At 58.4% G+C, this 115,343-nt stretch carries 91 protein-coding genes, 3 tRNA genes, 3 rRNA genes and 1 pseudogene (2 of these 98 only partly in view); 54 read left to right on the top strand and 44 right to left on the bottom strand.

What is annotated here, in order from left to right; translation table 11 throughout:
- Together IEX36_RS16410 and IEX36_RS16405 are read left to right on the top strand one after the other, a co-directional pair.
- Positions 1-2,151, top strand: partial view of a TonB-dependent receptor gene (locus IEX36_RS16410; protein WP_188760647.1) — the 3' portion only. The gene continues 483 nt to the left of window position 1, outside the view; the window shows 2,151 of its 2,634 coding nt (coding positions 484-2,634); the start codon falls outside the window, past its left edge; the stop codon is at positions 2,149-2,151.
- Between the two features lie 34 nt (positions 2,152-2,185).
- On the top strand, positions 2,186-2,902 hold the full coding sequence (locus tag IEX36_RS16405; protein WP_188760646.1) for a lysophospholipid acyltransferase family protein: 717 nt from the start codon (positions 2,186-2,188) through the stop codon (positions 2,900-2,902).
- Between the two features lie 95 nt (positions 2,903-2,997).
- Here IEX36_RS16405 and IEX36_RS16400 read toward each other — a convergent pair whose 3' ends face one another.
- The 3 genes from IEX36_RS16400 to xrtA form a co-directional block, all read right to left on the bottom strand.
- Positions 2,998-5,172 carry a tetratricopeptide repeat protein gene (locus IEX36_RS16400; RefSeq protein WP_229669077.1) on the bottom strand — a complete coding sequence of 725 codons (2,175 nt, stop codon included), beginning with the start codon at positions 5,170-5,172 and terminating at the stop codon, positions 2,998-3,000.
- Positions 5,173-5,345: 173 nt separating this feature from the next.
- On the bottom strand, positions 5,346-6,032 hold the full coding sequence (locus tag IEX36_RS16395; protein ID WP_188760644.1) for an exosortase C-terminal domain/associated protein EpsI: 687 nt from the start codon (positions 6,030-6,032) through the stop codon (positions 5,346-5,348).
- The gene (xrtA, locus tag IEX36_RS16390) at positions 6,029-6,946 is read right to left on the bottom strand and encodes an exosortase A (protein ID WP_188760643.1); all 918 of its coding nucleotides are present in this window, start codon (positions 6,944-6,946) and stop codon (positions 6,029-6,031) included. Before xrtA ends, IEX36_RS16395 begins: the two co-directional genes overlap by 4 nt.
- A 506-nt stretch (positions 6,947-7,452) precedes the next feature.
- Here xrtA and IEX36_RS16385 point away from each other — a divergent pair.
- The 6 genes from IEX36_RS16385 to IEX36_RS16360 are packed head-to-tail and all read left to right on the top strand — an operon-like array spanning position 7,453 to position 14,273.
- The gene (locus IEX36_RS16385) at positions 7,453-8,073 is read left to right on the top strand and encodes a polysaccharide biosynthesis/export family protein (protein ID WP_188760642.1); all 621 of its coding nucleotides are present in this window, start codon (positions 7,453-7,455) and stop codon (positions 8,071-8,073) included.
- Positions 8,074-8,081: 8 nt separating this feature from the next.
- Complete coding sequence (locus IEX36_RS16380) at positions 8,082-9,425, top strand: hypothetical protein (protein WP_188760641.1); 1,344 nt, start codon at positions 8,082-8,084, stop codon at positions 9,423-9,425.
- A 9-nt stretch (positions 9,426-9,434) separates the two neighbouring features.
- Positions 9,435-10,976: a GumC family protein gene (locus IEX36_RS16375; protein ID WP_188760640.1), complete on the top strand. Its 1,542-nt coding sequence runs from the start codon at positions 9,435-9,437 to the stop codon at positions 10,974-10,976.
- Positions 10,977-10,978: 2 nt separating this feature from the next.
- On the top strand, positions 10,979-11,902 hold the full coding sequence (locus tag IEX36_RS16370) for an ExeA family protein (RefSeq protein ID WP_188760690.1): 924 nt from the start codon (positions 10,979-10,981) through the stop codon (positions 11,900-11,902).
- Positions 11,899-12,879 (top strand): CpsD/CapB family tyrosine-protein kinase, encoded by a 981-nt coding sequence (locus IEX36_RS16365; RefSeq protein ID WP_188760639.1) that lies wholly within the window; start codon positions 11,899-11,901, stop codon positions 12,877-12,879. Before IEX36_RS16370 ends, IEX36_RS16365 begins: the two co-directional genes overlap by 4 nt.
- 17 nt (positions 12,880-12,896) lie before the next feature.
- Entirely contained in the window at positions 12,897-14,273 is a 1,377-nt protein-coding gene (locus tag IEX36_RS16360) for a TIGR03013 family XrtA/PEP-CTERM system glycosyltransferase (RefSeq protein WP_188760638.1), read from the top strand.
- A gap of 86 nt (positions 14,274-14,359) precedes the next feature.
- Here IEX36_RS16360 and IEX36_RS16355 read toward each other — a convergent pair whose 3' ends face one another.
- Positions 14,360-15,457 carry a sigma-54 interaction domain-containing protein gene (locus IEX36_RS16355; protein ID WP_188760637.1) on the bottom strand — a complete coding sequence of 366 codons (1,098 nt, stop codon included), beginning with the start codon at positions 15,455-15,457 and terminating at the stop codon, positions 14,360-14,362.
- A 509-nt stretch (positions 15,458-15,966) separates the two neighbouring features.
- On the opposite strand from IEX36_RS16355, the gene IEX36_RS16350 reads away from it, so the two are divergent.
- The 3 genes from IEX36_RS16350 to IEX36_RS16340 all read left to right on the top strand — a co-directional run bounded on the left by IEX36_RS16350 (position 15,967) and on the right by IEX36_RS16340 (position 19,620).
- Positions 15,967-17,409: a sigma-54-dependent transcriptional regulator gene (locus IEX36_RS16350; RefSeq protein WP_188760636.1), complete on the top strand. Its 1,443-nt coding sequence runs from the start codon at positions 15,967-15,969 to the stop codon at positions 17,407-17,409.
- Positions 17,304-17,921 carry a DUF6982 domain-containing protein gene (locus tag IEX36_RS16345; protein WP_373283053.1) on the top strand — a complete coding sequence of 206 codons (618 nt, stop codon included), beginning with the start codon at positions 17,304-17,306 and terminating at the stop codon, positions 17,919-17,921. The genes IEX36_RS16350 and IEX36_RS16345 overlap by 106 nt, the downstream gene beginning before the upstream one ends.
- 88 nt (positions 17,922-18,009) lie before the next feature.
- Positions 18,010-19,620, top strand: coding sequence for a carboxylesterase/lipase family protein (locus IEX36_RS16340; RefSeq protein WP_188760634.1), 1,611 nt, complete (start codon positions 18,010-18,012; stop codon positions 19,618-19,620).
- A gap of 80 nt (positions 19,621-19,700) precedes the next feature.
- On the opposite strand, the gene IEX36_RS16335 is transcribed toward IEX36_RS16340, so the two are convergent.
- The 3 genes from IEX36_RS16335 to IEX36_RS16325 are packed head-to-tail and all read right to left on the bottom strand — an operon-like array spanning position 19,701 to position 21,618.
- A complete protein-coding gene (locus IEX36_RS16335; protein ID WP_229669076.1) occupies positions 19,701-20,462 on the bottom strand; it encodes a secretin GspD/PilQ domain-containing protein in 762 nt (253 codons plus the stop codon).
- Entirely contained in the window at positions 20,459-21,094 is a 636-nt protein-coding gene (locus IEX36_RS16330; protein ID WP_188760633.1) for a hypothetical protein, read from the bottom strand. Before IEX36_RS16330 ends, IEX36_RS16335 begins: the two co-directional genes overlap by 4 nt.
- Positions 21,091-21,618, bottom strand: coding sequence for an RNA polymerase sigma factor (locus tag IEX36_RS16325; RefSeq protein WP_229669075.1), 528 nt, complete (start codon positions 21,616-21,618; stop codon positions 21,091-21,093). Before IEX36_RS16325 ends, IEX36_RS16330 begins: the two co-directional genes overlap by 4 nt.
- 185 nt (positions 21,619-21,803) lie before the next feature.
- Between IEX36_RS16325 and IEX36_RS16320 the strand changes: the two genes are divergently transcribed.
- Positions 21,804-23,921, top strand: a complete 2,118-nt coding sequence (locus IEX36_RS16320) for a glycosyl hydrolase family 18 protein (RefSeq protein WP_188760631.1) — start codon at positions 21,804-21,806, stop codon at positions 23,919-23,921.
- A 71-nt stretch (positions 23,922-23,992) separates the two neighbouring features.
- Here the strand turns inward: IEX36_RS16320 and IEX36_RS16315 are convergent, their stop codons facing one another.
- Entirely contained in the window at positions 23,993-24,934 is a 942-nt protein-coding gene (locus IEX36_RS16315) for a branched-chain amino acid transaminase (RefSeq protein ID WP_188760630.1), read from the bottom strand.
- A gap of 72 nt (positions 24,935-25,006) precedes the next feature.
- Here IEX36_RS16315 and IEX36_RS16310 point away from each other — a divergent pair, with 72 nt between their 5' ends.
- The 5 genes from IEX36_RS16310 (at position 25,007) to IEX36_RS16290 (ending at position 29,095) form a co-directional block, all read left to right on the top strand.
- Positions 25,007-25,684 carry a MarC family protein gene (locus IEX36_RS16310; RefSeq protein ID WP_188760629.1) on the top strand — a complete coding sequence of 226 codons (678 nt, stop codon included), beginning with the start codon at positions 25,007-25,009 and terminating at the stop codon, positions 25,682-25,684.
- A 101-nt stretch (positions 25,685-25,785) separates the two neighbouring features.
- Positions 25,786-26,256, top strand: a complete 471-nt coding sequence (locus tag IEX36_RS16305) for a carboxymuconolactone decarboxylase family protein (RefSeq protein WP_188760628.1) — start codon at positions 25,786-25,788, stop codon at positions 26,254-26,256.
- 42 nt (positions 26,257-26,298) lie between these two features.
- Positions 26,299-26,745, top strand: a complete 447-nt coding sequence (locus tag IEX36_RS16300) for a hypothetical protein (protein WP_188760627.1) — start codon at positions 26,299-26,301, stop codon at positions 26,743-26,745.
- A 98-nt stretch (positions 26,746-26,843) separates the two neighbouring features.
- Positions 26,844-27,797, top strand: a complete 954-nt coding sequence (locus tag IEX36_RS16295) for a sugar phosphate isomerase/epimerase family protein (protein WP_188760626.1) — start codon at positions 26,844-26,846, stop codon at positions 27,795-27,797.
- Positions 27,798-27,826: 29 nt separating this feature from the next.
- On the top strand, positions 27,827-29,095 hold the full coding sequence (locus IEX36_RS16290) for a Gfo/Idh/MocA family protein (RefSeq protein WP_229669074.1): 1,269 nt from the start codon (positions 27,827-27,829) through the stop codon (positions 29,093-29,095).
- Positions 29,096-29,121: 26 nt separating this feature from the next.
- Here the strand turns inward: IEX36_RS16290 and IEX36_RS16285 are convergent, their stop codons facing one another.
- Complete coding sequence (locus tag IEX36_RS16285) at positions 29,122-29,664, bottom strand: DUF4337 domain-containing protein (protein ID WP_188760625.1); 543 nt, start codon at positions 29,662-29,664, stop codon at positions 29,122-29,124.
- A 959-nt stretch (positions 29,665-30,623) separates the two neighbouring features.
- On the opposite strand from IEX36_RS16285, the gene IEX36_RS16280 reads away from it, so the two are divergent.
- The 6 genes from IEX36_RS16280 to IEX36_RS16255 all read left to right on the top strand — a co-directional run bounded on the left by IEX36_RS16280 (position 30,624) and on the right by IEX36_RS16255 (position 38,314).
- Positions 30,624-32,123, top strand: a 16S ribosomal RNA gene (locus IEX36_RS16280).
- Positions 32,124-32,406: 283 nt separating this feature from the next.
- A tRNA-Ile gene (locus tag IEX36_RS16275) sits at positions 32,407-32,483 on the top strand.
- Between the two features lie 32 nt (positions 32,484-32,515).
- Positions 32,516-32,591 (top strand) — tRNA-Ala (locus IEX36_RS16270).
- 370 nt (positions 32,592-32,961) lie between these two features.
- Positions 32,962-35,909: ribosomal RNA gene (locus IEX36_RS16265) — 23S ribosomal RNA — on the top strand.
- 172 nt (positions 35,910-36,081) lie between these two features.
- A 5S ribosomal RNA gene (gene rrf / locus IEX36_RS16260) occupies positions 36,082-36,198 on the top strand.
- Together the 16S, 23S and 5S rRNA genes with 2 tRNA genes alongside form the textbook arrangement of a ribosomal RNA operon.
- 187 nt (positions 36,199-36,385) lie before the next feature.
- Positions 36,386-38,314 (top strand): ulvan lysase-like protein, encoded by a 1,929-nt coding sequence (locus IEX36_RS16255; RefSeq protein ID WP_188760624.1) that lies wholly within the window; start codon positions 36,386-36,388, stop codon positions 38,312-38,314.
- Positions 38,315-38,329: 15 nt separating this feature from the next.
- On the opposite strand, the gene IEX36_RS16250 is transcribed toward IEX36_RS16255, so the two are convergent.
- The 5 genes from IEX36_RS16250 to IEX36_RS16230 form a co-directional block, all read right to left on the bottom strand.
- The gene (locus tag IEX36_RS16250) at positions 38,330-40,243 is read right to left on the bottom strand and encodes a DUF4097 family beta strand repeat-containing protein (protein ID WP_188760623.1); all 1,914 of its coding nucleotides are present in this window, start codon (positions 40,241-40,243) and stop codon (positions 38,330-38,332) included.
- 3 nt (positions 40,244-40,246) lie between these two features.
- On the bottom strand, positions 40,247-41,512 hold the full coding sequence (locus tag IEX36_RS16245; RefSeq protein WP_188760622.1) for a B-box zinc finger protein: 1,266 nt from the start codon (positions 41,510-41,512) through the stop codon (positions 40,247-40,249).
- Positions 41,509-42,528, bottom strand: a complete 1,020-nt coding sequence (locus IEX36_RS16240) for an anti-sigma factor (RefSeq protein WP_188760621.1) — start codon at positions 42,526-42,528, stop codon at positions 41,509-41,511. Before IEX36_RS16240 ends, IEX36_RS16245 begins: the two co-directional genes overlap by 4 nt.
- Before the next feature lie 38 nt (positions 42,529-42,566).
- Positions 42,567-43,172: an RNA polymerase sigma factor gene (locus tag IEX36_RS16235; RefSeq protein WP_229669073.1), complete on the bottom strand. Its 606-nt coding sequence runs from the start codon at positions 43,170-43,172 to the stop codon at positions 42,567-42,569.
- A gap of 263 nt (positions 43,173-43,435) precedes the next feature.
- Positions 43,436-43,963: a superoxide dismutase family protein gene (locus tag IEX36_RS16230; RefSeq protein ID WP_188760619.1), complete on the bottom strand. Its 528-nt coding sequence runs from the start codon at positions 43,961-43,963 to the stop codon at positions 43,436-43,438.
- A gap of 124 nt (positions 43,964-44,087) precedes the next feature.
- Here IEX36_RS16230 and IEX36_RS16225 point away from each other — a divergent pair, with 124 nt between their 5' ends.
- Positions 44,088-45,632, top strand: a complete 1,545-nt coding sequence (locus tag IEX36_RS16225) for a S10 family peptidase (protein ID WP_188760618.1) — start codon at positions 44,088-44,090, stop codon at positions 45,630-45,632.
- 507 nt (positions 45,633-46,139) lie between these two features.
- Positions 46,140-46,787 carry a BON domain-containing protein gene (locus IEX36_RS16220; RefSeq protein ID WP_188760617.1) on the top strand — a complete coding sequence of 216 codons (648 nt, stop codon included), beginning with the start codon at positions 46,140-46,142 and terminating at the stop codon, positions 46,785-46,787.
- 790 nt (positions 46,788-47,577) lie between these two features.
- Here the strand turns inward: IEX36_RS16220 and IEX36_RS16215 are convergent.
- Together IEX36_RS16215 and rlmB are read right to left on the bottom strand one after the other, a co-directional pair.
- The gene (locus tag IEX36_RS16215) at positions 47,578-49,431 is read right to left on the bottom strand and encodes a M1 family aminopeptidase (RefSeq protein ID WP_188760616.1); all 1,854 of its coding nucleotides are present in this window, start codon (positions 49,429-49,431) and stop codon (positions 47,578-47,580) included.
- Positions 49,431-50,210: a 23S rRNA (guanosine(2251)-2'-O)-methyltransferase RlmB gene (rlmB, locus tag IEX36_RS16210; RefSeq protein WP_188760615.1), complete on the bottom strand. Its 780-nt coding sequence runs from the start codon at positions 50,208-50,210 to the stop codon at positions 49,431-49,433. The genes IEX36_RS16215 and rlmB overlap by 1 nt, the downstream gene beginning before the upstream one ends.
- A 130-nt stretch (positions 50,211-50,340) precedes the next feature.
- On the opposite strand from rlmB, the gene IEX36_RS16205 reads away from it, so the two are divergent.
- Genes IEX36_RS16205 through IEX36_RS16190 form a run of 4 tightly spaced genes read left to right on the top strand, consistent with a single transcriptional unit; the run spans position 50,341 to position 52,652 of the window.
- Positions 50,341-50,970 carry an RNA polymerase sigma factor gene (locus IEX36_RS16205; protein WP_188760614.1) on the top strand — a complete coding sequence of 210 codons (630 nt, stop codon included), beginning with the start codon at positions 50,341-50,343 and terminating at the stop codon, positions 50,968-50,970.
- Positions 50,967-51,305: a hypothetical protein gene (locus tag IEX36_RS16200; RefSeq protein WP_188760613.1), complete on the top strand. Its 339-nt coding sequence runs from the start codon at positions 50,967-50,969 to the stop codon at positions 51,303-51,305. Before IEX36_RS16205 ends, IEX36_RS16200 begins: the two co-directional genes overlap by 4 nt.
- Positions 51,302-51,841 carry a zinc ribbon domain-containing protein gene (locus IEX36_RS16195; protein ID WP_229669072.1) on the top strand — a complete coding sequence of 180 codons (540 nt, stop codon included), beginning with the start codon at positions 51,302-51,304 and terminating at the stop codon, positions 51,839-51,841. The genes IEX36_RS16200 and IEX36_RS16195 overlap by 4 nt, the downstream gene beginning before the upstream one ends.
- Positions 51,842-51,854: 13 nt before the next feature.
- Complete coding sequence (locus IEX36_RS16190) at positions 51,855-52,652, top strand: LytR/AlgR family response regulator transcription factor (RefSeq protein ID WP_188760612.1); 798 nt, start codon at positions 51,855-51,857, stop codon at positions 52,650-52,652.
- Between the two features lie 11 nt (positions 52,653-52,663).
- Here the strand turns inward: IEX36_RS16190 and IEX36_RS16185 are convergent, their stop codons facing one another.
- The 7 genes from IEX36_RS16185 to IEX36_RS16155 all read right to left on the bottom strand — a co-directional run bounded on the left by IEX36_RS16185 (position 52,664) and on the right by IEX36_RS16155 (position 60,283).
- The gene (locus IEX36_RS16185; RefSeq protein WP_188760611.1) at positions 52,664-54,379 is read right to left on the bottom strand and encodes a DUF748 domain-containing protein; all 1,716 of its coding nucleotides are present in this window, start codon (positions 54,377-54,379) and stop codon (positions 52,664-52,666) included.
- Between the two features lie 117 nt (positions 54,380-54,496).
- The gene (gene lepB, locus IEX36_RS16180; protein ID WP_188760610.1) at positions 54,497-55,297 is read right to left on the bottom strand and encodes a signal peptidase I; all 801 of its coding nucleotides are present in this window, start codon (positions 55,295-55,297) and stop codon (positions 54,497-54,499) included.
- A 68-nt stretch (positions 55,298-55,365) separates the two neighbouring features.
- Entirely contained in the window at positions 55,366-56,169 is an 804-nt protein-coding gene (gene lepB, locus IEX36_RS16175; RefSeq protein ID WP_188760609.1) for a signal peptidase I, read from the bottom strand.
- Complete coding sequence (gene rnc / locus IEX36_RS16170; RefSeq protein WP_188760608.1) at positions 56,166-56,978, bottom strand: ribonuclease III; 813 nt, start codon at positions 56,976-56,978, stop codon at positions 56,166-56,168. Before rnc ends, lepB (IEX36_RS16175) begins: the two co-directional genes overlap by 4 nt.
- A 51-nt stretch (positions 56,979-57,029) precedes the next feature.
- On the bottom strand, positions 57,030-58,757 hold the full coding sequence (locus tag IEX36_RS16165; protein ID WP_229669071.1) for a tetratricopeptide repeat protein: 1,728 nt from the start codon (positions 58,755-58,757) through the stop codon (positions 57,030-57,032).
- Positions 58,758-58,904: 147 nt separating this feature from the next.
- Entirely contained in the window at positions 58,905-59,591 is a 687-nt protein-coding gene (locus tag IEX36_RS16160; RefSeq protein ID WP_188760606.1) for an anti-sigma factor family protein, read from the bottom strand.
- Positions 59,588-60,283 carry an RNA polymerase sigma factor gene (locus IEX36_RS16155; protein ID WP_188760605.1) on the bottom strand — a complete coding sequence of 232 codons (696 nt, stop codon included), beginning with the start codon at positions 60,281-60,283 and terminating at the stop codon, positions 59,588-59,590. Before IEX36_RS16155 ends, IEX36_RS16160 begins: the two co-directional genes overlap by 4 nt.
- A 308-nt stretch (positions 60,284-60,591) precedes the next feature.
- Between IEX36_RS16155 and IEX36_RS16150 the strand changes: the two genes are divergently transcribed.
- Positions 60,592-60,667, top strand: a tRNA-Ala gene (locus IEX36_RS16150).
- Positions 60,668-60,810: 143 nt separating this feature from the next.
- On the opposite strand, the gene IEX36_RS16145 is transcribed toward IEX36_RS16150, so the two are convergent.
- The 3 genes and pseudogenes from IEX36_RS16145 to IEX36_RS17780 all read right to left on the bottom strand — a co-directional run bounded on the left by IEX36_RS16145 (position 60,811) and on the right by IEX36_RS17780 (position 67,775).
- Positions 60,811-62,172 carry a right-handed parallel beta-helix repeat-containing protein gene (locus IEX36_RS16145; RefSeq protein ID WP_188760604.1) on the bottom strand — a complete coding sequence of 454 codons (1,362 nt, stop codon included), beginning with the start codon at positions 62,170-62,172 and terminating at the stop codon, positions 60,811-60,813.
- 251 nt (positions 62,173-62,423) lie between these two features.
- Complete coding sequence (locus IEX36_RS16140) at positions 62,424-63,884, bottom strand: hypothetical protein (protein ID WP_188760603.1); 1,461 nt, start codon at positions 63,882-63,884, stop codon at positions 62,424-62,426.
- A 78-nt stretch (positions 63,885-63,962) separates the two neighbouring features.
- Positions 63,963-67,775: pseudogene (locus IEX36_RS17780) on the bottom strand (carboxypeptidase-like regulatory domain-containing protein).
- Between the two features lie 314 nt (positions 67,776-68,089).
- On the opposite strand from IEX36_RS17780, the gene IEX36_RS16125 reads away from it, so the two are divergent.
- The 3 genes from IEX36_RS16125 (at position 68,090) to IEX36_RS16115 (ending at position 70,649) form a co-directional block, all read left to right on the top strand.
- Positions 68,090-69,346 (top strand): hypothetical protein, encoded by a 1,257-nt coding sequence (locus tag IEX36_RS16125; RefSeq protein WP_188760600.1) that lies wholly within the window; start codon positions 68,090-68,092, stop codon positions 69,344-69,346.
- A 168-nt stretch (positions 69,347-69,514) separates the two neighbouring features.
- A complete protein-coding gene (locus IEX36_RS16120; RefSeq protein ID WP_188760599.1) occupies positions 69,515-69,706 on the top strand; it encodes a hypothetical protein in 192 nt (63 codons plus the stop codon).
- Positions 69,678-70,649 carry a family 16 glycosylhydrolase gene (locus IEX36_RS16115; RefSeq protein WP_188760598.1) on the top strand — a complete coding sequence of 324 codons (972 nt, stop codon included), beginning with the start codon at positions 69,678-69,680 and terminating at the stop codon, positions 70,647-70,649. The genes IEX36_RS16120 and IEX36_RS16115 overlap by 29 nt, the downstream gene beginning before the upstream one ends.
- A 63-nt stretch (positions 70,650-70,712) precedes the next feature.
- Here IEX36_RS16115 and glmS read toward each other — a convergent pair whose 3' ends face one another.
- Positions 70,713-72,581, bottom strand: a complete 1,869-nt coding sequence (gene glmS / locus IEX36_RS16110; RefSeq protein ID WP_188760597.1) for a glutamine--fructose-6-phosphate transaminase (isomerizing) — start codon at positions 72,579-72,581, stop codon at positions 70,713-70,715.
- Between the two features lie 88 nt (positions 72,582-72,669).
- Here glmS and IEX36_RS16105 point away from each other — a divergent pair, with 88 nt between their 5' ends.
- Positions 72,670-74,451 (top strand): mechanosensitive ion channel family protein, encoded by a 1,782-nt coding sequence (locus tag IEX36_RS16105; protein ID WP_188760596.1) that lies wholly within the window; start codon positions 72,670-72,672, stop codon positions 74,449-74,451.
- Positions 74,452-74,826: 375 nt separating this feature from the next.
- Here the strand turns inward: IEX36_RS16105 and IEX36_RS16100 are convergent, their stop codons facing one another.
- A complete protein-coding gene (locus tag IEX36_RS16100) occupies positions 74,827-75,498 on the bottom strand; it encodes a hypothetical protein (protein ID WP_188760595.1) in 672 nt (223 codons plus the stop codon).
- A 172-nt stretch (positions 75,499-75,670) separates the two neighbouring features.
- Here IEX36_RS16100 and IEX36_RS16095 point away from each other — a divergent pair, with 172 nt between their 5' ends.
- A complete protein-coding gene (locus IEX36_RS16095; protein ID WP_188760594.1) occupies positions 75,671-76,777 on the top strand; it encodes an alkaline phosphatase family protein in 1,107 nt (368 codons plus the stop codon).
- 311 nt (positions 76,778-77,088) lie between these two features.
- On the opposite strand, the gene IEX36_RS16090 is transcribed toward IEX36_RS16095, so the two are convergent.
- Positions 77,089-77,490 (bottom strand): DUF1801 domain-containing protein, encoded by a 402-nt coding sequence (locus IEX36_RS16090; RefSeq protein WP_188760593.1) that lies wholly within the window; start codon positions 77,488-77,490, stop codon positions 77,089-77,091.
- A 315-nt stretch (positions 77,491-77,805) separates the two neighbouring features.
- Positions 77,806-78,186 (bottom strand): DUF4870 domain-containing protein, encoded by a 381-nt coding sequence (locus IEX36_RS16085; RefSeq protein ID WP_188760592.1) that lies wholly within the window; start codon positions 78,184-78,186, stop codon positions 77,806-77,808.
- Positions 78,187-78,677: 491 nt separating this feature from the next.
- On the opposite strand from IEX36_RS16085, the gene rodA reads away from it, so the two are divergent.
- Positions 78,678-79,778, top strand: coding sequence for a rod shape-determining protein RodA (gene rodA / locus IEX36_RS16080; RefSeq protein WP_188760591.1), 1,101 nt, complete (start codon positions 78,678-78,680; stop codon positions 79,776-79,778).
- A gap of 70 nt (positions 79,779-79,848) precedes the next feature.
- Here rodA and IEX36_RS16075 read toward each other — a convergent pair whose 3' ends face one another.
- Positions 79,849-80,574, bottom strand: a complete 726-nt coding sequence (locus tag IEX36_RS16075; RefSeq protein ID WP_188760590.1) for an Npun_F0296 family exosortase-dependent surface protein — start codon at positions 80,572-80,574, stop codon at positions 79,849-79,851.
- A gap of 78 nt (positions 80,575-80,652) precedes the next feature.
- Between IEX36_RS16075 and IEX36_RS16070 the strand changes: the two genes are divergently transcribed.
- A complete protein-coding gene (locus IEX36_RS16070) occupies positions 80,653-80,793 on the top strand; it encodes a hypothetical protein (protein ID WP_188760589.1) in 141 nt (46 codons plus the stop codon).
- Positions 80,794-81,144: 351 nt separating this feature from the next.
- On the opposite strand, the gene IEX36_RS16065 is transcribed toward IEX36_RS16070, so the two are convergent.
- Entirely contained in the window at positions 81,145-81,522 is a 378-nt protein-coding gene (locus IEX36_RS16065; RefSeq protein WP_188760588.1) for a VOC family protein, read from the bottom strand.
- 809 nt (positions 81,523-82,331) lie between these two features.
- On the opposite strand from IEX36_RS16065, the gene IEX36_RS16060 reads away from it, so the two are divergent.
- Entirely contained in the window at positions 82,332-85,601 is a 3,270-nt protein-coding gene (locus IEX36_RS16060; protein WP_188760587.1) for an Rne/Rng family ribonuclease, read from the top strand.
- Between the two features lie 193 nt (positions 85,602-85,794).
- Positions 85,795-86,358 (top strand): magnetosome magnetite crystal formation protein family, encoded by a 564-nt coding sequence (locus tag IEX36_RS16055; RefSeq protein WP_188760586.1) that lies wholly within the window; start codon positions 85,795-85,797, stop codon positions 86,356-86,358.
- 82 nt (positions 86,359-86,440) lie between these two features.
- Here IEX36_RS16055 and IEX36_RS16050 read toward each other — a convergent pair whose 3' ends face one another.
- The 5 genes from IEX36_RS16050 to IEX36_RS16030 form a co-directional block, all read right to left on the bottom strand.
- Complete coding sequence (locus IEX36_RS16050) at positions 86,441-86,917, bottom strand: hypothetical protein (protein WP_188760585.1); 477 nt, start codon at positions 86,915-86,917, stop codon at positions 86,441-86,443.
- A gap of 63 nt (positions 86,918-86,980) precedes the next feature.
- Positions 86,981-87,622 carry a ferric reductase-like transmembrane domain-containing protein gene (locus tag IEX36_RS16045; RefSeq protein WP_229669070.1) on the bottom strand — a complete coding sequence of 214 codons (642 nt, stop codon included), beginning with the start codon at positions 87,620-87,622 and terminating at the stop codon, positions 86,981-86,983.
- 267 nt (positions 87,623-87,889) lie between these two features.
- Complete coding sequence (locus tag IEX36_RS16040; RefSeq protein WP_188760583.1) at positions 87,890-89,140, bottom strand: beta-ketoacyl-[acyl-carrier-protein] synthase family protein; 1,251 nt, start codon at positions 89,138-89,140, stop codon at positions 87,890-87,892.
- Between the two features lie 133 nt (positions 89,141-89,273).
- Entirely contained in the window at positions 89,274-89,552 is a 279-nt protein-coding gene (locus IEX36_RS16035; RefSeq protein WP_188760582.1) for an acyl carrier protein, read from the bottom strand.
- Positions 89,553-89,720: 168 nt separating this feature from the next.
- The gene (locus IEX36_RS16030; protein ID WP_188760581.1) at positions 89,721-90,794 is read right to left on the bottom strand and encodes a type III polyketide synthase; all 1,074 of its coding nucleotides are present in this window, start codon (positions 90,792-90,794) and stop codon (positions 89,721-89,723) included.
- A 264-nt stretch (positions 90,795-91,058) separates the two neighbouring features.
- Here IEX36_RS16030 and IEX36_RS16025 point away from each other — a divergent pair, with 264 nt between their 5' ends.
- On the top strand, positions 91,059-92,300 hold the full coding sequence (locus IEX36_RS16025) for an MFS transporter (RefSeq protein WP_188760580.1): 1,242 nt from the start codon (positions 91,059-91,061) through the stop codon (positions 92,298-92,300).
- A gap of 3 nt (positions 92,301-92,303) precedes the next feature.
- On the opposite strand, the gene IEX36_RS16020 is transcribed toward IEX36_RS16025, so the two are convergent.
- Positions 92,304-92,717 carry a VOC family protein gene (locus IEX36_RS16020; protein ID WP_188760579.1) on the bottom strand — a complete coding sequence of 138 codons (414 nt, stop codon included), beginning with the start codon at positions 92,715-92,717 and terminating at the stop codon, positions 92,304-92,306.
- Between the two features lie 147 nt (positions 92,718-92,864).
- On the opposite strand from IEX36_RS16020, the gene IEX36_RS16015 reads away from it, so the two are divergent.
- The 9 genes from IEX36_RS16015 (at position 92,865) to IEX36_RS15975 (ending at position 101,304) form a co-directional block, all read left to right on the top strand.
- Positions 92,865-93,341: a VOC family protein gene (locus IEX36_RS16015; RefSeq protein ID WP_188760578.1), complete on the top strand. Its 477-nt coding sequence runs from the start codon at positions 92,865-92,867 to the stop codon at positions 93,339-93,341.
- A 74-nt stretch (positions 93,342-93,415) separates the two neighbouring features.
- Positions 93,416-94,813 (top strand): MBL fold metallo-hydrolase, encoded by a 1,398-nt coding sequence (locus tag IEX36_RS16010; protein ID WP_188760577.1) that lies wholly within the window; start codon positions 93,416-93,418, stop codon positions 94,811-94,813.
- A gap of 46 nt (positions 94,814-94,859) precedes the next feature.
- Positions 94,860-95,303 carry a MarR family winged helix-turn-helix transcriptional regulator gene (locus tag IEX36_RS16005; protein WP_188760576.1) on the top strand — a complete coding sequence of 148 codons (444 nt, stop codon included), beginning with the start codon at positions 94,860-94,862 and terminating at the stop codon, positions 95,301-95,303.
- Positions 95,304-95,365: 62 nt separating this feature from the next.
- Positions 95,366-96,124 (top strand): DUF8737 domain-containing protein, encoded by a 759-nt coding sequence (locus IEX36_RS16000; RefSeq protein ID WP_188760575.1) that lies wholly within the window; start codon positions 95,366-95,368, stop codon positions 96,122-96,124.
- 285 nt (positions 96,125-96,409) lie between these two features.
- Entirely contained in the window at positions 96,410-97,765 is a 1,356-nt protein-coding gene (locus tag IEX36_RS15995; protein WP_229669069.1) for a serine hydrolase domain-containing protein, read from the top strand.
- A 190-nt stretch (positions 97,766-97,955) separates the two neighbouring features.
- The gene (locus tag IEX36_RS15990; RefSeq protein WP_188760573.1) at positions 97,956-99,368 is read left to right on the top strand and encodes an SPOR domain-containing protein; all 1,413 of its coding nucleotides are present in this window, start codon (positions 97,956-97,958) and stop codon (positions 99,366-99,368) included.
- Between the two features lie 128 nt (positions 99,369-99,496).
- Positions 99,497-99,859 (top strand): ArsR/SmtB family transcription factor, encoded by a 363-nt coding sequence (locus IEX36_RS15985; protein WP_188760572.1) that lies wholly within the window; start codon positions 99,497-99,499, stop codon positions 99,857-99,859.
- Positions 99,828-100,304: an SRPBCC family protein gene (locus IEX36_RS15980; protein WP_188760571.1), complete on the top strand. Its 477-nt coding sequence runs from the start codon at positions 99,828-99,830 to the stop codon at positions 100,302-100,304. Before IEX36_RS15985 ends, IEX36_RS15980 begins: the two co-directional genes overlap by 32 nt.
- A gap of 139 nt (positions 100,305-100,443) precedes the next feature.
- The gene (locus IEX36_RS15975; RefSeq protein WP_188760570.1) at positions 100,444-101,304 is read left to right on the top strand and encodes a transporter family protein; all 861 of its coding nucleotides are present in this window, start codon (positions 100,444-100,446) and stop codon (positions 101,302-101,304) included.
- Positions 101,305-101,467: 163 nt separating this feature from the next.
- On the opposite strand, the gene IEX36_RS15970 is transcribed toward IEX36_RS15975, so the two are convergent.
- Together IEX36_RS15970 and IEX36_RS15965 are read right to left on the bottom strand one after the other, a co-directional pair.
- On the bottom strand, positions 101,468-103,411 hold the full coding sequence (locus IEX36_RS15970) for a M61 family metallopeptidase (protein ID WP_188760569.1): 1,944 nt from the start codon (positions 103,409-103,411) through the stop codon (positions 101,468-101,470).
- Between the two features lie 140 nt (positions 103,412-103,551).
- Positions 103,552-104,118, bottom strand: a complete 567-nt coding sequence (locus tag IEX36_RS15965) for a glutathione peroxidase (protein WP_188760568.1) — start codon at positions 104,116-104,118, stop codon at positions 103,552-103,554.
- Between the two features lie 107 nt (positions 104,119-104,225).
- On the opposite strand from IEX36_RS15965, the gene IEX36_RS15960 reads away from it, so the two are divergent.
- Positions 104,226-106,100, top strand: a complete 1,875-nt coding sequence (locus IEX36_RS15960) for an APC family permease (RefSeq protein ID WP_188760567.1) — start codon at positions 104,226-104,228, stop codon at positions 106,098-106,100.
- 3 nt (positions 106,101-106,103) lie between these two features.
- Here the strand turns inward: IEX36_RS15960 and IEX36_RS15955 are convergent, their stop codons facing one another.
- The 4 genes from IEX36_RS15955 to IEX36_RS15940 all read right to left on the bottom strand — a co-directional run bounded on the left by IEX36_RS15955 (position 106,104) and on the right by IEX36_RS15940 (position 110,720).
- The gene (locus IEX36_RS15955) at positions 106,104-107,282 is read right to left on the bottom strand and encodes a cysteine desulfurase family protein (RefSeq protein ID WP_229669068.1); all 1,179 of its coding nucleotides are present in this window, start codon (positions 107,280-107,282) and stop codon (positions 106,104-106,106) included.
- Positions 107,283-107,341: 59 nt separating this feature from the next.
- A complete protein-coding gene (locus IEX36_RS15950) occupies positions 107,342-108,079 on the bottom strand; it encodes a class I SAM-dependent methyltransferase (RefSeq protein WP_188760565.1) in 738 nt (245 codons plus the stop codon).
- A gap of 333 nt (positions 108,080-108,412) precedes the next feature.
- Complete coding sequence (locus IEX36_RS15945) at positions 108,413-109,546, bottom strand: citrate synthase (RefSeq protein ID WP_188760564.1); 1,134 nt, start codon at positions 109,544-109,546, stop codon at positions 108,413-108,415.
- 133 nt (positions 109,547-109,679) lie between these two features.
- On the bottom strand, positions 109,680-110,720 hold the full coding sequence (locus IEX36_RS15940) for an NAD(P)/FAD-dependent oxidoreductase (RefSeq protein WP_188760563.1): 1,041 nt from the start codon (positions 110,718-110,720) through the stop codon (positions 109,680-109,682).
- A gap of 98 nt (positions 110,721-110,818) precedes the next feature.
- Between IEX36_RS15940 and IEX36_RS15935 the strand changes: the two genes are divergently transcribed.
- The 4 genes from IEX36_RS15935 to IEX36_RS15920 form a co-directional block, all read left to right on the top strand.
- Positions 110,819-111,637: a hypothetical protein gene (locus IEX36_RS15935; protein ID WP_188760562.1), complete on the top strand. Its 819-nt coding sequence runs from the start codon at positions 110,819-110,821 to the stop codon at positions 111,635-111,637.
- 388 nt (positions 111,638-112,025) lie between these two features.
- Positions 112,026-113,237, top strand: coding sequence for an acetyl-CoA C-acetyltransferase (locus IEX36_RS15930; RefSeq protein WP_188760561.1), 1,212 nt, complete (start codon positions 112,026-112,028; stop codon positions 113,235-113,237).
- Between the two features lie 44 nt (positions 113,238-113,281).
- Positions 113,282-114,052: a class I SAM-dependent methyltransferase gene (locus IEX36_RS15925; protein WP_188760560.1), complete on the top strand. Its 771-nt coding sequence runs from the start codon at positions 113,282-113,284 to the stop codon at positions 114,050-114,052.
- A 156-nt stretch (positions 114,053-114,208) separates the two neighbouring features.
- On the top strand, positions 114,209-115,343 hold the 5' portion of the coding sequence (locus tag IEX36_RS15920) for a PHP domain-containing protein (protein WP_188760559.1). Its footprint extends 32 nt past the window's final position; the window shows 1,135 of its 1,167 coding nt (coding positions 1-1,135); its start codon is at positions 114,209-114,211; its stop codon lies off the right edge, out of view.

The following is a 115,343-nucleotide window of genomic DNA, read 5'->3' as shown; positions in this document are numbered from 1 at the left end:
GCAAACACAACGATTGCAGTGGATGGTTTTCAGGACTCGAGTGCACTGCCGCCGAAGAGTTCGATCGCCTACATCCAGGTGAACCCCGACCAGTTCTCCGCGCAATATCGCGAGCCTCCGTTTGAGGGAGGACGTGTGGAGGTTTACACCAAGCCGGGACAAAAGGCTTATCACGGCGCGCTGTTCATGACGAATGGAAGTCCATGGGAGAATGCGCGCGATCCGTTTTCGGTGAGTAAAGCTCCGCTGGGCAAGCAGCGATACGGATTTGAACTGACAGGTCCGGTGCGCAAGACGGGAAGCGACTTCGCGTTGACACTGGAGCATCGCAGCATCGACAACTTTGCGGTAGTAAATGCAGTTACGGGGTTCGATGCTGAGGGAAATGCCGTGAGTACGATTGCGAATGTCGCAAGCCCACAGCGATTGTGGCTGGCGACAGCACGACTGGACTGGCAGCTCGGTGCGAAGAATACGTTCATTACGAGTTACAGCGCGAACGTGAATCACCTCGTCAACGTGGGCGTGGGCGGGCTTTCACTTGCAGAGAATGGCTACGACGCGCAGAAATATGAGCACATGTTTCGCGTGAGCGATGTGACGACGGCTTCGGCACACCTGATGCACGAGGCGCGCGTGAGTTTTCGCTGGGACGGCGAGACGGACACGCCGAACTCAACGGCAACTCAGGTGCAGGTTGCAGGAGCATTCACCGGAGGTGGAGCGACGATCGGCGCGCAGCGGCTGAGCGAGTTCCAGATTGAAGCAGACGATGATGCGATCCTGACGATGAAGAACCACACACTGAAGGCGGGCGTGCAGTTCTTTATGAATGACGAGCACCAGAAGCTGACTTCAAACTTCAATGGCACATATATCTTCGGATCGTTGCAGGACTATATCGCGGGGACGCCTACCGCGTTTACGAACGTGGCAGGAACGCCCGATGTGAGCTTCACCCTGGTACGCGATGCGCTGTTTGTGCAGGATGACTGGAAGTTGCAGCACGGAGTTCAAATCTCGGCGGGACTTCGGTATTACTTGCAGAACAATCCTGCATTGTATAACTCGATCACGCCGCGGCTGGGTATTTTGTGGTCTCCGACGAAGAAGGGCACGTGGACGCTGCATGCACATGCGGGCATGTTCGCGGGACAATATAGCCCTGGCACGTATGCAGAGATGTTGCGCGAGGACGGTATCCACCGCATCACCAGTACGGTGTACAACCCGGTGTATGGAGATCCGTTCCTGGGTGCAACTCCGATTCATAGCCTTCGCGTGTTTTCGCCGCATATCACGAACCTGACGTGGGCCGCAGAAAACATCGGAGGGACGCGTACGCTGCCGCATGGGTTCAATGTCTCTGCCGACTATTACATTGGGCGCATCTGGAACTACACCCGCTCGAACAATATCAATGCGCCTTTGAACGGTGATCCATTTGGCCCGCGGCCTGGCGTTGCGAACGTGAATATTCTTCAAATGCAGAACAGCGGCCAGGGGCGCGTGAATGCTGAGTTCTTCGGGATTGAGCAGCACACGCTGAAGCATGTGCAGTTCTTTATGGGCGCGGTGCGGGTGGACCTGATCGACGATACGGACGATAACGAGTTTTTCACGCCGCAGAATGCGTACTCGAATGCGGGGGAGTTGGCGCATCGTTCCGGGCAGAATGAGTGGAACTTTTTCGGCAATGCGACATTCAAGTTGCCGGAAAAAATAGAACTCAGCACAAATGTGAATGGCGGCGCCGAAGGGCGCTACAACATCACGACCGGCTTCGATAACAATGGCGATGGCAACTTCAACGATCGGCCGGAGTACGCTGCGCCAGGAACTCCAGGGGCGATTTCGACGCCGTATGGACTGCTGGTGGCCAGCGGCGGCATCGGTGTCTTCCCGCGCAATGAGGGTGTAATGCCGACCAGGGTTTACCTGGACATGAATGTGCAGCGTGCGTTCCCGCTGACTCGCAAACAGAAGGCGGAGCACAAGCAGACGCTCACAGCGAATGTTCGCTCGTCGAACGTACTGAACCACATGAATGTAACGGGTGTGGGCGGTGTGCTGGGTTCGCCGCTGTTCGGGCGGCCGTATGCTGCAGATAACGGCAGACGTGTTGAGGCGGGACTGCGCTATAGCTTCTGAGAGAGCGGCGCTGCGTGCTGTATTCTCAAAAGGTATGTTCGCGACGCTGAAGCTGTTGTTTGTGTACATCACCTTCGGGTCGATTGCCGGGATCGTGGGAATCCCGATCAGCTTTCTCATCCAGGACATCGGGCCGCTCTACTGGGTCGCGATGTGGATCGTCAAGACCGGAGTCAAAGCGGCTGGCATTCGCGTCGAGGTCGAGGGGCTCGAGCATATTCCCACGGACCAAAGCTGCATTCTGATGTGCAATCACGTCTCGAACCTGGACCCGACAGTCGTATTGCCGGCGATGCCAATGCGCTGCTCGGTGCTGCTGAAGAAAGAGCTGATGAGCATCCCGATTCTGGGTACTGCGATGCGAATGGGCAAGTTTGTCCCCGTGGAGCGTGGAGGCAAGCGCGATGCCGCGCAGGCTAGTGTGAAGGCAGCAGCCGAGGCGTTACAGTCCGGGTTAAGCATCGTCGTCTTCCCGGAGGGGACGAGGTCCAGAGATGGGCGGTTGGGCACATTCAAGAAGGGTCCGTTCTTCCTTGCACAGCAGACGCAGGCCCCGATCGTGCCGATTGTTCTTTCGGGAACGCAGACGATGATGAAGAAGGGAAGTGCTGCGATTCTGCCTGGAGTGGCAAAGCTTCGGCTGCTGCCTCCGATCGAGCCTTCAGCGTTCGCAAACCGCGAAGAGACTCTGCGTGCAGTCAGAGCAGCGATTGCCGAGGCGCTTCCGGAGGAGATGCGGCCCATTGAATAGCAAGGCGGCGAAGCTGAATCGGATGGCAATGCAAGAGCCCCATGCATGCGCGATCTGCTGCGTCATGCATGGGGCTCGATTGCGTTGTTGTTCAGTTAGCTGATGGAGCCGAGGGCCTTCTGTGCATCCTTGGCGGTCTGCGAGTTTTGTGGTGCAAGCGACTCCGCCTTTTTGAGCTCAGCCGTTGCATCGGAGCTGCGTGACAACTTGGCGTAGGTCATGCCCAGGTGATAGTGGATCGTAGCGTCGTTGGGCTCGTTTTTGGTTGCGTCTTCGAGCAGGTCGCGGGCCGACTCATAGTTGCCCTTTTGGTAGTAAACCCAGGCGAGCGTGTCGGCAGTGTTGGGCGAGGTAGGTAGAGCGCGACGCGCCGCCTGAGCGTAAGAGAGCGCAACGTCTAGGTTTTGACCGGTCTCGATCATCAGGTTGGCGAGATTGTTGTTGGCCATGGCCTGGTCGGGTTGGATGCCAATGGCCGACTTATACGAAGCGATTGCGCCATTGCGGTCTCCCTGTGCTTCCTGCAGCGAACCCAGAATGGTGAAGCCCCGTGCGTCACCCGGATGGCTCTGTGTCCACTGTTTCCACTTCTCGACAGCCTGTGCGGTATTGCCCTGAGCAATCTCGGCGCGGCTGTATGCCATGGTTGCGCCGGAGTCGTTAGGATTGAGTTGAAGGGCCTTCTGTGCGCTGGAGAGGCTTCCGGCTGCGTCGCCTGAGGCGAGTTGCAGATTAGCGAGCATGCTATACATCTCTGCGTTGTTCGGCGCTTTGGTGATCTGCTGCTGAACGCGAGCGATAATGTCCTTGATAGGCTGCTTCTGAGCGGACATGGCCGTGACAATCAGACCGAGTGCGCGTGCATTGTTTGGATTATCAGCGAGCGATTGTTCCAGCAGCTTCTGTGCTTCGGGAAGCTTATGCTGGATCAGGCGAAGTTGTCCGAGCTGGGCTGTAGCTTCCCAGTCCTTCGGGTTGAGTTTGAGCGCCTGGTTGAAGTCAGCCTCAGCGCGGTCATAGTACTTCTGGTTCGCCTCTGCGATGCCTTGCCAGACGTATGGTGTCGACGCGGTGGGATTTGCGGCCATGGCGCTCTTGGCCACATCCGCGAGTGTGGAGTAGTCGTGGTTCTGCATCGCGACGCTGGCCAGCGCTGCCTGCGCTTCCATATTCTTCGGGTTCATATGAACCGCGTCGGAGAAGCTCTGCTGCGCGGTGTTCATATCGCCTTTGGCCATGGCGGCACGGCCGAGCCAGAATTTGATGGCGAAGCTGTCGGGGTTGGCCTTAGCCGCTTTTTGCAACAGCGTGAAGGCATCGTTGGACTTCCCATCGTTCAGCAGCAGCATGCCGTTGAGTACAGCGACCTCAGGCAGCGAGCTGTCGGTCTTGGCAAGATCGTCGCCGACCTGCTTAGCCTTGGAGATGTCGTGGTTCAGAACAAGAATGCGCGCGTAGGCCAACTTCAGGGGCACACTCTTCGGGTGTTTCGAGACCATGTCGGCATAGTCAGACTCGGCGCGAGGTAGCTGATTGGTACGGATGTAATAGCTGGCGAGCAATCCGGCACCGGCATCGGTGTCATTGAGGTCTTCCGTGGCTTGTCGCAGTGTCTGCTCAGCCTGTGCGGTATTGTTCTGTCGGAGATAGACGTCGGCGAGCGCCGAGCGAACGACTACGTTCTTCGGTGTTGCTGCTTCGGCAGCCTGAAGCTGTTGTTGTGCTCCGGGAAGGTCTCCTTTGCGCTCGAGCATGGAAGCAAGCGCAAGCGCAGCGGTCGCGTCTTTGCTGTCGAGCGAGACGGCTTTCTTGAGCTGGTCTTCGCCAGCAGTGGCCGTGGACGGGTCTGATGCCTGAAGTAGGCCAAGCGTGGTGTGAAACTGCGCGTTGTCGGGTTTCAAAGAAATTGCATGTTGAATTTGTTGGATGGCTGTAGCGTGATCGCCCTTGTATGCAGAGACACCAGCTTGAAGCGAATAGGCAGATGCATTATTCGGATCGAGTTTCAAGACAGCGTCGGCTTGTTCGAGAGCCTTGTCAGCCTGGTGGCCGGCAAGCAGCAGATTGCCGAGGTCAATCCGAGCCTGGACGTTGTTGGGCTCCAGATCGACAGTGTGCAGCAACTCGGCATAAGCGGGGATGTAGCTGCCCTCTTTCAGGTAAACCTTGGCGAGCTGATAGTGAGCGTCGCCGAAGTTATGGTCGATCTTGAGGGCGTTAGCGAACTGAATGGAGGCTTCCTTTAGTTTGCCCTCGTTCGCGTAGCGCATACCGCTCTGCAGGTAACTCTGCTTGACCTTATTGGGGTCGCGATGGCAACCGAGAGTCGTGCCAAGGACAAGCGATAAAGACAAGGCAGTAAGAATGCGGAACGCTTTAGAGGCTGGTGAAGTTCTCATCTCAAATGTTCTCCGTTGATCTGTTTGAACGAAAAAATAGACGCTCAGTTGGGAATAAACCTGGGCAGAGAAGGAAGCATCATGCCGGTGAAACTCAGGGCTCGCGCCCGGGCTGATGCGAGAGTTTCGCCCGAAAGCACGGGCGTGATGACGCGGACGAGCGCACCGTCGGTACGGTTCATGCGGATAGCATCGGCCACCATGTAAGCTTTGGCCACGTATTCATTGGGAATGCTGCGCCCATGCGCCTGATACCAGTAGATGACGAACTGGCGTTGCTCGCCGTTGCTGATGACATATTCGCCGACGTCGTAATTCTTGCCGTTGACGTCCTGAATGGTGGTGTATTTGTGTGAATCGAAGACCCAGCCGGCGCCAGGCAGGCAGTGCTGCGGTGAGTGCATCGTCTGGCCGGTGCGCTGTGTGGCGAAGTATCCGATGAAGAGACTGACGGGCAGCGAGGTATCGTAATTCGCTGCGATCGGATCGCTGTTCTGATCGCCAGCCGGAAGCGGACGAGTATAGACACGGTTGAGGAAGTCGCCTTTGCCAAGCACAGCGAGCGTATCCGCATCGAGCGGAACATCCGTTGCCTGCCAGCTCCCGACGGTTGCTGGAAACCGGCTGAGCGGCTCGCTGTACGGGACGTTGTCAGCATCGCCGCGGTGGTTGAGCACGAAGATCGCGCCCACAAGAAGAACAAGGACGGTCCAGAACTTTGCTGATTTCATGCCGTCTGTCTCCTGCGCGGAATGAGCTCGATAAGGCGATGAACGAAATAGAGGAAGACCAGCGAGACGACGAAGATGACCCAGCCGGAAAATTCATGGAAGAAGCCGAGCGCCTTGTCCGGGTCCCAGTACTGAACGCAGAGGCCCGTGCCGACGATGCGGATTGCGTTGGCCGCAACCGCGATGGGGATGGCGGCGATGGCAAGAATGACGCGGCGGGTAGTGGACTTCTCAAGAAAGTAGCCATAGAAGATGGCCAGGGTGAAAAGGCTCATCAGTGAACGGATGCCGCTACAGGCTTCGGCGACTTCGAGTTTCATGATGGGCAACTGAATCACATTGCCTTCCTGCAGCGTGGGCACGCCGATCATTGGCAGAATGTCGCTGGCCAGTCGTGAGGCCAGAAGCTGCAACGGAAAGGTGATCTTGTTGAAGATGATCTCAGGGAACGGAATGGCCAGCAAAAGCACCAGCAGCGGAAAACGCAGCTCGCGCAGCATTCGGCTACCGAAGAAGGTCCAGATAAGGCCGCCCATCAGCAGCACAAACGAGATGCGCGAGGTGAACAGATCGACGCCATAGACGCCGAGAATCAGGACTGCGATCGCGAAGACAACAAGCGATATTCCCGCCCATGACTGACGGACAGGTATGGCGCGAAGAACCTTTCGGCGGTCCCAGACGAGGAACAATGAAAAAAGCGGGACGAGAAAGCCGTGTGAGTAATCCGGGATGGTGGCCCAGTCATGGACCAGCTTGAGTCCGATCCGGTAATAGACGACACAGAGCAGCAGCGCAATGATGCCGTAGGGCAACCAGGCACGGAAAGAACCGGCCTGAGCGTCACTTGGAGTCTCCTGCTGCGCAGTCTCTGGTGGAGGCGTAAGTTGTGCGGTTTCTGCGCTGTCACTCATCATTTTGTTTAGCCGTTATACTGCACGCACAAACTGTTAGCAATTACCCTTCCAGGGTGTGATGCGTCAAATTTCATGAAATTTCCGCGATAGGCGGCAACAGTCTACGAAAGTGGTAGGCAATGACCCCTCGAGGAGGAAAAGTTTTTCCCACCAATGCTGCTATTCTGCACCATAACAAGGTCTCGAGGGCAATCGAAAGCCCATAATCAAGTGTCGTGGAAAGGAATTTCAGCCGCTTGGACAATAGAAACGCCCGTAAGAGATGAATTTTGAGGTTCTTGGGCTAAAAATTATGGGTTGGTAACGTGTTTGGCAATCATACTGCATACAGTAGGGCTGGGTAGATAGACCGGCTTGAAAAGAAAAGGACACTGCCGAATTGGTGGTTATCTGTTCATGAGGTCATCCTCAATGTATTGATGGTGATACCGCTGGAGCGGGTCAGGATGCATCAGAGTAGATATAAACCAGATGTAATGTCCACCAGCAATGGGAGTTATCAAATGAAGTTGGCTTATGCAGTATTAGCTGTCATGGCGTCGTTGCCGTTTGTGGCGATGGCCCAGAAGCAGAATCAGGCGGCAACAGGCGCATCGGCCCCGTCCGCGGCTGCGGCCTCGGCAGCTTCGCCGACGGTGAATCCGGACACGTATGTAATCGGCGCAGACGACTCGCTGTCTGTGACCGTGTGGAAGGAGCCATCGTTCTCCGGCACGTTTCCAGTGCGCCCAGACGGCAAAATCTCGATGGTGATGCTGGGCGATATCCGCGCTGCCGGCAGAACCCCAACTCAGTTAAGCGGCGACATTACGGAGAGACTCAAAAAGTACATCCAGGATCCTGTAGTCTCCGTTGTCGTCATGTCAGTCAACAGCCAGAAGATCTTCCTGATTGGCGAAGTTAATCACACCGGCCCCACGATGCTGACTCCAGGCATGACGCCGCTCCAGGCAATTGCCGCGGCCGGCGGTTTGACGATGTTCGCCAACCAGAAGCACATCTATATCCTTCGCGGGGTTCAGGGTAAACAACAGAAAATCCCGTTCAATTACAAGAAAGCGCTCAAGGGCGATAACAGTCAGGACATCTCGCTCCAACCGGGCGACACGATTGTGGTTCCATGAGGCGCGATATGAGAACAGCGATATCAATATTGGCCCTGCTGGCAGTGCCTGGAATCGCCGCCTACGGTCAGGCAACACCCACGGCGACCAGTTCTGCCTCGTCCACGCCCGCTTCGATTGCGGGCACAAGTTCCGGCTTTCACCTTCCGTCCTCGGATGGCCTTTGGCACTATGCCATTGGGGCTTCGCAGATCGAACAGTACGGCTACTTCGGACCAAGCAATTGGACTGGTACTGGCTCGATCAACGGAGACCTAAGCTACGGGTCGGGGAGTGCGAGAGCTCCATTCAACATGGTCTATGGCGGCGGTGTCTTGTTTGCCGAGTCATCGAATGAGAACACTTCCACTTATCAAAACCTGGCGGTATCGCAAGGCTTGATGGCGGGCAAGTGGTCCTTTGGGTTGACGGATTCAGTGAGTTATCTGCCTCAGTCGCCGATTGCTGGATTCTCCGGCATTCCTGGCGTCGGCGATGTGGGTACGACTCCGGTTGGAAGCTCTCCACTGGGTCCTGCAGGCGGGTTGTTGACCTATTCGGGCAACCGCGTAGGCAACACTGTGTCTGGCAGCGCTGAGAGGTTGATTACGGGCAAGACATCGGTGAGCGCGATGGGTGACTGGAGCATCCTGCACTTTCTCGATGGCAACGCCGATGGATATGACACCTCCGATGCCTCGGGCGAAGCAGCCTTGAACCACAGGATCGATGCTCGTGACACGGTGGCGGTTAACGCTGTGTATTCGCTGTTTACCTTTGGCAAGGCTGAAGGCGGAATCAACTTCGTCACCCGCGGCGTCAACGGAGTTTATACACGGCTCCTGACCCACTCAATTGGGCTGGACATCTCGGCGGGTCCGCAGTGGTTGACGAGCTCCGACAAGACCCTCATTCCCAATAGCCTGAATGCGGCGGTCAGCGTCGGTCTTTCCTACGCTCGCGGCTTGTCGAACGCGCAGCTCGGTTACTCACGCGGCGTCAACAGCGGCTACGGCGTGCAATATGGCGGCCTCAGTGACACGGTCACGGCCGCGGTTGGACACGGGTTCGGGCGCCGGTGGCAGGCAGGTATCAATGCAGCCTACATGCATACCCAGTCAATTACCCAGAGCGGAGTGACTCCGCCGCCAGGACTGACGATCCCCTTGGGCGGATCATTCGACACGGTCTTCGGCGGGTTCCAGGTTACGCACCAGTTGAGCCGGAGCCTCTCTATCTACGGTAGCTATGCTGCGCAGCACCAGACCTACAGCGCCAACTACACCGGGACGAATGCATTCAATGGAACGTCCCAAACGCTTGCGATCGGGATTACGTATGCGCCGCGTGCGCTGCGTCTCGGTCAGTTTTAAGGAGTCATCATGCTTGGTCATCGTCCACTAACGCCGGAAGACTGGGGCACGATTTTAAAGAGACGATGGTGGGTCATTGCTATTCCCGCCGTATTGTTTCCAATCATCGCGTACGCTGTCAGCTACTTCGTCCCGCCCCAGTATCTTTCGCAGACGTTGGTCCTGGTCGAGCAGCAGAAGGTGCCGGAATCGTACGTGAAGCCCGTCGTGACTGAAGACCTCGATTCGCGGCTCGCGACGATGAAGGAACAGATTCTCAGCCGTTCGCGGCTGGCTCCGATCATCGAGCGTTTCAACCTGTATGCGAACAAGAATATGTCGATGGACGACCGCATCGATCTGGCGCGCAAGAACATCGGGATCAAGCCGATTCAGTCGGACCTGACCAGAGGGCTTCCAGGCTTCTTTATCACCTTCACGGCGAGCGACCCACGAACCGCGCAGCTTGTATGCGGCGAGATTACATCGCTGTTTGTCAGCGAGAATCTCCACGCGCGCGAGACCTCTGCCGAAGGCACAACGGCGTTTCTTAAAGGGCAGTTAGACGACGCCAAGGCCAAGCTGGACGAGCAGGCTGCAAAGCTGGCCCAGTTCCAGCAGCAGTATGCAGGCAGGTTGCCGGACGAGACCCAGACCAACCTGAGCATGATGGGCACGGTCAACACCCAGCTGGATGCTGCGACGCAGCAACTGTCCCGTATGGAGCAGGACCGGAGCTATGCCGAAACGCTTCTGTCGCAGCAGGTGGCGCAGCAGCAGGCCGCACAGTCCACCGGTGGCTCGGCGTCAGCTCCTGCCGCGCAAGAGGCACAGCTTGAAAAGCTGGAAGATACCCTGACGCAATTGCAGACGCGTTATACCGACGACTATCCAGATGTGATTGCGGCCAAGCGGAAGATTGCAGAGCTGCAGGCCCAGATGGCCAAGGCTCCTGCGGCGCCGGTGGTGAAGACGCCACCGAGTACGGCGCCCAGCCGCAACGACTCGCCGGCGATTCAGCAACTGCGTGCGCAGATCCATGCAATGGACATAGGCATCGCGCAGAAGAAGTCTGAGCAGGGCAGGCTGGAGGGGCAGGCGCGCGTATTTCAGGACCGCATCTCGTCCAGCCCGCAGGTGCAGGAAGAGTACAAGAACATCACGCGTGACACGCAGACGGCTCAGCAGTTCTATGACGACCTGCTCAACAAGATGAATCAGTCGGAGATGGCAACAGACCTCGAGCGCCGCCAGCAGGGCGAGCAGTTCACAGTCATGGATGAGCCGAACCTGCCTGAGTCGCCAGAGTTCCCAAAACGTGGCGTATTTTTTGCCGGCGGTCTTGCCGGAGGTATCGCGCTGGGACTGCTGTTGTCGGCACTGTTTGAGTACAAGGACACAGCTGTACGTTCGGAGCGCGACATCTGGGCTTTCACCAAGCTGCCAACCCTGGCCGTCATAGAATTCGACCAGGACCTGGGGCGGCCTCTGGCGAGCAATCGGGGATGGTTCAAACGCAAAAAACCTGACGTGACAGCGGGAGACAAAACGCTGATGAATGTGGGCGGGTGACGATGTATAACAGCTTCTTCAAACTGCAAGCCAGTCCGTTCGGGACAAGTCCCGACCCGAGGTTTCTGTACATGATGCCGCATACGCGCGAGGCGCTGGCGTGCCTCGAGTACGGCATCTCGGCGCGCAAAGGCTTTACAGTCCTCACGGGCGAAGTAGGTACGGGCAAGACGACTCTGCTGCGCCGTGCGCTCAGCTCGTTCAACGGGCGTCGCGTTTCGACGGCATTTGTCTTCAATCCGCGGCTGGACGCACTGGACTTTCTTGAGTTCGTGCTGACCGACTTCGGCATCGTCCCGCAGACCCGGACCAAGTCCGGAATGCTGCTGCAGCTCAACCGCTGGCTGATTGAACGCTTTCGCATGGAAGAGACCTGCGTAGTCGTCGTCGATGAAGCGCAGAATCTCTCGTGGGACCTCCTCGAAGAGATTCGCCTGCTGACCAATCTTGAAACCTCGTCGGAGAAGCTCTTGCAGATCGTCCTCTCCGGCCAGCCAGAGCTTGAAGAGAAGCTGCGCCATCCAAGTGTGCGTCAGCTGCGGCAAAGAGTTGCGCTCTGGTGTAGAACGCAATCGCTCAGCGAGAGTCAGACTCACGCCTATGTCGGCGAACGTCTGCGCATCGCCGGCGCGACGCGGCCACTGTTCTCGCTGGATGCGCTGGACCTGGTTCATCGCTACAGTCGCGGCATCCCCAGAATCATCAATCTGCTGTGCGAGCATGCGCTGATCGTGGCGTATGTCGAGCAAATCGAGCAGGTGTCAGCGGCAATGGTGGAGGGAGTAGCACAGGAGCTGGAGCTGGAGACGCAGCCATTTTTGATCTCGGCAGCCGCAATGGGCGGCTCGTCACGTGGAGTCATAGACGAACCCCACAACCTTAGAAATCCTTTTGATGCAGAAACGACTGGAAGGCGAGACCGATGAGCCGCATTTACGAAGCACTGCAAAAGGCTGAAGAAGAACGAAAGCTGGAGCGGGGCCAGGAGCAGAACCAGCTTCGCGAACAGGACTTGAACCACGAGCCGCGCGAGCGTGATCCATTCGTGCCTTCACCTTTCAACGGAGACCATCAAACCGCAGTTGCCGAGACGATGGATCGGGGACCGGTGGTGCTCCCCTTTCAGGAGACGTCCTCCGCGACGGCGGCCCCGATAACAATAGAGCCCCCGTCAGGCCTGGACGAGGTTGTGCGGCGGCGCTGGTCGCCTTCTCTGGTACAGTTGCCTGCGCTGCTGCAGCGTGGCCCAGCGGTCGAGCAGTTCCGCAGCCTGCGCTCGCGTATCTATGAACTGCGCGATATCAAGCCGCTCAAGTCGATTCTGATTACCAGCGGCCTCCCTCAGGAAGGCAAGAGCTTCATCTCGATCAACCTCGCCATGAGCCTGGCCCGGCACAAAAACTCCCGAGTGCTCCTCATCGACGGCGACATGCGCCGCTTCACGCTGCACCAGATTCTCGGTTGCGAGTCGCATCCCGGATTAGCCGAGTATCTTGGCGGCAAGGCCAGTTTGTTGGACGTGATGCAGCGCGCAGAGACTCCGCCCTCGGGCCATGTCACGCTGCCGAACTTGACGTTCATCGCCGGTGGCAACGGAGGGGATAAGGCTGCCGACCTCTCGGGCAGTGCGCGATTCGGCGAGCTTCTGCGCACGGTCGGGCCATACTTCGATTGGGTCATTATCGACTCATCGCCTGTGCTGCCCGTCTCCGACGCGGTGAACATGGCGCGGTCATGCGATGGCGTGCTGTTGGTTGCGCGCTCGGGAATCACGAAGTTCCCTGTAGCACAGCGAGCGCAGAGCGAGCTGAAGGCCTCGAACGTTCTGGGTTTTGTCCTCAATGCCGTTCAAGAGGCTCCCCAGGTTGGCGACTATTACGGCTACGACGCCAGCCAGGACTAGCGAGGGCGTTCAGAAAGATGATTCGCCTATTCAACGTGTACTACCCGACGCGCAGCATTGTTCTTCTGCTGTGCGAGGCGCTCATTGTCAGCGGTTCGTTTTTGCTGGCCACGCTCTTGATCGTCGGGCCAGACTCGTACCTGGTTCTGAATTATGAGTACGGCTGGATTAAGATCGCAGCCCTCACCGTTCTGACGCTGCTTTGCTCGTACTACTTCGATCTGTATGAGCCGCAGCGCATGTCGGCCAAGTGGGAGATCTACTTCCGTCTGCTGCTGGTGCTGGGCTTTCTGTCGTTCCTGCTCTCAGCCATCGTCTACCTCTATCCACAGGCAGACATCGCGCGCTACGTTCTATTGGTCGGGCTGATGTTCCTGACCGTAGCGCTCGTCCTCTGGCGCGGCGCGTACTCGTGGCTTTTGGGGAAGAAGATTTTTCGCGAGCGGGTGTATGTGCTTGGCGGAGGAGAGCGTGCCCAGATGGTGGCGCAGATTCTCCGCACGCGCAGGGACGCTGGAATGGAAGTCGTCGCCTGGGATGAAACGCCAGTTGCCGAGGCTGATCGTAAGGAGGTCTTCCGCGCCGCGCTTGAGCGGTTTCGCGGAGACACGCCTGGCGTCGACCGCGTGATTGTAGCGCTCGAAGACCGTCGTGGCGGCCTGCCCATGCGCGAGCTCTTGAATCTGCGTTTCGACGGCGTCGTGATTGAAGAAGCCGGTACGTTGCTGGAGCGGCTAACGGGCAAGCTCTACCTGGATGGCCTCAGGCCCAGTAGCTTCATCTACAGTGAAGGCTTCAAGGTGAAGCCCTCGCAGCAGATTATGCGCCGCGTCGTCTCCACGCTTGCAGCGGCGATCGGGCTGCTGATATTTCTGCCCTTCTTTCCATTCGTAGTGTTATTGGTCAAGCTGTCATCGCCGGGGCCTGTCTTCTTCCGCCAGACACGCGTAGGCATGGGTGGTCACAACTTCACCGTCTACAAGTTCCGCACCATGAGGACCGATGCCGAAGCAGGCGGCGCCAAGTGGGCAAGCAAAAACGATCCACGCGTCACACGGTTTGGCATGTTCATGCGCAAGACGCGCATCGACGAGGTGCCACAGCTCTGGAACGTACTCAAGGGCGACATGGGCTTTGTCGGCCCCAGGCCGGAGCGGCCGGAGTTCGTGCCCTGGCTCGCCGAACAGATTCCATACTTCGAGCTGCGCCACATGATCCGTCCCGGCCTGACTGGATGGGCGCAGGTACGCTACGGCTACGGCGCAACTCTGGCTGAAGCGCGCGAAAAGCTCGAGTTCGACCTCTACTACATCAAGCACATGTCGCTTGGGCTCGATCTGCTGATTATGTTCGAGACCATCAAGACAATCGTCCGCCGCCGGGGATCGCAGTAAAGGGCCAGGAGACGGAAAGAAAATCTCAGCACATGCGAAGGCCCTCCTTTTGTGGAGGGCCTTCGTATGTGCATGTCGGATGCAGTTTAGAAGATGCGGGTACGCGAAGAGAGCGCTGGCTTGAGCGTACGCTCGGAGCTCTTCTTGATCAGGTGGGGAATGCGCAGTGGACGCGGCGGAACTTCAGGCATCCCAGCCTCGCTGAGCTTATAGAGCAGCGAGCGATAGCTGATCTGGAGCCATTTTGCCGTCTTCTGCCGATTCCAGCTATTTTCCTGAAGCACCTTCAGAATGATCTGCCGCTCAAGATCCTGCGTCGCCTTCTTGGTAATGTTCTTCAGCGAAACCGGTGCGCTCAGGTCGATGTCCGTGACGATCCCGTTGCGCGGCTGCTCGGGCACCATCTCGGCCACCAGGGCCTCTTCGCTGCCGATCAGCACATAGCTGCGGATAAGGTTCTCAAGCTGGCGGATATTGCCCGGCCAGTGGTAATTCTGCATCAGCCGGACGGCGCTCTTCGAGAGCAGCTCAGGCGTGGTGTGGAAGACCTTGGCGTAGTGCTCGATGAAGTAGTCGATCAGGACCGGCAGGTCAGCAATGCGCTGGCGCAGCGGCGGCAGGTTGATCGTGACCGCGTTGATGCGGAAGAGGAAGTCCAGCCGGAAGGTGCCATCCTCGACCTGGTTGCGCAAGTCGGTATTTGAGGCCGAGACCAGCCGGGTAGCAATGCTGCGCGGCTCATGGCCGCCAACCCGCACGAAGGTACCGTCCTGCAGGACTTGCAGCAGCTTCGACTGGACACCCAGGTCCAGGCTGCCAACCTCGTCCAGGAAGAGGGTGCCATTGTGGGCCTGTTCGACGCGGCCCAGCTTGGTGGTCATGGCTCCGGTGAAGGCGCCCTTTTCATAGCCGAACAGCTCGGTTTCGAGCAGCGAGTTCGGGATGGCAGGACAGCTTACTTTGACCAGCGAACCGCGGTTGCGCAGGGAAAGCGCATGCAACAGACGGACGCAGATCTCTTTCCCGGTGCCACTATCGCCTTGGATAAGGACGGGGACATCGGTCTCTGCTACCCGCTCTAGTTTATTCCGAACCGCCTGCATGGCGGCCGTCTTCCCAAAGATGATATCGAGCGGGGGCAGATTCAGTGAGGCAGCGGATTCAGGGTTATAGACCAAGGTCATTTCTTCCTATCGGCAGTAGAGCACAAACTACAACTCTGCAATACTCTTCACATTGCACGTTGGCTGCCATTCTTTTATGTCGTCAATCGTTTTTTGGAGGAAATCAGAGGCGCGGCTTCCCCGGAGGTGACATACTGTAGTCCCGAGAGCCGCGATAAGAGCCTATTTATGAGAAATTTTCGGGTAATGGGCTTAGAATTGACCAAGGTAATGTGGTGAAAAAAAGCTGATTTTTTTTGGCCCTGACACCGATGTGGAATGTAAGCTTGCCCCACAAAGGGATGGAAGTGGAAAACCTTTATCTCTTTTGTCGGCAAAATTCTTAACATTTTTCTGTTATTGTCGTCATGGTCGTTCTAAAATCCGCAGAGTAAGGGCACGTGGAGCCTCCCCATCCACCGGGCCTGAAGAACGAGGGCAAATATTTTCAGACTCGAAGTTGCATTCGAGTTCACATTGATTTCGGCTTGAGCATAGGATTCACGCCGAATAATCTCTCAGGGGTTGATATGTCAGCATCTTTGTCGTATTCGGTCACTGCCTTCAAACCCAGTTCGAAGTTGCAACCGAGGATTCACATTCTTGAGCCGGATCTGGCGGTCCTCGATTACCTGCGCCTGACGCTGGGGGACAAGTACGTTCTGAGCCTCTTCTCCGAGGAACAGACGCTGATGGACCGTCTGGAGAACAAGGACGCTCCAGATCTGTTGCTGCTGGCTCTGCACTCCAACCGCGACTCGATGCCGCTGTTGACGCACATCCGCTGCACCAGGCCCAACCTTCCAGTCATTGTGTTGTCATGCTCTGCCGATCTGCGTGATCTCGAGATGGTTATCCGGCTCGGCGTGCGCGCAATCGTGATGAAGCCCTTTGTCGGCAGCGATGTCGAGCAGGCGATTGAAGAGCACCTCGCCGCTGTTGAAAAGCAGGTTCCCGCCGCAGATGCGCTGAAGGAAATTCCTCTGAACGAGTCCCACTCGTTTGTGCGATCCAGCAAGCGGATGCGCGAACTGGAGTCGCAGGCCTCGCTGGTAGCCCGCGCCGACATCCCTTTGCTGATTCTTGGCGAGAGCGGTACCGGCAAGGAGATCCTTGCTCTCTATACCCATAAGATGTCTGCACGCAGCCAGAACATCTTCTTAAAGGTGAACTGCGCTGCCGTGCCGGCTGACCTGCTCGAAAGTGAGCTGTTCGGCTACGAGCAGGGCGCATTTACCGGCGCGGTCAAGACAAAACCCGGTAAGTTCGAGGTCTGCTCCGGCGGAACGATCTTCCTGGACGAGATCGGCGAGATGCCCGCCATGCTTCAGGCGAAGCTGCTGCAAGTGTTGCAGGACGGAACATTCTCCCGCCTCGGCAGCCGCTCGCCGATGAAGGTGGACGTCCGCGTGATCGCCGCCACCAATATCAATATGAAGGAGGCCATGGCGAACAAGACCTTCAGGGAAGATCTTTACTACCGGTTGAACGGATTTACCCTCAGCATCCCTGCGCTGCGGGACCGGAAGGACGAGATTCCTGTGCTGGCCGAGTACTTCATGCGCAAGAGCTCGAAGAAGTATGGACGCGACCCGCTGCCGTTTTCGACAGCGCTGTTGAACGGACTGATGGAGCATTCATGGCCGGGCAATCTGCGCGAGCTGGAAAATGTTGTGAACCGATACCTTGTGCTGGGCGAAGAAAGGGCTATTCTGGAGGAACTCGCTCCTTCGGTTGCGTACCAGGGCGCAGGCGTCCCGGTAGTTGCTGATGCCGTGCCAACTGGAGCGGGACTCAAGTCGATGGTGCGGAACCTTAAGGGCGACGCCGAATCGGCTGCAATTGCACGGGTATTGGAGGGCGTTGGATGGAATCGGAAGGCCGCGGCAAACGATCTGCAGATCAGCTACAAGGCGCTACTGTACAAGATCAAGCAGTACGATCTTCAGCCGGCACCCAGGGATCGCGCATAGCGGCAAAAGACGGTCACCCCGACGCGGATGAGTTTTATAAAGTTGTCGTGCGGTATGAAAACCACGCTGTGCGTGGTTTTGCAGAGGTCAGCAGGCTGGGTTCGATTGAGCAGCTTCTGCGCAACGAAGCCCTGCATCCCATCGACACCATCCCGCTCAAGATACTCGATTCAAATGACGTGCAACAGGTACCGACGAAGGACGCCAAGGCGGTCTTCTTCGTCAAAACCTTCGATGGTGACCTGCGCCATCGTGCTCTGCACTTCCACGAGCACGCGCCGACAGTGCCGGGGCTTTGGGTGCGAGTCTTCTTCTACGACAACGAAATGATCGAAGGTATCATCGGCAACTCCAAAGATTTTGTTCTGGGCGACGGGTTCTTTCTGCGTCCGACGGACCCGAACGGCAACAACACGCTGGTGTATGTGCTCAAGAGCGGGCTCAAGGACTTCCACATACTCGGCATGCGGAACTTCTCAAAGAACCTGATTCCGGGTGCAGGCGAAAAATAGCACGCTTCGCCGCATAGCCAGATAAATCGTTTGATCCAGTGTGTTCCGTCCGCTGCTCTGTGGTAAGTTGGGCAGCGGAGAAAATCACATGCATCCTTGGGCTCTGAAGGTTTCCTTAACAGGACTGGTAGCTGGCCTTATGTTGACAACCGCCGGTTATGCAGCGAATCCGCTCGTCGTAAAGACAGACAAAGGCAAAGTTGAAGGCGCATACACCACGGATCAGCAGGTGCGCGCATTCAAGGGCATTCCTTACGCCGCGCCTCCGGTGGGCGATCTGCGCTGGCAGCCACCTCAGCCTGCGGCGAAGTGGAAGGGCGTCCGCACGGCGACCGAATTTGGCTCACACTGCATTCAAACAATCGGCTATCCCGACATGATCTTCCACGATCCGGGCCCAAGCGAGGACTGCCTCACGCTGAATGTGTGGACGCCTTCGAAGTCGAAGAAGGACAAGCTACCGGTGATGGTGTGGATCTACGGTGGCGGTTACACCGCTGGCGGAACATCTGAGGGCCGCCAGGACGGGCAGTATCTCGCACACCGCGGCGTCGTCGTTGTCTCAATGAACTACCGGCTCGGCATCTTCGGCTTCTTCTCGCTGCCTGCGTTGACAGCAGAGTCGCCGCACCACGCCTCGGGCAACTACGGCCTGATGGACCAGACCGCGGCGCTCCAGTGGGTAAAGCGTAACATTGCAGCCTTTGGCGGCGATCCCAGCAACATCACCCTCTTCGGTGAGTCGGCTGGAGCGTTTTCTGTGAGCGCGCAGATGGCCTCGCCGCTCGCGAAGGACCTGATCACGAAGGCGATTGGCGAAAGCGGTGGCGCATTGGTCAGTGCAGAACTCACGTTCCCCATGCGTGAAGAGCAGGAGAAACGCGACGAAGCGTTTGCGCAGAGTACCTTTGGTACCACCAGCCTTGCAGACCTCCGCAAACTCTCGGTCGACGAGATTCTGAAGGGCGTCAGAGCGCATACTGGCACACACATTCGATTCGGTCCCAATATTGACGGCTACTTCCTGCCCGAGCCGGTTGCGCAGATTTACGCTGAAGGCAAACAAGCGCATATTCCCATGATCGCTGGCTGGAACAAGGACGAGGCGCGCGCAGCCGTAACTCTCGCCAAGGTGCAGCCCACAGCCGAGAGCTTTCGTGCTGATGAAGAGAAGGAGTTTGGCGCCACGGCCGACGAGTTCCTGAAGCTCTATCCGTCTTCGACAGATGCCGAGGCAGTCGAATCGGCGGGCGACTTAGTCAGCGACCGCTTCATCATCTACTCGACCTGGAGTTGGCTGGAGGCGCAGGTCGCGACGGGCGGCTCTCCCGTGTATCGCTATCGCTTCGACCTGGGTTCCCCAGGCGACAAGTTCCACCTGGCAGCCATGGGCGCCTTCCACTCCGACGACATCGAGTACGTCTTCGGCACGCTCGACTCGCGCCAGCAGGCCGTGTGGCGGCCCGAGGACCGCAAGCTGTCCGACGAAATCCAGCAGTACTGGACAAACTTCGCCAAGACCGGCGACCCGAACGGCGGCAACCTGCCGAAGTGGCCGACGTATCATCCAACTGACTGGATGGTGATGCATCTCGATGCAGACTCCGAAGCTAAGCCCGACGCTCACCGCGCTCGCTATCTCTTCCTCGATTCAGTATGGGGAAAGCGGTCGAAAACAGAACAGCAGGTTGCGCAGTGATGGAGTCGTAGTAGAAACCAGTTGCCTTGTATAAATCTCCCATCCATGCAAAACAGAAAGCCTGCATGGATGGGAGATTGTTATTGGACGGGGTCCATCTCGACGTCCACATCCATGTGGCGTGTGCTGCCCGGGATATCGAGCGAACCAAGGATCAGTGGCTTTCCAGAAGTCAGGAATGCCGAGCCTTCCAGAACGGTTTGCCGGATGATCGGGTCCTGCAGCGTTGTATTGGAGGTCTGTTCGGCAACGCTCGATTCCTCAACTTTGGAGCGCAGTCGAACGCCATTGGCAAACTCGTCGAGCGTCACGTCAAAGTTCATTCCCAGATCGACGTAGGTGATCTGCGTCTGCGACGAAGCATCACTTAATTTGTAGGTCCCCGTCGCAATGGGGACCTTACTGCCTTGCTTGAGCGTAGTTCTTTCTCCGGAGACGACGATGAGGCTGTAGTGCTGTGTGCCGACGCGCTTGCCGTTGTCCATCTCAGTAAGGGTGTAGGTGAGGCGGTAAGTCTTATTCGGGCGGTCGAGGTCGTTGATGAGCTTTTGAGCAAGGACAAGCTGGTCTGGCGTGGAACGTACGATAATGGCGTTCTGAGTGGGGACGGAGTATATCTTCGACTGCGGTGTGATCAGATTCCTGAGAGCGGTAACGATCTCATTGCCTTCGCGTGTATTGCTCACATTACTCAGATAGAACGTCTGGGTAGTCTCATTTTCGTGGCTGACCGCCGCCCTGGACTCCTGGGCACGCAAACGAGCTGTGCCGAAGGCCAGGGCCACGGCGATGCCGAGAACCCCGGCTATGAACTTCATCTTTCCTCCGATGCTGCGCTTCATTGAGCTTCTCCTGTTGGTGCGGCTTTTGGTGGTGCAAAGAATCTGTCGAACTGGGCCTTGCCTTTCGCAAACTGTTCAGCCCACACTTTGTGGTCGAGCGCGGCCAGCTCCACTGGGTCTCTGGCATGGACAAGACGCAGCAGCAACTCCTCCTGATCGGTCAGCGGCATAGGCGGAGCAGGCATACTGGGCGCGCGCATCTCGATCTCGGCAAGATCGTCGCTGGTCTTCACAACCTCTGCTTTGTTCGCACGATGCGCTACCGCCCTGCGCACAATAGGCCGGGAGACCGGAACCGGCGCATCGGTCACATCGTTTGTCATTGCCAAAGGAGATGGCGCAGCAGGAACGATCGTGCGAGCAGCAGGCGCGGGCACGCGGCCCTGGCGACGAATTGCAGGAGCGACCAACACCGCAACAAGCACCGCCGCAACCCCGCAGGCAGCAGAGATCATCACCGCACGAGCATGCGCTCCGAGCCAGCCTGGAAGCAGCCGATCCCACACCGTCGTCGGTGGTGTCGAGGCGCGAGCCTGCAACGCCGCAAGGACACGGCGCTCCATCTCCGCCGGCGCCTCCGCATTCCGCAGGCCCGACAATACTCTTTCAATGGATCGGTCCAAGTCTTTCATCTGTGACCTCCTTTTTCGAGCCGTCTTCGCAACCGCATGCGTGCGCGGAAGAGCAAAGCACGGACGGCAGATTCACTTCGCCCCAACACCTGAGCAATCTCAGACGTCCCCATCTCCTCAAGCGCCGAGAGCAGCAGAACGTGACGCTCGCCCTTAGGCAGGCGTTCCATCTCGGCGAGCACCAGCGTCATGCGGCGAGCCTCATCGAGCGCAGCATCGGCAGGGCGAACCTGGGCCGCAAGCGTCTGGGCAAATGCCTCGTCCAGTTGGCCAGGGCGAATACGCCGCCGACGGTCAATGGCAAGGTTCCATGCAATGCGCACCAGCCAGACACGCAGATCGCGCACATCAGGCAGTGATTCGCGGTGCTCGAGCACGCGAACAAACGCGTCCTGCACGACATCCTCAGCCTCGCTTGGACTGCGCAGGACCGAGTGAGCCACACGGAAAAGCAGCGCCGAATAGGTCTCAACCAGAGCGGCGAGATCAATCTCTCGCGTGCTTTCCGTGGACGATATCGGCAAGCTACATTCCTCGACCAGCGCCATAAGCCTCTTCTACCAAGGACAGACGCACGATACATAGTTCCGCTCGAAATTATTTCGCGGGCAGGCCCGTCGGCATAAACCAGACAGCGGGTGGCAGCCTATTGCTCTCATGTGAGAGAGTGGATGCGCACATTGCTCATCCCCAAGGAGCCAATTCCGACATGCGCTCAACCTTCCTGTGCTTGTTCTCTCTCCTCGTGTTCCCCCTGCAGGCTGCGCAGGCACAGGGAACCGTGCCTGTATTTACCCACACGGCTGGACAGGCCTCCTACACCTTTACGGGCAGCGATCCCGCTCAGCAGACCGTGACGACGATCCCCACGCTGCTCGTTCCCATCACCCTCTCATTCGAGGCAAAGAAGATCGGAGGCAAATCTTTCGAGTTGAGTGCAGACGCAGACGTGCCGCGCGTGCTCGGTTCGCCGGTCTACTCAAAGTTCGCATTTGCCTCAGGTGAAAGAACGCAATATATCGACGCAATGTTGCGCGCCACGTTTCCCGCGGCAAAAGGATGGCACACACTGTTGGGCAAGCCTCAGGTCAAGCCGGTGAAGATCACCATCCCCGTTGGCTACGGTTACGTGCTGACATCGAAAAAGAACGGCGGCGCAGTTGCCGTCGTCGATATCGAGTTCCTCCAGAAGGAGCTGTTCAAGCAATTGCCAAAGCAGGACGGCAAACTCGTCATCGCCCTCACGCACAACACCACGTACTACGCGCTCAGCGATGCCACCGTCTGCTGCTCATGGGGAACGCACGGCATCGACTCGGCCACCGGCAACTCATTCGTGCTTGCATCCTATCTGCACGGCACACCTGCGATTGTTGAAGATCGAGACGTCCAGCCTCTGACCGCGCAACTCGCAGAGTTCTTCTACGATCCGCTCCACGATCCTCTGGTCACCACGCCGATGTTTCAGCAGAGCAGTGCTGCGCATGGCAACGTCTTTCCGCGCTGGATGCGCCCCGCCTCGTTGAGCACAGGCGAAGAGGGCTCTTGCGGAGGCAGTGGCGTTGGGTCCACTTACTTTAATCTGCAACCGACAGACACGAACCACAAAAACGACTTTCCCGCCTCGAAGCCCTTTGCAGCGCGCACGAAGAACGACACGTATCACCTGCAGAACGTAGCGCTTCTCCAGTGGTATGTAGGGAGCAGCGAAGGCACTGGCAGTAGATTCAGCTTTCCGGATCTGCAAGCTCTCACCGCCGCCGCGGCACCATGCCCAACGCGCTTTGGACGACGCGAAGGTTCATCGCCAGAACCCTCAGTCGAGCCAAAGCAGCAGAGCGGCGCGTCGAATGGCCACGAGCTCATCGGCTACTGGACGGGGCACAGCAGAGCAGGCGTGCCGTTCCAGTTGCGCGACGTCTCGCCCCAGTGGGACGTCATCATCGTCGCCTTTGCCTCACCCGACAAGACCTCACCCGGAACGCTGCACTTCCACCCACCCGTTGGCATCGACCCTGCGCAGTTCAAACAGGACGTTGCCTACATGAAGAGCCATGGCAAAAAGGTGATGATCTCGCTCGGCGGCGGCGGCCAGTTCTTCACCATGCCCGATGCCGAGAGCACCGAACGCTTTCTCTCGTCCGTGACGAGCATCGTCTCCGAGTACGGCTTCGACGGCATCGACCTCGACTTCGAAAGCCCATCGCTCTCAATCGATGCAGGCGACACAGATTTCAAGCATCCAACAACCCCGTCAATCGTGAACATGATCTCAGCATTGCGAAAACTACACGACCACTTCGGCCCCAGCTTCATGATCAGCCTCGTGCCTGAAGGCACGCAGATTCCATCAGGCTATCCAAGCTATGGCGGACAGTTCGGGTCGTACCTGCCGCTCGCCTACGCCACACGCGACATCCTCTCGTTCGTCGACGTGCAGGACTACAACACGCCGCCGCTTCAAGGGCTCGACGGCGAGATCTATCAGATCGGCTCAGCCGACTACGACGCCGCCATGACCGAGTTGCTCCTGCACGGCTTCAACGTCGGCGGCAACCCGGCACACTTCTTCCCCGGCCTTCCTGCGCGACAGGTCGCAGTCGGATTCCTCACCGGCTACTCGACGCCGCAGCATGTAAGCGAGGCGATGGACTTCATCATCACCGGCAAAGCCCCAGTCAACTCAACCTACAAACTGCGCAAACCGGGCGGCTATCCCGACATGATCGGCGCGATGTTCTGGACCATCGACGCAGACCGCGGCAGCGGCTACAAATACTCCAACCTGATTGGCCCGCAGCTTCACGGCTATCCCGCATCCAAATAGCCGAGCATCAAAGAAGAACGCCGCAGGCAAAAACCTGCGGCGCTCTTTTTCCGAAATGATGTGAATTGAATCTATGCGCCGACAGGCTCAGCCACTTTCACGTTGACCGGCGTGAGCCAGTTATAACGATCAGGTTTCAGCCCATTCACAATGGCGAAGAACTCATCATGAAGCACCTTGGTGACGGGCCCCATCTTGCCATCGGCGATCGTAATCCGATCGACACTGCTCAGGTGCGTAACTTCAGCGGCAGTGCCCGTGAAGAACGCCTCGTCAGCGATGTAGAGCATCTCGCGTGGCAGCGCTTGCTCAACGACCTCGATGCCAAGCTGCTTGGCCAGCGTGATCACCGACGAGCGCGTGATGCCGCTCAGCACCGAGTTCGCCAGTGGCGTCGTGTACAGCACGCCATTGCGCACGATAAAGAGGTTCTCGCCCGATCCCTCCGAGAGGTATCCATTCACGTCAAGCGCGATGCCCTCCGAATAGCCGTTGATCTCGGCCTCCATGCGGATCAGTTGCGAGTTCATGTAGTTCGCGCCAGCCTTGGCAAGCGAAGGCATCGTGTTCGGCGCCAGCCGGCTCCACGAAGACACGCACACATCCGCGCCGCCATTGCCCGGAACATACTTGCCCCACGGGAAGTTGGCAATGTACACATCCACAGGCGACTTCAGCGGATTCACGCCAATTTCGCCATAGCCGCGGAACGCGATGGGGCGAATGTAGCAGGGCGCAATGCCGTTGGCCTCGACAACATCGACTACGGCCGAGCAGAGTTGTTCCGCCGAATAAGGAACCGGCATCCGATAAATCTTCGCCGAATCGAGCAGGCGCTGCATGTGGTCCTGCAGGCGAAAGACGCCGGCTGTGTTGGCCTGTGCGTAACAACGAATCCCCTCGAAGACCGAGGAGCCGTAGTGTACGACGTGCGACATCACATGAATCTGGGCCTTGTCCCAGGGGATAAGGTTGCCATTGTGCCAGATGTTTTTTGTGGTCTCTAAGGGCATAAAAGGACGCTCCTGAAGGGGCTTTTATCTATTATAACGGCGTGCGTTTACCGCCCATGCAAAAATAGGACGATGTTCGATCCTCACGCAGTCAGTCTGTATGTGCTCGAACGCTCGGCCTACGTGCGGTTCTCCGTGCTGGCGCTGAGCTCCATCTTCTTTCTTGTGGACCCCTTCGCCGCGCTGCCAACATTTCTGGCCATCACGGCGGGCGCGGACAAGCACCGGCGCAGGCACATGGCATGGAAGGCCTCGCTGACCGCGTTGATCTTCCTCAGCGCCTTTGCCATCGCTGGGCAATACATCTTCCGCATGTTCGGCATCACGCTTCCCGCGTTTGAGATCGCAGGCGGAATCATCCTTCTCCTGATCGGTCTCGACATGCTCGAAGCAAAGCGCTCGCCAACGCAGGAGTCCAGCGAAGAAGCGCACGAGGCCGCGGCGAAGGAAGACGCCGGCATCGTCCCGCTCGGCATTCCCATGCTCGCAGGCCCCGGCGCGATCACCAGCGTGATGGTGCTCGTCGGACAGGCCCAGACCAGATGGCAGATGGCGGCAATCCTCATCTCCATCCTGATTACGGCGGCGATCTGCTATCTGGTCCTCGGCAACTCCGACCGCGTGGCGCGCGCCATGGGCGAGACCGGCGTCAGAATCCTCGTCCGCATCATGGGCCTGCTGCTCGTCGCGCTGGCCGTGCAGTACTTCCTGAACGGACTGGTCGATCTCGGTGTCATCGCGAAGCCTTAGTCATTGCATCGAACGCGACAGAAAAATCCACAGCAGAAATTTCTGAAGACGCACCCGCTCGTCACTCATCTAAACAGATAAAGCACATAGAGGAGGGAAGCATGGAACAGAGATTCAACTACTTCAAAGCTGCGCCCGATGGTTACAAGGCGATGAGCGGGCTAGAGCAGTACCTTCACAACTGCGGACTGGAAGAGAAGCTGCTTCATTTGGTGAAGTTCCGCGCCTCACAGATCAACGGCTGCGCGTTTTGTCTGGACATGCACTCGAAGGACCTCCGCGCGGTCGGCGAAGAAGAGCAGCGTCTGTACACGCTCGAAGCATGGCGTGAGTGTCCGTGGTACACCGACCGCGAGCGCGCAGCGCTGGCGTGGACCGAGGCGCTGACGCTGGTCACACAGGGCCACGTTCCCGACGCCGTGTATGAAGAGGCGCGCAAGCAGTTCAACGAGAAAGAGCTCTCTGACCTCAGCCTCGCCATCACAACCATCAATGCCTGGAACCGCCTGAGCATCGCCGCGCGCACGACTCCCGGAACATACAAGCGCGGCACGAAGACCCACACAAGCTAGCCAGCGTCGTCGCAAAATACCGTTGCTCACGCGAGAGGTGTAATGACAGCATCTGAGACGATTCTATGTGCCGGCCTCATCGCCGGAACGCTCGACATTACTGCGACAACGGCACTCTTCGCGGCACAGGGCCTCCCCATTCAGAGGCTCTGGCAGGGCATCGCCAGCGGCGCGCTTGGCGGCTCCGCGTTTTCCGGAGGCAGAAAGACCGCAGCCGCGGGCCTGCTCTTTCACTTCATCATTGCCATCTCGGTTGCTGGCGTCTACTACGATGCCAGCCATTGGATTACTGCTCTGGTGGAGCGACCAATCCTCTGCGGCGCGCTCTACGGCGTCCTCGTCCATCTCGTGATGAGCCGCATCGTCGTCCCTTTATCAGCCGCACCCAAACGCGTCTTCTCGATGAAGGCGTTTCTCATCCAACTCATCATCCACATCTGTTTCGTTGGCCTTCCCGTAGCTCTGGTGGTCAGCCACTTCTCCCGCTAACACAACGCCCTCCTCAGTCTGATATGGTGTCTGGGCTGGCGAAATGCCGGCTCACGCGGTTGCAGACTGCAACCCACCTCACGCGGGAGAAAGAACCAATGCAGCGGAGAGAATTTCTAGGCCTGGCGGCAGCCGCAGCGCTGGCGCCAAAAGTTGCTATAGGCGAAGGATCAAGCGGCGCAGCCGCTGCTCCCATACCTGGCCGTACAGGCAAACCGGCCATGCAGCTTGGCCTGAAAGTATCGCCTGCTGCAAATCCCGAGCAGATCGTCCGGCGCGTTCACGACATGGGCTTCAGCACCACCTTCTTTTCGCTGGACGAATACATCGGTAAATTCACGCCCGCACTCGCAAAGCAGTACCGCGATCTGCTCGACAAATACAGCCTCACCCTCACTGCCGTTGAAGTCGTCGGCCCCGGCCCGCTCAAATGGAACTTCATGGAAGGACCTTCGACGATCGGCGTCGTGCCCCGCGCAACCCGCGCAGCCAGAATCGACTCACTCCGGCAACTCTCCGACTTCGCAAAGCTGCTCGACGTCAACCTCGTGCAAACGCACTGCGGCTTCATTCCCGAAGACCCCGCCGACCCGCTCTACCACGAGGCCGTCCAGGCGATCAGCACTGTGGCGAAGCACTGCGCAGGCAACGGCCAGAGCTTCCTGATGGAAACCGGGCAGGAGACGCCAACGACGATGTCTCGCATGTTGCGCGACGCAGGGCAGCCTAACCTCGGCGTCGGACTCGACACCGCCAACCTGATCCTCTACGGCAAGGCGAACCCAGTCGACGCAGTCGATATCCTTGGCCCGCACGTCAAAAGCATTCACGCCAAAGATGGCAGATGGCCAACCGACCCAAGCTATCTCGGCGAAGAGGTGCTGATCGGCACCGGCCTCGTGGACTTCCACAAAGTCTTCACCAAGCTGCACCACCTGGGCTACGGCGGCGCGGTCACCATCGAGCGCGAGACCTCCGGCCCGCAGCAGATCGCCGACGTGCGCCAGGAGAAGATCTATCTGGACAACGTTCTGAAGCAAGTCATCGGCTGAAACAAACTCGTGAAGTAAAGGGAGAGAGCATGGCGGAGATGGATCGGCGGGACTTTGTCAAAACCAGCGCAGTTGCAACCGGACTTCTGCTCTTGAAGTCGAAGGCAGCATTTGGCTACGAAGCAAACTCAGCCGTTCGCCTGGGCCTGCTTGGCTGCGGCAACCGCGGCACGGCCGTTGCGAGCGCGTTTGCAAAGAACGGCGCACGCATCGCCGCGCTCGGCGATATCTTTCCAGACAAGCTCGCCAAGGGCAAGGAGCACTTTGACCAACTGAACGCTACACTCGGCCAGCCCGCGATAGAAGACAGCCTCCTGTTCCACGGCCCTGACTCATTCAAGCAGATGGCCCACGCGAAAGATGTAGACATGGTGCTGATCGCGACGCCGCCCTGGTTCCACGTCGAACACCTCGACACCATCGTCGATGCAGGCAAGCACGTCTACTGCGAAAAGCCCGTCGGCGTAGACATAGCCCAGGCAAAGCACGCGCTCGAAATCGGCAAGCGCGTCAAAGACCGTCTCAGCGTCGATGTAGGCTTCGAGGTCCGCAGCGCCCCGCCGATAGCCGCCGTCATCGAAAAGGTAAAGGGCGGCGCGCTCGGAAAACTCGCGTCCATCACCGGCACCTACTTCGCGCCCGCATCGACAGAAAAGCCCGTCGTCGGCACCTCACACGACGAGTGGCGCCTCCGCAACTGGCTCTGGGACCGCGCACTCTCCGGCGACATTCTCGTCGAGCAGAACATCCACATCATCGACCTCTGCAACTGGGTGCTTGGCGCGCATCCGCTCAAGGCCACAGCCACCGGAGGCCGCAACATCCTCACCCATCCCGGCGACTGCTGGGACAACTACCAGGTCGTCTACACCTACCCCAACGACGTCCACGTCAGCTTCTCGTCCGTCCAGTTCAGCAACCCCGGCTTCAACGCAGGCATCCAGATCTTCGGCGCAAACGGCATGGCCGAAGCCCCATACGCGGGCGCGGTTCGCATCGTTGGTGATACGCCGTGGAACTGGGGTGACGCGGCAAGCGCTCAAGCGCAAGGCAAGTTCGCCGCCAATGGAGCCTTCGGCGACAACCTCGCCCAGGCCGACCACGAGAAGACGCGCACCTTCCTCGAAAGCATCACCTCAGGCCGCTTCCACAACCAGATCGCCGCCGGCGTCGACAGCGCTCTGAGCTGCATGCTCGGCCGCATGGCCGGCTACACCGCGCGCGAAACAACGTGGCAAGACCTGCTGACACACGGAGAGACCTACCCGCTGGGCATGAATATCAGCCAATTCGCATAGCTTTGGTGCAGTAAGAGCTTCGCTGTTCAGTGCACAAACAGCGCCGTGCACGAGACCACAATCCCGATTGCCGCAACGCCAAGGCCAAACATGAAGTAAGCGTGATTGCGCGTAAACAGCGTCACCGAGCACAGCACGACCGCAATCTGCAGCAAAGCTTCGCCGAGATCGTAGCGAGTCGCGCGAGACTCAGCATGCTCGACCGACTCATCCAGCACCTCGGCCCTTTTCTGTTCAACTGCCAGGTCCGCGGTCCACTTCTCGATGTGGTGTTCGTACTCGTTACGCTTGGCGGCAGCAGCGGTTGAGAGCGGCGATTGCAGATCGAGCTGGTCCACCGCAAGCGTGAAGCTGCTCATGCGAATCTTCTGTGCCTGATACTCGTTCCATTGATCCGCAGCCCGCGTCTGGAACAACATCGCATCGGTGTGGGTCCGGTGGCCGATGACCGTCACCATCGCCACCAGCACAGCCAGAATCGAGATAGCCAGCGAGATGACCTTCAGCGACTCGCCTTCGCCCGACTCCTTCATCTGCTCTGCGAACTCTTGGATCTCGTGCGCTTCCATGGTGGTTGATTCTAGCGCGAAATCCTCTACCCGCATGAACACGAAGCGTAACCCGGAATTCAATAAGGAATCACCCGAGTCTAATGCATCCCGGAACGTGCTACAGGTATTTGCAAATAAACGAGTTAATTTTGAAGCGAAGGTTAGGAGCGCTGACCGGGAAGGTGGATTCCCACAGGAACTTGAAGTTTTTCACAGCGAAAGGGTTGCATGTTCATGCAGGTCGCTGATACTCTCAGGAAGTCGCAGTAAGGCGCTTATCGAGCTTGCACGAAAGCAGAAGGTTCGATACTCTTACTGAGTAGCAACAAGCTTCTCTCCTGGCTCTGCATAAGAGGTGAAGGATTAAGAAGCGCAGTCCAAGCGTTTGATCGCGGATTTGAGCCTCAGGCCATCCGGTTCCAAACCCAAGCCACTGCAATTATTGATTTTGATAAGAGCTGAGTGCTCTGCGGCTGTCTTTGTGCCGTTACGATGTTTTGATAGTTTATGTTGCGCTGTGCGAACTGACGGATCTTCAGCAATTAGCTGAGGCCGATCAGGGTCAAAGCAGGGTTTGAAAGAAAAATTTCAAAACTGGTTGACACAAGGTTTGAAGTTCGATAATCTTGAAAAGTTCGCGCAAAACGTCATGCGCTGCTAAGTGACCCTCTAAAAGTGGCTTCGGGCCTGGCCTCAATGGCAAATGGAGAAGGTTGACTAACGGCAACAAAACAGACGATTTATAGCGCCTCAAGTTCGAGGACACAAACCTGGCAATGCCGGTTGAGTCCTTGATCCAGCTGCCCGCTTAGGCGGACGCAGTCGGGATCTTTGACAACATAGTTGAATGTGCCAGTCGTGAGATGATGCGAACTTTGGTTTAGTCATTCTCACTAGTTATATCCTTCGGATCTTTCGAGCATTCGAAGGCGCTCGGCCACCACGACCCCTGTCGGTGGGTGGCGAGCAAACCAAGATTAAACGAGAGTTTGATCCTGGCTCAGAATCAACGCTGGCGGCGTGCCTAACACATGCAAGTCGCACGAGAAAGTGGAGCAATCCATGAGTAAAGTGGCGCACGGGTGAGTAACACGTGAATGATCTACCTCCGAGTGGGGAATAACTAAGAGAAATCTTGGCTAATACCGCATAACACTTACGAGTCAAAGCAGCAATGCGCTTGGAGAGGAGTTCGCGGCCGATTAGTTAGTTGGCGGGGTAATGGCCCACCAAGACGATGATCGGTATCCGGCCTGAGAGGGCGCACGGACACACTGGAACTGAAACACGGTCCAGACTCCTACGGGAGGCAGCAGTGGGGAATTTTGCGCAATGGGGGAAACCCTGACGCAGCAACGCCGCGTGGAGGATGAAGTATCTTGGTACGTAAACTCCTTTCGATAGGGACGATTATGACGGTACCTATAGAAGAAGCCCCGGCTAACTTCGTGCCAGCAGCCGCGGTAATACGAGGGGGGCAAGCGTTGTTCGGATTTATTGGGCGTAAAGGGTGCGTAGGCGGTTTGATAAGTCTGGTGTGAAATCTATGGGCTCAACCCATAGTCTGCACTAGAAACTGTCGGGCTTGAGTATGGGAGAGGTGAGTGGAATTTCCGGTGTAGCGGTGAAATGCGTAGATATCGGAAGGAACACCTGTGGCGAAAGCGGCTCACTGGACCATAACTGACGCTGAGGCACGAAAGCTAGGGGAGCAAACAGGATTAGATACCCTGGTAGTCCTAGCCCTAAACGATGATTGCTTGATGTGACAGGTACCCAATCCTGTCGTGTCGAAGCTAACGCGATAAGCAATCCGCCTGGGGAGTACGGTCGCAAGGCTGAAACTCAAAGGAATTGACGGGGGCCCGCACAAGCGGTGGAGCATGTGGTTTAATTCGACGCAACGCGAAGAACCTTACCTGGGCTCGAAATGTAGTGGACTGGGGTAGAAATATCCCTTCCTAGCAATAGGCTGCTATATAGGTGCTGCATGGCTGTCGTCAGCTCGTGTCGTGAGATGTTGGGTTAAGTCCCGCAACGAGCGCAACCCTTATCTTCAGTTGCTACCATTTAGTTGAGCACTCTGACGAAACCGCCTCGGATAACGGGGAGGAAGGTGGGGATGACGTCAAGTCCTCATGGCCTTTATGTCCAGGGCTACACACGTGCTACAATGGCCGGTACAAACCGCTGCAAACCCGTGAGGGGGAGCTAATCGGAAAAAGCCGGCCTCAGTTCGGATTGGAGTCTGCAACTCGACTCCATGAAGCTGGAATCGCTAGTAATCGCAGATCAGCATGCTGCGGTGAATACGTTCCCGGGCCTTGTACACACCGCCCGTCACATCACGAAAGTGGGTTGCACTAGAAGTCGGTGCGCTAACCGCAAGGGAGCAGCCGCCCAAGGTGTAATTCATGATTGGGGTGAAGTCGTAACAAGGTAGCCGTAGGAGAACCTGCGGCTGGATCACCTCCTTTCTAAGAGAGAACGTCATGGCATTCAAATACGTCCCGCGATCGCGGGCGGCGTATGCCGAGTATTTGAAGCGACCATGCACCGTCTCCGGTCATTACGTTTATCGGAGATGAGCCTGAACTAAACCTTCTCTTTTTCGCTTTTATCAAGATCGATGGTCAGAAGCGGCGTAGCCGCTTCGCACATTCAACTGTGTCCTCGAAACCTTTCGAGAATCCAGCTCTAGCTTCCAGCTGTCAGCTTCTGGCTACAGACTGGAGGCCAGCAGCTCAAGGCTGTCGTTACGGGCCTGTAGCTCAGTTGGTTAGAGCGCACCCCTGATAAGGGTGAGGTCGGTAGTTCGAATCTACCCAGGCCCACCATTATCCCGATGATCAGCTAAACTGATTATCAAGGGGCTGTAGCTCAGTTGGGAGAGCACCTGCTTTGCAAGCAGGGGGTCAGCGGTTCGATCCCGCTCAGCTCCACCACTTCTCGATTGGCATATTCAAAAGCAGCGATGTCTGCTTGAGGTTGAGTCTCCGCAAGTTTGGAGATTGAACCTTGGGCAGGAATGCTCAAGCCGCCTCAGGGCGCGAATGCGACGCAGCAATGCAGATCGCTCAACGATTTTTGACAACTGAATAGATTGGGTAAATATAACTACAAGGCTGAGCAATATCCTTCGGGTAGTCTCCGAAGCGAATTGTCAGTATTGAGTGTCTTTAGATAAATATCTGTATTAGTGAATCGCCTCGAACGATGAGGCAAGATGATCTGATACTTGGCGTGGACTATATCAAACGTAGAACGCTCTACGTTGCAGGGGTTGTCTCTCTGCTGCGTGCGAGTAAATTCTATGGTCAAGCTACTAAGGGCGCACGGTGGATGCCTTGGCAGAAACAGGCGATGAAGGACGTGGCAAGCTGCGATAAGCCTCGGGGAGCCGCACACAGGCGTTGATCCGGGGATTTCCGAATGGGGAAACCCACCATGGTAAAACCATGGTATGTCCTACTGAATTCATAGGTAGGAACAGGCGAACGGAGGGAAGTGAACCATCTCAGTACCTCCAGGAGGAGAAAGAAACCTCGATTCCGAAAGTAGTGGCGAGCGAAATCGGAACAGCCCAAACCCGTACTATTTCGGTAGTTCGGGGGTTGTAGGGCCTGCAATAGTAGAGTTACCAATCTGGTCGATAGCTGAAGCTTCTGGAAAGGGGCTCCATAGAGGGTGACAGACCCGTAAGCGAAATTGATCCAGACTCGAAGCAGGTACCTGAGTAAGGCGGGGCACGAGAAACCCTGCTTGAATCCACGGGGACCATCCCGTAAGGCTAAATACTCGTTTCTGACCGATAGTGAACCAGTACCGTGAGGGAAAGGCGAAAAGAACCCCATTGAGGGGAGTGAAAAGTACCTGAAACCGTGTGCCTACAAGCAGTGGGAGGACTATGCCCGTAAGGGAATGTCTGACCGCGTGCCTATTGCATAATGAGCCGGCTAGTTATTCTTGTCAGCAAGGTTAAGCGTGAGCGAGCCGCAGCGAAAGCGAGTCTGAATAGGGCGATAAGTTGGCAGGAATAGACGCGAAGCGGGATGATCTACCCTTGGCCAGGTTGAAGTTGGGGTAACACCCAATGGAGGACCGAACCGGTGTTTGTTGAAAAAAGCTCGGATGAGCTGAGGGTAGGGGTGAAAGGCTAATCAAATTCCGTGATAGCTCGTTCTCTCCGAAATAGCTTTAGGGCTAGCGTCAGGTGATTTGGATCGGTGGTAGAGACATGGATGGACTAGGGGGCTTTCCGGCTTACTGAATCCAATCAAACTTCGAATGCCGATCACAACCAGCCTGGCAGTCAGACTGTGGGGGCTAAGCTTCACAGTCGAGAGGAAAACAGTCCAGACCGCCTGCTAAGGTCCCAAAATTACAGTTAAGTGGGAAAGGAAGTCGGAACGCTCAGACAGCCAGGAGGTTGGCTTAGAAGCAGCCATCCTTTAAAGAAAGCGTAATAGCTCACTGGTCAAGCGGTCCGGTGCCGACAATACAACGGGGCTAAAACTGTATACCGAAGCAACGGATGCACATCTTAGGGTGTGCGTGGTAGGAGAGCATTCTGTCGTGTATGAAGCGCAACTGAGAAGATGCGTGGACGTTACAGAAGAGACCCTGCCGGCATAAGTAGCGATAAGGAAGGTGAGAACCCTTCCCGCCGAAAGTCTAAGGTTTCCTGAGGAAGGTTAATCCGCTCAGGGTTAGGCGGTCCCTAAGTCGAGGCCGAAAGGCGTAGACGATGGAACTCCGGTTAATATTCCGGACCTCCCAATTTCTCGTTATCACGATGGGGTGACGCAGAAGGATAAGCAGGACCTCATATGGCTATGGGGTTCGATGCGCGTAAGCTGGTTTCTCCAGGCAAATCCGGAGAGACTTAACAGTGAGGCGCAAAGCAGTAAGCCGTATGGCTGAAAGCTGCCGATTTCATGCTGCCAAGAAAAACCTCTAAGGAGAGGGATTGGGAACCGTACCACAAACCGACACAGGTAGACGAGGAGAATATCCAAAGGCGCTCGAGTGAAAGCTTGTTAAGGAACTCGGCAAATTAGACCCGTAACTTCGGGAGAAGGGTCGCCACTGAGGTGCAAGCCTCTAGTGGCCGCAGTGAAACGCGTACGGCGACTGTTTAACAAAAACACAGGTCTCTGCAAAGTCTAAAACGACGTATAGGGGCTGACTCCTGCCCGGTGCCGGAAGGTTAAAGAGAGAGGTTAGCCGCAAGGCGAAGCTTTGAACTGAAGCCCCGGTGAACGGCGGCCGTAACTATAACGGTCCTAAGGTAGCGAAATTCCTTGTCGGGTAAGTTCCGACCTGCACGAATGGAGTAACGATCGTACGACTGTCTTAACGAGTTGCTCGGCGAACTTGTAGTACCGGTGAAGATGCCGGTTACCCGCAGCTAGACGAAAAGACCCCGTGCACCTTTACTATACTTTTACAGTGGGTTACGGCAATTGCTGCGCAGGATAGGTGGGAGGCTTTGATATCAGGTTCTCGGACTTGGTGGAGCCAACGGTGAGATACCACCCTGCGATTGTTGTGACTCTAACCTCCTCCCATGATCTGGGAGAGGGACATTGTAAGACGGGTAGTTTGACTGGGGCGGTCGCCTCCTAAATTGTAACGGAGGCGCGCGAAGCTACACTCAGGTCGTTTGGAAATCGACCGTCGAGTGCAAAGGCATAAGTGTGGTTAACTGCGAGACCTACAAGTCGAGCAGATGCGAAAGCAGGCCTTAGTGATCCGGTGGTTCTGTATGGAAGGGCCATCGCTCAACGGATAAAAGGTACGCCGGGGATAACAGGCTGATCATTGCCAAGAGTTCATATCGACGCAATGGTTTGGCACCTCGATGTCGGCTCATCGCATCCTGGAGCTGTAGAAGGTTCCAAGGGTTAGGCTGTTCGCCTATTAAAGCGGTACGTGAGCTGGGTTCAGAACGTCGCGAGACAGTTCGGTCTCTATCTGCTGTGGGCGTAGGAGATTTGAAGAGGGCTGTCCTTAGTACGAGAGGACCGGGATGGACGAACCTCTTGTGTTCCAGTTGTCTTGCCAAAGGCACGGCTGGGTAGCGAAGTTCGGTTGTGATAACCGCTGAATGCATATAAGCGGGAAGCACGCTCTAAGATGAGATCTCCCAACCCAAAAGGGAAATGAAGGGCCCAGGAAGACCACCTGGTTGATAGGCTGGAGGTTGAAGCGCAGTAATGTGTGTAGCTTACCAGTACTAATCGCCCGTTCGGCTTGTCCATAGAATTTACTCTGCGCAGACTGATAATCGTAAGAACAACTACGAGAGTCCACTGTCTGGAGTCATTCAATACAAGCTTTGTAGTTATACGAGATATAACTAAATACGTTTTGGTAAATGTCTGCTCAATCTATTCAGTTGTGGAAGATCGCGCGAGCGAAATTCTCAAGTTTGCCGGTGAGTTTACCGCGAGGGTCACACCCGTTCCCATCCCGAACACGGAAGTTAAGCCTCGTTGGGCCGATGGTACTGCACGCGTAAGTGTGTGGGAGATTAGGTGATCGCCGGCATAATTTCAAAAGCCCCATCCATCCCGGATGGGGCTTTTCGTTTAAGTTTTCAACTCCGATACCGCTAATTCCATCTCTACATCCACATCGTGCTCCGATGGTATATATTGTTGCAACTGCGGATAATATCCTCTGAGACAACTTGGGAGAGCCTTCAATGACCGTGACGCGCAGGACCCTGCTTCAAATGACGACAGCCGGAGCCGCACTGTTCGGCGTGCGCGCCGCATTTCCCGAGCTGGCAAAAGCAGCGCAGAGCGCAGACAGCAGCACCCCACAGACTGCGGAGCAGAAACTCTACGCCGGGCTACTGAAGACATGGTGCGACGGCATCATCGCGCGGCAAATCACCGAGCTTCGCGACCCGGCATTTTATGGTGGCCTGCTCTGCCCATCCTGTGCGCTCATTCACGGCCGTTGCGGAGACGCAGTCTATCCGCTGCTGAAGATGGCGCACACTTCAGGAGACAGTAAGTATGTGCGCGCGGCAAAGCTGGTGCACGAGTGGTCCCAGGCGCAGGTCAGCCGCGCCGACGGCAGTTGGGTCAACGACGTCTCGCTGAGTTCATGGCAGGGCATCACCGTCTTCCACACCATCGCACTCGCCGAGGCGCTCAAGCACCACGGCGAAGTCCTCGACAAGCCGACGCGTGCCGCTTGGACAGACCGCGTAGCCGCCGCCGCAAAGTTCCTCGACAGCTTCATCAGCATCGAGACCGGCAACGTGAACTACCCGGTCACATCGACGCTTGCCTTCGTGCTGTGCGGTCAATTGCTCGGCGAGGACCGCTACATAGAGCGCGGCCGCAAGCTGGCCCAGCGCGTCATGGAGCAGTTCACCCCCGACGGTTTCCTCTTCGGCGAGGGCCACCCGCTCGACGGCATCTCGCCCAAAGGCTGCCGCCCCATCGATCTCGGCTACAACATCGAGGAGTCGCTGCCATCGCTCGCCCTCTACAGCCTTCTCGCGAACGACAAGCCGGTCGAGCAGCAGGTCGTCGCCGCGCTCAAGACCCACATGGAGTTCCAGCTACCCGATGGCGCATGGGACAACAGCTGGGGCACGCGCAACTACAAGTGGACCTGGTGGGGCAGCCGCACCAGCGACGGCTGCCACCCTGGCTTTGTCCTCATGGCGCATCACGACCCGCGCTTTCGCGAGGCAGCCCGTCGCAACGCAGAGCTGATGCAGGCCTCGACCCACGATGGCTTGCTCTACGGAGGCCCGCACTACTACGAGCACGGCGACCTGCCCTGCGTCCACCACAGCTTCACCCACGCGAAGGCGCTGGCCACCGTCCTCGATCGCGGCAGCTTCCCGGAAAATCCCGAGCGGTCACAGCTCCCGCGCGACATCGCATACGGCGTCAAGAGCTTTCCCGTCATCGGCACACGCCTGGCCGCTGCAGGCCCATGGCGCGCCACCGTCACCGAGTACGACTGGGAGTATATCGAGCACGTGCAAGCAGGCGCAGGCGGATCAGGCGGCGGCCATGTCACAGGCGGCGCTCTCTCCCAGCTCTTCCACGCCGAGATCGGGCCCGTGTTCGTAGCCAGCATGACCCAGTATGAACTGATCGAGATCTCCAACCAGCAGCAATATCGAGACAGCCCACATATGCCGCTGACACCGCGCATCGAGTACACAGAAGCGGGCAAAGCCTACACCAACCTGAACGACTACAAAGCCGTGCTCACCGCGCAGCCCTACGCAGGCTCAATCCTCTTCGACGCCCAGGGCGTCCTGCAAACTCCATCGCACGCGCCACTGCCCGGCGGAGCAAAATACCACGTCACCCATCGCATTGCCGATCCAGCCGTCGAGCTGACAGCCAGCACAACCGGCCTTCCCACCAGCGCGAAGACCCTTCGCTTCATCGTCCCCGTGATCGCGTCGTCCACCGACCGGGTCGAGCAGTCCAATGCACAAACGGTGCACATCATCCGGCCCAAAGGAACGCTCGTCATCAGCACCGACGCCCAGCAGGGCTTCGCACCCATCCCGGCCCAGCGCACCTTCAACCTGGTGCCAGGCTTCGAGGCAGTCCCGCTCACCGTAGCGATGCAGCCCGGCGAACAGGTACGAGTCCGCATCGAAAAAGCAACAAAGGTCTAGCTGACGAACCGCACTCTAGTGCTTCTCGTTCTTGTACTGAGTTTCGGTGTTGCGGACATCGTTTTCGATCTGCTGGATCCGATTGTCGATCTCGTTGCTGGTCAGCGGCTTGCTTCCCGGCCCGATGCCGACCTTCGTCCCATCCGGCGTCGTTGTAATGCGTGTACCATCCCGAGCAATCAGAACTTTGGTGCCATCCGGAGCCGAGGTATAGCTGGTCCCTTTGCCATCGTTGTACACCACAGTCCCATCCACGCCGACCTTCAGCAGCATCCCGTGCTTGCCAACAATCTGCTCCGATCCATCCCCGCCGAACGTAGAACCCGAATGTCCATTGAGGATGATCGTGTTCCCATGTTCATCGCGGAGCGTAAGCGGCGCAGGCGGCGCTGGTGGCGCGGGAGGCATCGGCGCAACCGAGGCCTTCTTCAACTCCATGTCGCCATGGCTGGTCGTCAACCGCAGGTGCGGCCCGCCATGCCCTATCGTGCCCGTAATGCTCTTATGCGGATCGGTCCCCTGCGTATCGAGCGAAAAATCATTGTCCAGGTCGCCATCAGACGTCTCTGCCTGCACAGTAAACGACGCGTGTTCAGGCACCGTCACGGTCACATCGCCGCTGCGATTCTCAACCGTCACATTGCCCATCGGCGGAGCGCTCGTCAGGTCAACCGAGCCATTGCTGTTCGTCACCGAAACATCGCCCGAGACCCGGTCCAGCGTGATGTTCCGATTGCGCGTATTCAGCACCACCGGTCCAACCGCCTGGCTCGCCGTCATGTCGTCTTCGTTCAACTCAGTCTCGCCATCCAGCCGAGCCATCTGGAAGTCCGTGCGGCTCGTATGCAGCTTGATAGGTCCGCGAATATGCGCCAGATGAATCGGTCCGAAGATATCCCCATTGAAGGTCACCGGCCCGCTCAGGTCCGAGAGCGTCAGTTCGCTGCCGTGTCCTGCAACCGTCACCGGGCCTGTAATGCTGCGCGCGCTGAACGACGAATCGCTGTTGTTGATATGCGCCGTCACCGTTCCTGTAATGGCGCTCAGATCGACATCGCCGTGGTTGGCCGTCACATCGACATTGCCCCGAATGGAGCTGACCGTCACATCGCCATGATTCGCCATCACGTTCGTTGCTGCACCGATCGGCACCGTAATGGTCAGGTCAGCCCGTCCTCCACGAATAGCGGGAACCGTCACCGTAAGGGTATTGCCGCCCGTTGTGACGTCGGGGCTAAGCTGCTGTGCATTCGACTCTGCCTCCGAGTCCGTGCGCGTATAAACCGTCTTATGAACGGCGACATGGATCTGGTTATCATCGCTCGTGCCCGAGACCGTCACGCTGCCTCTCGGATTATTCACGACCAGTGAGCTGCCTGCGGCAAATGTCTGGGAAAGCGTCTGGTCGCTCTCGTGTTTATCCCCCAGAAACTGGTCCAGGTTGTCCTGATTGATGCCGAAGTCTTTGTGCAGAAACTCAAATGCGCGTCCATGAAATCCGCCGAAGGCTGCGCCCGCCACGGCAAGAATCAACAGCAGAAAGAACACGCCGCCGCCAACCCGTCGGCGAAACCGCGGCTGCGTGGGGTCAGAGAGAAAGAACTGATCAAACGCCCACTCCAGCAGCATCACGACGCCGGCGGCAAGAAACAGCATCGGCCACCAATGTCCGTACCAGTCCCAGAAGGCATGGCCCGACACGCGCCCGGTCTGAATCAGCAGGAAGACAATGCCAATCGTGATCAGCAGGATCGGGCCGACAATCGAGCCGCGCCGCAGTCCACGCATCTGGTAGCGATACGCTGCGCGCTGTGCGCGATACGCATCTCGTTGCATCCGCGCCTGTTCTTTCACAACCCGGCGCTGATAGCGCCAGTCATTGCCGTAAGGCGGACCTGCAGGTGGCGGTGGTGGAGGATAGCTTCCCATGGCTCAGTTTCCCTCCCGGTCGTGCGTGTCCGGAGAAACGTCGTGCGTGTCCGGAGAAACAGGAGGAACAACAGAGTGCGTCGATGCCGGCGGCGCTTCAGTCCACGAAGGTGCCGAAGGATCCGGCGGAGGGCCCTGCGGAGGCGGATAAGCCGCATAAGGTGCGCCCCCGCTGTAAGCCACTCCGCGAAACACAGCCATCAACCCGGCAACGATAATAAACAGCGGCCAGCTTCTGCCCCACGAAAGAATGTTGAAGCTGTCCAGTAGGAACAGCACACCGATCAGAACAATCCAGATCGATCCCTTGATGGCGTGAAAGAAGCGATAACGATAGAGCGCCGTCCCATCATCCGCCAGCGGCGCGCCAAACTCCGTCATCTTCCGCACAAAGAGCCACACGCCAAACCCAATCAGCAGGAACGGAACAAACCAGTGCATCGAGAGGCCGAACATCCAATGCGAATTTCCAACCAGGAAGATCAGGCCAAGAGCGATCAGCCAGATAGCTCCCGAGGGGAAACGATTACGCGTGTAGGCCGCATTCGGATCTACCGGGCTGAACGGTGGCGCAACATAAGGCTGCTGCTGCGGCGGAACATAGTTCTCCCAGTTCCATGCCGGATTCTGCGCCGGATTCTGAGGCACGCTCCAGTTGGCCGCAGGCGGCGCAGTGTAGGGCGAATAGCCAGCAGCCGGTGGCGGAGGAGCATACGCACTCGAAGCGGCATTCGGGGCCGAAGGATTCGGCTGGCTCGGCGCACCCGTAGGCCACGCCTTGCCAAAGCCCAGCTTCTCACCAAGATCATTCAACCCAAACGGATTCGGCAGCGGTGTGCCGTCGCGCCGCGCCCGAGCAGTGTGATACGCCTCAAAGATCTGGTAGATTACCCAGCCCGCGATCATGAGCCCAAAGAATCCATTGTCATGCGCAAGGCTCACCAGAATGGCGAAGATCACCAGGTGCACAATGCCCTTGGCAAACTGGCCGTTGTACATCGCGCCCACGCCCGGAATGATACCCAGCAGGCCCGCCAATGCAGGGTTCGGATCATTGCCAAACGGTGGCGGAACAGCGCCACCTTGCGGCGCTCCGGCGGCAGGCGCAGCATAACCACCAGCAGGCGCCGTCCCCGAAAGCTTCTCTGCAAGGCACGCCTCGCAATAAACGGAGCTGCCTACATTTCGGACACACTCCTGGCAAATCGCCTTGCCGCAATGCTGGCAAAACGCAACATTTTCTCGATCAGGATGGTTTGCGCAAGTCATACCAGTCCCCCCTCATCCTTAACGCTGGGAAAAAGACCGCTGGAAACGCGGCCAGATAAAAAGACATCAGTGTTTACAAGCGAAGCTGAAAGCGTGCCACGGCGATGCGCAGGACCGGTAAACAGCAGGCTGCCGCCAGGCATCTCGCGCTGGCTCGTCCCCGAGCCCGGCTTCGGGCGGGACTGCTTCTCCTGGTCTGTCTGCGGGCTCTGGCTCGCGGGCTTCTGGCCGTCAGGCTGTTGCTCTGCGCCAGTTGGGGTCGGTTGAGGGCTGGTTGTTGCTGGGGAGTTCTGGGGGCCCGAAGTGCTTGCTGGAAAATCCTCGTCTGAGGAGTGCTGCAGATCTCGTACGCGCGATTCAAGCTCATACACCACGCGCAGGTTGTCCGAGTAGCGCACCACGCGCGCCTTCGCGCTGTAGCAGGAGCGCAGAATGCTCGAAGGCGTGAAGTCGCTCGGTCGCAGGCTGCTCAAGCGCACGCCCGTCAGGTTCATCGTCAATGCAACCGAGAAAAACGCCATCGCCGCCGTCATCGCCAGCCGCGGCTGAAGCATCGTCTGGCCCATCGACCGCAGTCCCCGCACAAAACGGGTGCGGAAGGGAATCACGTTCCCGCTGAACGCCGCCACAGGCTGCGCATCGGTATGCGAATCCGAAGGGATGGGATGGCCCAGCAGCGTACTCGCCTGCCGACGCTGCTCCCGTGCCGCACGAGCGGCGCTTGCCTCCTCCGCAGCCCTGCCCGTCGTCTCGGCGAAGATGCGCTCCACCAGCGCAGCCGAAGGCTCAGGCGGGACGGACTTCAGCATCTCCATCCACTCCATGCCGCGCTCGGCATCGCCGAGCATCGCCCGGCACCCCGGGCACGAGGCTATATGCAGGTCAAAGGTGGCCTGGTCGTCCGCGCTCAGCGTTCCGTCCAGCGCATCGGCCAGCATCGCTTCGCATTGAGCGCACTGGTGCGCATCACCCGTCTGCGGGGTTCCTGCGCTGCCGAATTGGTTGAAGTCTGCCACGTCCCATCACCCGTCTTTCCTGTTCAAATTCCCTGTATTCATATACGTTCCAGCAGCTTCGCAAGTTCCCCGCGGCCCCGGCTGATCCGGCTCTTCACCGTCCCCTCCGGAATCCGAAGAACCTGCGCGATTTCTTTATAATCCATATCCTCCAGGTCGCGGAGAATAACAGCTTCCCGCAACTCTGGCGAGAGTTGTTTCAAGGCATGCTGCACCCGCGCTCTGGTCTCGACGCCCGCAACGTGGCTCTCCTGCGAAGGGCGGCTGTCCGCCAGCCTGTCCGCCATCGTCTGGCCGTCGTCCGAGCCATCCGCCGTCGCATCCAGCGAGTCGCTGAACCGCTCAATCCTTGTTCTCCTGAAGTGATCCACCAGCAGGTTCCGCGCCAGCGTCGTAATCCACGTCTGAAAGCTGCCCTTCTGCGTATCGAAGCTCGCCAGGTTCTTATACAGCTTCAGGAACACATCCTGCGTCAAATCTTCTGCATCGGTAGCCGAACCCGTGAAGCGGTAACAGATAGCGTAGATCCGCCGATGCTGCGAGACCACAAGCTGCTGCCAGGCGTGCGCATCTCCAGCCATGCACTGGCGCACCAGTCTGGCGAGGGCTTCCTGCGCTGCTTGTTGTTCCGGCGTTCTCTCCAACTTGGCCTCAGTTGAATCTGGTGGTGGCAGAAGTGTATCGCGTCGTTTCGATACCCTTGCTTCTCGTTGTGGCCCCTGTTCCGAACCCGTCCGGGCAACCGCATGTAGCCCGCGCCGTAAGCCATGCTGCGAATGGCCGCGAAGCCCGGTCGAAGCTGGTATCGCGATGTGCAGAACGCCCATGCCTGCCTATACGCAGGGGCCTGAGGATTGGTTCAACCCGCCCGAATCCCGCAAAATCTGCAGAATCCAGCCTCAAAACCCTACGGCTTCGGCTCCGTGATCACCCCGCAGGCGATCCGGTTGCCTGCTTCGCCGCTCGGGTCCGTCTTCATATCATCGGCGTGCTCGTGGATCACAATCGCCGTCCCTCCATTCGCCACAATGCTGTTCGAGGCCGACGGGTCCAGAGACAGATAATCCACCTTGAACGTCGCCTCGCCCATATGGTCTTCGCCGACCGAGATATTCGGCAGGTCGCCATTGTGGTGTCCCTTCGGATTCTCCAGCCCATGCTCCCGCCCCGACGGGTTGAAGTGCCCGCCCGCGCCCTTGAAGTCCGGCGCATCGCAAACCGGGTGCTCGTGGATGTGCACCGCATGCTCCCCAAAGTAAATATTCTTGAGGCTCAGTTTGATCTCAACCCGCCCATCCTTCAGCTGCTTAAACTTGGCGGTCCCAGCATCCTGTCCCTTGCTGTTCTTCAGGTGAACAGTCAGCGAGTCATTCGATCTGGCCACGGCTGGCGCGGTCATCAGGCAGGCAACCAATGCTGCAGCAAGAATGCGCATATCTTCTCCAAGTGTCTGAGAATATCCGATTATTGGACGCCTGACGAGAATCCTCGTCGCTTTACCCCGGTACCGTATCGGTTCTCCCGACAGCCTTTAAGCCCGCCCATGTACAATTCCGTTCATGCCTTCGACTCCCCTGCTTCGTTTCCTCCGCTTCGCTGCGCTTTCCTTGCTTTTCACCGGCTTTGCAACCCTGTCCATCGCGCAGGAAGCCGCCCCGGCCAGCGAAACAAAGCCAGCAGCCGCCGAGTCCAAACCCTCCCCCGCAACCCCCGGCATGTCCATGACCCTGCCGCCGCTCCCGCCCGACGCCCACGTCGACCAGAGCATCACCCTCAACGGCAAAGTCCTCCACTACACCGCCACCGTCGGCACCCTGCCCGTGCGCGACGAAAAGGGCGCGCTCGCCGGCGAAGTCGTCTACACGGCCTACACCGTCGAAGGCAAAAACCGCCCCGTCACCTTCGCCTTCAACGGAGGCCCCGGCGCATCATCCGTCTACCTCAACCTCGGCGCCATCGGCCCCAAGCGCGTAGCCTTCGGCGACCAGAACGACAGCCCATCCGACCCCGCCACCCTCACCGACAACCCCGGCACCTGGCTCGACTTCACCGACCTCGTATTCATCGACCCCATCGGCACCGGCTTCAGCCGCTCGCTCGTCCCCGAAGCCGAAGCCAAAAAACTCTTCTACACCCCCACCTCCGACGTCGAGTACCTCTCCCGCGTCGTCTACGACTGGCTCGTCAAAAACGACCGCCTCGAAGACCGCAAGTACATCATCGGCGAAAGCTACGGCGGCTTCCGCTGCCCGCGCATGACCAGCTATCTGCAAACCCAGCTCGGCGTAGCCATGAACGGCGTCGTGCTCGTCTCGCCCTATCTCAATCCAGCGATCAACAGCCAGGGCGACATCTCGCCGCTCCCCTGGATGATGACCCTCCCCTCCATCGCCGCCGCGCATCTTGAGCGTGAAGACAAGCTCACACCCGACGCCATGGCCGCCATCATCCACTACACCGAGACCGACTACGCCAGCGCATTGATGCAGGGCCGCTCCGACCCAACCGCCGAGCAGGCCATGATCCAGCACGTCACCGAGATCACCGGCCTCGACCCCGTCTTCGTCAAGCGTTCCGGAGGCCGCCTCGAAACCCAGGCCTACCTTCGCGAGGTCTACCGCGCCGAAGGCAAGCTGGCCAGCCGCTACGATCCCAACGTCATCGCGTGGGACCCGTTCCCATTCGCCCCCAACCAGCGCAACGACGACCCCCTGCTGAACTCCATCATCGCCCCCACCACCACCGCCATGGTCGACTTCGTCACCCACACCGTCGGCTGGAAGACGATGGCCCGTTACAACGCCCTCAGCTACGCGGTTAACGCCGCCTGGGCCTCGAACGACGACCTCCGCAGCGGTTCCACCCAGCAGCTACGCGACGCCGTCGCCACCGACCCGAAGATGTGGGTGCTCATCGCCCACGGCTGGGGCGATCTCTCCTGCCCGTTCATGGGCTCAATCCTCACCGTCAACCAGATGCCCGCCATGGGCGACCCCACCCGCGTCCAGGTCCACGAATACCCCGGCGGCCACATGTTCTACACCCGCAAAGAGAGCCAGCAGGCCCTCCGCAAAGACGTCATCCAGATGTTCGACCGCCACTAACGCAGTTGCATTTGTTTTTGCAGTTGCAATTGCAGTTGTCTTTTCGTGTTCGTCATCCCCCGCAAGGGGGACCTGCTTTAGCCCAACAGCCGTCATCCTGAGCGAAGCGACCGCAGGGAGCGGAGTCGAAGGATCCCGAAACAGCCAAATCCCACCCATACCCTCCAACCCTTTCAGCCACAACATCAGTCATCTCGATCGTAGGCGTCGCAGACGCGGAGTGGAGAGAGCAGCTCTTGTCTTTGCTGTTGTCGTTGTCGTTGCTGTTGCTTTTGAGATAGGCCCGGACTTCAGTCCGGGCACACCAGCCACAAAAGCAGAGGGCTTTAGCCCCCGGATATGCCGGGGAAAGACCCGATTCCCCACGAACCTCCCCACACAACAAACCACAGGCATCTCCCACGTACAAAACAACATCCATCAGTTGAACTCTTTTCTCAAGAAGGACTAGAATTCTCCCGTTTTGCAGACCGGCTGTACAAATTCACCTATTCGGAGAAGAAACAGATGCCCCGGTTCAAATCCGTCATACTTGCTGCCTCTTTGCTCGCTTTCACCGCCTCCACGCCGCTCGCTCTGGCCCAGGCCAGCTCCACCTGGTCCCAGGACGACACCGTCCGTATCGTGAAGGATGTCCAGAAGAATATCAACCGCCTCACCTCCTACGCTGTCTTCGACTGGATCACCTTCGGCATCCACGGCAAAACCATCGTCCTTCACGGTTACGCCTCGCGTCCCGTCTTGAAGTCCGACGCCGAACGGGCCGTCAAGAGCATCGCCGGCGTCGAGGGCGTCGACAACCAGATTCAGGTCCTGCCCTACTCGCCCAACGACGACCGCGTCCGCGCCGCCGTCTACAACCGCATCTACACCTCGCCGACCTTGCGGATGTATAACGCCAACCAGGGCAGCCTTGGCCGCGCCATCGGGCCCGGTGCAGGCGTAGCGCTGGCCGCCGGCGGCATTACCAACACCCCGCCGATCGGCTATCACGCCATCCACATCATCGTGAACAACGGCAACGTCACGCTCTACGGCGTAGTCAACAGCTCCTCGGACGCAGCCGTCGCAGGCATGCAGGCCAACTCCGCCCCCGGCGCCTTCAGCGTCAACAACGAGCTGGTAGTAGCCGGCGCCCCAAAGAAAGAAAAATAACCGCGGATGCCCCAGGTCTCGATTCTGAGACCTTGGATAATTCGCCATCAATCCGGGTGCCCCACGTCTCGCTTCTGATGAGACGTGGGGTTTCTCGTATCAACAGCCGTCATCACGCTCAGCCCTCACACCTCAACAGCCGTCATCCTGAGCGAAGATTGTCATCGTGAAGAAACAGCCGTCATCCTGAGCGAAGCGACCGCAGGGAGCGGAGTCGAAGGACCCCGACACTGCCAAATCCCACCCGTACCCTCCAACCCTTTCAGCCACAACCGGTTTCATTCGCGCACAGGCGCGAACCGCTTTACTTATCAACGGCACAAAAACTCCCCGAAGCGGAAGGGCACGCGTTCACGCGTGCCAATAAAAGCCACGCCGAAAACGGGGTCCCCAGCCAGCTTGCTGGCTGGGGTGAGAAGGCGTCTACCGCTCTGCCGAAGGCTCGCCGTTAGGACGCTTTTCGACCTACCGCCACAAAACCAACCCCAAGACCACAGATGTCAAGCCCCCAAACCTGTGGATAACGCCACAACCTCCACAAATACCGGGAGATATTTCCTGCCGCAGATTGGCGGTTTAGTTTTCCCCCACTTGCTACACTTAAACCAGATAGAAAACCCGTAAGGCCCCGGAACCTCATCCGGGGCCTTACGCATTTGCAATGAAGACTTTGCGAAAGGGAAGAGGCAATGGCCAATCAAATCAGTACCTTACAGGCAACCAAACCCGCGAAGTCCAACCCTAACCCAAATCTTATGAAGACTTTGCACCAAAACACGGGGGATGGGGGTCAGTGGACGGCGATCTCCTTCGTATGCGACCACGCCGTCACCTCCGGCACGCTCCCGTCATTCACCACCACCTCCCGCGGCACCCCCGCGAAGACTATCCGTGTCGACGCATCCGACTGCCCCGGAATCCGGAGCCTCTGGGTAATCGTCAGGTCCCCCGACCGCACCGTCACCGGAACCTCCGCCGCCGCAGCCCCATCGTTCCGTACGTCGACCGCCACCAGCCAACTCACCCCCCGCAGGCCCGTGCCCGGCATCGGACTCGGCGTCACGCTCGCGATCGAGAGGTCCGGTAATCCCCGGTCCCGGTACACCCAGTCGTCGAAGAACCACCGGAGGTCCCGCCGCGAGGCCGCCTCCAGCACCCGCTCGAACGTCTCCGGGTCCGCGTCATCCTTCCCCGCCATCCGGTACCGCTGGAGCGCCGTCTTCAACGCCGCATCCCCCACGATCCCCCGCAGCATCCACAGCACCGCCGCGGCCTTCGTCCGGTAGTACACCTCCCCGGTCGCGTCGATCAGACTCTCCCCCCCGATAACCGTCCCATCCTTCGGGGTCGGCTCCACCAGCGCCAGCGCGTTCACCTGCCCCTGCAACCGCTTCAGCGCCGCATCCCGCCCCTGGGTCCGCTCCAGCCACACCAACCCCATGAACTCCGGCACCCCCTCATCCAGCCACTCATGAGACGACCGGAACCACGCGTGCGTCAGAGAGTGGACCAGCACCGGCGCCAGCTGGTCAGGGTCCGCCGCGTGGACCGGCACCACCAGCAGCGCGTCATCCTCGAACGGCTGCCCCGGATGGTCGAGGACGTCAAGCATCGTCAGCGGCGCGGTCCCGAGCCAGTCCGCGAGCATTGGCCTCACCTTCGCCTCCGCCGCCGCATACATCGGCACCGCGTCGTAGTGGTCCGTCACGACGCCGATGACCTTGTCATCGGTCACGGTCGGGGCCTGGTCGGTTACGAAGAGACTCATCGGCCGGAACCCAAGCGGTCGCGCCGCAAACTCTGCCGTAGCCACTCCTGGAGACTGTGCCACCGGCACATTGGCATTCTCGCTTACCGCAACGAGCTGCTCCCGCCGCCCACAGAAGAACGCCGCGTCTGGAGGATCGCCAACGTAAGAGACTGCCAGCCGCAGACGTACGGTCGCATCCGCCTGCCGGAGCCGGTTTTCCCCGATCTCGTGGAACAGTTTGGCTCCATCACCGAGAAAGACCGGAGCAGCAGCCACCGGATACCAGAGCACATCGCCGAAGCCGCGGAGCGCGGTCAGGTCAGGAGCAACCTGGTCCCAGTCGGCACGCGCGGCGTCGCTCGTCGGTGCGCCAATCCGTTCAAGCCGGTTCGCCGACTGCCGCACCTCACCCGAGTAGAACGCGGATACAGTCGCCGTTGCTCCAGGAGCCAGTGGGCCGGGCAGTCGAACCACCGCCTCGGACGCCTTACCCGTGTGGTCCAGGTCGGTATCGATTCCGTGCTCGACGAAAGCAAGCTGCGTGACACCCTGCTGGCCTTCCAGCGAGAAGCTCTGCCAGTCGAGCTGCGAGGAGATCTGAATGACCAGCCGGGACAGAGGCTGCGTGCCGGAGTTTCGCACAGTGAACCTGGCGTGGACGGCGAGCTGTGCCTTTTCAGGCGCAAGATGCACATCCAGATCGTAGGCAGTAAATGTCAGCGAGCTTCGCTCAACATCGGTGACAGGAACCTTGGGTTCCTCCAGTTGAGCCGATTCATCCTTCTTCGCAGGAGTCGAGTTTTGGTCACGGCTGAACAGCACGGTTCCATGCTGCTGGGCATTCAGGGCCAGCGCAGATGCAGAGAGAAGCGTGAGGCACAACAGACGATGCATCAGGAACCCAACCCCTTACGCTCCTTCGTCGCTTTTGGTCCGATGGACGAAAACTGTCGCCGCTGACGCATTGCCTCGTACATGACTACTGCTCCTGCTACCGATACGTTGAGAGACGAAACCTGACCGCCCATTGGTATCCGAAGCAGGTGGTCGCAGGTCTTCTTGACCAGATCGTGCAGGCCTGCGCCTTCGCGTCCTAGTACGAGAACGCAGTCAGTTTTGAAGTCGAAGTCGATGTAGTCTGGTGTTCCTCGCTCGTCCAGCCCAATGACCCAGATATTATTCTTCTTCATTTGTTCGAGAGCACGAACAAGGTTCGTAACTCGTGCGATGCGAACATGTTCCGAGGCACCGGCAGATGTTTTGGCAACAGTCGCAGTAACGGAGGCGGAACGACGCTCCGGGAGGACGACACCATCGACACCGGCACCGTCAGCCGTTCTAAGCAACGCGCCTAGATTGTGCGGGTCTTCGATGCCGTCAAGTGCGAGGAAGAATCTGAATCCATCGAGTTTAGATGATAAGAGGTCTTCAATGCTGAGAAAATTTCGTTCGCGGACTACAGCCAGGACCCCTTGGTGAGCGTCGGTTCGGGCAAGGCGGGTCAACTGTTCTCGCGGCTCAACGGCAACGCGGACCCCAGAAGCCCGGCAAAGCTGGATGAGCCGGTCTAACCGCTCGTCACGACGCTCGCGGGCGACACTGACATGGTCAAGCTGACGGGCGCCAGAGCGAAGGGCTTCTTCGACCGGGTGCAGCCCATAGAGAACGTCCATTGACTCAGTTTACCGTTTCAGGGGTTGGTTCAAGGCCGTAGAATAAAAGTAGGCCTCAAGCTATTCCCGACAAGTGAATAAATTCGTTACAAAGCGAGTCTTTTCAGAGCGATTTGACGTCTCTAGGTTCATGAGAAGTGGAGCCGCTATCGTTCAGGTTGCCCTCGGCGTGCAGGATCAGGCCGAGAATGCAGCGATTGCTCGTGGCCTGAAACGACAGGATGCGGAGTTGATCGATCACCTGATTGATCTCTACCAACACCGATTGATGCGCTATCTTCTGTTCCTTACTGGAAAGCGCGATGTGGCGGAGGATCTCTTTCAAGAGACATGGATGCGCGTGCTGGTGCGCGGCGCACAGTACAACGGCAAGGCACGCTTTGATACGTGGTTGTTTACAATCGCACGTAACCTCGTAATTGATCTCTCTCGCAAACGCACAATGTCGAGTCTGGACGAGATGAGTGAAGGCGATGATGAGCGTCCATTTGAGATTGCTATCTCGGATCCATCTCCTCTGGAGCACTTTCAGTCGCGTGAGAACTCTGCTGAAGTGGGCGAGGTGCTGCTGACGCTCGATTCGACCTATCGCGAGGTACTTGTTCTCCGGTTTTATGAAGAGCTTTCTCTTGAGGAGATCGCCGGCGTTACGCGTGCTCCTCTTTCCACGGTGAAGTCACGCTTGTATCGTGGGCTTGCGGCGTTGAAGCCGGAGATGGAGAAGATACGCGCTTTACGCTCTGCAGTGGAGGCGATATGAGGATGGGGAACGAGTTGAATACGGCGGCGCGAGCGGCAGTGGTCAACCGGACTCATCGCGTGGTGCGCGAACGGGCGGGGATGATGGCTGCACGTCGCAGCCGTGTGCGTAGCCTGATGATTCCCGCTGCTGTCTCGTCATCGCTGCTGCTCATTCTTTCGGTGGCGGGATGGAGAGTTCTTGAGCAGTATGATCTGAACCCGAATGGCATTCCGGACGCCAGTAATCAGCTTTTTATCTTGCTGCTTTGGTTCCTTCCTGTGTCGATGGCGTTGCTTGCGATGGTATTGTTTCGGCGTATCCGTAGGCGTGTGGATGGTGAGGTTGCGAAGTGACGAAGTGGAACTCCAAGCCGGTCAATGAGCAGACGGCAACTGGTGAAGATCAGTTGAGTATGATCCCGGCGTGGTCCGTTGTGCTCGCTATCGCCGTCTTCGTAGCTTTTCAGTATTTGTTTCATGGCATCATGCCTCACCACAGGCATGAGCTGCTGCCCATGCGCCTGTTGACCGGATATTTCTGGGGTACCACATTCGCAAGTTATGTTTTGCTGATTGGTTACATCAGCCGTGATGTGAAGCGCAGACGCATGCCTGCTGCATTGTGGATGCTTGTTGTCGTGGTGATGCCAGGAGGAATCGGTGCGGTAGTATACTTTCTGCTGCGTCAACCTCTGTTGACGCCTTGCCCGAACTGTGGCGCTGAACTGGCCCAGGATGCTCACTTCTGTCCGCAGTGTCAGTTCCAGATGGCGCCCGCGTGCGGGAAGTGCTTCCATGGGGTGCAGATTACCGATGTCTATTGCCGCCACTGTGGACATGATCTTGCCGAGGATCAGGCTCCGGCAAGGCTGCGCGTATATAGTGACTAAGTAAGTCACACGTATGCCGTTTACCGCTTTAATCATCGACGACGAAGCACTGGCGCGACAAGAGTTGCAGTATCTGTTGGAGCGCGCGGGTGGAGTCGAGGTGCTGGGGCAGGGTACCAACGGAATCGAAGCAGTGGAACTGATCCGGACGCACAAGCCAGATGTCGTGTTTCTCGATGTACAGATGCCTGGACTGGATGGGTTCGGCGTTCTGAAGAAACTTCTTGATCGCAAGATACAAATGCCTCAAGTGGTCTTTGCCACTGCATTCAATCAGTATGCCGTGCGTGCGTTTGAGGTGAATGCTGTTGATTATTTGCTGAAACCATTTGACCGCAAGCGAGTGATGCAAACGATCGAAAAGGCCACGGCACGACTATCTGCGCCAGCAGAATCGGCAGGGGATGCCAGACTGGATGCTCTGCTGCGACTGATGGAGGAGCAAGCCCAGGCTGCTCAAACTCCGAAGGTAAATACAGGTAAGGTCATTGTTCGAGCGCAGAGCAGGCTGCTGCTGGTAGACCAGAAGGATATCTGTTTTGCTTCGATTGAAGAAGGAACGATCAGTGTTTTTACGCAGACGGTGGAGGGCCACTCGAATTGCCGGACGCTGGAGGAGTTGATGGAGCAACTCAATCCTGAGATGTTCTGGCGTGCGCATCGTTCGTTTCTTGTGAATATCCAGCACATCCGCGAGGTGGTGCCGTGGTTCAAGTCGAGTTATCAGTTGCGTATGGATGATCCGAAGAGAACCGAGATTCCTGTAAGCAGAGCACAGACCAAACGGTTGAGAGAGTTATTCAATCTATAGCGTTGCTTCTGTCAACGATGTGCAGAATGATGAGGCCGCGAAGGTGTCGGACGTGTGATGTTGTCTGTCCATGTTTGCGGGCCGTGCCATGTGCGGTTTGCGCTGAGATCGATGCGATAAGGTCCAGGCGTGTGATTGGGAGGTAGCACTTGAGAGAGTCCGTCGCCAAACTGTGGAATTGCCGAGCCCAGGGCGAGCAGGCGTGCAGTTGACACCATGCCCGTCAGATGCAAGGTGTAGCCTACATGGTCGACATGTCCTTCGAGCATCGCTGGTTCCTTGCCTCCCAATGCCAAGGCAACAGGCGCGAGGTTGAAGCCGGAAGTTGGCGCGGGCGCGATCTTTTCCTTGCCCTTGCCCCGAGCGATTCTCCCTTTCGGCTGACTAGCCAGGAAACTGTCGATGGACTGGATTGAGACGTCGCTGTCGATGAATGATGCCGAACCTGAGGCTGGAGTGCTCAGGCTAGCTCCTGCGAGAAGCAGGTCTCCGCTCCAGTGTGTGGCAGTTGCAGAAGCGGGATGCCAGGTGATGCTACCAGTCAGGTTGCCCGTAACGGCGACATCGTCGGGCACGCGGGAACTGGAGACGCGAAGCCAGTTAAACAGTGTTGTTGCAGGAATGCCTGGTGTGCCGATCTCAAGCGTAGTCGCGCTGAGATTGCGCACATCGGGAATATCACCTGAGACGGCCAGCATCGGCTTTGGTGAAGATGCGATTGGCGGCCAAGTGCAGCGCAGGTTTTTGAAGGCGTGAAAGTCGTTCGCTGCGGTTGTGAGGCAGTCGAGATCGACCTGGATGGGCTGGCTCGGAACGAAATCGGCGTTGCGGGCGTCGATAAGTCGGAGGCGGGCGTCGATGGTGCTATCGCTGACAGTACCCTGAACTGTTGCGGTGAGGTCGAGATTGCCTCGCACGCCGAGGTCGCGGCCAAAAAGTAGATGAGTGGTCTCGCCGAGCGGTGCTTCTTTCCATTCGCCCTGAAGATCGAGGGGAACGTTGCCGAGCGAGGCTGCACGATCGAGCGTGCCTTCAATCTGGATGATCCCTGCGTCTGCGACATCGGTGTCGGTGCGCGCTGGAGTGCCTTTTAAGCGCAGATGCCACTGGTTAGGGCCGGGAAGCCAGAGAGCGAAGTCGGCATCGGTGAGCGAGAAAGGGGTCTTTTCCTGGTCGAGTTTGAGGTTAAGTCTGGCGCCGGTAGCTTCAATGTAGGGGAAACGCGGCGTTGGACCCGGTTTCATCTGTACCGTTGGGGCAGCCTGAATATGCGCCGCATGCAGCAGGATGCTTTCCAGGTTCCATTTGCCATTTGAGAGATGAACAAGGTTGACGCTGGGCTGGTCGAAGCTGATTGTGGAGAACTCGATGGGACGACGCCAGAGTGAGGTGAGACGCAGCGTAGCGCGCACGGAGTTGGCGCGGATGATGGGCTCGGAGCCGAAGGCCGGATCTTCATCGACGACGAAGTTAGTAAAGGTAAAGCCGGGCAACGGAAGCAACGTCAAGCTGACGGAATCGAGATGTACGGTACGACCTAGACTTTGGCTGAGACTTTGCGCGATGCGACGCTGAAAACGGCTGACGCTGATCATCGGCGGTAGCAACACCATCATGAGCAGAATGACCACGAGGAGCGCGAACGACAACACCCCAGGGAAGCGGCGAGCGCGGCGCGATGAGCGGGTCGTGTCGCTGGTGCCGTGTGTGGTGTCGGTTGGGTGCATATGTGGTCAGAAGTGCAGGCTATGGCGAACTATAAATGTACGCTCCGGAGTCAAAAGCAGGTTCCCAGCAAGCCACGGAATGTCGACGATTGCAAAGGGCGATCTGCTGCTGCTTGCTTACCGGATGAGATGCAGGGTGCGGTCCCAGCGTGTCTGGGTAAAGAAGTGAAGAACGATGTGGCCGACGAAAGCGATGCGATCGCCGATGGTTTGCTTGTCCATCTCGTCGGCGGGCGTTTCGAACGACCAGTAAACGAATAGGGGGCGGCCCACGATGTTCGCACGCGGAGCGAAACCCCAGTAGCGGCTATCGAGGCTGTCGGGGCGGTTGTCGCCCATGGCGAAGACTTTGCCCGGCGGTACTACGAGGCTGCCATCCTGAATGTGGTTGGGTATTTCGTTAGCCCAGAGCGCGGTGACTTGATCGTATGGTCCAGCTGGAGCATCAGGGAAATCGTCGCGATAGGGCTGGAAGGCGTCCTGGGGATCACCGTCGTCGCTCGGCTTGCGTGCAAAGGGCTCGTTCTGCATGACACCATTGCGATAGACGGTGCCATTGTTCAGGTGGAGATGGTCGCCTGGCAGACCGATGGCTCGCTTGACGAGAAACATGCCCGGGGTCTCTGAGTTGGGCTTGAAAAAGACGATGACGTCGTCGTGGTGCACGTCTCGGTAATGGACGAATGGTGCCCAGGTTGTTGGTGGTGCAAACGAGATGCGATCGACGAGAACATGGTCGCCGATGAGCAGTGTCTTTTCCATTGAGCCCGATGGAATCTCGAAGTTCTGAAATATGAACGTGGTGACAAACAGAAAGACTACGAGCACGCCGCAGATGGAGGCAAGAGATTCGAGCGGGGTCTCCGACTGGTTTGCGTGGGCCGCCTGGTCTTGCTGCTCAGTTTCGGTTGGATTCATTCGCGCGCGTTCTCCGAAGGGTCTTGAAACAGTGTATCGCTGAATGAGGGTGGGTTCCATGCCCGCTTCTAGCGGACGATTTGGAAGGTGCGGCCCCAGCGGGCGAAACTGGTGAGCAGGTCGAAAGCGCTGGGACGATGTCCAGCAGGGACAATGGAATCGACGGGAACTGCGAGCGGGTCGTCACTGATCTCGCGGAGGGAGAAATAGATGATCAGTGGCTTGCCTACGATGTCTGCCCGTGGAACGAAGCCCCAATAGCGGCTATCTTCGCTGTCGTTGCGGTTGTCTCCCAGGACGAAGTAGTTGCCGGCGGGGATGATGAGTTCCCCATCATCGATGAGATTCCTCATGCGGATCCACCAGCGCGAATCGATGGTCGGGTCTGCGCTCTGCATGCGGGGGAAATTGTCGCGGAAGTTATCTGGAGGGGTTGGCCGGTAGACAGCGTAGGACTCGCTGAGTGGTTTGTCATTGATGTAGACGTGGCCGCCACGAAGCTTGAGATGGTCGCCAGGAATACCGACGACGCGCTTTACCAGATGCATCGAGGGGTTGATTGGGTAGTAGAAGATGATGATGTCGCCGCGATGGATGTGGTCTGGGGCGAAGACGCCGTTGGAAGTGTCAGTCGAAGGACTCTCCTTGGTCACTAGCAGGAAGTCGCCGACGAGCAGAGTCGGCTCCATTGAAGCCGATGGAATGCGGAAGGGTTGCACCGTAAAAGTGATAATGAAGATGGCGATGACGATGATGTAGAGCAGGGCCTGGATGGTGTGCAGGACTCCTGTCTTGGCTGCAGGCTCAGTGGGAGACGTATTGGGCGCGGTCTGGAGTTGCACGGGATCGGGTTGGACGCCGGAGGTGCTCACCTCGACCTCTCACGGTACGATGTCTGCTTGCGTGCCGACTCCTCGGCAACGAGCCGGGCGAAGGCGAGTCGCGCCGCCTCCTGTTGGGCCTGCTTTTTGGTGGTGCCTTCGGACTCCGCCAGTGGGATGGTGCCACCTGAACCGTCGGCGATGCGTACCTCCACGCGGAAGCGCTTCTGATGATCCGGTCCGCTTTGAGCGGTCAGGACGTACTCTGGCTGGCCTGAGCCGCTGGCCTGAAGATGCTCCTGTAAGGCGGATTTGTGGTCGCCAATTGCGCCTGAGAAGGTGTCCGCTGCCTTGATCGCGTGTTTCAGTTCAGGAACGGTGGGTTCGACGATGTATTTCTCGATGAAAGTACGCGCAGCGGGAAGACCGCCGTCGAGATAGAGCGCAGCAATCACTGCTTCAAGCGCATTGGCCAGCAGAGCCGGTTTCTTACGTCCTCCGCTCTGCTCTTCTCCGCGGCCAAGGCGTAGCATCGTGCCGAGATCGATGGTGGCGGCCACAGTACTCAGATGGCGGCGGCTGACGAGCGACGCGCGTAGACGCGTCAGTTCGCCTTCACGGGAGTTGGGGAAGCGGCGGAAGAGGGATTCGGCTACGGCGAGTCCGAGTACAGCATCGCCAACGAACTCGAGCTGTTCGTTGTCGGATGCGGGGTCTGGCAGGGTCTCGGGCTTGGTCTCGTAGACAAGCGAGCGGTGCGTCAGCGCCCAGGTGAGCAACTCTGGACGCTCAAAACGATAGCCGAAGAACTCCTGGTGCTTTGATTGCGCTTTTCCGGTTTTTTGGCGGCGCGTCGTCACTCTCACCCCCTGCAATTAATGTAACCGGACGGAAAGAGTTTGTCCGGTTGATTACTTGGACGGAGGCGGGCGGTAGGCGTCTTTCTCCGCCTTGCCGCTTGGGTCGAGTGGAGTATCGTCATCATCGGACTGCGTGTTCTGCTTCATTCCTGGAGGAGAAAACGGCTGCTTCAGGCCCTGTTCCGCAGCGGCTTTGGTGTCGGGCTGCGAGTCGCGAACAGCGAGTGCGGCACGATATTCGGCAAGGGCTTTTTCCCGATCTGGCAGGACGTCGTACAGACGGCCAAGATAAATGTGCGACCAGGCGAGAGTGCGCGGATCTTTTGATGCGGCAATTGTGGCTTGAAAGTCCTTGACGGCTGCCTCCGGTTCACTCTGCATCAGGTCCAGCCGCGCCATTAGGTAGTGCGCCTGAGCGTGGTCACCGTTGGGATCTGCAAGCGCCGTTTTGGCAATTGTCTCGGCCCCGTCGAGATCGCCTTTGAGCATCTTCATCTCGCCGAGACGAATGCCGGTGAGTTGAGCGGGGGAGCGGCGGACGATTTCTTGACTGCCTTGAGGCAGGAAGGAAATCTGCCGGGCGCTGTGGACCTCGCGGTCGACGTCCATGCCATAAACCATCTCACCAACATCGTCGTTCAGGCTGATGGATTCTTTTTCCATGGCGCCAAGTTTCTCGTAGAAGTATCCCGTGAGCACCCATCCCTGACGCATGTCGAGGTTGACGGTGTTGCGCCTGATCGCTTCTGCCTGGCGGTTGTAGGCGCTCATCTCAGAGTCGTAGCGTGCAAGTTCGGCAGGGCGCGAGCCGACGCCTGCTGGGCGCTGGGGTTTGACGAGGCCGACATCCATAATGTGCGCCTCGGTTGCCTTGATGAGGCACTCAGCGAGGAGCGCGGAGATATTGGATTTGTAATTGAACTCAATTGGCGCATCCTGCACTGTCTTAAGCAGAGGCATCAGGCGGTTCATGGCCTGCGCTCGCGAGTAGACCAATGGCTCGATCTCATAGTGAAGATAGGTATGGCGAACCTCGTCCATGTGAATTGCGCCGAGCGGCTCTCCTGCAGGCGAGACGACGGCGATGTAGTCGCTGCCATAGATACGCGCATTCGTCGTCGATGGGGCAAGCAGTGGTTCCATCAGGACTAGAAAGCGGCGGCCATCGTAGCTGGAAACTGGCATTCCAAGATAGATGTTTGTGTTCAGCACCATGTGGGTAAGTGGGTCATGAATGCGCGCCGTCAGTGCCTCGTAATCAGCGTGATGGTTTACCCAGAGTGCGTTAAGGTGAACGTCTTCGGCGAACTTCCTAAGTAGCGGCAAAACGTTGACGACCTGAGTAGAGTCAGGCGGAAGTTGTAATTCGCTGACGGTAGGGGAAAGTTCTGGCGGCGGGCTCAGATAGAGTGCGAGCGAGACATACTGGGCGAGGTTCAGGCCGCGATCGTTGAGCGCGTGTTCGCGGATATAACTGCAGAGGGTGTCACGGCTCTCGCGAGCCTCAGCGGAGACGGCCAGCTCAGAATTGATCTCATCGCGGATCTTAAGACGAATAGGAGCAGAGGCAGCGAGATCATCATCATAACCGCAGGCATTGAGTCCGGCAGCGATGTAAAAGAGCGGCTCGCTGGTCTCAAGCGTGACGGCAGAGCCTCCTGGGTTGGGCTGCGCGATCCGTGGCGGGGGTGGCTGCGTATTGTCCGTGGCCGGGTTATCGCTGCTACTGCTGCTCGACGACGAAGAGCCTTGCTGCGCTGCTGCAGGCAGTGTAGCCATTCCAGAAACAAGGAAAGTGGCGAGGCAAAACGAGATGATCTGCGAAAGGCGGGACAGCCGCGATGGATTAGTCAGGAACACAGTAGGGATTTGACGCTCCCTTGAAGTTTAAGAGAGTGAGGAGAAGAGTTGCAACCGGCGCAGCTCTCAGGCGCGGACTGAGATGCCAGAGAAGGTAAGGACGACCCGTCCGCGGGCTGGCGCTCCGAAGACACTGGCGGGTTGGAAGACACTGATGAGTAACTGGTTTTCAATCTGAACGCGAACTGCTGGATCGACCGGGCCAGAGACGATGTCGTAATCGTAGACGCGGCCTTGTTCGTTAACATAGGCCTCAACGATGATGACAGAATCCTGTCCGGTTACGATTGCGCTCGGTGTTACGGCAGAATATAGATAATGGGGTACGGTCATTGCGCCGAGAGGTTCGTCGTTAGCCATCACGGTTTCGGGTGCGGCCACCATGCCAAGCAGCAGCACGATGCCTCCAAGCAGCACAACCGATCCAGCAAACCCAGCCGATACCTGCACCAGCAACGGACGAATCGAGTTTTCCCACTTTACGCTGAAGCTGTCCAGCCAGCTTGATTGTCTGCGCGCCATTTCATGGGAGATGGCCAGTCGAAGCTTCATCCCCAGATCAACCGGGGCCTTGGCAGGTCCTAATGCAGCTACGGAACGCTGTACCGCGAGCAATGCTGCAAACTCGCAAGCGCAATGCTCGCAGGCTTCCAGGTGCGAGGCGATCTCCTGCATCTTGCGCCCATTGACGGCGCCATCAAGATAAGGCGAAAAGGAAGCCTGGATGCGAGCGCATTGTAGGGAGGTAGTCATGCGGTCGATTCCTTTGATGTTCCAAAGACGGTGGAAGAAGCATAACTATGGGTTGCCGGAGACGCTTCAGCTGCAAGCAGTACTCGCAAAGCGGAGCGTCCGCGGGTGAGACGGGATTTAACTGTGCCGAGGTTTGCGTTGAGAATCTCGGCTATTTCCTCATAGGAGAAGCCCTCAATCTCACGAAGGACCACGACCGTGCGAAACGCTTCCGGTATCTGGCGTAACGCATCTTCCACACGCTGGCGCACTTCGGCATGTGCGGCGTGGTCGAAGGGCGACTCTGCATCGTCGGCAAGCGTTGCACTCAGCGAAAAATTGCTGTCATCGTCGCTGGGATTTGGTTCGGAGTCGATAGTGATCTCTTGTCGTTTGTGACGCGACCACCATCGGCGCTGGTTCGAGGCTTCGCGCAGAGCAATGCGATAGAGCCATGTGCGAAGGCTGGCATCTCCATGGAAGCCGCCAATGCTGCGGAAGACTTTGATGAAGACTTCCTGGGTGATGTCGGCCGCGTCAGTCGGATCGTTAAGGCTGCGCGCGATAAGCGAGTAGAGGGGCTGGTGATACTGCGCGATAAGGATGGCAAAGGCCGCTTCCGAGCCTGCCTTAAGGTCGGCGACCAGAGCTGCGTCTTCAGTAGTAATGCCAATCGCGCTGGCTAGATTTCCCACGAGTGTTACCGCCTGCATTTTGGGGTGCCCTCTACCATACGACTTCAGTAAAACAACTGGCAAATCCGGCTTAGTTACCGGTTTCGTCGAACGCTCAGTCGAGGTAAAACTACGCCGCCGGCGGCCGAGTGCTCGCTCACTCTAATCTCTTTAGACACTGACAGATAGAAAAAAGTTCCCAAGGGACTTATCGTCTAAAGACGGCAAATGGCGTCGTAGACGCCCAGTTTAGATTCAGACATCCATAATGGTTGAGTAGCACCTTTAGCCTTGTTTGACGAATAGCTCGTCGTATCGGAAAATAAAGAAGTACTTCCCTAGAAAGTGGGCCTGTGGCGCAGTTGGGAGCGCGCTTCCATGGCATGGAAGAGGTCATCGGTTCGATCCCGATCAGGTCCACCATAATCCCTTACATGCTGTCATTTAGCCTCTGCATCTCTAGGGGCTCTCAACCATACAGGTGTTGAGTAGGTACTTTGCGCGTCATCCTTGGTGTGATGACTTTGCTTGCAAATGATCCGATCTGCCTGGATATTTTGAGGCGCCTAGTGATCATTGACTGCCGGACCATCATATGCACCGATGCTCGGAGTATTTGTAGCTAAAACATGGTTGCCGTAGTAATCAAATCCGACATTCGCGTCGATCTGCCTGCCTGCATGGTTTGCGGGCGAACCACGCCGCAACATATATCCTGTAGGTTCCTGCAGGAAACCGTTTCGTCCGATGGCTAGCCCGGCTATGCCAGTTCCTCGGGCTTTCCACAACGGGTCGGAAGAGATGTTGTGTAGCACCGTTCCGGCTAGTCCGTGGACCGCTGTCATGATCGAGGGAAAGAAAAGATTGTTCTCGAACTCGCTCGCATCGCTAAGCGGAGTTGTCGAGAACTGCTTCACTGTTCCGGTGGAATAAAGGATGTTGTTGTCGAAGAAGACGTTTTTTGACTGGAAGAAGACCGTGTCGAGACTGCCTTCGTAAAAGGTGTTGTTATAGATGCGATTGCTGATGCTGCCTACCTTTCCATCCTGGTAGAACAGTCTGTGTCCACCCTGCCGGGCAGCACTCATCGCATCGTTCTGGCTGATGTTGTAACGGACGATGATGTTTTTTGCTGATGCCATCAACAGCATGAACCCGCGCGCGTTGTCGTGCGAGTAGTTGTACTGAAAGACATCGCCGTCGGTGTCGATGTCCGCGTCAAAGACTTCTCCATCGTTGGGGCCTCCGGCTGTTGTGCCGTATACCTCATTGAATTGGATCAGCGTGTGCCGACTTGCATACGTCCACACTGCAGCATAGTTTGCCGCATCGCTCATACATGCGCTGTGTACGACGTTGTACTCGATGCGTGAGCCGCCGCTCGATCCGTGCAGCACGATACCGTCGCCGTAGACATTCTCCACTACATTGTGCCGGATGACAAAGTTAGAGGTGGTCAAAGGGCTGCTGTTGCGGATGCCCTCGACGTCGACGTTGGCTACATGGCATCCCTCGATCAGCGCACCCTGAATGTTAATTGCAAAGATAATTCCGCCGCTCATCTTTGAGTAACCGGACTTGCCGTAACCTTCGGAATTCACGTCGTGTACATAACAATTCCGGATATAGATGTGATGCCATAGATCCTTCGACGATGACCCGAGGACGTAGATGCCACGCAGAGCACTCGCTGTGCCTGTAGCGGAGGTGTTGGTTAGCTCAAGGTGATTGATCTCCCAATACGATTGATCCTTGAGCAACACAGCAGCCGAGTCGTTTGTGCCTGGGCCGTGAATCACCGGGCTGTTGCCTTTGCCATAGCTGTCGATCACAATCGGATGCCCTTCGGTGCCCGAACCCCGCGGCGCAAGCTCCCCGTTCCAGCTATCGCCAGCATGGAAGAGAATCACATCTCTTGCGTAGAACATTGTTCTGTTGATCTTTTCGATTGTTTTCCACGGCCGCTTTGGACTTAGACCGGAATTCGCGTCGCTGCCGCTTGCGGAGACGTAATACGTGACCGCATGAAGCATGCCCGTTGTGGAGAACAATAGCGCGGCACAAAGTACTTGGGCTATCGTGCGAGATTTTTTCCGATGCATCTTCGAAAACCGTCAATTCATTTGCGAGATAAGCGCGAATAAAATTGTGGCACAAATGAGCCGTGCGGTGGTTGTACTTACACAGCTTCCGCTACGCTGCCGCGTTCCAGTGTGATGGCTGCTGCGCTAAATTTTGGCACTTGCACAGACGCGAGTGGCTTGTCGAGGCGTTGCCGTGTCAGTCTGATTCCGATTTTGGATTCGGGCGAGGGTGCTGCTAGTCGCTGCACTACGAACGCAGGCTGGTTTGCGGGCAGATTGATCAGAGCATCGCTCGCATCTTTGTTGATGACGACGATTCTGTTCGGATGCTTCAGTGCATAGATGGAAACGTCAGCGGAGTGTGCTGTGACGGTGACTGGAGCCATCTCGCAGCCAAGCAGGTCGCGGCAGAGCAAAAGGCCGTAGTAGATCGGACGCGGCTCGAAAGGTTTGCCAGAGCCTCCGGCGATTGGCGTGTATAGACCTGCGCCGCCGCCGTGGAAGTAGACACCGTTCTGGCTAGCCTGCGCTAGTTGCAGTGTGTAGTCAGCGGCCCACAGCGCTGAGGCGAAGACGTCGCTGACGCCGGCCTTGCCCGCGTTATAACAGGAGTTGGTCTCCGCCATGGCGTAAGGTATCCGCGCGCTGCGTGAGATTGCTTCAATCTTTTCTACGTGGCAATCGAAGTTTGGATCGGGCGAGAGCAGTTTTTCAACCGTGACAGAGGAGTCGCTGGGCGGGCCTTCGGCATAGTGATGGCCGGTAAGCATTACGACCGACGGGGGCGCTGCGGCGGCGAATTGCCTCACCCAGTTCAGGTCTTCGGCGATGTCGGGGCCGGCGAACTTTGCCGAGGGCAGCGCTTTGACGACAGCACTGTGAAGCCTGCTCCACTCGGCGAAGTAGTTGGAGAAGTTGTAGCCGGGAGCACGGAGGCGGTTCAGGACGTAATGGTTGGGCTCATTGCCGATTTGAAAGCTGATGAGTCGCGGGCCGAGGGTCTCGGCTACGAACTTTGCTTCCTCGACGACGAGCGCAGGTTCAGCGTGGGCGAGCTTGAGGCCGTAGATTGCATGCCAGCCGGTCTGATTGAGAAAGCCGCGCAGGTTGCGAATGGCGGTGGGTGTGAGAGGCATGGGTTGGATGGTCTTGCCAGAGCTTGGGTCCGGCATCACAGCGCGAAATGGAACATCCGTTGCGATTGACGCGCCTTGCGGCGTCCATTGCGTGTATTCGCTGAGGTTGCCTCCCAGGCGTAGGACTCCGCGTGGAGACAGCTTTTTGAAGAGCCCGATCAGTTCGGTGTTGGCCGAGGAGAAAAAGTCTGGCGCGGAGAGTTGCGAGGATTCATAACTCAAGCCCATCATCTCCGGCGAGATGGTCGAGATGGTTTTATCCCATGCGGGCAGTGCGCTCAACGAGATAACGTCTCGTGCCGGTGGTTGCTCCTTGATTTTCATCGCCAGAGCACGGGCCATTGAAGGTTTTCGCATCATCTGGACTGCTGCAAGCGCAGCAAAGCGCGACAGAACCGCGCGCCGGCTGAAGATCGGCATTCCTGCTCTCCTCGCAATTCTATAGTTGTAGCGATGGCCGCCCACACATGATGTGAGCGGCCATCGGGTTGGATAAGGTTAGAACGTCAGGCGAGCACTGATCTGGATCTGACGTGGTGTATTGTAGGACGACTGGAAGTGCTGGATACCGTTGCTGCCTGGATTGACATCTCCCTGAACGTTGAATGCGTTGAATGCATCCACGTTGATACGGAAGGAGGTCGATTCCGTAATCGGAAAGACCTTGAAGAGCGAGATGTCGGAGTTCCAGTCCCAGGGCCCACGCAGGAACGTGTGGGAGTAGGGGTTCACGCCAGCAGGTCCGGGCGAGTAGCCGACTGTGGCTACGCTCCCATTGTTCAGTTTCACCTGCACATTATTGCTCAGGTACTGGGAGTTACTGGGTTTCGCTGTCGTGCCCGAGCAGGTGATCGTGCCGGGGTTCATGTTGATCGGCGTCTCCAGTGGCAGATAGCTTGCGGGAATACCGCTGATGACATTGGGTGAACCGCAAGGATTGCTGCCGCTGATGAGCAACGGCGAGATGAAGCCGTTGTACCAGAGATAGCCAGGAAGGCATGTGGCGCTGGTTGTGCTGCTGCTGCAATCTGCGACCTTGTACTTCTTCTTGTAGACCTTGATCGGGTTGATGGAGCCGGTTCCCATCGGGTTGAAGCCACCCCAATTGCTGGAGGAAGGTTGAAAGTATTGTGTGGTGACGTTGCCGTCGAATGCGATCTGGTAGCCTCCAACAAGCTCGTTGATGAAGCGGTTGACGTTACCGAGGTAACGCTTGCCGCGACCAATAGGCAGATCGATGAGCCCATTGAACGCGATGTGATGCTCCGGAATTGCAGAATCGATTCCGTAGTTCTCCATGCGGTTCAACGAATCGTAGTCATTGTAGGAAAGAGTACCGGGCGCATAGTCAGCCGCAGGGTAGATGGTGCCGTCGCGGAAGGCATTTCCGCCCACGCGCCAGGCCCTGGCGAAGACATACGACAACTGGTATGCATAACCGTTCTTATACAGGCGCTGATAGTTTGCCTGGAGCGCATTGTAGTTAGAGAAGCCGTTACGGTCGTCGCTTACGAGGCCGCCACCGCTGTAAACCGGACTATATGGTTGCTGAGCAAGCGAGTTCGGAGGCGTGACGCCATATGTTGTCTCATAGACGTAGGTTGACATGGCGTTGTTGTACTCATACTCCTGATCCAGATTTGTCGCATGGTCAAAGACGTAGCTGACGCGCAGGACTGAGTTTGGCTTCATGGGCTGCTCAACAGTTGCGTTGAGTTCCTGAACCAGGTTCGGCGGATAGTGCGGGTTCAAGTAGAACTCGGTTGGGCTGCCGGCTACGATGGCGTTAGTGCTCGATGTATCGATCACGTTGGTTGTGTTCTGGCCCGCGACCAGGGTCTGCGGTGCGCGGAGGAAGTAGTTGGGCAGGCCGTCGGGAGTGTACGAGGCTGAGTCAAAGCGTGTGAAATACTGACCAGCGAAGGGCTCGTTGGCCTTTGCGCTGGCGTAGAAGTTTCTGAGCGGAATCGGATAGGAGTAACGTCCGTAGCCGGCGCGGAATACAGTCCCGCGTCCGCTCCCGAACGGTGCGTATGCGAAGCCGATGCGCGGGTCGAAGATAGCGTTGTTGCCGTAGACCAGGTGTGGGGGCAGCCCGGCCTGCTGGGCCGTCTCAAACTTCACACCGATATTCTCGAGGTTGTTGATGATGGCTTGTGTAGTGAACCCTTTCTGGATGTAGAAGGAGGCAGGCTCGCCGAGCACGACGGCGCCCGTCTTCACATCGAAGCCATTGATGAGGTTGTATTGCTCCGTTGCCACGGGATGCGCTTCCCAGCGCAGGCCGAGGTTGACGGTTAGCTTGTTGTTGACGTGGTAATCGTCCTGGAAGTACAGGTCGAACTCCTGATTGCGCCAGTGCTCGTACGGAGCATTCAGGCGGATGTCGTAGTAGTACGGAGAGCCGAGGTAGAAATCCGCATCGACGTAACCGGTGTTCGGCAGCGCAGTGAAATTCTTTCCCGAAGTCGGGTCGTATTCCGCAGTCGTCGTGTTAGAGAAATCGAACTGGTCGGCAGTCCTGTCGGGCAGAATGCCGAGACGCTCGTGACGATACCGGCCGCCGAAGAACAACTGATGCCGGCCCAGGGTCTTCGTCAGGTTCTCGTCAACCGTGGTGATCATCTGCGGACCGCCCCATTCCGCCTGCCCGCCGCCGAACTCATAGGGAGGCCCGAGGATCTCAGGGAAGCCCTGCTGGCCGAAGTTATTCGGCAGTCCAAGCTGCTGCTCATAATTCTGAGTGGCGCCGCCGGGAGGCAGGTTGGCATAAGTCGTCTCCCAGATGTTGCCGACAACCGTCTATGAAACAAAGGTTGGCGAGAAAATGTGCGTAAAGCCGATCGCCGCGCTTGACTGATGAAGCAAGGTGTCGATCAGGTTGGATGCATTGGCAGGCATACCTGCTCCCGCGATGGTTGCCGGCTCGCCCGAGGATGTGGGTCCAACCGAGCCGTAAGGGCTGATGGCATTTGAGTTGAGGTAGGTATAGCGGACATACATGTTGTTCGATTCGTTGAACACATGATCCAGACGAGTGCTGATTGTCGGCGCGGTCTGGTTATTAGCAGCGGGAAAGGCGATGTTGTAGTTCAGCAGAGGATTCGAACTGTTGGTGGGCAATGGCGTAATAGCATAGAGGGACTTGGCCAACGGGCTGAGACGGTTGGTGGGAATTTGGTTATTGGCGAACGGCGCGCGGCAATAAGCATTGGCAACGCCGGTGCCGTTGCAGTTCGCCGACGGCGCAGTGGTCTGCGAGTCGTAGAGCTGGTCGAGAATTCCGTTGCCGTTGACCAGGCCGCTGAAGTCTCCATTGCGCTCGGCCTGCGTGGGCACGTAGGCGTTGGCGTAGGTTCCTGAAATCAGCGAGAGACGCTCATAGGCAAAGAAGAAGAATGACTTGTCCTTGCCGTTGTAAATCTTAGGAATAAAGATCGGGCCGCCCACGGAGCCACCAAACTCATTTCGAATCAGACGGGGAGCTGCGTAGTTTGCCGGGTTAGCGCGGCTCTTTGCAGGGCCAGCCAATCCATTATTGCGCGCTGTCTCAAACAGCGAACCGTGCAGGCTATTCGTACCGGACTTGGTCGTGATGACGGCTGTTGCCGGCGTCGCATACATTGCGTTCGAGGCACTCGTCTCGACCCTGACTTCCTGAATCGCGTCGGGGTCGGTCTGCGTGCTGGGCCCGCCGTAATCGCGATTATCGATTGGAGTGCCGTCCTGCACATAGCTGATGCCGGAGGTCATCAGACCATTGGCGCGCGTGCCGCCCGCCTCAAGGCCCGGCGTGGACATCCCGACGAGGCTCATAATGTTGCGCTGGTTCATCGGCAGTTGGTTAATCCGTTTGTTGTCGAGATCGTTGCCGATCGTGCCGTTCTCGTACGTCGCCAACTGCTGCGTATCGGCTTCGACCGTCACCTTCTCCGAGACGTCTCCGAGGGGAAGCTTGGCGGCGATAACAGCCGTCTGAGCCACTTGGAGCTGAACGCTGGTCTGGAACTGCTTCATTCCCGTAGCTGTAAATGTGACCGTGTAGTGCCCGGCGAAGAGTCCGGGGACCGAATAAAAACCGACCCCGTTGCTTTTGGTATCGTTTGCCGCTCCCGTTGCTGTGTTGACCACGTGCACGACGGCACCCGGCACGACAGCCCCTGTTGGATCGGTTACCGTTCCCTGGATGGCTCCCGCACCGCTCTGCGCCAAAGCAGAGACGCCGCCGAAAACAAAAGCCAGAGCGATCCAGAGAATCGTGAATGCACGCCAGCCTTTATATGAACTGTTGTAGCTATGCCTTTCTGTCATCGACTAACCCCCTTAAAGTTGCTGCTGAGTGTTACTTGTTTGTTGTGAGTCGGAGGTTGAACTTTCGATTGGACAGTAGGCAAGGTGATATACGGTAGTCGATAAGTGTTTCGTGTGGTAATGTTTTGTAATGAATTGTTTGCGCGGCCTGTAACAAGTCTGAAATGATCTTGTAACAAGTGAATTGTGGAAAGCAGGAAGCACTTCCTGAGACTCGTTGACCGGGTTCAGCCGGAATACCTTCTCGGCGAGATGATTAAGAGCAGCCAGTCGCAGTCCGTGGTAAATTTTCGCTACAAGCACGACAGGTAGCAGTGAATAACGACTCTCCGAACCGCAATGTATGGGAACCGTCTGGCGCAGACGACAAACAGCTTGTCTCCCTGGCGCTTGAGGAGATACTGGCCAGTGCGCCCTTTCGCGGCAGTCGACGCTATCCAGCGATGCTCCGCTACATTGTGGAAAAGACGCTGGCCAACCAGCACAGCGAACTTAAAGAGCGCACAATCGGGATGGAGGTCTTTGGCCGGAGCCCAGCCTATGACACGAATGCCGACCCTGTCGTTCGGTTCAGTGCAGGTGAAATACGCAGACGGCTTGCGCAGTTCTACCAGGAGAGCGGTACAGTCAGTTCGATCATCTTGGAGCTACCCTCTGGAACCTATGTTCCCCGGTTTCATCTTCGTGCGCCTCACGCGGAGCGCGTAGAATCTGCCGAACACGAGCAGATCATCTCTCATCCTGAACCAGAGGTTCATTCCGTCGCCAGTATTTCTGTAGCGGACTCTGTGCGCCGGATCCATGCCCGCTTGCCGTACTATCTGCTAGCTGTGCTGGTAGCCGCCGTTATTAGCGTGTTTTTTTTCATTCGGAGCTATGAGCACCAGCACGATCCGGTCATGGAAGTCTGGGCTCCGCTACTGAACAGCCCCGATCCAGTGCTGATCAGCGCGGGCAGGCCATTGCAGGATACTGGCGAGCCGCCTGAGGTGCCCAACATCAGTATCGGAGATGAGATTCTTCGCCCCGAGTTCCATATCTCGATCGCCACACTCAACGCTATTGCTAATATCGTCGGGTATCTCAAGACATTTCAAAAGCCATTTCATATCCACGAGGCGAACTCCAATACTCTGGCCGACCTGCATCAACGACCCGTAGTGTTGGTAACAGGCAACGACAATAAGTGGACACTGCTGCTCTTGAAGACGCTGCGCTTTCACTTCGAGCAACAGGGACAGTTCTCCTATATAGAGGATGCCCAGAATCCTGCATTCCGCGGGTGGAGTGTTGACTTCTCCAAGCCCTTCCGAGGTCAACGTGAAGACTACGCTATTGTGGGACGCTTCTATAGCTCGACCACTGAGGGGCCGGTGGTCGTTGTTGCTGGAATCAGCTCGAACGGAACCGAGGCTGCCGGTGAGTTCATCGTCTCACCACAGGATCTAGTGCAGCTCGAAAAGCTCGCCTCCACAGGAGGAATCAAACGCAACTTCGAGGCGGTATTGAAGGTCGAGGTTATAGACGGCAATACAGGAGCTACAACGGTTGTTGCTAGCCAGTTCTGGTAAGCATTGGGTAAGGGGCCTGTTACAAATCTCCCGTCCTTTATTACAAACGGTACAAGCTATTTATTTTGCATAAGATACTTCATACTTGGCGCTGGCTACCGTATGTCACCTTACCGATAGCGGCACCGAGGCAAAATCTGTCGTTATGCAAAATACACAGAGGATCGGGTGGATGGTTGGTTGTCGCATGACGCGAAGGCATTGGCCCCTACTCGGATTGGCTATCCTGTCAGTGATGATGACGGGTTGCAGCAGTGGGGCACGCTCGTCCAGTGCTCCCATCACGTCTACACCGCTAACTGGCGGGTTGTCGCTTATAGCGCCTGGATTAGTGAGCGCGTCGGTATCCTCGTCGCTTAACACGACCACGCTACAGGTCTCAGGAGGAACAGCTCCTTACACCTGGACGGTACAGTCAGGAACACTGCCAGCAGGCATTATTCTCAGCTCGGGCGGCGTTCTTTCGGGGACGCCGACGGCTGTTGGCGGCTCCACTATTACCTTGAGCGTCCATGATGCCAGTGGCACACCCCTCACCGCGACCGAGCAGATCTCCTTCGACATCATTCCGACCGGGTTCACAACAAAGATGGCACTCGATGAGGAGTTCAACGAGTCGACCCTGAACGCTGCTTTATGGCACTATCGTCCAGGTGTTCGCGATCTTTGCACGCAGGACGCAAGCGGCGTTACGCTCTCCAATGGATACCTGCGGCTGAGCACCTATTCCTCTACAAGCAATGATGTCGTGACGAACTACTGCGGTGCGATCGATACGTCGACCGATTTTACCTATACCTACGGCTATTGGGAGGCTGCTGTGCGCTTTCAGTATCAGTCCGGAGGGCAGTGCGCCTGGTGGATCCAGTCGCCTACCAATGGACAAGACCTGAACAACCCGCAGGCTTCCGGCATGGAGATGGATGTTTTTGAGCACACTAGCACGAACCTGAATCCCCTTGGATACGACAATGCACTGCACTGGGATGGCTATACCGCAGGTATAGGGCAAAGCGCGGCCAATCGAGCGGCGCTGCCTAACCTGGATGATGGCAATTTTCACATCTTCGGAGTCGCGTGGACTCCGGCAGGCTATACCTTCTATGTTGATGGACAGGTTGTCTGGACGGTGAGCAGCTCCCAAGCCCCGGCTTCAAGCGCTCCTGAATACGTCATCCTTGATACGGAGCTTCCGAGCCCCGGAGGTGTTCCGACTGCAGGCTACGGCGCGTTTGGCTCATCGAGCAACCAATACCTTGATGTGGATTACGTGCGCATCTACCCCTACGCTGCTGCCCCTTAGTTATGAAATGTACCCGCCTCTTGCCCCATTTGGTTTTCATCGATTGTGGGAGCAGACTACTGCTTATTCGACGGTTACACTTTTTGCTAGATTCCTGGGTTGATCCACGTCGCAGCCGCGACGAACAGCGATGTGATAGGCCAGTAACTGCAGGGGCACAACTTCGAGCACGGGCAGCAGTAGCTCCGCAGCCTGGGGAATCTGGATGGTGTGCTCGACGAGATGTTTGATCTCCTCGTCGCCCTCAATGGCGATGGCGATCACCCGGCCGCTGCGTGCTGTGACCTCCTGAATGTTGCTGAGGGTTTTTTCGTACTTGAGCACGCTTGATGGGTCTGAAGGATCTTTTGTGGCGATGGTGACGACGGGCAGTGCTTCGTCGATTAATGCGTTGGGGCCATGCTTCATTTCGCCTGCGGGATAACCCTCGGCGTGAATGTAGCTGATCTCTTTGAGCTTGAGTGCGCCTTCAAGAGCGATAGGGTAGTGGACTCCGCGGCCAAGGAAGAGGAAGTCGTTTGCGTTGTGGAAGATCTTTGCCAGTTGCTGGCATTGGTCGTCTACAGAGCGCAGAACATCTTCGACCTTACCGGGCAACTTCGAAAGCTCATCGACCAGATGTAGAGACTCGGCATCGCTGATCGTGCCGCGCACTTGCGCAAGATGCAGTGCGAGCACGAATAGCGCAGTCAATTGCGCGGTGAAGGCCTTGGTGCTGGCTACGCCGATTTCGGGACCTGCATTGGTGGTGATGGTTCCTGCGGCCTTCCGCGTGATGGCAGCACCGACGACATTGCAGATGGCGAGCGTCTTTGAGCCCTTGGCGATAAGCTCGGCCTGCGCGGCGAGCGTGTCTGCGGTCTCGCCCGACTGGGTGATGAGCAGTCCAATGGCGTGCGGATCGGCGATGGGATCACGGTAGCGGTACTCGCTGGCATAGTCGACATCGACAGGCAAGCGTGCGAGTCGCTCGATCATAAACTTGCCGGCAAGACCTGCGTGCCAGCTTGTGCCACAGGCTGCGATAGTGATCTGATTCGCAGTGCGGAACTCTTCAGGTGTGATAGCGAGGTTGTCGAGGAAGACTTTGCCGGTGTCGAGCGAGACACGTCCGAGTGTGGTGTCGCGAATGGCACGCGGCTGCTCGTTGATTTCTTTGAGCATGAAATGCTTATAGCCAGCTTTTTCCGCTTGAATCGGGTCCCAGGTAATGCGTTGAACCTTGAGTGGTAAGGCTGCTCCTTGAAAGTCGGTGAGCGTCACCCCATTGCGCGTAAGAACGGCGAGTTCTCCATCGGCAAGAAAATGGATGTTACGAGTGTGGTGAAGGATGCCGGGAACGTCGGAAGCGAGAAAGAATTCGCCGTCGCCGATGCCTATCACAGCAGGCGGCCCCATTCGTGCCGCGACAAGCTTGTTTGGCTCATTGGCGGAGAGAACGCCGATGGCGAAGGCCCCAGTGAGGTGTTTGACGGCATGGCGCACAGCTTCTTCGAGCGCGATACCGGGAGACTGCTTGAGTTCCTCCTCAATCAGATGAGCAATGATCTCAGTATCAGTTTCTGTGACAAACTTGTGGCCCTTACAGAGGAGTTCCGATTTGAGGGCTAGATAGTTTTCGACGATGCCGTTGTGCACGACGACGAGGGAGCCGGTGCAATCGCGGTGGGGATGCGCGTTCTCTTCGGTGGGGCGGCCGTGGGTGGCCCAACGGGTGTGGCCAATGCCGAAGGTTCCGTAAATGGGCGAGTCTGCAATGACAGTCTCAAGATTGCGCAGCTTACCCGGAGCACGGCGTAGTTCGAGACCCGAGGAGTTGCCCGCTACGGCGATGCCAGCCGAATCGTAGCCGCGATATTCGAGGCGACGCAGGCCTTCGATGATGACTGGGACGACAGGTTGCGAGCCGATATAACCGACGATTCCACACATAAAGCCAGTTTAGCCGGGTGTAAAGAGTTTTGCGCGTGACTATGCGTGTGACTTTTGGGTGAGCTGGGCCTGCGTGTAGGTTTAAACCATGAAACTGTTGCGTCGGTCTGCGATTGTTGTTCCGGCAATTTTGCTGGCGGTGTTTCTTGTTGCGAGCTTTGTTACTCGCGGTGCAATGTCGAGTTTGCCATTTCTGCGCTCTAAGAGTGAGGGGCTTGTGGATCAGCGGCCGTGGCAGACGGTTCAGGCTTTGGCTCCGCTGGCTGTTTCGGCGGAAGAGAAGCGGATGGCGCAGGAGGCGGAGCGGCTGGCGGACCATGAGGTGGATCAGGCGTTTGCGATGGCATTGCGCCAAGCTGCTCTGGAGCATAGGACGCTGACTGGCGATGCGCTGGCGTTGCAGCAGAAAGTTACCGGTTTGCAGGCGCTAGTTAAAGAAGACCAAGCAAAAGTGGACAGTCTAACTGCTTCGCTTAAAAGCAAAAACGGGGCCGTCGCTCAGTCGGACGATCTTGATCTTGCTAAGGCACAGTTGCAGCTGGATACAGATGAACTGAATGATGCGACTGACGATCTGGCACGGGTAAGTGGTGATAAGCGCGCGGAGATCCAGCAGGAGCTCACCACGCGCGAAGCCGCAATGAAGAAGTATGACGAGGGCGCAGATAGTGGAGCGCCGACGGCAGTGATTTCGGCCCAGTCGCGCAGAACGCTGGCGAGGAGGCTTTCGTCGTGGTTTGATCAGCGCAATCGCCTGACACTGATCGAGCAGGCACAAGCTGAGACGAATGATGACGTAGCGTCTTTGACTGCACAGCACGCCGAACTGGAAAAGAAGGCGGCATCGATGACGAGCGCAGTGAGTGTCGACTCGAGCGCTGCTGCCGACAATGGTGAAACTGTGAAGGACCGCGTGGCGAAGATGGCTGCGGTTCACTCTATCGCGCAGATACACAGTATTCTGGATGACAGGATCGAGACACAGAAGCAGCTCTCGAGTGTGTATGGACGGTGGCATGATCAGGTGGAACTTCAGCACCGGATTGTGTCTCACCTGATCCTGCAGTCGCTGGCGTGGATTGCGTTTTTGCTGCTGCTGTCGGCGGTGCTGGTTACCGGGTTCCGCTCGATGCTGGAGCGCTCGGTTACGGACCGGCGGAGGCTGCGGACGCTCGAGACGATTGTGACGCTGGGCATCGAGGTGGTCACGCTCCTCTTGCTGCTGCTGGTGATCTTCGGGCCGCCGAGCCAGATGCCGACCATCCTGGGGTTGACGACGGCGGGGATTACGCTGGTGTTTCAGGACTTCATCCTGGCCTTCTTCGGGTGGTTCGTCCTGATGGGGAAGCATGGGATTCGGGTGGGGGACTGGGTGGAGATCAACGGGGTGGGCGGCGAGGTGGTCGAGATCGGGTTGTTCCGGACTACGGTGCTCGAGACGGGGAACTGGACGGACAAGGGGCACCCGACGGGACGGCGGGTGACGTTCATCAACAACTTCGCGATCACGGGGCAGTACTTCAACTTCTCGACGTCGGGGCAGTGGATGTGGGATGAGATCAGTGTGAATATCCCGGCGTCGGTGGATGTGGAGAAGACGGTGGCGGCGATCCGGGCGGCGGTGGAGCAGGTGACGGAGAAGGATGCGGCGCTGGCGGAGCAGGAGTGGCAGCGGGCGACGGCGCACCAGGGGTTGAGCCAGTTCACGGCGTCGCCGTCGGTGGACCTGCGGCCGGCGTCGTCCGGGGTGGACGTGATCGTGCGGTACGTGACGCGGGCGAATGAGCGGTACGACGTGAGGAACAAGCTTTACGTGACGCTGCTCGATGCGCTGCACCGGCCGGAGGCGTTGGTGGATGGGAAGAAGTGACCCCCTCCCCCTGCTTTTTGCGCAAAGTCTTGATTTGGGAAGGTTTGGCTTTGGACTTGCGGGTTCCTGAAGAGTGTAAGGTATTGATTTGATTGGGCCTCCCTCGTCTGATCTTGTAAAGTATTCATTTCAAATAGTTAAGCCCCGAAGGAGGGTGGTCTCCTGCGGGGCTTTTATTTCTATCTGGTTTAAGTTTAGCAAGTGGGGGAAAACTAAACCGCCAGATTTGGGAGAAAAATATCCTGCTTTATTTCATGCATTTGAGGGCGTTCGGGACGATTTGGGGGCTTGACATGATTTTGTTAGGGAAGGGAGGAGTGGTTCTTGGGCTGGCTTTTTGGTCGATTTTCGGATGGGGCACACCTGAGGATAAGTTCATCTTTGGGTCAATGAGTAGCCTGCGGGGACGGTAAATAGGGAGGCATCCGGTTCACCGCGTTTTATCTCTTTAAGGGTCACCGTGTGAGTCTGCTGAATCTTCGGCACCATGAAGTGTGATGAGTAAACGAGACCGAGATCAGACTGCCAGGTTTCTCCGTCCATCGTAAGAACCTTGTCTCTGTAGCGTACGTAGTGGCTTCCATAGATGGTCATGCCGTCCACGACCTTGGTGCCTAGTGGAGTAGAGCCTTTCTTCTGGCCTTGCGCTTCGCGAGCATGAGGAAAGTTCGAGCGCTCCAGTATTGCGTGTTGTTGTGCCGCCGTGCGAGTGTATCCCTTGAACTGCGGTGCGTCGTTCTCTATGTATTGCTTCGTAAGCGGACGCATCTCGTATCGCTTGGCATGCGGCACATCGAGAATAGAGATGGAGACTAGCTGGCCATTTGAATCGTAGCCGGCTTGATATGTGCTTCCGTCGCTGGATCGCGCTGCCTCAATTCTGGTTGCTTTGACGGTTCCCGCCGTATCCGTTGTGACTGTCCAGGTCGCTGAGAGCGGTGCGCCGACCAACGGAAACACCTGCGCTTTGATAGTCGATAAGGAGGCCAGCCAGATGCTAAGCAACGCTATTGACCGGATATTTCCGAAGGCACCACGATGCACCATTCGCCTACCCCCAGCGCTCCAAGCATAAGCCGGATGAGGGCAAATTGCTTCTGCTAATTGCTCCTTTCGGGAGTTTTGACAGTGCGTTGGAATAGGAGGCGACGCATAGGGTAGGATGATCGCTGGCATTTGAATGTGTCGTTTTATTTCCTTTTTTGAGGTTTGAGAATTGTTGAGAAAGCGCGGATGGGTTTTGGTGCTTGTGGTGGTGCTGGCTTCGTGGAGCCAGGTGGTTTGGTCGCAGCAGGCGGACAACGGCCAGCGGGTGGTGCTGGTGATGACGGATGGGCTCAGGTGGCAGGAGGTGTTTCGCGGAGCGGATGCGAGTCTGCTGACGCCGAAGCGGTACTTCGATGGGCGTGATGTTTCGGAGCTGGAGAAGGAGTTTCTTGCTGCGACTCCTGAGGAGCGGCGCGAGAAGCTGATGCCGTTTTTGTGGAAGACGATGGTGCCGAGTGGGCAGATCTATGGCGACCGGGACGCGGGGTCGGATGCGTTTGTGACCAACGGGCTCAATTTTTCCTATCCGGGCTACAGTGAGACGCTGACCGGGCATGGCGACCCGCGAATCAACTCGAATGACAATGTGCTGAATCCGAACCTGACGGTGCTGGCGTGGCTGAACCATCAGCCGGGGATGGAGGGGAAGGTTGCGGCGTTTGGCGCGTGGGACGTGATTGCGTCGGCGGTGAATCCGGAGAAGTGCGGGTGCGCGGTGAATGCGGGGTATGCGCCGTTCACGATGGAGCCGATGACGCCGCGGCTGGAGTTTCTGAACCGGATGAAGGCGGAGACGCCTGAGGTTTGGGAGGGCGAGCCGTTCGATGCGCCGGAGTTTTATACGGCGATGGAGTACATCAAGGCGAAGAAGCCGCGGGTGGTGTTTGTGTCGCTGGGCGAGACGGATGAGTGGGCGCACCAGAACAACTATGGCGAGTACCTGATTGCGGCGCACAGGGTAGATGCGTATCTGAAGCAGCTTTGGGATACGTTGCAGGCGATGCCGGAGTATCGGGGGAAGACGACGATGATCTTTCTGCCGGACCATGGTCGCGGGAGCGGGCCGGATGACTGGACGAGCCATGGGCAGAAGATTCCGGACGCGAAGTACATCTTTATGGCGTTTATGGGGCCGGAGACTCCGGCGTTAGGGAACCGCATGCATGTGGAAGCTGTGACGCAGAGCCAGGTTGCGGCTACGCTGGCGAAGATTCTGGGGTATGACTGGAATGCGGTGGAGCCGAAGGCTGGATTGCCGGTGGGGGCGGCGGTGCGTTGATGGAAAGGGGTTCGAGCTTCGCTCGAATTTCCCAGGTCTCAAAGGCGAGACCCTTCGACAGGCTCAGGGCAGGCTCTGGGGCACCCGGCCTTACTCATACCGCGATCGTCTGCGGCATGGGCACCCGCATGATTTAACCCCTTGGCCGAAATGGGTGAACAGTATGGGTAACCGATGAGGTGTCGGGGTCCTTCGACTCCGCTCCCTGCGGTCGCTTCGCTCAGGATGACGGCTTTTTCCTCGCGATGGCAATCTCCGCTCGGGCGGCAAATGCGCCGGCCTCCGGTTGCAATGACACTGAGTGTGCTGCGCTAGCCGTGTTCGACGCGCTTTTTTATATCGGTGTAAGCCGCATCGATGAGCGTGCTGAGCGCTGCTGCGTTCGCCGGCGTTCCCGGTTTTAACTTCACGTGGCGCATGAACCTGCCATTTCCTTGTAACAGGCGGCCCGGATCCGGCAACGCTGCGCCGTGAAAGAACCCCACGTTTACGTGCGAAGTGAATACGTTGACGTAGCCGAAGGGCGCATCTCCCAGACATGCCACCGGACAGCCATCATGCAAAAGCTCCCGGACTTCGTCTCCGCATCTTTGCATTGCCTCGAACCACTGATGCGCGATCGCTCCCAATTCACCTGCATGTTCTTTCATCCATGCCTCGATGGCCGGATCCCGCTCGACAGCGCCGTTGAATCGCAGCAATTCCGTTCTCATCGTTGCTCCACATCAAGAGGGCTGCTGCTTACTCATGCTGCGATCGTCTGCGGCATGGATGGGGCACCCGCATGATTTAACCCCTTGGCTGAAATGGGTGAACAGTATGGGTGACCGATGCGGTCTCGGGGTCCTTCGACTCCGCTCCCTGGGGTCGCTTCGCTCAGGATGACGGCTTTTTCCTCGCGATGGCAATCTCCGCTCGGGCGGCTTTTGCCCGCGATGCAATCTTCGCTCAGGATGACAATTGGGGTGAGGAAAAAGCAGGTCCTCCCGCCTGCGGCGGAAGGATGACAGTTAGTGGAGGGCAGTTCTTTAGAACTGCTTCTCCGATTGGGTCTGGGCAATGTTGCCGATGAATGGCAGCTTGAACCATGCGCCTTTGTAGGCCTGGAGGATGGTGAAGGCCCAGACTGCAAGAAAGGCGAGTCCGGCAAAGGGAAGGATAATCCAGCCGATGACGGGGATGACGGAGAGCGCCATCATGATGACGATCCATGCGATGCCGAGGCCGAGGCTTTGCATGGAGTGGAAGCGGACGAAGGGCATTCGGTTGTAGGGTTCGATGACCAGAAAGATGATGGCTGGGATGATGGTGAGGTAGGCGACGGCAGCGGCGGCGTTCTGGGAGAGGCCGCCTTGTGCGGTGGGGGTCGCCCCGGTGGGATTCGTCCCTTGCGTTGTGTTGGATTCCATCGTTGCTTCTCCTTTGGGGTGTGACACCAAGTCAGAAAGCAGGTGCAGGGCCCGGTTGGGGAGGTCTGACGGATACCGCGCTTTCAGCTCATTCTCTGCGCCGAGCGTAGTTGGTTGGCCTTCCGTTGCACTCCATGGAATGATCCAATTTTTTGTACCCCTATTTCCTACAGGAATGCGGTGGGGTGGTCAAGATGGTGTTGGATTTCTCTAAAGGTGCTGATTGGGCTTTGTACATTCCCACCCATGCGCGATGAGGCTGCGCATGATTTAACCCCCGTGGCTGAAATGGGTGAACGGTATGGGTGACAGATGCGGTCTCGGGGTCCTTCGACTCCGCTCCCTGCGGTCGCTTCGCTCAGGATGACGGCTTTTTTGCTTGCGGTGGCAGTCTTCGCTCAGGTGTGGAATGGAAATGCTAAAAGGCTGCGAATTGGAAATGCAAAGGGGGTGTGGATTGGTTTTGAGGGTGCTATACACTAGCCACATTCATGGCGCGTCTTGCTTCGTATCGGGATTTTGACTGGGTCCTGCTGGGCTTTGTGGCGGTGTTGTCGGTGGTCTCGGTGCTGGAGATCAAGTCGGCTACGCTGCATACGAAGTTTCATGGGTTTGACCATAAACAGATGGAATTTCTGGCGGTGGGGCTGGTGCTGATGTTTTTGATCTCGGCCATCGACTATCACCGGCTGGTGGATATTGCGCACTGGGCTTATGGGATTGGGATTCTGGCGCTGCTGGCTGTGGCCGCGGTGGGCACGAAGGTGATGGGCGGGAAGCGGTGGATCAACCTGGGCGGCGGGGTACACTTTCAGCCGTCGGAGTGGGTGAAGCTGATTCTGATTCTGGCGATTGCGCGGTTCTTCTGGGGCCGGGTGGGCAAGCCGCTTTCGTGGGCCGATATCGGGAAGGCGAGCGCGCTGGTGGGCGTGCCGATGGTGCTGGTGTTGAAGCAGCCGGATCTGGGGACGGCGCTGACGTATCTGCCGATTCTGCTGTGCGGGCTGTTTCTGGGCGGGATTCGGCTGAAGCAGACGGCGGTGATTCTGCTGGGGCTGGTGCTGGTGGGGGGGATTGCTTATAAGAGCGGGAAGCATTTGAAGCCGTATCAGCAGGCGCGGATTAATGCGTTTCTGAATCCGGATACGGACCCGCGCGGGTCGGGATATCAGATTCGGCAGTCGCTGATTGCGGTGGGGTCGGGTGGGGTGTGGGGTAAGGGCGCGAACAAAGGCACGCAGACGCAGGGAGACTTTTTGCCGATTCCGTATACGGACTTCATCTTCGCGGCGTTTTGCGAGGAGCATGGGTTTGTGGGCGCGATTGGCGTGTTGCTGCTTTATTTTTTGATTCTGATGCGGCTGATTCAGAATGCGCAGACGGCTTCGGACCTGCCGGGGACGTTTATTGTGATGGGGATTGTGTCCGTGATTTTGTTTCAGATTGCGGTGAATATCGGGATGGTGGTGGGGTTGATGCCGGTGACGGGGATTCCGCTGCCGCTGATGAGCTATGGCGGGTCGTCGATTATGTTTACGTTTCTGGCGCTGGGGATTGTGATGAATGTGCGGATGCGGCGGTTTGTGAACTGAAGCGCGATGTGCCTGCGCCCTGTCTTTGCAGACAGGGCGCGGGCGCATCACAGATGGGTGAGGACGTAGATCAGGACAACAGGAATTGACGACGGAAGAGCCCCGCGAATCCTAGCAGACCGCTTCCGAGCAGGAAGAGGCTGGTCGGTTCGGGTACGGCGCTGGTGCCTGGAGCTGAAGGCAGCGAAGCGATGGCTTGGTTGTCGGACTCGAACTGCGCGCCTGAGTTGGAGTTTTCACTGAAGACGATCTTGTTGAAGGTCCCGGTGGAGTCGTAGTAGTTGAGATACGCGAACTGCTCGGTGGCGTCGAGGTGGTTGTTGGGGTTGCCGCAGTAGAGATTGGTCGTGGACGGGCACGCTCCTAACATGCCGATGAAGTTGGTTGGGGTGAGGGTTTCGACCAGGGTGTTTCCGTTGTAAAAGCTGAGGTTGTTGCCGCTGTCAAGAGCTGAAAGCCACATCCCGTAGTAATTGACCGGGCTGCTGAGGGTGAGGGTGTAGGAACTATTGGACCCGGTGGTAGAGATGAAATTGGAGCCATTGGCTCCGCCGAAGGCTCCGGCGGGGAGAATGGCGAAGTCGCCGGTGTAGGTTCCGGTGATGGAGCTTCCGTTGAAGTTGGTTGTGAGCGTGCCTCCGCTGGGAGTGACGGCGTTGAACGTCTCGTAGTTGTTCGTGATACCGGCTGGGGACTGGACGCCTGGCGCAAGAACCGTAACTGCAAGCGGATCTGCGAGTGCAGGCCCTGCGCCTGCGGCTAGCAGCAAGATGCCACTAAATGCGGCTAAATGCATGATTTTGCTGCAACTGAGAGGGATCATGGTTAAGCTCCTTTGTGCTCTGAACTTTCTGGTCGTAGGAATTGGCTTTTCATGAGCAGACGAACACTGTCGCCAGTACTGGCCTCGGTGAGGCAGGCGTACCCTGACGTGCAGATGTCACGTGCTTACCGCGGCAAAAATGTTGAGGTTGAGATCAAGACCTGCTGCTGGTTGCGCAACGACGATTGCTAGTGATCGCGTATTCGGGCTCGTCCAGCAGCTACGAATCAGTCTTCAACGGTGAAGAAATTGAAGGTCAAATTCGGTGTAGGGTCACTCCATTTCTTTCCGACGATCGTACCTGCCGGTTGCGACAGGTTCGGAAGTCCAATAAAACCCATGCGGGTCTTTTACTGTGCAAGATGTCTTATCTGAGTCCATGTGAGCTTAGAGCAACAGCGGGAGGAAAATGTCGCTTCGCTTGAACCAGATGGATTTGAAGGGCTGAAAGATCGTTTTAGAGCGACGTAGTTTGAAGAGTTTACAGGCGCTGAATGTTAACTCACTGGATGCGCGGCTCTTTTAATGGCTCTTGATTCAGCTTCAGTCTGCCTGAGCGCTGACTTCGACCATGACGCCGCCGGGAGCGTGGCAGTAGAAGCCGTAGGCGTTGCGTCCGCCTTGCTGGAGTGGGCCAGGCGCGGGTGCGTCGAAGCCGGCTTCGGTGATCAGGCGGTGATGTTCACGGACTTTGTCGGTTGAGACGACGAGAAAGCCGACGTGGAAGGTGGAGGGATAGGTCTGGGGTGTGACGGATTTGTCGTTGAGCAGAGCGAGGATGAAGCCGTCTTCGCCGGCCAGCAGGTTGAAGTTGCCGTTGCCGCGCTGGGCCATCAGGTTGAAGCCAAAGCCTGTCTGGAAGAAGCGGGTGAGTTCGGGGACATTGGATGTGGCGAGGTTGAGGTGGTTGAGGGTGGTCATCGATGCGATCTCCTATGGTTGTGAGGCCGTCGCATGGGCAAGCTTGCTGAAATTCATCTCTCAAGACCCAGCGACAAACTGACAGTGCACACGCACTGCCGCTATCGCCATGGGTCTCGGCCCGTATGCGGGTGAGACAGAAGCTGCGGAGAATCGCAGCCAGCCGGGCTTACCGAACCGGCATGACCTTTTCTGGCAGGTGTTGAGATGCTTCGGGGTGGTGAGGGATTCGGAAAGATTGTGAGTGTGGAGCAGGGGAAATCGCGGGGTCACTAGCCCGTGCCGGGCTTTAGTGCGATACTGTTAATAGTGATTGACATGGCTGTAGATGCCTGTCAACGCTTGGTCCTGCTCCCCCGCGTGCAAAGCCGCCGGCGAGCAGAGCAGAAAAGATTTTGAACACAAGTAAAGGCTGGCCGAGACGAGAGACCTATCAATCCGTTGGCCGGACAGGTTCAAGAGGGAAATGATTGCATCCGGATGGCAAACGGCCCCGCCTCAAGTGATTGATCTTGAGGTTGTTCTGGTCACCAAATCCGCATGCCCGCAGTATCAGAAGTCTGCACCGTGTGTTCCCGGTTTCAGCAGTTCAGCCATGCCCGCATCGTTGTCAGGTACGCGTGGTGCGCTTATGGCACAAGAGTTGTCACAACATCTCGCTCCGGGTATTGTCCACGCTGCAATTCTGTCCCCACACCCTGTCCGCTCTATGGTGAACTGCACCGCATAAAGGTGTAGATCCCGATTTGCTCTCGTGCTCGCCTGCCGCTCGCGCCCTGAATGGGCCGGGCAGAAAGAGCAGAGCACACATGTCGAAAGAGATTTACATTTCAAGCACACCCCACGAGACCCGTCTGGCGATCGTGGAGGACGATAACCTCGCGGAGGTTTACTACGAACGCGAGAATGAGTACACGCTGGCCGGGTCGATTTATAACGGTCGCGTGACCCGGGTACTGCCTGGCATGCAGTCGAGCTTCGTGGATATTGGCCTGGAGCGCGACGCGTTTCTTTACATCACTGACTTTATGGAAGAGGCCGGGGATTCGGCCGAGTTTGATACGAACGGCTCGTCGCGCGGCTCGTCGCGCCGCGATGGCGAGGGAGATTCGGGCCGTCGTGAGCGAGGCCGCCGCGATCGCGGAGGCCGGGGTCGTGATCGCCAGTCGGATGAGGCTGGTGAGCAGCAGGAGGAGACCGAGACTGTTCACGCTGAGGCGGCTGATGGTGCGGGAGAAGCTGAAGAGATTGAGGCTGCAGGCGAAGGCGCTCCGGGCGCCGATAGCGGGCGCCGGTGGCGTGGGCGTCGTGGACGTCGCCGTGGACGTGGAAATGCGCCGCGTGGAGGCTCCGAGCAGCAGGCGGGAGCAGACGCCGAGCAGCATGAGGAGGGCGACGCGCATGATGTTCACGAGGAGCATGAGGCCCACGATGAAGTACATGAGGACAGCTTCGATCTTGAAGCGGCGGGGAGTCCGGTAGAGGAAGCTGGTGCGGTTGCTGAGGAGAACACTGGTCGCGAAGAGCGTCGTGATGATCGAGGTGGACGGCGTGACCGTGGCGGCCGCAGGGATCGTGGCGGACGTGGCCGTGATCGTGATCGCGATAGGGGCCGCGATGGACGAGAGGTGCGTGCTCCGCGTGGGTTTGCTCCGCGGGCTTCGCATTATGGCTTAGATAATGCTGCGGATGAGACGGCGAGCGAGGCTCCGACAGAGCCGATTCTGTTGCCGGGCGAGTCGCTCTCGAAGTACCGCAAGCCGGGAGATGGGCCTGCTGCTGCGACTGAGGCGTCTGCTGCTGCGAAGCCGGTGAGTGCGAATGTCATTATTCCCTCGGCCCCATCGTTCGCGATTCCAGAGGGATGGGATGGCGGCGCGGTGCTGCCGGGTGAGACGCTTTCGCGGCATCGCCGGAGGGAGCCGCAGGTTGCGCAGGTTGCCCAGCCTGTTCCTGAGGCTTTGCCTGAGGTTGAGTATGAGCCGGTTGAGGCTTCGGCTTCGTACCGTGTCGATCCGGTTGCGCCGAGTGAGTTTCGCCAGAGCGCGCCGGTAGAAGAGGTTGTTGAGCAGCACGAAGTGGTTGCTGCTGCGGAGCCTGTGGCCCAGACGCGTGCCACGGAAACGGAATTTGAGAAGTTTGATTGGCAGACGGATGCTGCGCCTGTTGTTGACGCCGCACCTGCGGTGACGGAAGAGGCTGCTCCGGCGCATGAGCTGACGGCGATTCATGCTTCGGGCGAGATGGAGACGGAGCCTCCGGTGGCTGCGTTGGTTGCGGAAGAGACGACGGCGGCGGCTGAGCCGATACAGCATGAGACGGCGATCCTGCAGCATGAGGAGCACGAGCCGATTGCGGAGTTTGTTCAGCAGGGACACGTAGAGGAAGATGGGGCGGGCGAGGAGGATTTTGCTACGACGCTGCATGCTTCGTCGATTGAAGAGATGGACGATCTCGACGAGGAGGAGACGCTGGAGGGTGCGGCGGACCTGGGCACGATGCTGCGCGAGATGTCGATTGACGAGATTACGCGCACGAGTGCGGGTGAGGAAGAAGACGATCTCGAAGAGGCGGATGCGGAGCACGATCCTGTCTTTGCGGGCTCGGTGGATGAAGAGGAGCTTGAGGCAGGCGAGACCGAAGATGACGGGCTCGAAGATGAGTTTGACGGCGAGGCTCAGGCTGATGGCTCGGAGGAAGAGCCTGCTGAGGAGTCTTCGCCGCGTTCGCGTGAGGTGGAGCGTCGCAGTGGACGCCGCGAAGGGCGCAGGGGACGGCATGATCGCTCGCGCCACTCGGGCGACAGGGGCGACCGTGGTCGCCGCGATCACCATCGCGAGCACAGGGGGGGACGTCCCTCGATGCAGGCGACCGATCTGCCCGCGATCAGCGAACTGCTGAAGCCGGGGCAGGAGGTGCTGGTTCAGATTGCCAAGGAACCGATTGCCAAGAAGGGCGCGCGGATTACTTCGCACATCGCGCTGCCGGGGCGGTTCCTGGTGTTTATGCCGACGGTGAACCATACGGGTGTTTCGCGCAAGATTGATTCGGATGGTGAGCGGAGGCGGTTGAAGGAGATTCTGCTGAGCGAGAAGGGCGATGCTGCGGGCGGATTTATTGTTCGCACGGCGGCGGAGGGCGCGAGCGAAGAGGAGCTTCGCAATGACCTGCGCTTCCTGCTGAACCTTTGGGCTGATATCAAGCAGAGGAGTGAGGGCTCGAAGTCGCCGGCGCTGATCTATCACGATTTGAATCTGGTTGAGAGGATTCTGCGGGACCAGGTGACGGACAACTTCTCGGCTATCTGGGTTGATTCGGAGAGTGATTACGAGCGGATTCTGCGGTTCCTGCAGCGGTTCCAGCCTTCGCTGATTCGGCGGGTGAAGCTGTATACGAAGGAGACGCCGCTGTTTGAGCAGTTCGGCATCTCGGAGGAGATTAATAAGGCGCTGCGGTCGAAGGTGTGGCTGAAGTCGGGCGGGTCGATTGTGATCAACCAGACGGAGGCGCTGGTGGCCATCGACATCAACACGGGCAAGTATGTGGGCAAGACGGCGCGGCTTGAGGACACGATCGTCAAGACGAACCTGGATGCGATTCCGGAGATCGTGCGGCAGATTCGGCTGCGCGATTTGGGCGGCATCATCATCATCGACTTCATCGATATGGATGAGCGCAAGAACCGCAATCGCGTGATGGCTGCGCTGGAGGATGAGCTGAAGAAAGACCGTGCGCCGTCGAAGGTGCTTCAGTTTAATGACTTCGGGCTGGTGGCAATTACGCGTAAGCGTGTGAAGCAGTCGCTGGAGCGGACGCTGTCGACGTCGTGCGGGGTATGTCAGGGCACGGGCATGACGAAGTCGCCGGTGACGGTGTGCAATGACATCTACGTGGAGATGCGGAAGATGCAAAAGCATCTGGACCGCGGCGATGTGATGCTGCGCGTGAATCCGGAGGTGGTGAAGCAGTTGAAGGCTCCGGGGACGAAGTGGCTGCAGGAGATGGAGGACATGGTCGGGAAGACGATTTTGGTTAAGTCCGACCCGAGCCTGCATCCGGAGCAGTTCGATATTCACTAAACTTTCGCGGATTGCGAAGTGCGACGAGGCCCTCCTTTTTGGAGGGCCTCTTTTTGCCTGAGTGCATCGATTTGCGACGTGCGGAGATGTGCGAAAAATCCGGGTAAACGCCGCATTTCTGGGGTATGCTGAGTAACGCTCTCGGCGAGCGTTGTCTTGCCGGTGGTAAACGTGTCGCACGAGGAGGCTTACCATGCAGTGTCCTGTATGCCATGCCGAAGTGGGGCCCCAGAGTACTTTTTGCACGAATTGCGGTGCTGCCCTGACGGGCGACCCTGCCGCTCAACAACAGACTTCATATCAGCCGGTATCGCCGGGAGCGCCGGTGTATCCGCCGCCTGCTGCGTCGTCGGCTGGCTATGCGCCTCCGCCGCCTGGAGCTATGCCTATGGCTGGCTCAGGTGGGCTTTCGGAGACCGCTGCAGCAGCGATCTCGTATATCACGATCATTCCAGCGATTATCTTTCTGGTGATTGCTCCGTACAACAGAATGCCGCTGGTGCGGTTCCACTCGTTTCAGTCGATTGCGCTGGCGGTTGCGTGGTTCGTGGTGTGGATTGCGATTACGATTCTGCATGTGGTTCTGCACTTCATTCCGCTGATCGGCATCTTGTTTGTGCTGGTTGATCTGGTGGTGTCGATTGGGTTCTTCGTCGCGTGGCTGGTGGCGATTATTCGAGCGAGCAGAGGCGAGTGGTTCAAGCTGCCGGTGATTGGAGACATTGCACAGAGGATGGCCAGGGGGCAGGGAATTTAGAGCGAGTGCTTGAATGTGTGGCAAATTTAAGGCCCTTCGTTTTCTGCGAAGGGCCTCTTTTTTTGATGATCTGGCGTGGCTTTTAGAAGCGGAGGACGAGGCCTGTGGATAGGGTCTTGGGGTGGCTGCCTGCGATGTCGTTGAGGCCGTCGGAGAAGTCGAGGATGCGCCAGTCGACGCGCGGGAGGATGGTGGTGTCGGCCCCGAGGACGTAGCGTGCGGCGAAGGACGTGGAGCCGTTTTTGACGCCGGAGCCGCCGATGAGCAGCTCGATGTAGGGCTTGATGGGAAAGACTGGAGGGTGAATGGCGAGGCGCGGGCCGAAGAGTCCGCTCTTGATGTTGCTGGAGAGGTCGGCGCGGCCGTCGATGGCGAGGGAAATGGGGCCGGCTCCGCTGACGCCGACGTAGGCGCCGAGGGTTCCGGCGGTCGTCCAGGACTGGTGGGCGACGGACTCGCCGCCGACGGTGCCGTAGATGGCGAGCCTGGCTTGTGCCTGCAGGGTTGCGCAGGTGAGTGCAAGAACGAGGGGGAGGAAAAACGAGCTTCTCAGGTTCATGGTTAAGCGTAGCGATAACTGTTGTTGATGGGCAAGTAAGCAGCAGAGGTGATGTTCGGGTTATCAAACGCCGCTTTGCTTTGTGCGGCGATAGAGGATGGCTGTGATCTGGATTGCCGTCGCAATGAGGATGATGGCCGCAAAGACGATGATCCAGGGGAGATGGCGCTTTTCGACGAGCTGGAACAGGACGCCGTGCGCGACGGCGAGGATGGCGGCGATGTAGGTCCAGCGCTGGAGTGACTTCCAGCGGCGACTGCCGAGGGAGCGCAGGGAGAGGTCGTTGGAGATGACGAGCAGCAGGACGAAGATCAGCGCGGAGGCGAGGCCGATGTAGTTGGCTGCGCCGAATTTGGTGTTCTGGATGGCGAGTGGATGGAGGCGGCGGAAGAAGTACATCCACATGCGTCCGCGGAGATGGACGGTGAGGCCGACGCCGGTGTGGATGAGGGCGAGGATGCCGGCCCAGATGCCGAGGTCGCGGCGGAGGTCGAAGCTGATGGGGTTGGGCTTGCGGGTGAGGAGCTTCCAGGGGCCGAGCGCGAGCGTGACGGCTAGAAAGATGAGTGCTGCGTAGGCGGTGGAGAGGCTGAGGCGATGGCGGAAGTCGGGTGGCGGGGCTGCGGAGAAGCCTATCCATACGATGATGGCTGCGGTGAGGATGAGTGCGGCGTGACGGCGGATTCTGCGGGCCCAGTAGGTCATCGGTGCCAGTTTAGACGGAAAGCTGGAGAAGAGAGGCGACAGCGGGTTCGAGCTTCGCTCGAATGGGGCACCCGGCAGTCGTTGCGCGTTTGCGGTGGACACGACGTGGCCGAAAGGGTTCAAGGATATGGGCAACCAAAGCGGTCACGGGGTCCTTCGGCTACGCTCCCTACGGTCGCTTCGCTCAGGATGACGGCTCTTTCCTCACGATGGCAATCTTCGCTCAGGATGACGACGGGGAGGGTCTTGCAGATTGTGAGTTCTTCCCTAGAAGCGGCGGATGGCGAGCACGGCGTTGAGGCCGCCGAAGGCCAGGGAGTTGGAGAGCGCTACGGGACGTGCGGGGTCGAGTGGGCGCGGGGTTTCGGTGATGACGTCGAGGTGGAGTGTGGGATCGACCTCGGTGGTGCCGAAGGTGAAGGGGGCCTTGCCGTCGTGGAGCGCGAGGACGGTGGCGAGGGCTTCGATGGCTCCGGTGGCTCCGATGGAGTGGCCGTGCAGGGACTTGGTGGAGCTGACGGGCACGGTGGGGGCGATGTCTGCGCCGAGGGCTTTGTGGATGGCTTCGGCTTCGGTGGCGTCGTTGGCCTGGGTGCCGGTGCCGTGGGCGTTGATGTAGCCGACTTCGGATGGCTGGATGCGCGCGTCTTTGAGCGCCATGCGGATGGCTTTGGCGGCTCCGTCGGAGGATGGCTGGGTGATGTGATGGGCGTCGGCGGACATGCCGAAGCCGACGATCTCGGCGTAGATGGTGGCGTTGCGGGCCTGGGCGCTTTCGAGGGTTTCGAGCGTGAACATGGCCGCGCCTTCGCCGAGGGTCATGCCGTCGCGGTCGGCGGAGAATGGACGGCAGCGAATGGGCGAGACGACGCGCATGGAGTCCCAGGCGCGGAGGAACCCGAAGGTGAGTGGAGCGTCGTGGCCGCCGGCGATGGCTGCGGTGACGAGGCCACTGCGCACCATGTGGAAGGCCTGGCCGATGGCGTGGGTGCCGGAGGCGCAGGCGGTGGAGATGGTCAGGACAGGGCCGGTGATGCCGAGGTCGATGGAGACCTGCGCCGCGCCGGAGTTGGCCATGGTGCGGACGACGGTGAGCGGATGCGCGCGGATGTTGCGCAGGTAGAGGCCGGCAAGCTGGGGCTCTTCGGCGGAGCGGCCGGCGCAGGAGCAGCCGAGGATGATGGCGGTGTCTTCGCTCAGGTGGGAGCTTAAGCTGGCGGGGGAGTTGGGTTCGAGGAGCTTTGCGTGCTCGGCGGCTTTGCGTGCGGCGACGATGCCGAGCTGCGCGGCGCGTTCAGTGGCCGTGGCGGTGCCGGTGGACATGTACTGGAGCGGGTCGAAGTCTTTGACCTGCGCCATCTGGGTGAAGCGGACGCCGGGGTTGCCTTCGGGTGCGCCTTCGACGTGGCCGATGGGCACGATGCCGGTTGTTCCGGAGAAGAGCGAGAGGGTGAAGTCTTCGATGGTGCTTCCGATGGGGGTGACGCAGCCAAGACCTGTAACAACGACTCGATTCACTTCACAACCTTTCCAATCCTGTGGCTTTGACTAGCGTACCTCAGGAGCTGAAGAGGGTGACGAAAAAGTCGATTGGGCACGTGTGAGATGCGGAGGGGCTACGCAATGGAGATGCGAAGGAGGAGCGTCACGGTCAGGAAGTGGCGCTGGCGGGACTGCCGGTGGCCGTGGCGGCCTTCTTCTGCTGGAGCATCTTGACGCCTTCGACTACGTCGCCGACAGTCCTGAGGCTGCCGAGGGCGTCGTCGGGGATCTCAATGCTGAAGGCTTCCTCGACTTCGAAGGAGATGTTGATTTTGTCGAGTGAATCGATATTGAGCTCTTCGAAGGTGCTGGTGAGCTTGATGGAGTCAGGCGGAATGCTCTTCGACTTGGCGATGATCTCGATACAGCGGCTGGCAATGTCGTCCATGGCAGTTCAACTTCCTTGTCCTGAGGCAGCTCGGGAGCGGACTTTCAGCTCGCTCGTGCCTCTGCTTCTTTTCGCGACCGCTCGAACTTGATCTCTGCAAGAACGATCAAGCCAAACTTACAGCGAGAGATGCTTCGTGTAAAGAGCCGTGTTGGGTTCGGATGCGCCTTACCACTGAAGCAAAACGAGTTCCGAGCAGAAGGCAGGTCCCATGGCGGCGAGGATGCTGTAGCTGCCGGGCTTGCCGGGAGAGTTGCTGAGCACGTCTTCAAGCACGGCGAGCACGGATGCCGCGGAGAGGTTGCCGACTTCGCGGAGGCTCTTCCATGATGGGGCGAGCGCGTCGGGTGGCAAGTTGAGCGTGGTCTCCATGGCTTCGAGGACCTTAGGGCCGCCGGAGTGGAAGATGTAGCTGGAGATGTCTTCGGCACGGAGGCCATTGTCGGCCAGGAAGCTGTCAACGTTGCCTTTGAGATGCTCGTGCACGACTTTGGGGACGTCGGGCGAGAGGACGATCTTGAAGCCGAGGTTGCCGATGTCCCAGCCCATGATGTGCTCAGTGTTGTGATAGAAGGTCGAGCGGGTGTCGAGGATGCGCGGGCCGGGTTTGTGGCCGTTGGGGCTTTGGACGAGCGGAGTTTCAGCGCCGGCGATGACGACGGCGGCGGAGCCGTCGCCGAAGAGGCCGCAGGAGACGAGGTTGGCGATGGACTGGTCGTTGTCCTGCCAGGTGAGTGAGCAGAGCTCGACTGAGAGCAGCAGCGCGTATTGCTTCGGAAAGGCGCGGACGTAGTCTGCAGCACGCGAGATGCCTGCCGCGCCAGCGACGCAGCCGAGACCGAAGATGGGCGTTCGCTTGATATTGACCGGGAAGGGCATCCGGTTGATGAGACGCGCGTCGATGGTGGGGCTGGAGATGCCGGTGACGGATGCGAAGAAGATGGCGGAGATGTCTGCGGGGGTGAGGCCCACGCGGTCGAGCGCGGAGGTGATGGATTTCTGGCCGAGATCGAGCGCGGCGGTGATCCAGGCGTCGTTGGTGGGGCCGAAGCCGGAGAGGTCGGCGTAGGTCTGGAGCGGGAAGACGGTGTAACGGTATTCGACGCCACAGTTGGCGTGGAGGCGATTAATCAGACGCGGCTCGGGCAGGCGGTCCTGCCAGCGGGTACGGAGCGCTTCAGTAATGATTGCCTGGGGATAGCGGTTGGGGGGATAGGCCGTGCCGACAGAAGCAATACGCATTCGAATGGAAACCCTTTGCCAGATAACGTTGAACTGCGTGATGCGGTCGGTGTGGGCCGACTGCGTTTCGCGGAATGGAGTCCGGTGGACAAAGCATAACTGAATTTTGACGGAGCGTATACGCAAGAGTGACAACTCTTGCCAACAGACGCAGATGAGTTGGAGGCGCGACGAAGGTTTGTGCTGGCTGGTATAGTGCCGTCGTAGCAGCAGCTTGAGGGAGTTTTTCTGGCACAGACTGAATTGCAAGGCGAAGCGCGGCGGATGCCGCCGGCGTGGATTGTTGGACTGGCGGTCTTTCCGTTTGGACTGGTGGTGGGGTTCACCATTACGGCGTTGCCGTTTTTGCTGACGAACCTGGGGATTCCGCTGTACAAGGTGGCCAGCGTGAGCGCGGTGGTGATGTCCCCGACGTTCTGGGGATTTCTGCTGCAGCCGGTGATGGATACGGGGCTGACACGCAGGGCGTATTGCTGGTTGACGGCAACGGTGGGCGCGGTGTGCGTGGCGGGTGCGCTGATGCTGTTGACGCCTGCCCATCTTGGCCAGGCTACGGCGTTGCTGACGGTTGCGGAGTTGTCGCTGGTGCTGTTTTCAGGCGCGGTGAGCGGCTGGACGGCTGGATTCACGCCGGACCATCTGCGCGGCTCGGTAAGCGGATGGACGAATGTCGCGAACCTGGGCGGCGGCGCGCTGGGTTCGCTGGCGGTGATGTCGCTGTCGAGCCATGTGAGCGCGGGCCTGATTGGAGCGGGACTGGCTGTGTTCATCATCCTGGGGACACTGCCGACGGTGGCGTTCCCTGATCCGGAGCGGTCGTCGTTTGGCTTCAAACAGATATTTACGGATGCGATGAAGGCGACGTGGAAGGCGTCGAAGGCGAAGGAATGCCTGACGGGATTTGCGCTGTTCCTTGCGCCGGCGAGCGCAGTGGCGGCCATCAATCTGTTTTCGGGCATGGGCAAGGACTTCCATACCGCCGAGCATACGGTGATCTGGATTACAGGAGCCGGTTGTGCGATTGCGACTTCGCTGGGAGCGCTGGCGGGTGGGTATGCGGCGAATAAGCTTTCGCGTGGGCATATGTATCTGCTGTCGGGAATCAGCGCGAGTGTGTGTGCGCTGGCGATGGCGTTTACGCCGCACGATACTGCCGCGTTTGTTGTGGGGGTGCTCGTCTACAACGGAATTGCAGGCGTGGTGTATGCCGCGTTTAACTCGCTGGGATACCAGCTGGTCGGACAGAAGAGCCCGGTGGCGAGCACGCAGCTTGGATTGTTTGCCGCGGCGACGAATGGCGCGATTGTGTATATGACCTGGGCCGATGGGCAGGGGTACAAGCACTTTGGCGTGCGCGGGCTGTTGATGACGGATGGACTGGCGAGCATGATTTCGGGCGTGTTGCTGTTGGTGCTACTGCGAGGGCAGTTGCGTGGCATTCGCCGCCATGCGCTGGAACAGAGTACGGTAGAAGCGGAAGAGACTTCTGGTTCGCTTACGGCGTGATGGCTAAGCCTGGGCGCGCGGATGGATGAGCATCCATGAGGTGCCGAAGCTGTCGCGCAGCATGGCGAAGCGATGGGCGAAGAAGTTTTCGGCGAGTGGCATGAAGATCTGGCCTCCATCGGAGAGCAGCGCGTAGATGCGCTCGGCTTCGGCGATGCTGTCGACCGTGAGCGAGAGGTAGGCACTGCGCATGGGCTGGAAGCGCTCGGGTGGAACGTCGTTGGCGAGCAACTCAGTGCCGCCGAGGGTCATGCGGGCGTGGACGATGAAGTGCTGCTGCTCGGGAGGAAGCTGGTTGAGCGCGGGCGAATCGGCGTGCGACATCATGATGGTGATTTTTCCGCCGAGGTGCTGCTGGTAGAACTCAAAGGCCTGGCGGCAGTTTCCGCCGTAGTTGAGACAGGTGTGAAGTGTCATCGGTGCTGGTCCTCGTTATCTGATTGGACACACCTTGAGCTGGGGACGATGCAGTAAAATACTTGCTTTTTGCAAGTATCGTGTGTTGAGATAACTCGTCGCAGCTTTCCTGCTGCCTGCTCGTTACAAAACATGGTGGAGGAACGTATGAGTGGTTTCGAAGGTTTCCCCCGGATATCGCCGTTTCTGTGGTTCGATAACAATGCGGAAGAGGCAGTGGAGTTTTATCTGACGGTGTTTAAAAACTCGCGTCGCCTGGATAAGTTGACGAGGGCGGCGGATGATCCTTCTGGAAAGAAGGGAACGCCTCTGACGATTGCGTTCGATCTGGATGGGCAGCGGTTTACTGCTTTGAATGGTGGGCCGATGTTCAAGTTCAATGAGTCGGTGTCGTTTGTGGTGCGGTGCGATTCGCAGCAGGAAGTGGATGAGTACTGGGCGAAGCTGACTGCTAATGGTGGCAAAGAGAGCCAGTGTGGATGGCTGAAGGACAGGTTTGGGCTTTCGTGGCAGATTGTGCCGGCGAAGCTACCGGAGCTGGTGAAGAATCCGAAAGCGATGAAGGCCATGATGGGGATGAGGAAGATTGATATTGCGGAGCTGGAGCGTGCGGCGGCTTCGTAGAACTCACGCCTCAGAAGCGAGACGCGGGCTTGCTTGAAAGCCAGTGGTAATGGTTCTGCTTTATACTTCGCGGCATGTTTCTGAAGCAGTACTACCTTGGTTGTCTTGCGCATGCTTCGTATCTGATTGCAGACGAGGCCAGCGGAACTGCGGTGGTGGTCGATCCGCAGCGGGACGTTCAGCAGTATCTGGATGATGCGGAGCGTGTTGGCGCGAAGATTCGCTATGTTTTTCTGACGCACTTTCATGCGGATTTTCTGGCGGGGCATCTGGAGCTGCGTGATCGGTGTGGGGCGGAGATTCGGTTGGGCGCGCAGGCTAAGGCTGAGTACAGGTTTGTCGCGATGAAGGATGACGATGCGCTGGAGTTTGGCGGCGTGCGTTTGCAGGTGCTGGAGACGCCTGGGCATACGATTGAGTCGATCTCGATTCTGGTGTTCGATCTGACGAAGGATAATGACAAACCCTATGCGGTGTTGACTGGGGACACGTTGTTTATTGGTGATGTGGGGCGGCCTGATCTGCGGGCTTCGCTGGGGTGGACGGCGGAGGAGCTGGGCGGCCATCTGTATGAGTCGTTGCACGGGAAGCTGATGACGCTGCCGGACGAGACGCTGGTGTATCCGGCGCATGGGGCGGGGTCGTTGTGCGGGAAGAATATTTCGTCGGACACGGTGTCGACGATGGGTGAGCAGCGGAAGTTCAACTATGCGCTGCGGCCGATGACGAAGGAGGAGTTTGTGAGGCTGGTGTCGGCGGACCAGCCGGATGCGCCTGCTTACTTTACCTACGATGCGATTCTGAATACGCGCGAGCGGGAGACGCTGGACAAGGCGCTGGAGCATGGGCTGCGGCCGGTGGAGTTGGAGGATGTGCTTGCGATGAGCAATGCGGGCGTGCAGGTGCTGGATGTGCGCGACGCTTCGGAGTATGCGAAGGGGCATCTTGCGGGCAGCATCAATATTGGGCTGGGTGGACAGTATGCGACGTGGGCGGGGACAGTGTTGGATCCTGCGAAGCCGATTGTGATTGTGGCGGAGCCGGGGCGCGAGCAGGAGGCGGCGATGCGTCTGGGGCGGATTGGGTTCGATGAGGTGAAGGGGTATCTGAAGGACGGCATGGTCGCGCTGGCGGGGCGGCCGGATCTGGTTTGGCAGACGGAGCGGGTGGGCGCGCCGGTGTTGGCGGAGGAGCTGGCTTCGAAGGAGCCTCCGCTGGTGGTGGATGTGCGGAGCGCAAAGGAGTGGGGCGCGAAGCATCTGGCGGGGAGTGTGAATCTGCCGCTGTCGCAGCTCGCGGCGCGGGTGGGTGAGCTGCCGCGTGGGCGGAGGATTGCGGTGCACTGCGCCGGAGGGTACAGGTCTTCGATTGCGGCGGGTGTGCTGAATCAGCATGGGATTACGGATGTGGTGGAGCTGGCGGGTGGGATTGCAGCGTGGGAGGCGGCGAAGCTGCCGGTGGTTGCCGGGTAAAGCTGGTTTGTTGCGGCCCGCTAGAAATGTGTATATACATGGATTGATGAGACGAAAGCCTACACAGCTTCCGGTTTTGCCTTGCGGTTGTGCGCAGCTTCGGCGTGCGGCGCGCGCGGTGACGCGGATGTATAACCGGGAGCTTCGCCCTTCCGGGCTGGAGCTGAGCCAGTACACGCTGCTGATGTCGCTGGGGTTGGCGGGGGAGATTACGCAGAAAGGGCTTGGGAAGCTGCTGGCGATGGACAGTACGACGCTGACGCGCACGCTGGTCTCTCTGGTGGAGCGCGGGTGGGTAAGTGTGGAGGAGGGTGAGGATCGGCGGGAGAAGCGGCTGGCATTGAGCTCGTCCGGGCGGCGGAAGCTGGAACAGGCCAGACCACATTGGGAGCGTGCGCAGAGGAAGTTGAGTGAGGGGTTGGGGGACAGGGATTGGGAGCTGATGGGGAAGCTGTTGACGAGCGTGGCTGAGACCGCGGGACAGGCTTAATTTTTTGTGTCCGAATAGATGTATCTACATCTATTGAGCTGAAAGTGAAACGGAGGACGGTTATGAGCGGCTTGGTTTCAGGTTTTCTGATGTCGGAGAGTGTGGTCGGAAGTGTGGCGGTGATTGCGGTGATTGCGTTTGCGGTGCACCGCGAACTGAAGCGTGCGGGATGGGCGGATGGAGAGCGAAGGAAGGCGGTGTGGGCTGTTGCTGCGCTGCTGACTGCCTGGTTTGTTGTGGCGCTGGTGCCGTCTCGGGCTGGGTTTTATCACACCGGCCAATTGCCTACGATTCAGTTTGGGCTGCTTGGTCCTGCGGCGGCGGTGCTGGTGCTGTTCTGGTCGTGGCCTTTTCTGCGAAGGGTGGTGGATGCGGTCTCGCAGCAATGGATTGTGGGGGTGCAGTTCTATAGAGTCCTGGGCGTGATCTTTCTGGTGTTGTATGCGATTGGCCAGTTGCCGGGTGTGTTCGCGCTGCCAGCGGGTCTGGGTGATATGGCAGTTGGCCTGGCGGCGCCTGCGGTTGGTTTGGCTTATATGCGAAGTCCACGTGAGAAGGCTGGACGGCTGCGGGTCTGGAATCTTTTAGGGCTGCTGGACCTCGTGGTTGCGGTGACGACCGGGTTTCTGACTTCGCCTTCACGCTTTCAGTTGCTTGCGCTGGACAAGCCGAATGAGTTGATCAGTGCGTTCCCGCTGGTGATGATTCCGGTGTTTCTGGTGCCGCTTTCGGTGCTGCTGCACTTTGCTTCGCTGTGGAAGCTGCGGCGGGCTGCGGAGGTGCAGCGCGGTGCGGCTGCTGTGACGTTGCCTGTGGGCTGACTCGGAGATGGCATTGGCAAGGCTATATCCCAGGGGCTGAAGCCCCTGGTTTTTTTGTGGCTGGTGTTGCCCGGACTGAAGTCCGGGCCTATCTCAGGGGCAACAACAACTGCAACAACAACTGCAACAGCAACTGCAACGACAACTGCAACTGCAAGGGCAACGACAACTGCAACTGCGATCTGCCGTAGCACTCTCTGGCGAGACAGCATCGATGCTGGTAGTCTTGCGGGCATGAAAATTGCTGGTTTTTCATGTGCGGTTGCTTTGGGATGCTTTGCGTTTGTGTTGACTGCCGCGGCGCAGTTGCCTGCAACGACAGAGAGTGCGATGGATGCGGCGGCTTCTGAAGTGCTGGCTGCGACTGGAGTGCCGAGCGCTTCGGTCGCGGTGGTGAGTGGCGGGAAGGTCGCTTACGTGAAGGCGTATGGCGAGGCGCGGCTTTCGCCGGAGATGGCGGCGACGCCGGAGATGCAGTATTCGATCGGGTCGATCAGCAAAGAGTTCACGGCGGCGCTGCTGCTCATGCTTCAGCAGGACGGGAAGCTGTCGATTGATGATCCGGTGGGGAAGTATCTGCCGGGGTTGACGCGGGCGAACGAGGTGACGATCCGCGAGGTGCTGTCGATGACGTCCGGGTATCAGGATTTCTGGCCCGAGGACTACGTGATGACGACGATGATGGCGAATACGACGGCGGAACACATTCTGGATGTGTGGGGGAAGAAGCCGCTGGATTTCGATCCGGGAACCGAGTGGCAGTATTCGAATACGAATTATGTGATTGCGGGACGGATTGCGGAGATCGTCGGCGGCAAGCCGCTGATGGAGCAGTTGCGTGAGCGCATCTTTGGGCCGCTGGGGATGACGAGCGTGTTGAACTCGGATGCGAGCCGGCTGCCGGAGACAGATCCGACGGGATATTACAGGCACGCGCTGGGGCCGCTGCGGCCTGCTCCGCAGGAGGGCGTGGGTTGGATGTTCGCGGCGGGCGAGTTGGCGATGACGGCGCGTGATCTTGCGAAGTGGGATATCAGTTTGATGAACCGGACGCTGCTCTCGAAGGCTTCGTATGACGAGATGTTTCAGGAGGTGAAGCTGAAGGATGGCAAAGGCAGCGGGTACGGGCTGGGCCTGGATGTGGGTGAGCGCGATGGGCACAGGTTTGTGGCGCACTCGGGCGAGGTGTCGGGGTTTGTGGCGCAGAATACGGTGTATGTGGATGACAAGGTTTCGGTTACCGTGCTGACCAACGAGGATGCTTCGAACGCGGCGAGCGCGTTGGAGCGGAGGATTGCTCCGCTGGTACTTGGCGGCGCGAGTGAGGGAGATTCTGACAAGACTGCGGAGGCGCGGGCGCTGGCTATCTTTACTGGATTGCAGCAGGGAAAGGTTGACCGGTCGCAGTTGACGGAGCTTTGCAATGCGTACTTTACGCAGGAGGCACTCGATGATTATGAGTCGAGTTTGAAGCCGCTGGGCACGCCTGTGAGCTTTACCCAGACTTCTGAGGAGAAGCGTGGCGGGATGACGTTTCGGGTGTTTCGCGTGGATTTTGGCAAGAAGCAGTTGCGCGTGACGGTGTATGAGGAGCCGGATGGGAAGCTGGAGCAGTATCTGGTGATTCCTCCGGGGAACTGATCGGGTTGGGTGGAACTCGATTATGTACATGTGGATTTTGTGGCGTTGAGGTGAGTGGCACGATGAAGGATAATGGGGCGTGGCTTTGTAGCTGCGTTCGACTTTGTGCTTCCTCGAAAGTTTGGAGCGCTGCTCGTTTTGCCCTTGCCGGCCTTCTCCTTGGAATCCATGACCAGGACTGGAAACCAATATGGAACTTTGGAGTGAATACGAAGGACGCACGATTGATGGTGTTTTCCCTCTAACCAAACTGTTGCAGCCTGAAGGGCGGAGCGCGTTCTTCGCGACCCCGAACGGCACGGGAAAGCCGACGGTGATTCGGCTGATCGAGTCGCACTTTGACGACGACAGGATTGTGTCGCGGTGGCGTGAAGTGGCGGCGCTGGACCACCCGAACCTGGTGAAGCTGAAGAAGTTTGGCAAGGTGGAGATGGATGGCGCTCCGCTGGTTTATGGCGTGATGGAGCCTGCGGACGGGAATCTGGGAGAGATTGTCAGTGTGCGTCGGCTGACGGTGGAGGAGACGCGCGAGGTTGCCGAGAGTCTGGTGGGAGCCTTGAAGGCTCTGCACGACAACGGCTTTGTGCATGAGCATATCGATCCGGGCAGCGTGCTGGCTGTGGGCGAGAAGATCAAGCTGCGGAGCGATTGCATTCGCGAGACGCCAGAGGGTGATGAAGGCGTTGCAATCAAGCGGCGAGACGTGCGCGATCTGGCGGCGGTGCTGCTGCGGTCGCTGACGCAGCGGAGGACGCTGGAGGAGGCGAAGAGTGAGTTGCCTCTGGCGGCTCCGTTCGATGGGATTGTGCGGAATGGGTTGAATGGGAGCTGGGGGCTCAGGGAGATTGCAGCTGCGCTTGCTCCTGCTGCTTCGCCGCAGATTGCTGCCGGCACGGTGGTGCCTGCGGCTGCTACTGCTCCGGTGGCCGCGGTTGCTGCATCGGCGGCTACGCCTGCGGTTGTGAATAAGCTGGGCGGCGAGCCTAAGAGTGAGTTCAGAAACAAGCCTGAGATCGAATTTGAAGATGAGCCTGAAGTGGCTGCGATGCCGTCGTCGCGGACTGCGGCCCTGTTGGCGGATGAAGAGGATGTTTCATCCCGGTCGGGGATGGGGTGGAAGGCCCTGGTGGGAGTGGGCGTGGTTGTGGTGGCGCTGTTTGTGTGGGGAATGTTCCATGGCCATTCGGCGGAGCAGAGTGTAGCGGTGGTGCATCCTGCGGCGGTGGATGCGGCTGTTACGCAACAGTCGGCGCCTGTGCCGGCTGATCTGAAGCCTTCTGCGGCGACGGGAGTCGATGGAGTTGCTTCGAGCGCGGCTTCGACTGCAGGACAGGCTGCTGGTGATCGTGTGGAATGGCGGGCGATTGCGTTTACCTATAACCATGAGGACCAGGCGAAGACGAAGGCGGAGCGGCTGGCGTCGCGCCATCCGGAGTTGAAGCCGGAGGTGTTTACGCCGAATGGGCGCGCGCCTTATCTGGTGTCGATTGGCGGCGCGATGAGCAGAGAGGATGCGTATGCGTTGGCGCGGAAGGCTCGCAGCGAACGAGTAGCTGGCGATGTCTATGCGCAGAACTTTCATATGGCAGGTCCGTCGGAATAGCTTCTGGACCCGCACTCTGTTCGGGATGGAACCTCTATCTATAAGTTAGTGCTGGGGATAGCTGTGCCTCCGAAATCATTCAACCAAATGGTTGACAGATTTTGAGTTCCGGCATAGTATTCAACCAAATGGTTGAATCCAATGCTTTACAACTCGATCTGATTTTTCATGCGCTCTCGGACACGACGCGGAGAGCGATTCTGCGGGACATTGCCGGATATGAGAAGACGGTTGGCGAGATTGCGCGGCCGTATGAGATGACGCTTGCTGCTGTTTCGAAGCACCTGAAGGTGTTGGAGGCGGCGGAGCTGGTCGAGCGGCGGAAGCGTGGGAGCTACCAGATGGTTCGGTTGAATGCGAAGTCACTGAGGTCGGCCGAGGAGTGGCTGGCCTTCTATGAAAAATTCTGGACGCAGCAGTTGGATGCTCTCCAGACCTACCTGGAAAAAGGAGAAGACAATGGCCGCAGTCGTAGAACAGGCAGAAGGTAAGGGCTTGAAGCTGGAGTTGACGCGTGTGATCAAGGCAAGCAGGGAGCGCGTCTTCGATGTATGGACCAGGCCGGAGTTTGTGCGGCAGTGGTTCGGTGGGGAGGTCAGGCCGTGCAGCAGGGCGGAGGCGGACCCGCGTGCCGGCGGCACGTATCTCTTTGAGATGACCGGCACGACAGGAGGAAGCGGAACCGATGTGAGCACTTCGAGGGTGACTGGCAGATACGTGACAGTCAATCCGTTTGATCTGCTGGTGTTTACGTGGTGTGGCGACTGGAATCCGACGGAAGAGTCGCTGGTGACGGTGGCGTTGCGGGATGTGGACGGTGGCACCGAGATCAAACTGACGCAGGAGCGGTTTGCGACCGAGGCTTCGCGGGATGCGCATCGGAATGGATGGACTGGCCCGCTGGACAAGCTGGTCCGGTTCGCAGAGACGAAGTAGACACTGCGTTGAAAGCTCACTCATGCTGCGATGAGATTTGCGGCATGAGTGGGCGTTCCGTCATTGTGCTGGACGAGTTTGTTGTGATCAAAATCCTGCCATATGCATTTGCTAGACTGACCTCGGTGGAGGCTCGGCTATGCAGCGGGTGGCTTGTTTTTTGAGGCGTGCGCGCGGTTGGCTGCTTGGGTTGATTGTGCTGTTGACGGCTGCGCCGCGAGCTGCTTTTGCAGGGCCACCGTTTCAGACGGATGATCCGGACCCGGTACCATTTCGACATTTTGAGATGTATGCGTTTGAGCTCTCGGATGGCACGGCGCAGGGTGGGACTGCGCTGGAGGCTCCAGCGTATGAGGTGAACTGGGGCGCGGTGCCCAATGTGCAGATTCATCTGATTGTGCCGCTGGTGTCGGCGTTTCCTCCGGCCTCGCAGAAGATTCCTACTTACGTCGGAGTTGGCGATACGGAGCTGGGGGTGAAGCTGCGGCTGGTGAAGGAGACGAAACGGCGGCCAGAGGTGGGGATCTTTCCGTTTGTCGAACTACCGAGTGGCAATGCTGCGAAGGGGCTGGGTGTTGGGTCAACGTGGTACAGGATGCCGCTGTGGGTGCAGAAGAGCTGGGGTTCGTGGACGAGCTATGGTGGTGGTGGCGAGGTGATCGTGCGGCAGTCAGGGTATAACGATTATCCGTTTGCTGGATGGCAGGTGCAGCGGCAGATCAACAAGAAGCTGATGCTGGGCGCCGAGTTATTTGGGCATGGCGCAATTGGCGATGCTGTGGGCAGCACGAAGTATGCGACGATGGCGGACCTGGGTGGGTCGTATGAGTTCAAGGAGGGGTTCGACTTGTTGTTTGCGGCTGGGCGAACGGTTGCTGGGCAGCCGGAGACTTATACGTATGCCGCTTTGTATTGGACTTGGGGGAAGGATTCGGGCGCGGATGCGGGTGCTCCGCAGAGTGGGCTGATGGCGATGCTTGGGAAGGTGCATCTGCGTTAGCTGGGAGTTGGTTGAATCTTTCTCCTTGGGTGAGCTTCATGCTATCCCACCCATCGCATGAAACCGCGATGGATGGGGCACCCATATTCTTGCCGGTTTGACGGAAGCAAAAGCAGGTCCTCCCGCTTCGCGGAAGGATGACAACATTTTCGCCCCTGATCCTTTACTGTCTCTCTGCCGAACCGGGTTGAGGTTTGGTCAGCGGTGCGGTGATGTCGTCCAGGTAGTCAGGGCCGCTGTCTACGCGGACGAGGGCGGGGTAGCGTTGGCCGTCGTGGTAGTTGATGTCGGTGAGGGTGACGAAGTTGTCGCTTTGCAGGATGAGATGGAGTGGTTCGGTTGTGCCTTTGGCTTTATCGATGGCGGCCTTGAGCGCGCCTGAAGAGAAGATGATGCCGTCGACGGCGATGATCTTCTGTCCGGGGTGGAGCCTGGCGGTGTCGGCTGGGCCTCCCCAGCGGACGTCGGAGATGACGCCGGAGTCGGAGACACGGATGCCGAGCGAGTACCAGACGTTGGCTCCGCGCGGGTGTCTGGAGGTTTTGTCGATGATCTCTTCGGATGCGTTCGGCTTTGCGGTGTAGACGAGCTTGTAGCCGCCGCGCGTGATGCCGTCGAGGTCGGCGTGTGGGTTGATGTTGTCGATGCGGTCATGGAGGAACTTTGCCCAGTCGTAGGGTGTGACCTGGTTCAGGTCGGCGACGATCTCGGGAAGCTCATAGGGGACGATGAGCGGGCCGGTGTTTCCGCCCTTGCCGAGGAAGATGTGCAGGAAGTCGGTGAGGGACTTCTGGTTGTTGGTGCGCTGGCGGATGAGCGTGTCGGCGTCGAGCCAGAGGAGCTCGCCTTCCTGGTAGTAGTCCTGTCCGCGGCGCCAGTTGGACCAGGTTGCGCTGGTTTCGCGCAGGACGCTGGCGGCGATGGCAGTGTCGAGTGTGGGGCGCCACTCTCGGCCAGGCTTGTTGTCGAGATTGGCGGCGGACATGGCGAGGATGTCGCGGTACTCGGATTGCGACTTCAGGCCAGAGCGTGTGGCGAGCACATTGCCCATATACTCCGTCAGGCCCTCGTAGACCCAGAGCAGGTCGGTTTGTTCGGGTGTCTCGAACGTTGGCTGGTAGAGGCGAGCGGGGCGGCGATATTTGCCGTTCCACGAGTGGGTGAACTCGTGCGAGAGCAGGTCGGAGTCGACGAGCTGGTGGTCTTGATCGGAGAAGATTTTTTCGTCGGTGCCGTTGTCGGAGGACTGGCCGTGCTCGAGGCCTTCGCCGTCGGTTGCGTCGGAGAGCGTGAGGAGGAAGTGGTAGACGTGGTAGTGGTGCGAGGCGTAAGCGGCGCTGGCTTCGCGGACGAGGTTGGAGAGCTCGTCGAGGAGCTGTGGGCGAAGATTTGAGTCGTAGGGTTCGTCGGCGACTACGTCGATGTAGTGCTTGGGGGAGATATCGGGCGCGAGGGCGAGCTCGTGGAAGTATTCGCCGGTGATGACGGGGGAGTCTTCAAGCTGCTCGACGGTGGTGGCCGCGTAGTGCGTGGTGACTGCGCCGGGTGTGGAGGTGTGGTCGGCTTCGTCGACGCCTGTCTCTGGAACGGGCTTGGTGTCAGTGCCTGTGGGCGTGAGCGCGGTGCCGATGCCCCATCCTGCTGGGACGGAGACGGAGGGCTCGATGGGGATGTCTTTGACGGGCTTGTCGGCGGGATAGAGCAAGAGTTTTTCCCACTCAAGCACGGCCCACTTTTGCGTAACGCGTGAGGTGACGATGCAGTCGAGGTGCGCGTGCAGCGTGGTTACGCCTTCGGGGATGGTGACGTGGAACTGGTACATCTCGACGTCATCGCGGCGCCAGGCGAGTGGCTTGCCGTTGGCGGTGAAGACGACGCCGGTGATGTCGCTGACGGGGCCGGTGGGGCGATGGTTGCCGGGAATCCACTTTGGCGTGGTGAGCGTGAGGTCGCCGGCGTGGACGGGGATGTCGATCTCGGCGTGGTAGAGCTTGCGGGGGGCTTCAGAGAGGTCGGCGGTGATGCGGATGGGTTGCTCGGCGTAGAGAGCGACGGTAGAGGTGAGAGCGAGCAGAGCAAGGGTTAGAAAAGAACAACGTTTGTTCATTCGAGAACTCTTTCGTGGCAAGAGTATGTTTGCAAGTTAAGGGGACGGCATGAGCCGTGCCACAAAATGGTTGCTCTCAAATGCTGCTCTGCACCGTTGAGATACGGTATTTGATTGTTCGTGCAAGTTTCAGGCTCTTGTCAGGCTTTGAGCGCGGACTCGATGGCGGAGACGACGGCAGGATCGTCGGGCGTAACTTCGGGTGAGAAGCGCGCGGCGACGTTGCCGTTGCGGTCGATGAGGAACTTCTCGAAGTTCCAGAGGATGCCAGGCTCGGGATTGGTGGCGGAGTTGTGCTTGCTGGCGAGGAACCCGTTGAGGCGCTCGCGGAAGCTCTGGCGCGTGGGGCCGGTGGCTGTGGGCTGTGCAGCGATGAGCGCCTGGTAGAGCGGATGCGTGGCCGCGCCGGTGACTGCGATCTTCGAGAACATGGGGAAGTCGACGCTGTAGTTGGTGCGGCAGAATGAACTGATCTCTTCGTTTGAGCCAGGCTCCTGCGAGCCGAAGTCGTTGGCGGGAAAGCCGAGGACGGCTAGGCCGGAGTCTTTGAAGCGGGTGTAGAGCTTTTCAAGAGCGTCGTACTGCGGCGTGAGTCCGCACTGACTGGCGACGTTGACGATGAACATGGCCTTGCCACGGAAGGGTTCAAGTGTGGTGGCTTCGCCGGTGATGCGATGGACGGGGATGTCGTAGATGGAGGTAGGCATACGGTCCTGTTGGATGGATTTCGTTTGCTTAATTATAGGGCGCAGAAAGAACGAAACCCTAAGAAAAGTAAGGAGCCGGTTGACAAAGGCAGTAATATCTATGAAGCATGTCCCTGACAGATTCGATTCTAGGAAAACCCCTCGCGACAAGTGAAGAGCGGGCTGAGCAGATTGGTGTTGCTGCCGGCATCCCCATCTTCGGACTTGATGCACTGACCAGCGCTGCATACGGCCCGGAAGCGGCGATGACGCTGCTGATTCCGTTGGGCGTCGCGGGACTGCAACACATCGTTCCGGTCATTACGGCGATCCTGATTCTGTTGGCGATTGTGTTTTTCAGCTATCGGCAGACGATTGCGGCGTATCCGCATGGCGGCGGTTCGTACACGGTGGCGACGGAGAACCTGGGGACGTTTCCGGGACTACTGGCCGCAGCGGCGCTGATGATCGACTACATTCTGACGGCGGCGGTAGGTATTTCAGCAGGTGTCGAGGCGCTCACGGGCGCGATACCGAGTTTGTTGCCGCACACATTACTTATCTGTTTAGTCATCCTTACGATCTTAGTGATCGTGAATTTGAGGGGTGTGAAAGATACAGGGGCGGCATTCATCGTGCCGACCTTTTTGTTTGTGGCCACATTGCTGACGGTGATTGGAGTAGGCGTCTTCAAGACCCTCCATTCTGGCGGACACCCGGTGGCGGTGACATCGCTTCCTCCTGCCGTTCCGACGACGGTGAAGTATCTGACCTTGTGGTTGCTCTTGAAGACATTCTCGAGTGGGTGCGCGGCGATGACTGGCGTCGAGGCGGTCTCGAACGGAGTGATGGCGTTTCGCGAGCCGAACCGTACCAGGAGAGCGCAGACCGCACTGACGATCATTATCGGCATCCTGATGGTGTTGCTGTTCGGGATTGCGTGGCTTTCGCGCGCGTACGGCATTACGGCGATGGACCCCAATGCGGAGCACTATCAGAGCGTCGTGAGTATTTTGACGGCGGCGGTGTTTGGACGTGGGTGGTTCTACTACCTGACGAGCGCTTCGGTGCTGGCTGCGCTGTCTTTGAGCGCGAATACGGCCTTTGCCGATTTTCCGCGACTGACACGCGCGATTGCTCAGCATGATTTTCTACCGCATGTGTTCATCCTGCGTGGACGGCGGTTGCTCTACTCGCACGGTGTCTATGCCCTGACTGGATTCACGGCGGTGATTCTGATCCTGTTTGGAGGCATCACCGACCGGCTGATTCCGCTGTATGCCATTGGCGCGTTTCTGGCGTTCACGCTTTCTCAGGCCGGCATGGTGATGCACTGGAAGAAGGAAGAGGGTGGCATCCGGCGGCATTGGTGGCACATGTTCGTCAATGGTATTGGTGCGGTTGCCACAGGCATTACGACGCTTGTGGTGGCTACCGCGAAGTTTCATGATGGCGCGTGGGTTACGGTGCTGCTGATCCCAACGATGATTCTGATCATGATGGCGGTGAAGCACCACTACACGCGCGTGAAGCGTGAGATGAAAGAGATTACTCCGCTGAACCTGGTGAACCTGGAAGAACCGATTGTGGTGATTCCGATGGCGAGGTGGGACCGCATTACGGAGAAGGCGATGCGGTTTGGGCTGTTGCTCTCAAAGCAGATCAAGGTGGTGCACGTCCATACCGATGATGAGGATGGACACCTGGATGAGGTTTGGGAAGACCATGTGCTTGCGCCGATACGGGCGGCGCATTTGAAGGAGCCGGAGCTGAAGGTGATCCGGTCACAGTACAGGTTTGTGATCCATCCGCTGATGGATTACATCCTTGAGTTGGAGAAAGAGAATCCTGGCCGCAAGATCGCTGTGCTGCTGCCGGAGCTGGTGGTGCGGCACTGGTGGGAGAATGCGCTGCACAATCAGCGCGTGCAGTTGCTGAAGCTGCTGCTGCTGCTCAGGGGCAACCAGAGGATTGTGGTGGTGAATATTCCCTGGTATCTGTGAGGCTTATAGCGTAGCCGCGATTGCCGCCTTGTACGTGGGTGAGAGCTCGCGCAGGCGGGCAACGGCTGCCGGGACGAGCTTGAGTGCTTCGTCTACCTCATCGTCCGTTGTCAGTTTCGAGAGCGAGAAGCGGATGCTGGCGCGGGCGCGGGCCGGGCTGAGGCCCATTGCCGTGAGGACGTGTGAGGGCTCGGTTGCGCCGGACTGGCAGGCGGCGCCTCCGCTGACCGAGAGGCCCTTGAGGTCGAGCGCGATGACGAGCGCTTCGGCTTCGACGTGGTCGAAGTAGAGGTTGGCCGTGTTGGCGACGCGCGGTGCGCCTGCTCCGTTGATGCCTGCTTCTTCAACTTCAGCGAGGATGCCTTGTTCGAGGCGGTCGCGTAGTGGGGCCAGCTTTGCCGGACCGTCTGTTGCGAGCCACTGCAGTGCGAGCTCGGCGGCTTTGCCGAGGCCGACGATTCCGGCGACGTTTTCCGTGCCGGCGCGACGCTGGCGCTCGTGCATGCCACCGTGCATCATGGGCGCGAGGCGCACGCTGCGCCGCACGAAGAGCGCGCCGATGCCCTTGGGCGCGTGGATCTTGTGGCCGGAGATGGTGGCGAGGTCCACGTCCTTGAGCGGCCCTTTCGGGCTGAGGTCGATGGGCAGCTTGCCTGCAGCCTGGACGGCGTCGGTGTGGAAGAGCGCTCCGGTCTGGTGGGCGATGGCGGCCAACTCGGCGATGGGCTGGATGACGCCGGTCTCATTGTTGGCAAACATCACACTGACGAGGCGCGTGTTGGGGCGGATTGCTGCGGCGAGCGCGGCTGGCTCGATGAGGCCTTGTGCGGTGCAGGGCAGGAATGTGACTTCGACGTTCTGTTTTTCGAGCGCCTCGGCGGCGTGCAGGACGGCGTGATGCTCGATGCTGGTGGTAATGAGATGTGATTTTTCGCCGTTGGTGGTTTTGAGCGTGCCGAAGAGTGCGAGGTTGTCGCTCTCAGTGCCGCCGGAGGTGAAGACAATTTCGGAGGCGCGGCAGCGCAGGAGGCGGGCGATGGAGTCGCGGGCCTGGTCGACGGCGGCGCGGGCTTGCTGGCCCTGCTGGTGGATGGAGCTGGCGTTGCCGTAGTGCTCCATGTAGAAGGGACGCATGGCCTCGAATACCTCTGGCAGGAGAGGCGTGGTGGCGTTCGCGTCCATGTAAATCCTGCGCACAGCTTCATTTTACCGCTGTGGCTGGTGCGGTCGTGGAAACGGTATCAGGCGTGGGTGAAGGGCTTTCTTGCGAGGACGAGGAGATCGCTGCGGAAGGTCTCCGGTTGCATGGCTCGGATCAGTTGCTCGATCTTGTTGAGAACAGGGACGAAGGCGAGGTCGGGCGAGCCGTTGATGTATTCGATGAATTCGACCTGCATGCCTGCGTTGGCAAGCGTTTTTTCGAGAGTGGCGGACGTGTTCATTCGATAGTGCGTCGGAAAGATGTCATGGGGGTCGCGAGACTGAGCCCGCCATGTGAAGGCTCGCTTGATGGCATTGGGGATGCCGCTTGCTGCAGCAACCAGAAGATTCTTCAGGTTGGGGGTCAAAGCGAGAAAAGCTCCGCCTGGAGCCAACACTCGCGCACACTCCCCGACTACTTCGGATGGGTTGGCGAGATGTTCGATGACCATTTGAGCAGTGATCAGGTTGAAGGAGCTGTCTGGAAAGGGCAGCCGCTCAATGCTGCCAACACACGCCTCGTGGATGTACGGGTTCAGTTCTAAATCTTTCTCTTCGAGGTCAATCCCGACGATACGTTTGCAGACACGACTGAATTGCATCTGTGCTGTTTGCGCGTCGGGCAGCCATTCTCGAATGAGGAAGCGTCCGCATCCCAAGTCCAGCCACGCGGTTTCCCTGTCAACGAGCGAAAACAGGAGATTCCGATAGGCAGCTTCTGCGCACGGACGATCTACATGCGGAGTGAGAACTCCAGCAAGCGATTCGTATTCAATCATTCTGCACTCTCGAAAAATAAAACAACAAAGAAACAACAAGACGGGTGATTACAACAGCCCAGATTCCAGGTTGACGTACAAACCACATGGATTGTCCATAGGACGGCAATCACTTGTCTTTCGCCCCAACTGGCGAGAGCGATTGAGTTAGGTGGTTCAATCGCTAGGATGCCCTCTATGCAATCGAGGTTTTCAAGCGCTATCAATCGCTTTCCGGAGATGAAAAAAACTGTTGATCAGAGAAATGCAAAAGGGAGCGGCCTGGAAGCCGCTCCCTTTTTGATGGCGATGCCGATTCTGAACAGAAACTGATGTGTTCGAAAGAAGCTCGGCTTACCTGCTGGCCAGGGGGACATATGGCGCAGGGTAGGCAGGGCCGACGTACTCCGCACGCGGGCGGATGAGGCGGTTGTCGTCGTGCTGCTCGATGACGTGCGCGGCCCAGCCGGCGATGCGGCTGACGGCGAAGATCGGGGTGAAGAGGTCGATGTCGATGCCGAGCAGGGTGTAGGTCGAGGCGGAGTAGAAGTCGACGTTGGCGTTGAGCTTCTTCTCCTGCTTGACGAAGTTCTCGATCTTGCGCGACATCTCGAACCACTTCATGTTGCCGGAGGTCTTGCTGAGCTCCTCGGACATGCGGCGCAGGTGCGTGGCGCGCGGGTCTTCGGTATGGTAGACGCGGTGGCCGAAGCCGGAGATCTTCTTCTTCTCGGCAAACATCCTGCGCACGTGCTCGACCGGGTCTTCTCCGGCTTTGTCGATGGCGTAGAGCAGGCGCATGGTGGCTTCGTTGGCCCCGCCGTGGAGCGGGCCCTTGAGCGCGCCGATGGCTCCGGTGATGGCGGAGTGGATATCAGCCAGGGTGGCGGCGATGACGCGCGCGGCGAAGGTGCTGGCGTTCAGCTCGTGGTCGGCGTGCAGGATGAGCGCGATGTCGAAGGTGCGGGTTGCGGTCTCGGAGGGCTTTTCGCCGGTGAGCATCCAGAGGAAGTTGGCTGCGTGGGAGAGCGTGTGGTCGGCCTCGATGATTTGCTTGCCCTTGCGGATGCGGTCGAAGATGGCGACGATCATGGCGATCTGCGCGGTCAGGCGGAAGGACTTGCGGACGTTGGCGTCGTGACTGCAGTCGGCCTCGTCGGCGTCGTACATGCTGAGCATGGAGACGGCCGTGCGGAGGACCTGCATGGGCGAGGCTGCGGTGGGCACGCTGCGGAGCAGGTCGATGATCTTCGGGTCGAGCTGGCGGGCGGCGGAGAGCTGCGCGGAGAAGTCGGCCAGTTCCTGCTGATTGGGCAAGCGGCCGAACCAGAGCAGGTAGGTGGTCTCTTCGAAGTTGGAGCGCTGGGCAAGCTCATGGATGTCGATGCCGCGGTAGGAGAGGACGCCGGCGTCGCCGTCGATCCAGCAGATAGATGAGCTGGTGGCGACGATGCCTTCCAGGCCTTTCGGTGCAACAACAGTGGGCATGAGCAGTTTCTCCAGTAAAAGCAGGTACTTCGTTTATAGCGCAGCGCGGAAAGCGTTGTCACGGCGAGTTGCGCGAATATCGGCAAAATGGTGCGGCTTTCGGCGCGTGTTTAATGCTTTTCGACCTCTCAATTTATAAGACGCGAGAGGGGGAATAAGGGCTAAGACTGATGGCGGGGGTTTCTCCAGTGAGCAGCTGCGCCATGACGTGGGCGGTTGCAGGGGCCAGCAGGATGCCGTTGCGGTAGTGTCCGGCAGCGATGAAGTGATTGGTACGGCTGGGGGTTGCGCCTAGCAGCGGCAGATGGTCCGCCGTTACGGGACGTAGTCCGGCCCAGCTTTCGAGGAGGGTTGCATCGGCCAATTGTGGCAGCAGGCTGGTGGCCTGGGCTTTGAGACGCGCGATGTCGGCTGGGTGGACGGTCTTGTCGAAGCCGGCGTCCTCTACTGTGGCTCCGATAATGGCTCGTGTCGGCTTGGGGCCAGCGGCTCGGGGAACTATATAGATGTCAGGCGTGCGAACGACGGTGGCGAGCGGCAGGGATGCAGGAAGCGCGACGGCGAGCATCTGTCCTTTTTTGGGGGCTGTCTGGGTGGACCAGGCGCCGGTGCAGTCGACGAACTGTGACGCGTGAACGGTGCCTGCCGCGGTCTGGATTTCTACGGCGTCGCCTGAGGATTTTGCGGAGAGGAACTTCGTCTGAGTGCGTAGTTCGATTGTGGTCGCCCGGACGGCGGCCAGAAGTGCCGTGGCCAGCTGGCGCGGATCGAGGCTGTGCTCGTCGAGCAGGACGAAGCGACGGTTGCCGGGAGTGAGTTGGGGGAGGATTTGGCGGAGAGCGTCGGCGCTGAGCACTGCGCTCGTCTCTGCCATGTGCTCGGGCAGCGCCTGGAGCGCGCGGCTGGTATGAAGTGGCACTTCGAGGCCGGAGAGATCGCGCAGACGGGTTAGATACGAGGGGTATAGCGAGATGCTTAGGTCAGAGAGAGGGCGCAGCGCGGGCGGGTTGTCGGGGTCGGCTGCGGCGAGCATTCCTGCGGCTGCGGTGGAGGCTTCGCCGAGTGGCATGGCTTGTTCGAGAACGGTGATGCGCGCTCCGCGATGGTGCAGCTCGAGCGCAAGCGAAAGACCGATGATGCCTGCGCCAGCAATGCAGATGTCAGAATGTTGCATAAGACCAGTGTAGTTGGCCGGGAAGCAGGTATAGTTTGGGGATGAAGTTCTGCCGGACGCGAACGGCAGGCTACAGCGTTTTTTTGAGGAGGTGTGCGATGAGCGAAGAGGGATACGTGGCTGAGCGCTCTATGTCGGGCGCGTTTATGGCCATCGTCGTGGTGGCGCTGCTGGCTGCTCTGGGGGCGCTGGTGTGGTGCTATGGACTTTCCAACCACCTTGCGGCTGCGGACCAGCAATTGAAGACCGCCGACCAGAAGAATGCGGACCTGGCCGCTCAACTGGATGCGACCAATGCGCGGCTGCGTGCGACCAGCGAGACGCTGGGACAGAGTGTCGGCATGACGCAGAAGCAGTTGGAGGCTCGCGCCGAGAGCATTCTGGCCTCGCAGCGTGCGGCCACGACAAGGCTTGAGGCCGAGCAGGCGGCGACTACGAAGCAGGTAGGCGCGGTTTCGACCGATGTGGCTTCGGTGAAGACGGACGTGGGTGGCGTAAAGACAGACGTTGCGAATACGAAGAGTGATCTTGAAGCGACGAAGACGCAACTGAACCGGGTGATGGGCGATGCCGGTGTGATGAGCGGCTTGATCGCCACCAATCACTCCGAGCTGGAGATACTGAAGCACAAAGGCGACCGGAACTACTTCGAGTTCACCCTGCGTAAGGGGCAGAAGCCGACGCTGCTCTCGTCGATCAAGCTCCAGTTGAAGAAGGCGGACGTGAAGCACTCGAAGTACACGATGATGGTCAGTGCGGACGACCGCAACATTGAGAAGAAAGACAAGGGGCTGGATGAGCCGGTGCAGTTCTACACGGGCAAGGATCCGGTGCTGTATGAGATCGTCGTCAACTCGATTGAGAAGAACACGGTGTCGGGCTATCTCTCCACTCCGAAGAACACACCCGCACAATAGCCGCGTTAATACTGGACAAAATAGAACGGGGGGCGTTTGCCGCGCCCCCCGTTCCGTTTTGCGTTTAGGTTTAGATTACTTCTTCTTTGCGGCCTTCTTCGCCGGCTTCTTGGCTGCCTTCTTAGCTGCTTTCTTAACTGCCATGTGCCTATTCTCCCTAATGATTAGACATCGACTCTGCAACAACACATCATTGCAGCTAACGAAGGTATAGATTTACGAAAATTAACTGTCAAGAAAAATCTTCTAGTTTGTGAAATTTTTTTTGAACAAAGTTTACGGCGAGAAGGGTCGTGACGCTCTCGTGTGAGTGTCAGATGCGAGATGCGAGACGTATACTGGCGCGTTCCGGCTTTCGATTTTTGATGCGATATGTGAGGCGCGAGCGATGAATGCAGTGGCGATTGTGTCGGCGGTGCGGACACCGGTGGGCAAATTTCAGGGCGCGTTTGCAGAGATGTCGGCGATTGACCTGGGCGCGATTGCCGTGCGTGAAGCCTTGCGCAGAGCGGGGATTGACGCGGCTTCCGGTTCCTCTGTGTCGATAGACGAGTGCCTGATGGGTTGTGTGCTTCCTGCAGGGCTTGGTCAAAATCCGGCGCGGCAGGCTGCGCTGCGTGGTGGTATTGCGGACACGGTGTCGGCGATGACGATCAACATGGTTTGTGGGAGCGGCCTGAAAGCAGTCGCGCTGGCGGCGCAGGCAGTGATGGCGGGTGATGCGGAAGTTGTAGTTGCCGGCGGCATGGAGTCGATGTCGAACGCGCCTTATCTTCTGCCCCAGGCACGGAGGGGGATGCGCATGGGCGACTCGGTTGCGGTGGACTCGATGATCAGGGACGGTTTGTGGTGTGCGTGTGAGAACTACCACATGGGCATCACCGGTGAGAACGTTGCTGAGAAGCACTCGATTACGCGCGAGCAGCAGGATGCCTATGCGCTGGAGTCGCACCGGCGGGCGAGCGCTGCGTGGCGTGAGGGGCGATTTGATGCTGAGGTGGTTCCGGTCGAGGTGCCGGGAAAGAAGGGCGCGGTGACGGTGGTGCGGCGTGACGAGAGTGTGCGTGACGACGCAGTCGATCATCCGGCCGCGGCGCTGGAGGCTTTGACCGCGTTGAAGCCTGCATTCAAGAAAGACGGAACGGTGACGGCGGGGAATGCTCCGGGGGTGAATGACGCTGCTGCGGCTGTCGTGGTGATGTCTACGGCGAAGGCTGCGTCGCTTGGCTTGAGGCCGCTGGTGACGATCAAGGCGCAGGCGACGAGCGGCGTTGCGCCGAAGTGGGTGATGCTTGCTCCGGTGACAGGGGTTCAGAGGGTGCTGAAGAAGGCGGGGTGGGACCGCGATGAGGTTGATCTATATGAGTTGAACGAGGCGTTCAGCGTGCAGGCACTGGGCGTGATGAAGGAGCTTGGGCTCGATGCCTCGCGGGTGAATGTCAATGGTGGCGCGGTGGCGATTGGCCATCCGATTGGTGCGAGCGGAGCGCGCGTGCTGGTGACGCTGATTTACGAGATGATCCGGCGCGATGTGCATAAGGGCGTCGCGGCGCTGTGTCTTGGTGGGGGCAACTCGGTGGCGCTGGCGGTGGAACGGTAATGCGACTCTGAGCTTGCGTTGTACGTCGAATAGCCTGTGGGGGAATGATGGAGAAGAATGTTCACCGCTTCGACGGTCTGGCGCAGCAGTATGCGAATTATCGGGAGCCTTATGCGCCGGAGGTCTTATTGCCTCGTCTGCGCGACTGGTGCGGACTGACACCGGAGTGGACTATCGCCGATATCGGCGCGGGTACAGGTATGCTGGGCGATGTCTTTCTCGCCAACGACAATCGCGTGATTGCCGTCGAGCCGAATTCGGGGATGCGCACGATGTGCGCCGAGCTTCACGCGGGAGACACGCGGTTGGAGATCGTCGACGGGACCAGCGAAACGACCGGCCTTGCCGATCACTCGGTGGAGATGATTGTCGTAGGCAGGGCGCTGCACTGGTTCGACGTTCCGCGCGCGATGGCTGAGTTCAGGCGCATCCTGAAGCCGGATGGATGGGTAGCGGTTGTGGCTTTTGGCCGCTCGCATACGGGGCGAGAAGAGAACACGGCGTTTGAGCAGCTCCTCCGCGAGCGTGCGGTCGATAAGGTCGACATGCGCGTCGCGCTTGCTATCTATGAGAGCGTTGGCGACCACATTCCCCGCGACTTTCATCACGAAGAGATTCGTGACACGATGGCGTTCGGGTGGGATGAGCTTCTGGGCATGGCGCTGTCGCTGTCGCCAGCCCCGCGTGTTGGCGATGAGCGTTATCCGCAGTTTGTTGAGGGGCTGCGCGAGTATTTTGCTCGCTACGCGGTCGATGGCGCCGTGACGGTCGACACCCGTTATTGGATCAATGCGGGGCGATTCAACGTGGCGTAACAGGATGGCTCCAGGCGCTCAGATGTTGCTATTTCAGGTACATGGCTGCGCCGATGCACCAATTCTGCGTCTGTTCTTCGTCCTGTCACGTTCTATTCAGCAAACATTGGCAGACTGGCGTTGTCCGGCAAGTGCAAAGCCGGGGGGGACGACGCCATGCAGCCACTCTCGCAGATTTCCCGAATCTGGCAGGTGCCCGATGCTTCGCAGGCCTATACCACGGGTGTTTCGCTCCATAGCCATACGAGCTTCTCCGTCGAGACGCTTAACTTCGTTCACGCTGTTTGCTCCAGCGTTCCTTTTGTAGACAAGATTGTTGCGCACTACGCCAGGGTCAGCAAAGAGCGGTACAACCTGACTCTGGATTTTGATACTGCACATTGGCGTCCGCCACTGCTGCCCCTGATGGCATTTGAGTTGGAGCGGAAGCAGATACTTTCGCTTGGGCTCGATCCGCTGGTGTCCATTACGGACCACGACAACATCCACGCGCCGATGCTGCTGCGCACGATTCCCGTGGCGCGGCGTATTCCGTTTTCGGTCGAGTGGACTGTTCCGTTTCGCAAGACGGCCTTTCATATGGGGATCCATAACCTGCCCAGCGAGGAGGCGGCTGGATGGATGGAGCGGTTTGAGAGATTTACGGCGGCGCCCGACGATCAGGAGCTTCGCCGCATGCTGCGCGAGCTGGACTCGATTCCGCAGGTGCTGATCGTACTGAATCATCCGATATGGGACCTGTACAAGATTGGCGATGACAACCATGCGATGGAGTTGGACCGCTTCCTCGCGCAGAACAACGGGCAGATACACGCTCTGGAGCTCAACGGATTGCGGCACGCGCGTGAGAACCGCCAGGTGATGGAGCTCGCACGGCGCTGGTCGCAACTGCTGATCTCCGGCGGCGACCGCCATGGACTCGAGCCCAACGCCAACATCAACCTGACGAATGTGACCAGCTTCAGCGCGTTTGTCCGCGAGATTCGCGTGGAGCGGCAGAGCCACGTGCTGTTTCTTGAGCAGTATGCGAGGCCATGGGAGCAGCGCATTCTGGAATCGACGCTCGATGCAGTCAGCGATCATCCGCAGTTCAGCCCCGGCTGGCAGCGTTGGGATGAGCGCGCTTTCCATCTGGACGGTACGGGTGAGATGCGCTCGATGGCCGAGCTGTGGCCGCGCGGCAAAGCGCCACTGGCATTGAGGGCGGCAATACAGTGCGTTCGCCTCCTGCGCCATCGTGCGCTGGCCAGCGCACTCAGCCTGGCTGCTCCGCGGGTCAATGTGGATGCGC

The sequence above is a fragment of the Edaphobacter acidisoli genome, assembly GCF_014642855.1.
Classification (GTDB): Bacteria; Acidobacteriota; Terriglobia; order Terriglobales; family Acidobacteriaceae; genus Edaphobacter; species Edaphobacter acidisoli.
The sequence above is the reverse complement of the archived record's forward strand: the minus strand, read 5'-3'. Positions and strand labels throughout refer to the sequence as shown.

Coding starts and splice junctions, on each gene's coding strand:
- lepB (WP_188760610.1), bottom strand. CDS start 55,297: ATGAATCCAACCGAAACTGAGCAGCAAGACCAGGCGGCCCACGCAAAC.
- IEX36_RS16090 (WP_188760593.1), bottom strand. CDS start 77,490: ATGAGAACGGAATTGCTGCGATTCAACGGCGCTGTCGAGCGGGATCCG.
- xrtA (WP_188760643.1), bottom strand. CDS start 6,946: ATGAGTGACAGCGCAGAAACCGCACAACTTACGCCTCCACCAGAGACT.
- IEX36_RS16315 (WP_188760630.1), bottom strand. CDS start 24,934: ATGCCCTTAGAGACCACAAAAAACATCTGGCACAATGGCAACCTTATC.
- IEX36_RS16230 (WP_188760619.1), bottom strand. CDS start 43,963: ATGCGCATTCTTGCTGCAGCATTGGTTGCCTGCCTGATGACCGCGCCA.
- IEX36_RS16105 (WP_188760596.1), top strand. CDS start 72,670: ATGAAACTGTTGCGTCGGTCTGCGATTGTTGTTCCGGCAATTTTGCTG.
- IEX36_RS16155 (WP_188760605.1), bottom strand. CDS start 60,283: ATGCAGGCGGTAACACTCGTGGGAAATCTAGCCAGCGCGATTGGCATT.
- IEX36_RS16045 (WP_229669070.1), bottom strand. CDS start 87,622: ATGACCTACTGGGCCCGCAGAATCCGCCGTCACGCCGCACTCATCCTC.
- IEX36_RS16340 (WP_188760634.1), top strand. CDS start 18,010: ATGCATCCTTGGGCTCTGAAGGTTTCCTTAACAGGACTGGTAGCTGGC.
- IEX36_RS16160 (WP_188760606.1), bottom strand. CDS start 59,591: ATGACTACCTCCCTACAATGCGCTCGCATCCAGGCTTCCTTTTCGCCT.
- IEX36_RS16255 (WP_188760624.1), top strand. CDS start 36,386: ATGACGACAGCCGGAGCCGCACTGTTCGGCGTGCGCGCCGCATTTCCC.
- IEX36_RS16225 (WP_188760618.1), top strand. CDS start 44,088: ATGCCTTCGACTCCCCTGCTTCGTTTCCTCCGCTTCGCTGCGCTTTCC.
- IEX36_RS16055 (WP_188760586.1), top strand. CDS start 85,795: ATGCAGTGTCCTGTATGCCATGCCGAAGTGGGGCCCCAGAGTACTTTT.
- IEX36_RS16010 (WP_188760577.1), top strand. CDS start 93,416: ATGTTTCTGAAGCAGTACTACCTTGGTTGTCTTGCGCATGCTTCGTAT.
- IEX36_RS16250 (WP_188760623.1), bottom strand. CDS start 40,243: ATGGGAAGCTATCCTCCACCACCGCCACCTGCAGGTCCGCCTTACGGC.
- IEX36_RS15925 (WP_188760560.1), top strand. CDS start 113,282: ATGATGGAGAAGAATGTTCACCGCTTCGACGGTCTGGCGCAGCAGTAT.
- IEX36_RS16320 (WP_188760631.1), top strand. CDS start 21,804: ATGCGCTCAACCTTCCTGTGCTTGTTCTCTCTCCTCGTGTTCCCCCTG.
- IEX36_RS16405 (WP_188760646.1), top strand. CDS start 2,186: ATGTTCGCGACGCTGAAGCTGTTGTTTGTGTACATCACCTTCGGGTCG.
- IEX36_RS16190 (WP_188760612.1), top strand. CDS start 51,855: ATGCCGTTTACCGCTTTAATCATCGACGACGAAGCACTGGCGCGACAA.
- IEX36_RS16355 (WP_188760637.1), bottom strand. CDS start 15,457: ATGACCTTGGTCTATAACCCTGAATCCGCTGCCTCACTGAATCTGCCC.
- IEX36_RS15975 (WP_188760570.1), top strand. CDS start 100,444: ATGCAGCGGGTGGCTTGTTTTTTGAGGCGTGCGCGCGGTTGGCTGCTT.
- IEX36_RS16065 (WP_188760588.1), bottom strand. CDS start 81,522: ATGACCACCCTCAACCACCTCAACCTCGCCACATCCAATGTCCCCGAA.
- IEX36_RS16295 (WP_188760626.1), top strand. CDS start 26,844: ATGCAGCGGAGAGAATTTCTAGGCCTGGCGGCAGCCGCAGCGCTGGCG.
- IEX36_RS16020 (WP_188760579.1), bottom strand. CDS start 92,717: ATGACACTTCACACCTGTCTCAACTACGGCGGAAACTGCCGCCAGGCC.
- IEX36_RS16000 (WP_188760575.1), top strand. CDS start 95,366: ATGAGCGGCTTGGTTTCAGGTTTTCTGATGTCGGAGAGTGTGGTCGGA.
- IEX36_RS15940 (WP_188760563.1), bottom strand. CDS start 110,720: ATGCAACATTCTGACATCTGCATTGCTGGCGCAGGCATCATCGGTCTT.
- IEX36_RS16140 (WP_188760603.1), bottom strand. CDS start 63,884: ATGCCGATCTTCAGCCGGCGCGCGGTTCTGTCGCGCTTTGCTGCGCTT.
- IEX36_RS16185 (WP_188760611.1), bottom strand. CDS start 54,379: ATGCACCCAACCGACACCACACACGGCACCAGCGACACGACCCGCTCA.
- IEX36_RS16335 (WP_229669076.1), bottom strand. CDS start 20,462: ATGAAGCGCAGCATCGGAGGAAAGATGAAGTTCATAGCCGGGGTTCTC.
- IEX36_RS15980 (WP_188760571.1), top strand. CDS start 99,828: ATGGCCGCAGTCGTAGAACAGGCAGAAGGTAAGGGCTTGAAGCTGGAG.
- IEX36_RS16375 (WP_188760640.1), top strand. CDS start 9,435: ATGCTTGGTCATCGTCCACTAACGCCGGAAGACTGGGGCACGATTTTA.
- rodA (WP_188760591.1), top strand. CDS start 78,678: ATGGCGCGTCTTGCTTCGTATCGGGATTTTGACTGGGTCCTGCTGGGC.
- IEX36_RS16100 (WP_188760595.1), bottom strand. CDS start 75,498: ATGGTGCATCGTGGTGCCTTCGGAAATATCCGGTCAATAGCGTTGCTT.
- IEX36_RS16205 (WP_188760614.1), top strand. CDS start 50,341: ATGAGAAGTGGAGCCGCTATCGTTCAGGTTGCCCTCGGCGTGCAGGAT.
- IEX36_RS16030 (WP_188760581.1), bottom strand. CDS start 90,794: ATGCGTATTGCTTCTGTCGGCACGGCCTATCCCCCCAACCGCTATCCC.
- IEX36_RS16385 (WP_188760642.1), top strand. CDS start 7,453: ATGAAGTTGGCTTATGCAGTATTAGCTGTCATGGCGTCGTTGCCGTTT.
- IEX36_RS16365 (WP_188760639.1), top strand. CDS start 11,899: ATGAGCCGCATTTACGAAGCACTGCAAAAGGCTGAAGAAGAACGAAAG.
- IEX36_RS16145 (WP_188760604.1), bottom strand. CDS start 62,172: ATGTTCTACGCAAGAGATGTGATTCTCTTCCATGCTGGCGATAGCTGG.
- IEX36_RS15965 (WP_188760568.1), bottom strand. CDS start 104,118: ATGCCTACCTCCATCTACGACATCCCCGTCCATCGCATCACCGGCGAA.
- IEX36_RS16060 (WP_188760587.1), top strand. CDS start 82,332: ATGTCGAAAGAGATTTACATTTCAAGCACACCCCACGAGACCCGTCTG.
- IEX36_RS16075 (WP_188760590.1), bottom strand. CDS start 80,574: ATGCATTTAGCCGCATTTAGTGGCATCTTGCTGCTAGCCGCAGGCGCA.
- IEX36_RS16050 (WP_188760585.1), bottom strand. CDS start 86,917: ATGAACCTGAGAAGCTCGTTTTTCCTCCCCCTCGTTCTTGCACTCACC.
- IEX36_RS15990 (WP_188760573.1), top strand. CDS start 97,956: ATGGAACTTTGGAGTGAATACGAAGGACGCACGATTGATGGTGTTTTC.
- IEX36_RS16070 (WP_188760589.1), top strand. CDS start 80,653: ATGAGCAGACGAACACTGTCGCCAGTACTGGCCTCGGTGAGGCAGGCG.
- IEX36_RS16400 (WP_229669077.1), bottom strand. CDS start 5,172: ATGCGCTACGCGAACGAGGGCAAACTAAAGGAAGCCTCCATTCAGTTC.
- IEX36_RS15955 (WP_229669068.1), bottom strand. CDS start 107,282: ATGGACGCGAACGCCACCACGCCTCTCCTGCCAGAGGTATTCGAGGCC.
- IEX36_RS16025 (WP_188760580.1), top strand. CDS start 91,059: ATGCCGCCGGCGTGGATTGTTGGACTGGCGGTCTTTCCGTTTGGACTG.
- IEX36_RS16215 (WP_188760616.1), bottom strand. CDS start 49,431: ATGCATCGTCTGTTGTGCCTCACGCTTCTCTCTGCATCTGCGCTGGCC.
- IEX36_RS16330 (WP_188760633.1), bottom strand. CDS start 21,094: ATGAAAGACTTGGACCGATCCATTGAAAGAGTATTGTCGGGCCTGCGG.
- IEX36_RS15945 (WP_188760564.1), bottom strand. CDS start 109,546: ATGCCCACTGTTGTTGCACCGAAAGGCCTGGAAGGCATCGTCGCCACC.
- IEX36_RS16305 (WP_188760628.1), top strand. CDS start 25,786: ATGGAACAGAGATTCAACTACTTCAAAGCTGCGCCCGATGGTTACAAG.
- IEX36_RS16350 (WP_188760636.1), top strand. CDS start 15,967: ATGTCAGCATCTTTGTCGTATTCGGTCACTGCCTTCAAACCCAGTTCG.
- IEX36_RS16395 (WP_188760644.1), bottom strand. CDS start 6,032: ATGAAATCAGCAAAGTTCTGGACCGTCCTTGTTCTTCTTGTGGGCGCG.
- IEX36_RS16360 (WP_188760638.1), top strand. CDS start 12,897: ATGATTCGCCTATTCAACGTGTACTACCCGACGCGCAGCATTGTTCTT.
- IEX36_RS16005 (WP_188760576.1), top strand. CDS start 94,860: ATGAGACGAAAGCCTACACAGCTTCCGGTTTTGCCTTGCGGTTGTGCG.
- IEX36_RS16370 (WP_188760690.1), top strand. CDS start 10,979: ATGTATAACAGCTTCTTCAAACTGCAAGCCAGTCCGTTCGGGACAAGT.
- IEX36_RS16200 (WP_188760613.1), top strand. CDS start 50,967: ATGAGGATGGGGAACGAGTTGAATACGGCGGCGCGAGCGGCAGTGGTC.
- IEX36_RS16015 (WP_188760578.1), top strand. CDS start 92,865: ATGAGTGGTTTCGAAGGTTTCCCCCGGATATCGCCGTTTCTGTGGTTC.
- IEX36_RS16085 (WP_188760592.1), bottom strand. CDS start 78,186: ATGGAATCCAACACAACGCAAGGGACGAATCCCACCGGGGCGACCCCC.
- IEX36_RS16220 (WP_188760617.1), top strand. CDS start 46,140: ATGCCCCGGTTCAAATCCGTCATACTTGCTGCCTCTTTGCTCGCTTTC.
- IEX36_RS15960 (WP_188760567.1), top strand. CDS start 104,226: ATGTCCCTGACAGATTCGATTCTAGGAAAACCCCTCGCGACAAGTGAA.
- glmS (WP_188760597.1), bottom strand. CDS start 72,581: ATGTGTGGAATCGTCGGTTATATCGGCTCGCAACCTGTCGTCCCAGTC.
- IEX36_RS16345 (WP_373283053.1), top strand. CDS start 17,304: ATGGAATCGGAAGGCCGCGGCAAACGATCTGCAGATCAGCTACAAGGC.
- IEX36_RS16035 (WP_188760582.1), bottom strand. CDS start 89,552: ATGGACGACATTGCCAGCCGCTGTATCGAGATCATCGCCAAGTCGAAG.
- IEX36_RS15970 (WP_188760569.1), bottom strand. CDS start 103,411: ATGAACAAACGTTGTTCTTTTCTAACCCTTGCTCTGCTCGCTCTCACC.
- rlmB (WP_188760615.1), bottom strand. CDS start 50,210: ATGGACGTTCTCTATGGGCTGCACCCGGTCGAAGAAGCCCTTCGCTCT.
- IEX36_RS15985 (WP_188760572.1), top strand. CDS start 99,497: ATGGTTGAATCCAATGCTTTACAACTCGATCTGATTTTTCATGCGCTC.
- IEX36_RS15950 (WP_188760565.1), bottom strand. CDS start 108,079: ATGATTGAATACGAATCGCTTGCTGGAGTTCTCACTCCGCATGTAGAT.
- IEX36_RS16310 (WP_188760629.1), top strand. CDS start 25,007: ATGTTCGATCCTCACGCAGTCAGTCTGTATGTGCTCGAACGCTCGGCC.
- IEX36_RS16165 (WP_229669071.1), bottom strand. CDS start 58,757: ATGGCTACACTGCCTGCAGCAGCGCAGCAAGGCTCTTCGTCGTCGAGC.
- IEX36_RS15930 (WP_188760561.1), top strand. CDS start 112,026: ATGAATGCAGTGGCGATTGTGTCGGCGGTGCGGACACCGGTGGGCAAA.
- IEX36_RS16285 (WP_188760625.1), bottom strand. CDS start 29,664: ATGGAAGCGCACGAGATCCAAGAGTTCGCAGAGCAGATGAAGGAGTCG.
- IEX36_RS16290 (WP_229669074.1), top strand. CDS start 27,827: ATGGCGGAGATGGATCGGCGGGACTTTGTCAAAACCAGCGCAGTTGCA.
- IEX36_RS16300 (WP_188760627.1), top strand. CDS start 26,299: ATGACAGCATCTGAGACGATTCTATGTGCCGGCCTCATCGCCGGAACG.
- IEX36_RS16245 (WP_188760622.1), bottom strand. CDS start 41,512: ATGACTTGCGCAAACCATCCTGATCGAGAAAATGTTGCGTTTTGCCAG.
- IEX36_RS15935 (WP_188760562.1), top strand. CDS start 110,819: ATGAGCGAAGAGGGATACGTGGCTGAGCGCTCTATGTCGGGCGCGTTT.
- IEX36_RS16380 (WP_188760641.1), top strand. CDS start 8,082: ATGAGAACAGCGATATCAATATTGGCCCTGCTGGCAGTGCCTGGAATC.